The organism is Streptococcus mitis, assembly GCF_000722695.1.
Classification (GTDB): Bacteria; Bacillota; Bacilli; order Lactobacillales; family Streptococcaceae; genus Streptococcus; species Streptococcus mitis_O.
In genome coordinates this window covers 1-115,343 of sequence record NZ_JPFU01000002.1, presented here as the reverse complement: position 1 = coordinate 115,343, position 115,343 = coordinate 1, and the positions used below count along the sequence as shown (strand labels likewise).

The window sequence follows — 115,343 nt, the reverse complement described above, 5'->3', positions numbered from 1 at the left end:
CAACTGCGTAGTCAGCAAGGTCATGCAAGTTGCTTCCTTTTTCGATTGCTTCTTCGATGATCAATTGCGCACCGTTTGAAACCATGAAGTATTGTTGGAAGATACGGAGCAATTCACCTTGACGGTCACTATCATCTGGGTAAAGGAAGAGAGTCAAGTTGCGAGCGATATCTGTCTTGTCAAAGTTGATACCATCTTTAATAATAGAAGAATCAACTGAATCCAAGTCAAACAAACGCAAGCGATTTTTAGTTGCTGTTTCATAACCAGTAACATCAATATCATAAAGAGTTGATGTCAAAGTAAAGTCTGCAAATGGTACTTGGTAGCTACGGCTTGAGCGAACCAACCAGTTTTGCTCTGTCAACCATGCATTTGGAATTGTTTCTTGTTGGTTGTTTTTAAGAACTTGTTGGAAAAGACCAAAGTGGTAGTTCAGACCAACACCGTCACCATTCAAACCAAGAGTAGCAATTGAGTCGATAAAGCAGGCAGCCAAACGTCCCAAACCACCATTACCAAGAGATGGTTCCAATTCAACTTCTTCAACTTCGATCAAATCTTTACCTGCAGCAGCAAGTTCTTTTTTGACTTCGTCGTAAAGACCAAGGTTGATCAAGTTGTTTGACAAGAGTTTACCAATCAAGAACTCAGCTGAGATGTAGTAAACTTTCTTTTTACCAGTATTAACTGGTTTTTTGCTGCTTGCAAGCTTGCTGTAGTTAAGAAGAGCAAGGTAAAGCTCTTCATTGCTACATTCTGCAATGGTTTTATTGTAACGATTTTGTACAAATTCTTGTAGTGATAACATGTTTAGTTGTCTCCTGATTATTGTCTTATTTCTTTAATTCTACCAAATTTTCATTGATTCGGCGATAGATTGTTGTCAAGTCAAGCAAAGTTTCTTCGACAGCTGGTGTCAATTGATCTTCAGTCATACGCCAAGACCAGTTTCCACCAAGGGTAGATGGGAAGTTCATACGAGCTGTCTCATCCAATTCAAGCAAATCTTGCATAGTTGCAATTGCCATAAAGCTAACTGATGAAAAGACTGTACGAAGCATAGCGTGTGGCACTGTTTCGTATTCTTTGCGGTTCGTGTAGCGAGCCATGTACTCACGAGTCGCATCATCGATCTCGTTACGGTACCAACCAAGGACCGTATTGTTATCGTGAGTTCCTGTGTACATAACTGAGTTAGCAGGTGCCAAGTGTGGGCTATCAATGCTTTCGTCTTCTGGGTTGAAGGCAAATTGAAGAATTTTCATTCCTGGGAAGCCAGTACGTTCACGCAACTCGATAACTTCATCAGTCATGAAGCCAAGGTCTTCGGCGATGATGTTTAACTCACCAAGTTCTTCCTTAACAGCTGCAAAAAGCTTGTAGCCAGGACCTTTGACCCACTCACCAGGTGCTGCTGTATCGGAACCAGCAGGGATTTCCCAGTAAGATTCGAAACCACGGAAGTGGTCGATACGAACGATGTCGTAGATTTTGAAGCTTTCACGCAAGCGTTCAATCCACCATTTGTAACCATCTTTGTCCATTGCTTCCCAGTCATAGATTGGGTTACCCCAAAGTTGACCAGTTGCAGAAAATTCATCTGGTGGGCATCCTGCGATGCAAGTCGCCTTACCGTTGACATCTGTCTTGAAGAGATGTGGATTTGCCCACATATCGCTTGAATCTTCCGCTACGTAGATTGGCATGTCCCCAACGATTTCGATGTGGTTGTCGTTAGCATAGGCTTTCAATTTCAACCATTGTTGGAAGAAGAAGTACTGAGTCACACGGTGGTAAACCAACTTGTCTGCCAATTGCTCACGGTAGCTTTCAAGTGCTGAAGCTTTACGAGCACGAGCATCAGCATCTGGCCATTCAGTCCAAGCAAGATTTTCAAAATGCTCTTTGATAGCCATATACTCAGCAAAGAGCTCAAGCCATGATTGGTTGTCTTGAGCAAATTTCTCAAAATCTTTAACATCTCCGACTTCAAAGAAACGTTTTACCGCTTTTTCTAAAAGAGGACGACGTGCATAGTAGATTTTAGCATAGTCAACTTCAGACGCATCGCTACCAAAGTCAACCCCTTCAAGGTCACTTGCTTGCAACAAGCCTTGCTCTACCAAGATATCCAAATCGATAAAATGAGTATTTCCTGCGAAGGCTGAGAAAGACTGGTAAGGAGAATCTCCGTAACTAGTTGTTCCTAGTGGAAGGATTTGCCAGTAACGTTGTTTTGTGCGAACCAAGAAATCAACGAAGTCGTAAGCACTTTTACCAAATGATCCGATTCCGTATGCTCCTGGAAGAGAAGAAATGTGCATCAACACACCACTTTGACGTTTTTTCATAATAAGCACCTCATGTGTTTATAGTTCTTGTTTCATTTTTACGGACGCAAACGTTTGCGTTAAGATAAGTATATCTCATTTTTTTGATAAATGCAAGCGGTTTTAAAAAACTTTTTTGATTATTTTTTTAAAAGTTTTTCTTCATACTTGTATATATATTCTTTATAAAAAAATAAAACCTTATAGAAAACTTCTCTTATTCCATCTAGAAAAACATTGAGCCTATTTCCTACATCTAGAGCAAGCAATCGTTTTCTCTATATTTGAATTATTCATAAGGGAAAAAACATTTTATAATCTTTCTTCTATTATATGGCGTTTAAGCGTTTACTTTTCTATAAAATTTTTTAAGATTTTTTCAAAAAAATGCTTGCAACCGTTTTCTGTTTGTGTTATACTAGTGCCATAAAGGAAAACGTTTGCGTTTCCTCATTATAAAATTTGTTATTCTTTAGGAGGAATACACTATGTCATCTAAATTCATGAAGAGCGCTGCTGTGCTTGGAACTACTACACTTGCTAGCTTGCTTTTGGTAGCTTGTGGAAGCAAACCTGCTGAAAAAGCTGCTGATGCTGGTTCATCTGCAGGGAAAGAAATCACTCTTTACGTTGAAGACCAATACAAAGCTTTCGCTGAAACAGTTGCTAAAGCTTACGAAAAAGAGTCAGGAACAAAAGTTAACATCAAATCTGGTGACCAACTTGGTGGTCTTGACAAACTTTCTCTTGACAACCAATCAGGTCAAGCTGCTGACGTTATGATGGCTCCATACGACCGTGTAGGTAGCCTTGGTACTGACGGACAACTTTCAGAAGTTAAATTGAGCGACGGCGCTAAAACAGATGATAAAACTAAATCTCTTGTAACAGCTGCTGACGGTAAAGTTTACGGTGCTCCTGCCGTTATCGAGTCACTTGTTATGTACTACAACAAAGACTTGGTAAAAGAAGCTCCAAAAACTTTTGCTGATTTAGAAAACCTTGCTAAAGATAGCAAATACGCATTCGCTGGAGAAGATGGAAAAACTTCTGCTTTCCTAGCTGACTGGACAAACTTCTACTTTGCATACGGACTTCTTGCTGGTAACGGTGCATACGTATTCGGACAAAACGGTAAAGACGCTAAAGACATCGGTCTTGCAAACGACGGTTCTATCGCAGGTATCAACTACGCTAAATCTTGGTATGAAAAATGGCCTAAAGGTATGCAAGATGGTACAGCTGCTGGAAACTTAATCCAAACTCAATTCCAAGAAGGTAAAACAGCTGCTATCATTGATGGACCTTGGAAAGCTCAAGCCTTCAAAGATGCTAAAGTAAACTACGGTGTTGCAACTATCCCAACTCTTCCAAACGGAAAAGACTACGCAGCATTCGGTGGTGGTAAAGCTTGGATCATCCCATCAAGCACTAAGAACCTTGAAGGAGCACAAAAATTTGTAGACTTCCTTGTTTCAACTGAACAACAAAAAGCCTTCTACGATGCAACTAACGAAATCCCAGCTAACACTGAAGCTCGTTCATACGCTGAAGGTAAAAACGATGAGTTGACAACAGCTGTTATCAAACAGTTCAAGAACGCTCAACCAATGCCAAACATCTCTCAAATGTCTGCAGTTTGGGAACCAGCTGCTAACATGCTCTTTGACTCTGTAAGTGGTAAGAAAGATGCTAAAACAGCTGCTAACGATGCTGTAACATTGATCAAAGAAACAATCAAACAAAAATTTGGTGAATAAAAATTTGTTCAAGGGGGGTGGAATTCAAATCCCCCTTTGAATTTATCAATAGAAAACATATATAGTTTAGGTTTTAATTAAAAACCAGTATCCTATGAAAGGAGTTATTATGGAAAAGCAACAACCTAGTAAAGCAGCCCTGCTGTCTATCATTCCTGGGTTAGGACAGATTTACAATAAACAAAAAGCCAAAGGTTTTATCTTCCTTGGTGTAACCATCGTATTTGTCCTTTATTTCCTAGCACTTGCAGCCCCTGAATTGAGCAATCTCATCACTCTTGGTGACAAGCCAGGTCGTGATAATTCCCTCTTCATGCTGATTCGCGGTGCCTTCCATTTAATCTTTGTAGTCGTTTATGTGCTCTTTTATTTCTCAAATATTAAAGATGCACATACTATCGCAAAACGTATTAACAATGGAATTCCAGTACCACTTACGCTAAAAGATATGATCAAAGGAATCTATGAAAATGGCTTCCCTTACCTCTTGATCATTCCATCTTATATTGCCATGACTTTTGCGATTATCTTTCCAGTTATCGTAACCTTGATGATCGCCTTTACTAACTACGACTTCCAGCACTTGCCACCAAACAAATTGTTGGACTGGGTTGGTTTGACAAACTTTACAAACATTTGGAGTTTGAGTACCTTCCGTTCTGCCTTTGGTGCCGTTCTTTCTTGGACCATCATCTGGGCTTTGGCTGCCTCAACTTTACAGATCGTCATCGGTATCTTCACAGCTATCATTGCTAACCAACCATTTATCAAAGGAAAACGTATCTTTGGTGTTATTTTCCTTCTTCCTTGGGCTGTCCCAGCCTTCATCACTATCTTGACATTCTCAAACATGTTTAACGATAGTGTCGGAGCTATCAACACTCAAGTATTGCCAATCTTGGCTAAATTCCTTCCTTTCCTTGATGGGGCTCTTATTCCTTGGAAAACAGACCCAACTTGGACTAAAATTGCCTTGATTATGATGCAAGGTTGGCTTGGATTCCCATACATCTACGTTTTGACTTTGGGTATCTTGCAATCTATTCCTAACGACCTTTACGAAGCAGCTTATATTGACGGTGCCAATGCTTGGCAAAAATTCCGCAACATCACTTTCCCAATGATCTTGGCCGTTGCGGCACCTACTTTGATCAGCCAATACACCTTCAACTTTAACAACTTCTCTATCATGTACCTCTTCAACGCTGGAGGACCTGGTAGTGTCGGTGGTGGAGCTGGTTCAACCGATATCTTGATCTCATGGATTTACCGTTTGACAACAGGTACATCTCCTCAATACTCAATGGCGGCAGCTGTTACCTTGATTATCTCTATCATTGTCATCTCAATCTCTATGATCGCATTCAAGAAACTACACGCATTTGATATGGAGGACGTCTAAGATGAATAACTCGATCAAACTCAAACGTAGACTGACTCAAACTCTTACATACCTTTACCTGATTGGTCTCTCAATCGTGATTATCTATCCACTTTTGATTACCATTATGTCAGCCTTCAAAACTGGTAACGTAGTAGCCTTTAAGCTAGATAGCAACGTCGACTTTAGTTTTGCTAACTTCCAAGGGCTCTTCTCTGAAACCTTGTACGGTACTTGGTACCTCAACACTTTGATTATCGCCTTGATTACTATGGCTGTTCAAACAAGTATCATCGTACTTGCTGGTTATGCCTACAGCCGTTACAACTTCTTGGCTCGTAAACAAAGTTTGGTCTTCTTCTTGATTATCCAAATGGTGCCAACTATGGCCGCTTTGACAGCCTTCTTTGTTATGGCACTTATGTTGAACGCCCTTAACCACAGCTGGTTCCTCATCTTCCTCTACGTTGGTGGTGGTATTCCAATGAATGCTTGGTTGATGAAAGGTTACTTCGATACAGTCCCAATGTCTCTAGACGAATCTGCAAAACTAGACGGTGCAGGACACTTCCGCCGCTTCTGGCAAATTGTTCTCCCACTTGTTCGCCCAATGATCGCTGTGCAAGCTCTCTGGGCCTTCATGGGACCTTTCGGAGACTATATCCTCTCTAGTTTCTTGCTTCGTGAGAAAGAATACTTTACTGTTGCCGTTGGTCTCCAAACCTTCGTTAACAATGTGAAAAACATGAAGATTGCCTACTTCTCAGCAGGTGCTATCCTCATTGCCCTTCCAATCTGTATTCTCTTCTTCTTCCTACAAAAGAACTTTGTTTCAGGACTTACAAGTGGTGGCGACAAGGGATAATCTATCCCCGCCACCCTTTTCTTATTGCTACAAAATATATACTAACAACAAGCAATTTACCCCCTAGACTTGAAATAAAGCACATTTCTCTATATAATAATACTCATATAGAAAACACCGTTTAGAAAGATACAAATGCTTCCATATCCATTTTCATATTTTTCAAGTATTTGGGGATTTCGTAAGCCCCTGTCCAAACGTTTCGGGCTCAACTGGTTTCAGCTTCTCTTTACCAGTATCTTCCTTATCAGCTTGTCTATGGTACCCATTGCTATTCAAAACAGCTCACAAGAGACTTATCCACTAGAAACTTTTATCGATAATGTCTATGAACCTCTGACAGATGAAGTTGTCCAGGATCTCTCTGAACACGCTACAATTGTTGATGGCAATTTAACTTATACAGGCACAGCTAGTCAAACGCCTTCTATTGTGATCGGTCCAAGTCCAAGTAAAGAATTACCTAAGAACTTGCAACTGCATTTCGATACAAAAGAACTGGTCATCAGCAAGGAAAGCAAGGAACTGACCCGCATATCTTACCAAGCGATACAGACTGAGAGTTTCAAAAACAAGGATAGCTTGACCCAAGCAATTTCGAAAGACTGGTACCAGCAAAATCGTGTCTATATTAGTCTCTTCCTAGTTCTCGGTGCCAGCTTCCTCTTTGGTTTGAATTTCTTCATTGTCTCTCTAGGAGCAAGTCTTCTCCTTTATATCACTAAGAAATCGCGCCTCTTTTCATTTAGAACCTTTAAAGAGTGCTACCATTTTATCTTGAACTGTTTAGGATTACCAACTCTGATTACACTTATTTTGGGATTATTTGGCCAAAATATGACAACTCTGATTACTGTACAAAACATTCTTTTTGTCCTTTATCTGGTCACTATTTTTTATAAAACGCATTTTCGTGATCCAGATTACCATAAATAGGAGATTTTTATGCCCGTTACGATTAAAGATGTGGCCAAGGCTGCTGGTGTTTCACCTTCAACCGTAACCCGTGTTATTCAAAATAAATCAACCATTAGCGATGAAACTAAAAAACGTGTTCGCAAGGCTATGAAAGAGCTCAATTACCATCCTAACCTCAATGCTCGTAGCTTGGTAAGCAGTTATACCCAAGTTATTGGCTTGGTGCTTCCTGACGACTCAGACGCCTTCTATCAAAATCCTTTCTTCCCATCTGTCCTCCGTGGTATCGCCCAAGTCGCCTCTGAGAATCACTATGCCATTCAGATTGCCACTGGTAAAGATGAAAAAGAGCGCCTGAAAGCTATTTCACAGATGGTTTACGGTAAACGTGTGGATGGTTTGATTTTCCTTTATGCCGAAGAAGAGGATCCCTTGGTCAAACTGGTCGCTGATGAGCAGTTCCCCTTCCTCATCCTAGGGAAATCCATTTCACCCTTTATCCCTCTTGTCGATAACGACAATGTCCAAGCTGGTTTTGATGCGACTGAATATTTCATCAAAAAAGGCTGCAAACGAATTGCCTTCATAGGTGGTACTAAGCGACTCTTCGTAACGCAAGACCGTTTAACAGGCTATGAGGCAGCACTCAAACAACACCAACTGCCTATTGACGAAAATTTGACCTATTTCGCAACCGAGTTCTTAGAAGAAAAAGGGTATCAATTTAGTAAGCTCCTCTTTCAGCATGACCCACAAATTGATGCTATCATCACAACCGATAGCCTCCTAGCTGAAGGAGCCTGTGATTATATCACAAAACACCAACTGGATGTCCCTGTTCTCAGCTTTGACTCGGTCAATCCCAAGCTCAACTTGGCAGCCTATGTTGATATCAATAGCTTGGAACTTGGTCGTGTTTCCCTTGAAACCATCCTCCAGATTATCAACGATGCTAAAAGCAATAAGCAAATTTGTTACCGTCAGTTGATTGGACATAAAATTATCGAAAAATAAAAACCAGCTCACGCTGGTTTTTTTGATTACTAATTATCTGTTTCAACGAACCGTCCCAAAATATGGACATTCTCCGATACAGAGACAAAGGCGCTTGGATCCACCTGTTTCATAATCTGTTTAAATTCATTAAACTCTGCACGTGTAATAACAGTAATTAAAACTGCCTTTCTTTCGTGATTATAGGTTCCTTCTGCATCGTGGATCATAGTTGCTCCGCGGTGCAATTTTTTATGGATTTTTTCAATTACCTTGTCTGGATGATTGGTCACAATCATAGCCTGCATTCGTTTTTGCTTGGTAAAGACAGCATCTGTCACACGACTAGATACAAAGATGGTAATCATAGAGTAGAGGGCGTATTTCCAACCAAAGGTCAAACCTGCTATCAGCATGATGGTCCCATTTACCAAGAAAGAAATACTGCCGACATTCTTACCCGTTTTCTTGCGAATGGTCAGACTGACAATATCCGTCCCACCACTGGAGATATTGTTGCGAAGAGCAAAACCAATCCCCAAGCCCATGACAACACCCCCAAAAAGGGCATTGATAATGGGATCCTCCGTCAAGATCGCCACAGGGACGAACTGGATAAAGAAGGAACTCATGGACACCGTGATAAAGGTAAAGACGGTGAACTTATGGCCAATCTGATACCAAGCTAAAACCATCAAAGGGAAATTAATAGCGTAGAAAGCCAATGAGATCGGAATATGAAAACCAAACCAGTGATTACTCAAGGCAGAGATAATCTGTGCCAAACCTGTCGCACCACTCGAATACACATGTCCTGGTTGGAAAAAGAAATTGACCGCCACTGCTGATAAAAATCCATAGACCAGAGAAGCCGAAATCTTCTCATCATACTTTTCTCGAGAGATGCTTTGTAAGACACGTAAAATTTTTATCTGATAAGCAAAGCGGCGCAGATAATAGCGCCACCGCTTAATTCGTTTTGCTTGTTTCATCTTCTTCTACTTGTAAGCTGAGTTCCTCTAGTTGTTTGAGAGCTACTGTTGAAGGAGCTTGTGTCATTGGGTCACTTGCCTTATTGTTCTTAGGGAAAGCAATAACTTCACGGATATTTTCTTCTCCTGCTAAGAGCATGACAAATCGGTCAAGCCCGATAGCCAAGCCACCGTGTGGTGGGAAACCATAGTCCATGGCTTCAAGAAGGAAGCCAAACTGGTCATTTGCTTCTTCGGCTGAGAAACCAAGAGCCTTGAACATGCGTTCTTGAAGATCTTTTTGGTTGATACGAAGGCTACCACCACCAAGCTCATAACCGTTCAAGACGATATCGTAAGCAATGGCACGAACCTTAGTCAAATCACCTTCTAATTCGTGAGCAGTTTCTTCCTGTGGAAGCGTGAATGGATGGTGGGCGCTCATGTAACGACCTTCTTCTTCAGACCATTCAAACATTGGCCAGTCAACCACCCAAAGGAAGTTAAATTTATCGTTGTCAATCAAACCAAGCTCTTTGGCAATACGTCCACGAAGGGCACCAAGAGTTGCATTGGCCACTTCAAGCGTATCCGCCACAAAGAGAACCAAGTCCTTCTCTCCAAGAGCAAGCGCTGTTGTCAAATCTGCTTGGATGTCCATCAAGAACTTGGCAACTGATCCGTTTAATTCTCCATCAACCACCTTGACCCAAGCAAGGCCTTTGGCACCATATTGTTTGGCTACTTCAGTCATCTGGTCGATGTCTTTACGTGAATAGTTGTCCGCAGCGCCTTTGACCACAATAGCTTTTACAGCAGGTGCTTCTGAGAAGACTTTGAAATCAACACCTTTGACCACTTCTGTCAAGTCCTGAAGCAACATCTCAAAACGAGTATCAGGTTTGTCAGAACCATAAAGAGCCATAGCATCGTCATACTTCATACGAGGGAATGGAAGCGTTACTTCGATGCCTTTGGTTTCTTTCATCACGCGCGCAATCAAGCCTTCTGTGATATCTTGGATTTCTTGCTCCGTAAGGAAGGAAGTTTCCAAGTCGACCTGGGTAAATTCAGGCTGGCGGTCTCCACGCAAGTCCTCGTCACGGAAACATTTAACGATTTGATAATAACGGTCAAAACCAGCATTCATCAAGAGCTGTTTCGTGATTTGTGGACTTTGAGGAAGCGCGTAAAAATGTCCTTTATTGACACGAGATGGTACCAAATAGTCACGCGCCCCTTCAGGCGTTGACTTAGAAAGGAATGGTGTCTCCACATCGATAAACTCCAACTCATCCAAATAGTTGCGGATAGAGTGGGTCACCTTAGCACGAAGTTTGAGATTTTCCAACATTTCTGGACGACGAAGGTCAAGGTAACGGTAACGCAAACGTGTATCGTCATTAGCCTCAATGCCATCCTTAATCTCAAATGGTGTTGTTTTAGCTGTATTCAACACTGTCAGAGCTGTCACGTTTAACTCAACCGCACCAGTTGGCAACTTATCATTGGCTTGCTCACGCGCAGCGACCTGTCCAGTCACCTCAATAACAAATTCGCTACGAAGGCTTTCAGCTGTTGCCATGACCTCTGCAGAGACTTTTTCAGGGTTGATAACCAACTGCATGATTCCTTCACGGTCACGAAGATCGATAAAGATTAAACCACCAAGGTCACGACGACGGCCAACCCATCCTTTCAAGGTCATTTCTTGTCCGATGTGTTCCTCACGAACACGACCAGCATACATACTACGTTTCATTGTTTCTCTCCTCTTTTATTCTGTTACTATTTTACCATAAAAGCGCAGGCTCTTCATGAAAATCAGCAGAAAAGTTTGCCAGTCTTTAAAAATTAACGCACATACAAAAATCCGATGAACTTCATCGGACTCTTTTATTTTGAATTTTTGCCTGCTTTACGCTTTTCAGCGATTTCGGCTGCCTTTCGAGGCAAGACGATTTCCGTTGTGTAAGCTGTCCCAAAACGCCAGATACCGGCAATAGGGGCAAAGACCACTGCTAAATGGCTATAGAAGAAATCTCCCTTAAAGGCATAAGCTAGCGCTCCAATGATGAAAAATAGAACAACTGCTTGAATCACTGCTAATAAAATTACTCGTTTCATGTGACCTCCTGACTCTATTATAGCATGAGAATCATCAAAAAGCTGACTAAATTATTCAAAGCGTGGAGAGAAATGCTGTAAAGAAGACCTTTTCGGCTTACATAAGCCAGACCTAAACTCAATCCTAGACTAGCATAAACTAAAAACTGTTGCAAAGTTCCTGGAGAATGAATCAAGGCAAACAGAACACTAGTTACCAGAAGGAAAAGCAGAGTTTGTTTGCTGTTGTCCTGCTTAGGAAAGAGGTAGCGTGCCAACATCCCTCTAAAGATAAGTTCTTCCGTCAAAGGAGCAAAAATATTAATAGCAAAGAATGAGAAGAGTGGCTGAGCCAATGTCAGGTCTGTCGCTGTTTGCTGATTTACCGAAGGATCATTTGGTAGGAAAAATTGAACGACAAGAGATAAGAACCAAACCAAGGCAGGGAGCCAAATAAATCGGTTAAAGCCACTCTTCTCAATATGGACAGGAGCTTTCTGGTACCATTTATAAATGACGTACACATATACTCCAGCCAAGGCCACATAAAGCAAGGTAGTAGCATAGGGCGAAGCGCCCAGTTTCAAAGCTTCTACAGCCCCACTCTGAACGGTCCCATAGATAAACAAAAAAGATAGAATGGCTAGAAGAAACCAGCCGAGGTTTTTAAGTAATTTCATATAAATCTCCTATCTTGCTTTATAACTGTTTTTCAATACAAAGAGGTTTGCTATCCCTAACACAAGTACCCAGGCAAGTAACATGCCGATATTAGAAAAAGATATTTCCCCACCTTTTTTATTTAAAAGATTTACAATAGGACCGATGAACGAGTAATCCAACACTTTTTGAACCGTATCATTTTGAAGAGCAATCATAGGTAAAAAAGAGACAATTAACATAGGGAAGATACTATAAACTTGCGCTTTAGATTGAGTATCTGACACCGCACCGATTAGAAGGTTGAGAAAAATAACACTAATAGTTGCTAAGACCAAATAGATAACATAGGCAAATAGGTAACCTGATACATCTACTTTAAGATAGATTGGTAGTAAAATCATTCCAAGCAACATAATCAACATAGGAAGAACGAGCATACTAATAGTATATTCTGTTGCTGTCACACCACTTAGGATGAGTGATTTAAGATTGCGCTTTTCCTTATCTTCTGCCATCATAATCGATACCATATAACCACTTCCCATGCTCAAGACCATCGTCAAGCTAGCAGATAGTAAAAATAGGCTCAATTGTCCATCCTTATTTGAAAATTCATTATATAGAACAGCAGTACCAAAAGGCATCAATAGACTCGCCAATAAAGTTGAATTGCTGATAAGAACTTGTAATCTTAACCATAGTAGGGCATTTAATTTTCTAAACATCTAACTTTTCTCCTGTCAATCTGATAAAGATTTCTTCTAAAGTTGGCTCACAAGAATGAACCACCATCAAATCTGTCGTGTCTAAATGTGGCAATTCTTCAAATGGAACTATCTGTTCTCGTCCATCTTTATAAACCACACGTACTTTCTTATCCACATGATACTTCTGGATAATATCTTGCGGACTTCCATACTCTATTAAGTTCCCCTTATTTAAAAGAGATAAGCGATCACAAAGCAGAGTTGCTTCATTCATATCATGCGTGGTCAGAAAGATAGTTGTCCCCGCCTGCTTTAATTCTTGAAGTAGGGTATGAATCATCTTAGATGTTGTAGGGTCTAAGCCACTGGTTGGCTCATCTAGAAAGAGGATCTTAGGAGCATTCAGAAGGGCACGAGCCAAGAACATTCGTTGTTTCATTCCTGTAGATAGTTTTTCTGCGATGATGTCTTTAGCATCTGCCAATCCAACCTGTTGGAGCACCTGATTTACTCTATATGACTTGAGACCATATAACTTAGCGTAAATGAGCAGATTTTTGTAAAGACTCATCTTTTCATAAAAGCCACTGCCATCACTAACAATACCAATTTGTTCCAAATCATTTGAGGTTAAATCTTGAGAGTTCTTGCCTAACAAAACTGTTTTACCTTGATCTGCAGCCAACTGACCTGTCAAGACATTGATCATGGTTGTTTTACCTGAGCCAGAAGGGCCAAGAAAACCAAAGATTTCACCTTCCTTAATCTCAAAAGAAATCTGATGAAGAGCTTTTTTGCTCCCAAAACTTTTGCTTACATTTTCAACACGAATCATAGAAACTCCTTTATTTGAAATAGCGTTTTACCATAGGTAACTGCATCACATTGATATAAATATGGATAGCTCCGACAAGCAAGAAGGCTAGTAACTGAATCTCTCCTGTCAAGAAAGAAATGATAATAAGAAAAACATATAAGGCTGGTAAGACATATTGGTTTAATTGGAATAAAATTCGAAAACTCTGTTCCAAATTAGCCTGGCGCTCCCCTTCATCATAGGAATTTATATAGTCCAAGACATCCTTTGGTGTAGAGAAAAGAGCCAAATCAAACTGACGCACAATCGCAATTGTTTTAAAAAGAGATTTTTGAGCGATTAAGGATAGCACAAAGACTAAGAAAGAGAGGGAAAATGTTTGGTGGTCTGTATGCAATATAACCACTTCATTTAATGAGAGAAAAATAGACAATGAAATTGCTACGCTTGCAATATTAAAAGCAATGGTTCCAAACTCGAGATTCCGATACATCTGCACATAATAGGTTTCATTCAGATCATCATCCATTTCCTCTTGATACAAGGAATGAAATTTTCTGCTTTTCTTTAGGAAATTGAAAGTCAAAAAAAGAATAATGACGGCTAGTAGTAAACTGATAGCTGATAGCCATGGTATCAAGGGTTTTACATCTAACATAATTCCGTTGGATTCGGCATCTGCCTTAAACATCCCTACAAACATGCCCAAGAAACCTCCCAAGACAATAGACATCAAAAATAACAATCCACCTTTCTTTTTCTTTTTCATATTCATTCTCCTTTTTCACTTGCTAAATTGTTTGCTTTCTTTTCAATCCAGTCAACGACTGGGATAAGAGCAAAGTAGGCCCAAATAAATTGGTCACTTTGATAGGGACTAAACCAACCTAAGTCTATCCCAATCAGTAGAAATACGCTGACTAATAGAGCTATGGCCACTACATAATAAATCACTTTATACTTGTTCATCATTTTTCTCCTTTTTCTTCAACCGATTGAAAATGGACAAGAGGGCTAAATTAAGCCAAAACAAATACTTACTTTCAACAAAATAAAACCACCCCAGTAATGTTCCAACCATAGCGAAAGCATTCACAACGAGGGTAAGAACACTCATATAATAAATCACTCTATACTTGTTCATCACTCATCCTCCTCCAAGCGAAATACCGATTCGACTGTTTCGTTGAAAATCTGAGATATTTTCAAGGCAATCACAACGGACGGGGTGTATTCGTCCCGTTCTAATAGGCTGATAGTCTGTCTGGAAACCTCTGCTAGCTTGGCTAGTTCGGTTTGATTGAGGCCATCGCGAGCCCGAAGCTCTTTTAGACGATTTTTTAGTTGCATGTTACACACCTACTCTCCGTCAAATTCAACGGTTTGGATATCCTCAATACGTTGCAACTTGAATTTTTCTTTCCCCTTTTTATCAACGCTACGTAGTTTGACCCATTCCTCGTCAACATCCACAACTTCCCAGTTATCTGGCCCAATATACACTCCCGTTATAATTGGTTTCTTTCCAATCATTTCTTGCAATAATCTTGACATCTCTATATTTCCTTTCTCTTTTCGCTCAAGCTTTTTGATTTTATTCTCTAGTTTCTTGATTTTTTTAGAACCATTAGAATAAAAGAAAATCATAAATAGTATAAATCCTAGTACCCACATCATAGCTCCTTTCTGGTTCCTATTTCTTAACTTGCTTATATTGTAACACATCTTTTTCTTTTTGACAAACATATTTGTCAAAAAGTTTAGGATTTTTGTCATTTTGCAAAAGAAAAAGGTCAGGAGTAAGGTCCTGACCAGTTTATCTACTATTAAAAGCCTAATTTTTCAAAAATTTCTGAGAAGTTTTGGCTGATAGCATCAAGTGACACTTGCACTTCTTCTCGTGTTTGATTGTTCTTGACCGTCACTTGTCCGCTTTCGACTTCACTCTCTCCTAGGGTGATGAGGGTCTTAGCAGCAAAGATATCAGCTGACTTGAACTGAGCTTTGAGTTTACGGTTGAGGTAATCACGCTCTGCTTTGAAACCTTGTTGGCGAAGAGCCTGTACCAACTCCAAAGCCTTGACATTTGCCCCTTGACCCAAGACTGCGATATAAACATCTAGGGCGTTTTCGATAGGGAGGACCACACCTTGCTTTTCAAGAATGAGAAGCAAACGCTCTACACCAAGTCCAAAACCAAAGCCAGCAGTTTCAGGGCCTCCAAAGTAAGAAACCAAACCATCGTAACGACCACCCGCACAGACTGTCAGGTCATTGCCCTCAATCTCAGTGATAAACTCGAAAATGGTGTGGTTGTAGTAGTCCAGACCACGCACCATATTGGTATCGATGATGTAGTCTACTCCAAGATTTTCCAACATCTGACGCACAGCATCAAAATGAGCTTGACTTTCTTCATCAAGGAAGTCCAAGATAGACGGTGCATTCTCTACTGCCACCTTGTCTTCTTTTTCCTTAGAGTCCAATACACGGAGAGGATTTTCCTCCAAACGACGTTGGCTATCCTTAGACAAGGTCTCCTTGAGCGGTGTCAAATAGTCAATCAAGGCTTGGCGGTAAGCCGCACGGCTCTCAGGATTTCCAAGCGTATTGAGGTGTAGTTTGACACCTTGGATACCGATTTCTTTCAAGAAATGGGCTGCCATCGCAATGGTTTCCACATCGGTAGCTGGATTGCTAGATCCAAAACACTCAACACCAATCTGGTGGAACTGGCGCAAACGCCCTGCTTGTGGACGCTCATAACGGAACATAGGTCCCATGTAGTAGAACTTACTTGGCTTTTGCACTTCTGGCGCGAAGAGTTTATTTTCCACATAGGAACGGACAACGGGCGCAGTTCCTTCTGGACGTAGGGTAATATGGCGGTCACCCTTGTCATAGAAGTCATACATTTCCTTGGTTACGATATCCGTTGTATCTCCGACAGAGCGACTGATGACCTCGTAATGCTCAAAAATAGGCGTGCGCACTTCTGCATAGTTATAGCGCTTGAAAATCTCACGGGCAAAGCCCTCAACGTACTGCCATTTGGCAGACTCAGCAGGTAAAATATCCTGCGTTCCTTTTGGTTTTTGTAATTTCATAGGGTGTCCTCTTTAAACTTAATAGTCTTATTTTACCATAAATAGAGGGATTAAAACAGTGAGAAAAAAATTAGGATTTAGATATCATTTTTAAGATTAATAACTGTCAAAAGAATAGCTAGCAAGGAAAGACCAACAAATAGCATCCAAGTCAACTGTATATTCCATACGGCTACAAGTGAAAAACAGGCTGTTCCCACAGGTATGGATAAGGTAAACAATAAACCTAAAAAATTACTGGTACGAGCTAGAACCTCTGGAGCTAGATTTTTCAGGAGCATGGCACTAATCTTTGGTTGAACTTTACCAGACACATACAGAGTTGAACAGAGAAATAGTAAACCAAGTACGACTTGATTGAATAAATTAGCTAGACCAACTAGACTGAGTCCTACGGTCACCCACATCATCAATCTAGGCAAGGACTGCTTCCCAAAATAATCATTGCCCGTAAGGCTACTGATGATGATTGCTAACACAGCACAGAATTGACTGATAAATAATGCCTCTGTGTAAGAAAAGTCCAAAAGAGAATGGCTCAAAAAGAAGATGTTATAGATGCTTCCTAAAGCGCCACCCAAGGCATTGATCAGCAAGACAGCAAAAATCATGAATCCAAAGTTTTTCTGCCCACCTTTAAGAAAAACGAGACGTAAATTTCGATAAATCGTTAGGAACTGCTCTTTGATCGGAAGCTTCTCATTTTTTAGAATTTCACCATCAGCAGATGACATTGACAGGCTCAATTTGCTTTTTCCTAAAAAGAGGATGACGGCTGATACTAGGAAGAAACAGGCATTGATTCCCGCAACGAGGGAAAAATTATTGACCGATAGACCTAAGAGCCAGACTCCAAAAGCTTGACCACCAATAGCTGAAATATAGGTGATGAACTGGGAAAAAGAATAAGCCTCCATCAAATCCTCTTCAGCTACTTTTTCCTTAATAAGAGGCATGCGCAAGCCACCTGCAAAATCACTGATGACATCACTAATGACATTGATTAAACACAGGCTAGAAAAGGCAAAGAGACTAGCTTGCTGGACAACTAAAGCTGCTAGAAAAAATAAAACCGCCTGAAACAAACCGCTATAGACCATCCATTTGACCTTGTCCCTCGTGTAATCTGCCCGAATCCCTACAAAAACTGTAAAGAGAGTCGGAAGAATCATGACAATATTCGCCATAGCAACAGCAAAGGAGGCTTGTGACAAGGTCGATGCATAGACGATAAATACCAGGTTAAAAATTGAAGCACCAAAAGCATTGAAGAAGCGTGACAAAGTCAAGAGTCGATAAGCTTGATTTCTAAACAATAGTTTCATAGGTAATCTCCCTTCTTGTTAGAAGTTTTATGTGAAGTATGACTATAGTATAGCACTTAGAAATTTTAGAGGAAAAACTTTTGAATATATGCAACAAATAAAATGAGCAAAAAGAAACAATAGAATTTCTCCAATGACACGAGAGAGCCCAACAGTTCTATCGCTTCAAATTTCAAATTATTTTCTTAGTTTGCAGATATTCAACAATCGGTCGTTTTTCTGTAGTATTCGGCAGATTTGTTACAGCCAAGCATCTCAAAAATACGGACAGCATCTTCCATCTTTTTCTGACCTTCCTTGACTCTGCCCTGCTTGCTATCAAGGAGACCTTCTGCCCACAAATAGACAATTCGGAAATAGGTCTCATTTTCATTGTAGAAATGCTCTTTGATGACACGTTTAAAATAAGAGGCATTGGTAAATTCTTCACACTCAATGCTGGCTAAAAAACCATTCAATAGCATGGTGTGAAAAAGGTTTCTGTTTCCAGACATTTCCATTAGAAAATCAGATTTTCGAACCATTTCTCGTACATATCTAGTAAATAGAGAAACAGATAAGAAGGGAGAACTGACCGAGAACAAATTGAGTTCATAGATTCCCCAAATCTCGGTAGAAAACAAATAGTCATGAAGGACTTTCCCTTCCTCTGCTGTTAACTCTACCCTTTCATCCATGCTCTTCATATAAGACTTGATAATAATGGCATTTAGAATATGTTTCTGTTTGTTTTGAGAATGGGCCTGCTTTTGATACTCCTTGCGATACAAGTCTTCAAGAGGTGCTATATTCTTTGGTTCCAAGACATCTATGATTTCTTTTCTCAACTCAGAATCAGTATCATACTGAAAACCTCTCGCCAGAAAGAGGATTTCCTCTACACTGGCAGATATATTTTCTAGGGCAAATAGAAACTTTTCCACCGAAAGCTCACTCTGACCTGTTTCAAATCGGGACAACATGGACGGAGAAAATTGTCCCCCAGTTGCTTGTCTCAGCGAGATATTTCTTGACTCTCGTAATTGTCTAAAGACTTTTCCAATCTGCTCCATAGACTTCCCCTTGATTCCGTATTTTCTTCATTTTATCATATTTTTCAGAAAATTCATCAAAAACTTGCCAAATTGTCAGAATTATGAGAAAATAGAGGATATTTATCACGTGGAGGGACTGTTATGAGAGACGATATCAAAATCAATGACCGTGCTTTGGCCTTGCAAGACCAAATTATCGAAAAACTAGAGAAGGTTTTTGATACAGATGTGGAATTGGATGTTTACAATCTAGGTTTGATTTATGAAATCAATCTGGACGAAACAGGTCTCTGCAAGATTGTCATGACCTTCACCGACACTGCCTGTGATTGTGCCGAAAGCCTGCCTATCGAAATCGTTGCAGGTCTCAAACAAATCGAGGGTATCGAAGATGTCAAGGTTGAAGTTACCTGGTCGCCTGCCTGGAAGATCACACGAATCAGTCGCTACGGCCGTATTGCCCTTGGACTACCACCTCGTTAAGCAGGCAAATCACTTTTGAAGATGAAAATAAGCAAGCCGAAGTTGGCTTGCTTTTTGAGTTTATTTTTTACCTGACTTGTCCATATTCCAGAAGTCTGTCACGGCTCCGCGTGAAGCAGATGATACGATGTGGGCATATTTACCGAGGACACCACGGTTGTAGAGTGGTGGCAAGGTTGTTTCTGCCTTACGTTTTTCAAGTTCTTCTTCCGATACGGCCATGGAAATTTCTTTGGTATCTTGGTCAACCGTAACGATATCGCCTGTACGAAGGTAGGCAATTGGTCCACCATCCTGAGCTTCAGGAGCGATATGCCCAACAACTAGACCATAAGTACCACCAGAGAAACGGCCATCCGTCAAGAGGGCAACCTTATCTCCTTGACCTTTACCAACAATCATTGAAGAAAGTGATAGCATCTCAGGCATACCAGGACCACCCTTAGGTCCAACGAAACGAACAACGACTACATCGCCGTCAACGATTTCATCTGTCAGAACGGCCTGAATCGCATCTTCTTCTGAATCAAAGACCTTAGCCGGTCCAACGTGACGACGAACTTTAACACCTGATACCTTGGCAACCGCACCGTCAGGGGCAAGGTTCCCATTCAAGATGATAAGCGGACCGTCCGCACGTTTTGGATTTTCAAGTGGCATGATAACTTTTTGACCTGGTGTGAGGTCTGCAAAGTTAGCCAAGTTCTCAGCTACAGTCTTACCAGTACATGTGATGCGGTCTCCATGAAGGAATCCATTTGCCAAGAGATATCTCATAACCGCAGGCACACCACCGACTTCGTAGAGGTCTTGGAAGACATACTGACCAGATGGTTTCAAGTCGGCCAAGTGAGGCACACGCTCTTGTATCGTATTGAAGTCCTCAAGTGACAAGTCAACATTAGCCGCATGGGCAATAGCAAGCAAGTGAAGAGTGGCATTTGTAGAACCACCGAGAGCCATGGTTACAGTAATGGCATCTTCAAAGGCTTCACGAGTCAAGATATCTGATGGTTTGAGACCAAGTTCCAACATCTTAACAACAGCACGTCCTGCTGCTTCGATGTCTTCTTTCTTGTCAGCTGATTCAGCTGGATGAGATGAAGACCCTGGCAAACTCATACCGAGAACTTCGATAGCGGTCGCCATAGTATTAGCTGTATACATACCACCACAGCCACCAGGGCCAGGGCAGGCATTACATTCAAGACGTTTCACGTCCTCAGCTGTCATGTCACCGTGGTTCCATTTTCCGATTCCTTCAAAGACAGAAACCAAGTCAATATCTTTTCCATCAAGATTTCCCGGTGCAATAGTTCCACCATAGGAGAAAATAGCTGGAATATCCATATTAGCAATGGCAATCATAGAACCAGGCATGTTCTTGTCACAGCCACCGATAGCGACAAAGGCATCGACGTTGTGACCACCCATAGCCGCCTCTATAGAGTCCGCAATGATATCACGAGATGTCAAAGAGAAACGCATACCAGGCGTTCCCATGGCAATCCCGTCCGCTACGGTAATGGTCCCAAACTGAACAGGCCAAGCGCCTGCCGATTTGACACCTTCTTTCGCTAATTTCCCAAAATCATGCAAGTGAATGTTACATGGTGTATTTTCCGCCCAAGTCGAAATCACTCCCACAATCGGTGTTTCAAAGTCCTTATCTGTCATACCAGTCGCACGAAGCATGGCACGGTTTGGTGATTTAACCATGCTGTCATAAATGCTACTGCGGTGACGTTTATCTAATTCAGTCATTTGTTCCCTCCCATTTCAGTTTTTACTATTATAGCACATTTTAAAGGCAATGAACAGAAGAAAATTCTTGAATTTTCAGAAAATTCTATACAGCAATCTTTTCTTTAAAAATATTCCATTTATTTCTTGACTTTATAAATTAAAGTGATATCATTTAGATATCAAATAACAGGAGGTCGTTCTTATGACTGAAAAACTCATCAATTCAAAACCAAATGGTGTATTCGCATTGATTCTCATTGAGTTGACACTCGTACTTGGTGTCTTTATATTTATAATGGGTGTTGGTTCGAAAAACATTTTTGGAATGATTATCGGACTTTTATTAAGCTTAATTGCAGGCCTAGCTCATGCTGGTTTAAAAGTTGTCAAACCTCAGGAAGCTCTGGTTTTGACTCTTTTTGGTAACTATACAGGTACCATCAAAGAACCTGGTTTTTACTTTGTCAATCCCTTCAGCGTAGCAGTTAACCCTGCAAACCACACTCGACTTGGACAAAGTGGTGACGTTAGCACGAAATCTCCTTTTTCAGGGATGAAATCATCAAATGGCAATGATGTAAATATTGAAATTGGCAAGAAACAGATTTCCCTCAAGGTTATGACCTTGAGCAATTCTCGCCAAAAAATCAATGATTGTCTAGGAAATCCTGTGGAAATCGGTATCGCGGTAACTTGGAGAGTTGTTGATACAGCCAAAGCAGTCTTCAATGTTGATAACTACAAAGAATATCTTTCATTGCAATGTGATAGCGCCCTCCGAAATATTGTCCGTATCTATCCTTACGACGTGTCTCCTAATGTAGATACTACAGGTGATGGACAAGCAGATGAAGGTAGTCTCCGTGGCTCTAGCGAAATTGTTGCTAACCGTATTCGTGAAGAAATTCAAAGTCGCGTGGAAGATGCTGGCTTGGAAATCCTTGAAGCACGTATCACTTACCTAGCTTACGCACCAGAAATTGCTGCTGTCATGCTTCAACGCCAACAAGCATCAGCCATTATTGATGCCCGTAAGATGATTGTCGATGGCGCTGTGGGTATGGTTGAAATGGCCCTGGAACGTCTCAATGAAGGGGAATTAGTAGAGCTTGATGAAGAACGAAAAGCTGCCATGGTTTCAAATCTCCTAGTCGTCCTCTGTGGCAATCATGATGCACAACCAATTGTCAACACAGGAAGTCTTTACTAAAGATGGCTGAAGCTAAAAAAAAGCAGATTCCCCTTCGACTCTCAACAAAGTTATACGCTGCACTCGCATCATGGGCAGAAGACGACTTTCGTTCAGTCAATGGGCAAATCGAATATCTCCTCACAGAATGTGTCAAGCAACGGAAGAAAGACGGAAAATACGTATCAGAAACCATTGACGAACCATTTGAGATTGATATTTAACACCTTCTCCTGTCTGCTAGGTCGGACAGGAGAATTTTTTTATCTTTTTTTGTCAAGTAACTTTACTTTACAAAAAAAATGTGTTATCCTAGTATGGTTGATGAAAATCAGTAGATTGAATCGAATATAAATACCTAAAGGAGAAATCAAAATGGCAGTACCTGCACGTCGCACTTCAAAAGCGAAGAAAAACAAACGTCGTACACACTACAAAGTAACAGCTCCATCTGTAAACTTTGACGAAACTACTGGAGATTACTCACGTTCTCACCGTGTATCACTTAAAGGATACTACAAAGGACGTAAAATCGCTAAAGCTGCATCAGCTGAATAATAGAAGGGAGATACCATGCGCGTAAATATTACACTTGAACACAAAGAATCTGGTGAACGCTTGTACCTTACTTCTAAAAACAAACGTAACACTCCAGACCGTCTTCAATTGAAGAAATACTCACCAAAACTTCGCAAACACGTTGTGTTTACAGAGGTGAAATAGGGATTCACTACACGTCAATAGATGTGAGAGCCCTTGATTTTAAGCGATTCTTGAGATTTCAAATTTCAATGTATTGCAATACAAATCAGCCGAATCTCTACATTTTTCTCTACATTTTCAGATAAATAAAAAGAGATTACGGATATAAGAGAAGAGCTACTTCACAGATGAGTAGCTCTTCTTTTTTTATTCTTTCACTTCAATTATTCATGAAAATAGTAAAATCTTTTGAATGAATAATTGAAGTCCAAAATGCAGGCATTAATCAGCCTGCATTTTCTATCTAGCATTTATAGAGTAGATATAAGCTATATAACAAGCAAAATCTCCTATTTGCTTTCTGTTATCCTCTATAGCATCAAACCATGAAACGTCCACACCTTCTTGCCCTAGATAACGACTAAGAAGCTTTAGACAATATATTACTCGCTCATGCTTTGCTGTTCTACCTTCATCTTTTTGTTGACGCTCTTCACGTTCCCAAAGCAACCACTGGCTACGAATATGAGCATAGCTTATACTAGCTTGCAAAAACTCAGACCATACTTCTAAAATTTCCTCATCGTTACCAATATTGTTTAGAATTGTCTGATGAATGTTTTGACATTCTTCAAAAGTTAGAGCATCTTTAGCACTTAAAAATGTTGAATAATTTATATTTCTCATTTAATACCTCGTGTGTGTGCTCAATAAACTTACTTAAAAACTAGAGCTATGATTTCTAATTAGTTCTTCTAAAAATTCAGGCTCTTCATCAATCATCTCTAAATAACCATACATCAGATTAGCTTGATTATCCACATTTTTCACACGATTAAAATCTATGGTAAAAGTGTCTTTATTTATATATTGTTTTATTCTATCATTACTAGCCAAACTCACCGCAGAATTCTCTGGCCAACCTTTAATAACTAAGCTTTCTGTATCATAGTAATCTATTATAAATGTTCCATAATCAGAAAAACTAGCATGCATATACTCAAGATATTCCTTTAATTTGTATCTTTCCTTTAAATAGAAATCTTTAAATTCTATCCCTATTCTATTTGCTTCTTCTTTATAAATCTCTTCTAGTTTTGTCATAAAGGAATAATAAACTAATTTCGGTACGTTTTTAAACGAAGTGGTTCGGTACATTGGAATCAAATTATATTTAGAAAATTCTTCCAATATCTCTACTGCTCGTATTATATCCGATGAATGATTCTCAACAACAACTTTACCGTCAAATAACTTATACTGGTAACCATAACCGTCTAACATATCTAATAGATTTTTAATCTTATCTTCTACTGCCATTACTTCTCCTTTTTAAAATAAACTATCCAGCATGACACTAGATAGTTCTATATAATTACTTAGTCTCTTTCCGCTTAGTAAAGAACCCTGCCAAGCCAATCATTGCTAATAATCCGTAGCCAACTGTAACAATTGAATTTGCTACCCTAGGATTTTCTCCTGTACTTGGTAACGCAAGTTGTTCTGCTGGTTTATCTGCCGGCTTATCCGCTGGTTTATCTGCCGGCTTATCCGCTGGCTTATTCGCTAGCTTATCCGCTGGTTTATCTGCTGGCTTATCCGCTGGCTTATTCGCTAGCTTATCCGCTGGTTTATCTGCTGGCTTATCCGCTGGCTTATTCGCTGGCTTATCCGCTGGCTTGTCAATGATAGCACTTGGATCCAACTCTGGTAATTCATCCACTGTTGGAGCAACTTTTGGTGTTGCACCAATACCATCAGGATTTTGTTTTGTATTCAAATCACTTGGGATGTCAGCTGTGATATCCAATTCTGGCAATTCATCTACTGTTGGAGCTACTTTTGGTGTCGCACCAATACCGTCAGGATTTTGTTTTGTATTCAAATCACTAGGGATGTCAGCTGTGATATCCAATTCTGGCAATTCATCCACTGTTGGAGCTACTTTTGGTGTTGCTGAAATGACACGGTTACCATCCGTATATACATTCAGCATCTTATCGATTGAAAAGATATCTGATTTGTATTTGTGGTCAGCTTGTGCTTGTGTCAAACGAGCTTTGGCATCCGCTAAGTCTTGCTCTGCAACTGTGATGCGTTGTTCCACGTTTGCTCTATCTGCTTCTGCCTGTGTTAAACTTGCACTCAATTGTGGTAATTGCGCGTGGACACGCATAGCATTATCACGTTTGCTTGTTGCCGCATCAATTTCACTTTGAATTGTGTTGATACGTACAGTTACATCATTTACACGTTCTGTTGCCTTATCCAACTCTTTTTGTTTTTGGATAACAGCATTTGCCTTATCTTGAGCTGTCGCTGTAAGTGTAGCTAAATCAGATTTTGCTTGATTTAGAGCTGTTGTCGCATTCGTACGTGCTGTAGCAATATCATTCAATTGCGCGTTTAAAGCATCCAACTCTTGAGTCAAATCAGCTTTCTTCGCAACTAATACGTCACGTTCGCGTTCTTGTGTAGCTTTTTGAGCTTTCAAAGCGTCCAACTCTGCTTGCATTTTTGGTCTGTCATCGATGATTTGACGTTTAACAAACACATAATGAGTGTCTGCGATAAACTTCATCTTTTTACCATAGAATGTTGGGTTCATTGGGTCATCTTGTTTGAAGTTGTTACTATGGTCCAAATAATCCTTCTCATCTTGACTTTGGTTTAGGGAATAGAACATTTGGTCATCTTCATTCCATTCATAGGTTGAACCTTTGTGCGCACTAGCATTGAATGAACCGAAATAAGTTGTTTTGTCTTTTCCGTCAATGGTTGAAATGGCAACACCCATTTTACCACCTGTTGGTGTCAATAAGTTTTTGCGGTGTCCGTATTTCAAACCTCGCACATTTGCGTAGTCTGAGTAGTATGTCAACAACATATCATAAGCCAACGTTTCATTAGTCACGATATGGTCAAATGTTAAATATTCACCGTCGCGACCGATAATTTGGCCTGATAGTCCGCCAAGGATGTTTTCAACGTTCTGGTCTGGTTGCACCCCTTTGATGTAACCTGGTTTATTTGTCAAGCTTGTACGGTGTGACAATACGCCTGTTTTCTGCATTTCATCAGCACGTTTTTGTGCGTATGCAAGGTACTCATCGTCAACCACCATATCACCCTTCAAATTGTTATTAACACGTAGTTGATTAAGCAATTTGACAAAGGCGTCTGAAATACCTTTGTTATCTACCTTGTAACGGTATGTTGGGCGTTCTTTGTATTTACGAGTTGTCCAATCATATGGCGCTTTCTTATAGGCTGCTAAAGCATCTGCGAAATCAACCATATCTTTAGTTGCGTCAATTTCTTTGATGTCAACACCTTGGAAGTTAACCGGTTCCATTTGGTTGTTACGGAAGAATCCATGGTTATACTCATAATCATTAAGGTTATCATGAGCTGTATGATTACGTTCATCAGGGTTTAAATCTGTCGAAATAACTTTAACTCTATAGTTATCGATTTCCCCTTGTTTAGCAGCAATTTTAGTGTCTGTAGCTGTGATTTGTGCACCTTTAGCGTTCAAATCATTATCAACGTTTGAAATTTTATCAGTTGTGTTTGTGATATTTTTACGCACGTTAGCATCTGTGATTGCATCAAGGTCTGCTTGTTTCGTATCAACATCAGCTTTCTTAGCGTCACGGGCGTTATCGGCTTCTGTTTTTGCAGTATTAGCATTGTCTAGTGCTGTATGCGCATCACGTTCACCATCTTTAGCGGCATTCAAATCATTTGTTGCGTTTGTCTTGTCTGCTGTTTTGCTAGTGATAATATCGTTTTGTGCGTCGATAATTTTGTTTGCGTTATTAGCAGTGTCGATGTCTTTATTGATTGAGTCAATTTTGCCATCAGCTTTTACTTTATCAGCTTTTGCTTGATCGACTGTGCCCTGTTTTGCGTTGACATCAGCTTGGGCGCTGTTCACATTAGCTTTTGCCGTGTTCACGTCTTGTTCTGTAACATGAACAGGAGTCGTCTTCACCGTAGGCTTGGGTTGACCAGAATCAACCTCTTCTGCTTGGACAGTTGTATTTGCAACACCAGTCCCAACAAGAATAGTTGTTAAGCCAGCGCTTAATAAAATATCTTTTTTATTCATATTGTCTCCTTTATAAAAGTCGTTAACAAAACCAAGAAGCAAGCGCTTCCTCATTCGATTTATAGACTCATTTAAAATATTCCTACTATATTATACCCCCCCCGAAATGCTTTTGTCAAGCCATTTCCGAGGATTTTATAATTTATTTTTCCCGAACTTTACTATAAATTATAAGTTGAAGAAACTCTCATTTTTTCTTTTAGAAAACAAAAAAACAGCCAAGAAAAGCTCAGCTGTTTACATTTTTAATAATGCATAAATTTTTATGCACTGCCCCATTCTAGTTAGTTTCGGGTACCCGAAACTAACTTATCTCAACGGGGCTACGCCCCGACTCCCCTTTTTCTTTATGAAAAAATTTTTTCTTATCTCTTGCCCATCTCTTATCTTATTTCCCTAAAGGGAGTATAACCTAAAAATTAACACTCTGTCAAGTGTTTTTATGTTACATTTTTGTTAATTTTTGATGACATAAAATCACTTGACCTTAACTCCCTTTAGCCACGCGTGGCATTTCAAAAAAAAAAAAAAAAATATATATATAAGAGATGGGCACTATGAGATAAATCAACATATAGTTGTTAAATACAACTATTACTCCTGTAGAATAAAAATTATTCTCCTCCTTAATAAGAAAGGTCAAAAATATGGCATTCACAGTCAAATCATCAAGCTATTATAGCTCAGAAAATGCTGAGAAACTTCTTGGAAATGAATCAACTTATATTGTAGGACTGCAAATAGAAACACAGTATGAATATAAAGACGATAAACGGACAGATAAAGTTATTGGTTATCAGATTTGGATTGCTACGGATACTCATAATCCTTTTAAAGTGAAGTTCCTTCCGGATGACAAACCAGATTTATCTGAATTTAACATTGGTGAGAAAATATCATTTGATAAATTAGAAGCAATTCAGATTAAATCAAATGCGTATTTCCGTGCCACAGGCATTCACAAAGCTTAGGGGGTAGTTTATGACTATCCCTATTAAAATGCCTATGTCTGAAAATGAATTAGCTAAATTCATTACAAGTAATCTCAACAATACACTAGATATCAACGGAGAAACGAGCTTTACAAACTCTTTCTCCATTTCTTTAGAGGCAGAAGATAAGGGAATGTTTTTCATTCCCAATCTTCCTGTTTCCTATGTTTTAGATAAAAGCCTGTATTTTAAGATAGCAGATATCTGTTCTGGCATCCTTTACCCGTATAAAACGCTTATGTTACAAAGTAATGCAATTTTCATCCCATACAAGACAGGTGACCCTAATCTTGCTAGAGGTTTTTTCTTCCCTTGGGTAAATGGTATTCCAACTCGACTAACTATTCCTAATATCCAACATTTTATAAATCAAGAAGTTAGTGAGATTAGGATTCCGCTCATGTCAAACCAAGTTAGTATCAATCTAAATGATGTTGTTCATTTAGCTATCAGTGGTTCATCTGGTTCAGGAAAAAGTTATTTCCTAGAATACCTTATTAGGTGTATTCGTAAAATAACTGACGATATTGTAGCCGTAGACCCTAAACGTGCCGATATTTATTCTCTAGGTCGTGAATTAAATCTGTCTGTCCTGTCTCCGAAAAGAGGGGCTAACTTAAATAGTTTTATCACAGAAGTAAATGAAATTCTGGGGGATGCTATCAATAAGATTTACGAACGTCAAGAAATACTTTTAGAAAACCCAAAAGCTACATTAAAACGCAAATACATTATCATAGATGAGCTACTTGCTCTTGTTCAGGGTTCTTCAAAACAAGCACGAGATACGTTTGCACAACTATTAGGAACTGTGGCTCTCCTAGGTAGAGCTACTAAAGTTTCACTTATCCTAGTTTCCCAACGTTTTGATGCTACCGCATTTGGAGGAAATCTAGCAGTTAGAGAACAAATTAACTGTTCTATTATTTTGGGAGAGATAAATACTAACACCACTCAGTTTTTATTGCCAAACGCTCATATTGAAAATATTGTTGTTCCTAGCGGAATAGGGACAGGAATTGTCAAATTTAGTGATGGAAAGCATGACAGCAACATCATGCCACTCCTCACCCCATACTATAACAAGAGGTGCTTATGATAAACAAGTATAATCTATTCAAAATCTTATGTATAGGAACTATAGTAAGCTGTTTTCCTATATTTATACTTATCTTGATTCAACAGAATCTGAACATTGAAATTAATTATCAAAATGTTATTTTTCTTTTCTATCCTTTGATAATTTTTTCAATCCTACTTTTCTCTCTTTTCCTTTATCACTGGTTTAAAAGTGATATAAAATACATGCTCAAAGGATTACGAGCAACCTACGAACTGAGAAAATTTGCCCATTTTGAGTCCGATTCTATTCTCGATACTCAAAATAAACAGATTTCTACTCAAAAATCAATCGTCAACAAGGCCAATCGTTCTTTGTTAACCTTATCGATGATTTATACAAAAGATGGGGCTATATTACGGTGGAAAGTTCCAAACAATCATGAAAGTTTCTTGAAAGTACAAGAAATATTCCCTGCTATTAAAACAAAATTACACACTATGGAACCCGACTTGTTCTTTACCAATATAGCGCCTAGTGATGGTCGTTGGTATCAAGCAACAGGCTCTTACAATCATAGTAGATTGAAATAAAATATGAACAAATAGACTATAAAATCGGTGGAAGGACTTTGTCAAAGACAAAAAGTCCTTCCACCATTTTTTTATATTACAAAACTGTGCCAATGATACTACTTACTCTAAATATCCTTAATACTAACAATACTGCGAGACTGGTCTTGGCATTGTCTCGCATTCAAACTGTGCCAATGTGCCAAAAACAAAACGAAAGGAAATTCTTGAAATGTCTTCAGAGAAAAAAACAAATAAAAAAATCCCTAAACAGCGTGCAATCATGTATACACAACAAATGCGACTAGCTATTTTATCTGATTGGAAAAAAGAAATTGATAGAATCGTTAAGTTATTAGAGCCATTACTCTGGGCAGGAATTTTACATGATAAAGATGTTAATGAAGATGGAGAAACTGTAGAACCCCATATTCATCTCATGATGTATTTCAAACATGCTCGTAGCCCACATAGCATAGCTTGGGAAATTAATGAACGAAATGGTAAACGTGAAGATGCTCAAATCGAACGATTAGAATTCTTCAAGCATCCTAATAATGGTTTTAGTTATCTTGTTCACCAAACTAAAGATGCTCAAAATAAATATCAGTACCCTATTTCGGAAGTAATAAGTAACTTTGATTTTGCTAAAAAATTAGAAAATATTCGAAAACAAGTAGAGCGAAACCAAAGTAAAAAAGAAGGGGAACTAATACGAGAATATCTAGATATGCTTTATGACGGTTTATTAACTCTAGAAGAGATTGAATCTGAGCTAACGGGAAGTCAATATGCGAAAGCAAGTACGCGACTTAAAGCTGTTGCTGAAAAAAGGCAAGAAAGATTAGGGAGAGAATTCCTGAATCGTATGAAGTATGAACAAAAGACAAAGCAAGTAGTCTATATCTATGGTGAGTCTGGACTTGGTAAGACAAGACTGGCTAAGACTTATGCAGAAAATAAAAATACTTCTTATTTTGTAACAGGCTCAAGTCGCGACCCTTTTCAGAGTTATCAAAACCAGGAAACTATCATTATTGACGAACTGCGACCAGATAGCTTTCGATATGATGACCTTTTGAAAATTCTAGACCCTTATAATTTCGATGTTTTCTTACCTTCTAGATATATAGATAAGGCATTAACCGCTGAACTAATATTCATAACTAGCCCTTACTCACCAAAGGAGTTGTATGATAATTTTCAAACCAGTAAACGAATTGACCGTTTCGACCAGCTAGAACGACGAATCCAAACAGCCATACTAGTTGAAAAGGATAATATCTTTTATACACACTATAACTATGAGAGTCGGGAATACGAAAAAGATGACAGCAACTTTTTCACGAACCCCTTTGAATCTCAGCCAATACATCGCGCTAATAGCTTCTTCACACAGTTTGAAACAACTATTCAAAGAAAGGAATAACAATAATGAACTCAGAACTATTTGAAATTAAAAACCTACTACTAAATCTCTTACAAATCCTACAACAGGAAACCCACATCTTCAATTATTGTGGTCTATATACCCAAAAAGACCTGTTGAATCTCCTTCAAATTTCTCCGAATACATTAAAATCTTGGGAAGAAAAAGGACTAAAACGACTGGAACCACCTATAGAAGGAACCAGAACTGTTTACTATAAACTTGAAAATGTTCTCCAATTCTTAGAGAAATAACATGAATTATGCTAAAATAGAACTGTCTGTTATGTATAGAAAATGTTCTATTTTAGCCTTTTTATTTTATATCCGTATAATGAAAGGGCATTATGACATCTGAAACTATAACTTACAATAACAAAAAGGTTATCAAAAAAACAAATTCAAACGGAGAGGTTAGTTATATTTTACGAGGCCTTTACTTAGGTATCGATGAAAAAACAGGCAAACAAGTAACAACGTCTATAACAGCTAAAACACTACGGCAACTTGACCGTAAAATCCTAACGGCTAGAGTTAATTTTGAAAAAGCAGGTGGAACGAGGAAAGAAGATAAACGATTATCCACTTTTTCTGAACTTGCAGAAGAATGGTTCAATAATTATCAAGTTTGGGTTACTTCTCATAATACAATCAATAGAGTGAAGGGATACGTATATAATTACATCATCCCTGCATTCGGAGATTACATTCCTGAAAAAATCACATCTGCTGACATTCAAAGATGGGTTAACAATCTCGCCCAAAAAGCTAGAATATCGATTGAATCAGGGAAAAAGCGTGCTGAAAAAGGTAGTGCAAAAGACTTTGGAGCAGTCACTCACAAACTTAGTGATATTTTCGATTTTGGCATCACACATTTTGGATTAACTAAAAACCCAGTGAAAACTATCAAAATCCCTCCAAAGCCTAAATTAGCTTCTCGTAGAACTATGGTCTTGCATGATGAAGAATTAAAAACATGGTTATCATTCTTAAAAACATTACCTAATAACAGAGCTAATCGACGATTTATTACCATCTGCAATTCCTTACTCGCTTCTGCATTGCGAATCAATGAGCTTCTAGCATTAGAAATAAATGACTTGGATTTCACAAACAATGAAATTATTGTAAATAAAACATTGATGTGGAAAAGCGCCAATAAGAAACTTGGTACTAAAGGATGTATGATTTGTAAACCAACCGCAAAAACCGATTCTGGTAATCGTCAGGTTCCCGTTCCAAACTCTACTCTCACTGACCTTAGGGATTTCTATACAGAAATGAATAACTATTTCAAAAAGCAAGGTCTACCTCAATCCAAGTTAATCTTTCCAACGATTTATGGAAATTATATGTGCGATAGAAACGAACGTGCTACTTTAAAAAAACGACTAACTTCTCTTGGTTTACCTGATTATGGTTTCCATATTTTCAGACATACTCATGCTTCAATGATGTTAAATGCTGGGGCAAACTGGAAAGAACTACAAGTTCGTATGGGACATAAATCTATCAACACAACTATGGATACATACGCCGAGTTAGCACCGAAGAAGAAATTAGAGGCAGTAGATATTTATTTAGATAAAATAGCTGAACTATCTACTTAATCGTCTCTACATTTGTCTCTACATTTTTTCTTCAATAAATTACAAAGCCTTTAAAATAAAGGTTTTGAGGGGTTATATAGAACTCTGTCTACTCCTTACAGAAGTTAAGTAAGCATTCAATACGAATCAATACAGAAGAAAAACACTGATTCAAGCGTTTTTTTCTTTTTGTCAACAATACTTATATTTCAATTCAAACTCTACTTATCCTACAATCTTTTTTGTAAAACTGATTTGATTCAGGTAATTTTAGGACCCGACTGCACCCTTCTGCACTCTACTTAACCGATATCATCATTTTTCACCTGTATTATATATGATATATAAAATAGTTTTTTCATCATTTAACCTGTAAAATGGGGATTGGTGACACGGGTTCTAATTTCAGTGAAATGGATTCAAACCACAATCACACTCTAAGGAAAGATCAAAACAAATGCTTGAAATGTCGGGGGTTGTGTGTTAGAATTGGTCTATAGTGATGATAATTGTCTAACAAGGCAACAAAAAGCCCCAACGTTCCAGCGTTGAGGTTTTTTGGCTTATCGCCCCTTAAAGGTTATTTCTTGCGTGAGTTAAGCCATTTCTCAAACAAGGTTGTCAAAATATTGACTACTAAGGGTGCTAGAAAAATTGTGATGATAATTTCTAACATCGGCAACACCTCTCTTCCTTAAAGTGAGGAGGCCAAAATATTATATCGTACCAGATTTATATCATCAACATCGCGTCATTCTTGGAATAGATAGACTTAGATACACAAATAACCCTACTAACAAATCTCTAAACAAACCCAGAAATCAAGCTTTTAAGACAAAGCAAAAAGCCCCTAGATTCATAGCTAAGGGCTGATTGACTTGCAAGGATAGGCAGGACTGTCGGGGCTCCTGCATTTCTCGACCCACTATAAGTGGCGCGTTGGTGACAGATTCTCAACCTCTATCCTTCATATCTTAATTATAGCACTTTTTTCTCAACATTCAATCCGTGCATTTCAATTTATTACCTATCTTTTCTCTAGTGTCCTTCAACCATATTGCACTTCAACCTCACTCATGATTTCCAGCAAAGTTTTCCCTTTAATCTGTAAAGAAATTAACTCATCAAAAGATGACACTTTAAATTTATTATCTCCAAGTACGACGACAATGTCATAAACAGAATTAGGAAAAATACCACATACTTGACCCTTATAATCAAAAGAAGCGTCCCAACCATTGTCATACAATGCTCGTAAATCATCAAATATTGCCATAATATCTTGATTCTCCTATATAAGATATTCCACAACTTATCCAAAGCCATACGAAAACTTATCTGGCAATTCTTTTCCTAACTTAATACTTTTGCTTAAAGTATCTTTTACAAACGAAGCGAATTGTCCTAGATCATCTCCAACATAGCTATATTCCAAAGTAGTTTTATCGATCGTTGCAATACCTCTACAACCTCCACTTACAATAGAATACTGCCTCTTAGAGGTTCCATCTTCTATTTTGTACATCGTAATAATTTGTTTATCAATCTTTATCATTTTCTATTTAGTGTAAAATAAGGCACTAGAATTATTCTTGACTCTCAAAAATATAATTGCAACAAGGTATCAAAATCGTCTTCGAAAATATTTTGACTATTCTGTTTTATTTGCTCAATGATTTTATCCTTTTTATCTCTGTCCAAAGGGAGTGTTTCAAACGCTTCTTCTTTTACTAAGAATTGACCATTTTCTCCCTGAAATTCTTTTGTAATTTTTCTAATATGACTCTCGAAATCGATAGATTGAAGCTCTTCGTCGTTTATGTTATCTTCAATCGCATCTAGTAACAAACTAATTGAAATTTTAATCATCTTTAAATACTTCCCTATGCGTAAATACCGCCACTTTATTCATCAAGTCATCCTCAGTGTAGTCAATCGCAAATGTATCTATTTCTAAGATCGATTTAGGTGGAGTTGAATGAATCATAGGGACACTACGTACCCTATACTCTTTTTCTCCAATTCTCACAAAATGATTGATTTTCAAATCTGAAAAATCAGGATTCTCAACAGTAATAGAAACAAGACGATGCGCTATTTTATAAACATCAATTATCTTATTTTTCATGTTTAACTTATCCATAATTATTATTTCAATACTTGCGTTCTTGGTAATCAAAACCTATTTTAGGTTTAATACTATCAAATAAATCTAAAATAGATTGTGGAGTGTCTTTCTTAAACGATAAAGAAGGTTTATCTTGGTCTGGATAAACTTGGTCAACCCACTCATGAATTTGATTATAAAAAATCAAGAGCTCTTTGCTTGGTGGTATCATCATATCTAGAACGAAACCTCCTTTACTTTAACTTCATTATAAACTTTCCCATCCTAATGTTCAATCAACAAGAGATTATTACGATAGCTTTTTAGTTTCTTTTCTACTTCGTTAGTGGTCAAGCTGCTACTCCTTTATGATATAATTAGTTTAAAGAGAAGTGAGGTAGAAATGATAGTGTCGCTACGCAACTTCATAGTATGAGATGACGGGACAGGCACACCGTCCACTACTCTTGAGCGCTTAGATTTTTCTAAGTGCTTTTTTTTGCATTTTCTCGGCGTTCGCTCTTGGTTCAAGTCCATTCTCCATACTATTTGATAAGGAATTAAGGCAAGTTATTGCTTTGCTTATCTGCTTATCATTTTGTAAACATCAAATTTAAAATGATAGACTTTTAAACTTCTCTTATTTCCTCAATACCCAAACAATAAAACACTAGCCACTCGTTTAAACACACGTTTCAAACATGCTGGTGTACCTAATATTGGATTCCACGGTTTTAGACACACACACGCTAGTCTCTTGCTAAACTCTGGAATACCATATAAAGAATTACAACACCGTCTAGGTCATTCTACACTAGCTATGACTATGGACACTTACAGTCATCTCTCCAAAGAAAAAGCAAAAACAGCCGTCTCATTTTATGAGAAAGCTGTAAGTTCTTTGTGAAGGGGGACAAAAAGGGGGACAAACCCAGAAATCAACATTTTAAGACAAAGCAAAAAGCCCACTGTTGTAGGCTTTCTGTAAGATATATCTTAAAATTAAAGCATTTTGTTGTAGAATTCAACGACAAGTGCTTCGTTGATTTCTGGGTTGATTTCGTCGCGTTCTGGCAAGCGAGTCAATGAACCTTCCAATTTTTCAGCGTCGAATGATACGAATGCTGGACGTCCAAGAGTAGCTTCTACTGCTTCAAGGATTGCTGGAACTTTCAATGATTTTTCACGAACTGAGATCACTTGACCTGGAGTTACACTGTATGATGGGATATCAACGCGTTTTCCGTCAACAAGGATGTGACCGTGGTTTACGAATTGACGAGCTTGACGACGAGTAGTCGCAAGACCAAGACGGTAAACAACGTTATCCAAACGACGTTCCAAAAGAAGCATGAAGTTGAAACCTAGGATTCCGCCTTTGATTTTTGTAGCTTGTACGAACAAGTTACGGAATTGTTTTTCACCTACACCGTAAGTGAAACGAAGTTTTTGTTTTTCAGCCAATTGCAAACCGTATTCTGACAATTTAGAACGGTTGTTTGGTCCATGTTGTCCTGGTACGTAGTTACGACGTGCCAATTCTTTACCTGTACCTGTAAGTGAAAGGCCAAGGCGACGAGCTTGTTTCCAAGATGGTCCTGTATAACGTGACATGTGAATGTCCTCCTGATATAAATAATATTTCGGTGGAAATAGTCACTTAGAAAGCCCTGATTCGTGCAGATGCCCTTCGCCTAAACAGCCAAGGTTACTTATCATAAGACACCTGTTGACGAGCTTCATGCTTTCCTGCTGATATTTCACACAAAATCCATTCTACCATGAATAGCTGGATTTGTAAAGGGGTTTTATCCTTTATTTTCACTGCCAGAGAGGTTAAGAAGGAGGGTAAAGGTGCTTCCTAGGCCGTACTGGCTGGTAACTGTGATTTCTCCACCCAATTGATGGGCCAATTCACGCGCAATCGCAAGGCCTAAGCCATGACCTCCCGTTTTCATATTGCGCGAAGTTTCAACACGATAAAGGCGTTTGAAAATATTCTCCAAGTCCTCTGGTGCAATACCCTGCCCCTCATCTGTCACACTGATTGAAAGCTGGCTATCCTCCAGCTTAGCCACCACCTCCAGCTTGGTTCCTGGAGCCGAGTATTTAAAAGCGTTATTGACCAGATTTACCAAGATACGAGAAAGTTTGGCATAATCTCCTTCAATCCGGGCAGACTCTGGGATTACCTGCAAGTGGACATCTCGCTCCTCCTGCTCAATCAAGAACTGAAATTCACTCATACACTCAATCAAGAGCTGATCCAGAAAAATGCTGTCTTTGCTAGTCGTCTCCGCCTGATTTCTAGCTGTGTTTAGTGTCAAAAAATTCAATTCTTCAACCAGTTTATTAAGTCTTTCCGTCTGGCGTCCAATAGTTGCTAGATAATGGGCTTGTTCTCCCTCCTTGATAACCCCGTCCAAAATCCCTTCTACCGTCGCTTGGATCGAAGTGATGGGGGTCTTGATATCATGCGACAACTGGGCAATCATCAAGCCCTTTTCTCGTTCGCTTTCTTCCAAGGAATCAAAGGTCGCCTGCAAATCATGGGACATTTCATTGAAGGCTTGCCCTAACTGCTGAAATTCCATAGGACCTTGAACCTCCAGATTTGCAGGAAAGTCCTTGTCCGCTACTCGCTTGGCATGTTCCTTAAGTTTGGCCAATGATGTAAAGACTGGCGATAGGAGAAAGAGACTAATCCCAGCACCGACAAAACTTGCGATTAAAGTCATGCCAATCAGGAAATAAATCTCACTTTCTTCAATTAACATTCGCTGGATAGCCCAAAAAACCACGATAATTGTTAGGAGTGTTGAAATGATATACCCCACTAAAATATAACTTTTTAATTTCATTAACTACCTCGTGCTTTCTCAATTTTGTAGCCCAAGCCCCAGACAGTTTTGATGGTAGGCGTTTCTGCACTGGCATGTTTAGCCAACTCCTGTCGAAGAGCATGAATATGAACATTCAAGGTATTGGTATCATCCACATAGTCTTCTTGCCAGACCTTTTCATAGAGGTCTGTCTTAGAGAAAACCCGCTCTGGATTACTAGCTAAAAGCCATAGGAGTTCGAAGGATTTGACTGTCAAATCAAGCACTACATCTCCGACTTGGACCTCATGGCTACCGTGATTCATCCGTAAATCCCCGAGACTGACGACCTCTGTCTCACCTCCACGATGAAGGCGACGCAAGATATTGTGGACACGCAAAACCAGCTCACGAGGGCTAAAAGGCTTGGCAATAAAGTCATCTGCCCCTAAGCTCAGGCCATAAATCTTGTCCTGCTCACTGGTCTTAGCCGTGATAAAGAGAAAAGGCTGATCCGGAGATTGATACTGAACTTCACTAATCAAGTCATAACCATCCATCCGAGGCATCATGATATCTGTAATAATCAAATCAATCGTTTTCCGCTTGAAGATTTCCAAGGCCTCTACTCCATCATGAGCCACCAAAACCTGATATCCTGCTTGAACCAGATAGCGTTGATGAATATCTGTGATTTCTACCTCGTCGTCAACGAGTAAAATTGTCTTTCCCATCTGTCTCTCCTTTGAAAAAAACAGTGCTATATCACAATAGTATAACACTATTTTAATCTCTTTACGAACATTCTAATCGCTATCTGGATTTTTCAAATCCTAGATAGAAAGTCTGTAGCTAGACTAGTCATTTTCCTCTTTTTTAGCTTTCAAACCGAGGCAACCTAGCAGTCCAGCCAAGGCGAGTCCAAAGAATCCAAGAGTAGCCATTGATGTTTGAGCTTCACCAGTATATGGAAGCATGTCTTTTTGGTCTTTCATTTTATCAGCCATCATTGGATTTGACGCCTTGTTATTAGCTGCCATCTTGCCTTCATCAGACATTTTTCTTGAGGCTGCTGGAGCTTGGTCTTGTTTCATGCTTGGTGTTGCCATAGGCTGGCTAGCATTCATGGTTTTATCCTGCCCTTTGTTAGGCATCATCTTATCCTGACTAGCAGCTAGCATTTGAGATTTCATCTCATCTTGGTTGACACTTGGCATTTGAGCGTTCATCTTAGACGCATCTTGATGACGATTCATCATTGGAGCCGGCATAGCTGAACCATTAGAAGATGGGACGAAGCCTGATTGCATCGGAGTAAGAGACTGATGTCCATTCAAGTTTACTGTCAAATCCTTAGTCGCTACAAGGTTGCTCAAATCGGCCTTGCCGTCTTTGGCACCGTACACTTTAATAGTAGCTTTATAGCTTTGAGTGCCATTTTGTTTCAACAAGTCTAACAAGTCTTTATCTGATTTGCCTTGAGTACCTGCTAAGTCCACTTCATAGAAGTAAAGTCCTTTACCCAATTTCTCTACTGGTGGAAGGGCGGGATTTTTAGCTGAACCGTTGTCTGACCATGGAGCCTTATCAGAAGCTTTCAAGATGAGACGAGTCAACATACCGTCTCCGGCGAAGAATTCATATGGAATGACTTGGTTAACACCGGCTGTGAATGGGCCTGGGAAGTTTGCCTTGTCCAAGTATGTAGCTGGAACATCCACTGTATCTTTAGTATTGTCGGCTACGCCTTTTTGCACTTCAGCTGGGGTGGTTGCTGGTTGAGCTTCATTTGCTTCACGGTCTTGCCCAGAAACTGTAGGCGCAGGATTTGTCACAGGTTTAAGCGCATCTTCTGTTTCTTTCTTAGATTCTGGTTTTGCTTGCACTTCTTCTTTTGGTGCTACTACTTGGTCTTTAGCAGCTATATTCGATTTTTCTGGAGAGCTTGTAGTATCTAGGCTTGCTTTAGGTGTTGAATCTGCCTGTTCTGAAGGAAGAGCTGTATCAACTGCCTCTTTGAGAAGTTCTACTGGTAAGTCGCTCTTTGCACTCACCGAAGCAGCATCTGGCACAACTTGAGCAGGGGTCGGATTGACCACATCGGCACGCACAGAACTTGGTTGTCCAACTAGGACAAAGAAGCCACTGGCCACAACAACTGAGGCAACACCGACACTAAGACGGCGAATAGACCAGCGAGTATATCTTTGATTTGGATTGAATTTCATAGGATTCTCCTTAGAGTTTTTCTTTATTTGATGACTCTAGTATAATCTCCTAAAATTAAAAAGGATTAAGAAAAAGTTAAAATTTTTCTTAAATCCCTCTTATAAAATACTTATATTAATTTTTTTACGAATTTAACTCTGCTAAGTCATCTAGATACTGGTTGTTAATGACTGCCAAGATATAGGAATCTGCTTTCAAGAAGTCATTGGGACCAAATTGAACGTCCAGTGGTGAATTTTCTTGTTCACGAAATCCTAGAACATTAAGGTTGTATTTGCCACGTAAATCTAGCTGGCTCAGGCTTTGACCTGCCCACACACTAGGAATTTTCATCTCTACGATAGACACATTTTTATCCAGCTGAAAGACATCAACATTGTTATGAAAGAGAATGGTCTGCGCTAGAGACTGCCCCATTTCATACTCAGGCGAGATTACTGAGTCAGCACCGATTTTTTCCAGTACCTTCTTGGCTGTCTGGCTTTTGACCTTGGCAATAACCCTTGGTACGCCCAAGCTCTTACAATGCATAACTGCAAGCACACTCGACTCTAGATTTTCCCCTGTTGCGACTACAACCGTATCACAGGTATCAATCCCAGCAGTTCTGAGGAGCTCCTCATCTGTGATATCACCCACAACTCCACGCGCCAAAACTGGCTCAAATTGATTAATGTGCTCGGCGTGGTCATCAATAGCAATGATATTCATATCTTGCTTGGCTAGGGCCGTCAGGACACTACTCCCGAAAATCCCCAAACCTAAAATTCCAATCGTACGATCTGACATCGTTCTTCCTTTCTTATCCAATACTAATATCTGCTTTCATATACTGAATCAAATCTTTCTTATCAGGCTGGTAATCCGCTAGACTTACCAGCAAGGTCAAGGGACCGATACGGCCGATAAACATGAGCAGCATGACAATGCTGAGGGCTAACTTGCCCAATTCTGGTGTCAGATTTGCCGTTACCCCAACTGTCGCAAGAGCTGAAATGGTCTCAAACATGAGGTAGATAAATCGCGGTGTTCCTTCTGCCGTAATTCCCAGCAACATCAAGCCCAACAAGAAGGTCATCAAAAAGATAATGAAGACACTAAAGGATTTTTGGACTGTTCGAGCCTCAATGGTTCTCTGCGCAACATTGGTATGAGGCAAGCCCAGCAACTCACTACGCGCAAAGACCAATAAGACAAAGAAAGTCGTAATCTTGAGCCCCCCAGCTGTCCCTCCAGGTGCCCCACCCAGAAACATCTGTAGGATATAGATAAATAGGGTCACAGGCCGAGCTTGGGTGTAATCAATAGAAGCAAAGCCAGCCGTTCTCATGCTGACGGTTTGGAAAAAGCTAACTAGCACTTTCTCTGGGACACTAAGATTGCCAATGGTTCCAGGATTGTGCCACTCCGTAAAGAGTGTGGATACTGTCCCAAACAGTAAAATCCCTGCGGTCAAGAAGAGGACCAGCTTGGTGTGAAAACGCAGACGGCGTTTTTTCTTCTTGTCAAACTGGGTTGCCAAGTCAAACCAAACCATAAAGCCAAGACCACCCGTGATAATCAAGCCAGCAATGACCAGATTGATCAAGGGATCCGTCTGAAAAGCCACTAAACTGCTACTGCCGAAATTATCAAAACCAGCATTACAAAAGGCTGAAATGGCTAAGAAGATAGAGGTAAAAATACCCCGTCCCCAGCCGAACTCAGGAATAAAACGGAAACTTAGCAGGGAGGCACCCAAGCCCTCCACCAGAAAAGTCGTCAAAAAGATAGACCGCATAAAGGCCTTCAGTGACCGAGTCTCTCCGTAACTAAAACTCTCCTGAATGGTTTCACGGCTGCGAAGACTGAGTTTTTGCTTCCCCTGAATATAAAAGACCCCGATAAAGGTCATGAGCCCCAGACCACCAATCTGGATCAAGAGCATACAAATCAACTGCCCCCAGACATTATAGGTGGTAGCCACTGGTTGCGTAAAAAGCCCAGTCACACAGACCATGGAAACCGTCGTAAAAAGATGGTCAAAATATGTAGCCTGCGAACCACTAGCCTGGACAAAAGGCAGACTCAAAAGGAGAGAGCCTATAAAAATAACTCCAGCGAAACTTAAAAAGATGCGACGAGCTGGCGAAAGTCCGCCCAAGGCCCTTTCAAGTTTTTTCACAAATAATTTGAATAACATATGTCCATTGTACCATAAAAAGAAGGAGAGGAGTTAGATCTGAGAAGCTATCCCAAGGCAGAGTTCCAAGGCCTTTTCAAAAGCTTCTGAACCCCAGTCACGACTATCATACTGGTCCAAGTCAGCTAAGGAATCAGCTGTAAACAGCAACTCTCCCCAGAGAACCCCACGCAGTTGAGCCACTGCCGCAAGCGCAGAACACTCCATCTCTACAACAGCACAGCCTTCTTCCTTGCGATAAGCCACCTTTTCAGCCGTTTCTCGGTAAAAACCGTCTGTCGTCCAGGTCATGACTTCTTCATAGGGAATCCCTCTGGCTTCCAACACTCGCTCAATAGCAGCAATAGCCTCTAGCTGAATTTCCATATAACGAGAAGCTGCCACATAGTGATAACTAGCTCCTTCATCTCGCAGAGCCCGAACAGGGACTAGAAAGGCATTTTCTTCTATATCAGCCAGCACACCACAGGTTCCGGTGGAAATAATCTGCTCCACACCATAGCCAATCAACCAATCCATAAACTGGGCTGCTGGAGCTGATCCAACAGGAGCCTGAGCCAAACAAAGTTCCTCGTCCTTGTAATTGATGACATAGACTGGATAGGACTTGGTGGCAGAAACGAATTCAACGACACAATCCGCCCCTACTTCCTTCGCATAGCGGTCAATCTCCTCACCCAAAAAAGCATAGACACACTTCTTGGGCAAGTGCAAGTCCAGCCCCTCGTGATTGGGCATGATAACCGCCTGAGGATTATCATCAAACTCTAAAATGGGAATCGCATGTTTCTGAATCATAACCCACCTCCTCTGATTTTGTACTATTGTATCAAAAGCTGACAGAGTGTCAAGTAGGGGGCTAATGAACTGAGGAGAAAAAAGCATCCCAGTTACGAAATAATTTTAAATTGATCAATGAAGTAGACTTGCTAAGAGATAGAGTAGGTAAATATGGGCTGGGTAAAAGATGATGAAACCTACAAAAAAGAAACAACTTCCGCTGTTTCTTTCTACTTTTATTTCACAGATATCTCCTTAATCACACGCGCAGGATTGCCAGCTAGGACAACGTTGTCGCCAAAGGACTTGGTGATTACAGCCCCTGCTCCAGCAACAACATTATTCCCCAGTGTTACTCCAGGAAGGACAATGACACCTCCTCCAGCCCAGAAATTATCTCCGATGGTAATAGGCTTGCCGTATTCCGCACCTGAATTACGTTCCTGCGGGTCCAATGGATGGAGGGGAGTCAAGAACTGACAGTTGGGACCAATCATAGCATTGTCCCCAATACGAATCGGACAAACATCCAGCATAGTCAAGTTCCAGTTAAAGTAAAAATTTTCCCCTAGATGGATGTTGACACCGTAGTCCACCATCAAGCGCGTATTGACATAAAGATTTTTCCCGGTCGAGCCAAACCAAGTCTTGATGATTTCGGATCCTTTTAAGGGATCTTCTTCCTTGTTAAAGGCAGCCTGTTTTTGGCGAGAAACCTGAGCCAAGGCTCTCAGTTCTGAGTCTGATGGGCGGTAAAACTCTCCTGCTATCATTTTCTGGTATTCACTAGTCATTGTATTCTTCTCCTTATTCCCTACTATCATATCAAAATTTCTACATATCTGACTAGGATAATGGGTACTTTCTACAGTTTATGCTCTGATTTTCATCACAGCCTGTCTATCTTGCTAAGCGAATACGAGTCACAATTCCATCTGGGTCTGTGATTTCCAGCTGGCTAGATGTGATCCACTTGATTGGTGCATCAACTTCTTGTGCTCGTTGCACAATCGTTAACAGTTTTTCTTTACTAGAAACTTCAATGACATAGTAGGCCAAACCTGACAAGCCGTGCTTACGCGGAGCCAGCCCTTTTCCTCCCCATTCATTGACTGCCAAATGATGATGATAGTCCCCAGCTGCAATCCAACTAGCACTAGGTACACTGAATTTATCTTCTAGCCCTAACACCTTTTGATAAAACTGACTGGACTTTCGACTATCCTTGACGGAAAGATGGATATGCCCCATTCTCGTACCTTCTACCAGGATAAAAGGCTCTACCCTTTCTCCCAACTCATAGATATCCTGTGCCGCAAGAGCCTCCGTCACTCCGATAATGCGCCCATCTTCTCGAATATCCCAGTCCTCTACAGGCTTATCACGGTAAATTTCAATTCCGTTCCCTTCTAAATCTTCCAGATAGATTGCTTCACTGTAACCATGGTCTGCACCGCCGACTAAAGGAATCTGTAAATCTGTCAGATGTTTCAAGACATCCGCCAAAGCCTTTCGTGTCGGCAAGAGAATAGCCAGATGGTAAAGACCATAATGTTCCCTTACTTCTCCTCTCTCTTGTGCTTGAATCAAGTGTACCAAGGCTTTTCCACCAATTCCTAGAATAGCCTCTGTCTCCGTTTGAGATAAGATTTCTAAACCAATAATTTGCTGATAAAAGGCTGTTTGACTCCCCAAATCCTTTACATTTAAAACTGACTCTGCTAAATAAATGTGACTCTTGTATTCATAGGTCATAAATGGTCCTCTTTTCTTGTTGTAATTATTTTTATTACAACTATTATATAATTTCCATCAAGAAAGTCAAGCCAGACAACTTGGAGTCTCTATTCTAACAAGAAAGAGGTCAATGTTCGCCATCAACCTCTTTCTTATAGTTCGTTATTTTTGGGATAAGTAAGATGAATACTTTACCTATGACTTGCTATTTTCAGCCTAGTTTACCCACTCACCATTGCCATTTACTTTATAACCATCTGGTGTTGTTGTGTTCACAGCCAAAGCTCCTGAACCATATGCATAGTACCAATATTGACCAACTTTAAACCAACCTGTCTTCATGATACCTGATTGATCAAGATAATACCAAGTATCATTTTCCTTATACCAGCCTGTCTTCATAGCTCCTGAGCCATCAAAGTAGAACCATCTGCTACCATCTGTTCCCCAGCCTGTAAACATCGCGCCTGAATTATCAAGGAAATACCATGTTCCATCAACTTCTACAAATCCAGTCTGCATGACACCTAAATCATTCAAGTAGTACCATTTACCACCTGTTTTCACCCAGCCTGTCTTCACATCACCAGACTCATAAAAATACCATTTACCATTAGATGACACCCAGCCAGACTGACTAGATGTAGATGTTCTAAAATCTTTCAACGATTTTTCTACAACTGTAGCTTTACTTTTAACGGTTGAAAGGTTTGAGGCAGTCACTTCTGTATATTGAATAGCAGAACCATAGCCACCAGCCAATTCTTCTGAAGAAGCATCATCACCTAAAGCTAGAGAAATCGTTGCTACTTGCTGAGAGCTGGCTGCGTTTTTAAAGGCTGCGAGACCCACATAGGTAAATTTAGAATTGACCAAAACCTCATAATAACCTGTAAATTCTTTAGAGGTTCCACCCTTCTTTTTAGCTACATAATTCGCCTTCTCAGCATGCCAGTTTTCAATTGCCTTTAGAAAACCTTCATAGTTTACATCTAAAGCTTCTCCTCTTATACTATTACTAGATGGAAAAGCAGTCCAGATTTCTTTAGTAGAAAGACGCTCAGGTTTCAAAGCTACTGACACCTCAGTAGCGCGTACAAAAGCAGTTTTCTCAAGATCAGTAGACCATTTAATAGGGACATACTTATCTACCAAACCTTCATCAGCTGCTTCCTTACGAATCTTATTGATTGCATCCAAAATAGCTTGTTTGTTTGGAGTCAAAAATTCTCCCTTAATTCCGACCAAAACGTTGCCACTAGAAGGTTTTAGCACCTCTGAGGTCAATACATTTTCATTTTTACCATTAATAGATTGTGTTGCCACCAATCTGTCATTCGCAAAAACATCAGTTGTCAAAACTGCTCCAGCCAAGGTCAAGGCCAAGGCCAAGGCACTAGCAAATACAATTTTCTTCATTGTTTACTCCTTATATCTTTTGAATCGTATCTTGATAAATACTTCTCAGCACACAATTATATCATATTTCCCTATTCTTTGTCCGTTTCTACTAATGTCATGAGGCAAATGATATTCCCCCCGAAAAGTATAAACTTTATCCTTTATTTCACAACAAGCTCATAACGTGTCTTACTTGTGAAGGTTTGACCGGCTTTGAGAATGACTTGGTCTCTGAGGTCACTGTGAATGGCATCGGGTAAAGCTTGCGCTTCAAGGGCAATCCCATTGTGCTGTACCATTGGCTGACCTCCTATGATGACACTTTCATCCACAAAGTTTGCTGTGTAGACCACAAAGCAAGGAGCCTCTGTCTTAAATCTCAGGAAGCGACCTGAGTTTTGGTCATAAAGGAAACCAGCATTGTCATGACCTGCAGGAAGGGCAAATGGATGATCCAAACCTGATACAAGCTGGATTTGCTCATCTTCTTCTGCAAAGATATCCTTCAACAAAGCACCATTGTAGATGTGTTTAACCGCATCACGATTTGCATCTGGAGTTTTGGCAGGAACACCGTCTGGAGCGATTGGGTAAATACCCTCTGTGTTTAGTTGGAAGACATGACGGTCAATTGTCTGCGTGAAATCACCAGACAAGTTGAAATAGCTGTGGTTGGTTGGGTTGACCAAGGTATCTTGATCAGTTGTTACTTTATAGCTAACCTCGTAAGCTCCATTTTCTTCCAAGTGATAACTGATCCAAATCTTAAGATTACCAGGAAATCCTCCTGTGCCATCTGTACGCTCTGTATAGAGAGTCAAGCCATGGTCACTCACTTCAACTAGTTCAAACAAGCTCGAATCCCAACCTGTTGAACCACTGTGGTTGCAATTGCTAGCATTATTGACTTCAAGGTCATAGGTCTGGCCATTGAGCTCAAAGGTCGCACCTGCAATACGGCCTGCCACAGGACCTACACTAGCTCCATGCTTAGGACTATTGCCTACATAGCTATCAAAGTCATCAAATCCCAAAATAACGTTGGCAAAATGTCCAGCCTTATCAGGCGTGACATAGCGCAAGATGGTCGCACCATAAGTCATAACCTCAAGCTGGTAGCCACCGTCCGTCTCAAAGCGATAGGCCAAGACATCCTTGCCCTCAACATTTCCAAATACACGCTCTGTATATGCTTTCATTCTGTTCTCCTTTTACTATTTCTCTCAAGCAAACAAACCATAGAAAGCGCCTTGACAATCTATGGTTTATCTGATAATTTACAAATCCTCTTGCCAAAAATTCATAAACACTGGCTTACTTTTGATATTCGTGAATAATCACACCTTGTACCACACGGTTTACGGTACCTGTAGGAGACGGTGTATCTGGTTTATTTTCTACCTTGAGCGAAGTCAAAAGGGCAAAGAGTTGGGCATAAACGATGTATGGGAAGACACGGTAAATATCATTCAAGACACCGCCACAACCAAGGGCCACTTCTTTGACATTTTCAAGACCAAAGGATTGATCACTCAAAAGCACAACACGGCGAGCAATCTGGTCACCAGCAACTTCACGAACCAAGTCTAAATCGTACTTGCGAGTGTAGTCTGTTGTTGTACCAAAGACCAAAACAACGGTATCTTCGTTGATCAATGATTTTGGACCGTGACGGAAGCCGACTGGGCTTTCATACATGGTCGCAACCTGACCAGCAGTCAGTTCCAAAATCTTGAGCTGAGCTTCATGAGCAAGTCCGAAGAATGGACCAGCACCTAGATAGATGACACGGTTAAAGTCTAAATCAACAAGCTCTTTGACATCTTCTGCCTTGTCTAGAACTTTACGGGCAAGACTAGAAACAACTTCAAAACGTTCAGCTTTCACAGCAAATTCTGTAGGATCAAAGACCAAGAGAGCTGTCAACATCATAGACGTAAAGCTAGAAGTCATGGCAAAGCCAGCGTCATTAGAAGCAGCTGGTTGCAAAAGCAAGAGATTACGGTCATCGCCGTGGGCTTGAAGAGCCAATTTACCGTCCGCTGCACAAGTAATCGTCACTTGATAGAGTTCATCCACCAAGGCTTTGGCCAAATCAACAGTCGCCACACTTTCAGGAGAATTCCCACTACGAGCAAAAGATACAAGGACAGTCGCCACATCTTTTTTCAAATAAGTTTCTGGATTGGCAACGATGTCTGTAGTCGCAATGGCATTGAAATTCCATTTGCGTTCGTCATAGACTTCCTTAAAGTAAGGTACCAAGGTGTCTCCCACATAAGCAGAAGTACCAGCACCTGTCAAGATGACCTTGATATAGTCATGTTTATCAGCGACCCCTTGTAGGAAGGCTGCAATTTCTTCACGCTTTGCTTGGTAAGATTCAAAAGCTTCTTTCCATACATCAGGCTGTTGGTAGATTTCACGTGTAGTGATTTCTGCACCCAATTCGATCAAGTCTTCTTTTGTATAATGTAGCATTGAGTTCCTCTTTTTCTATTAAATATGGGAATGGGAGTAAGCCCCATTCCCATGTATATTCTATATAAAATGCTCTAACAATTTTCACGTTGTCACATCTTATTGAATCGAGTTCCAACTAAAATCTTTGGGAAAAAGACCGATTATCGTCGGAGCATCGCTCCATCCTCCTATCGCCTATTTTCCCTGTGATTTTCACGTTGTCACATCTTATTCATCTTCGTCATCATCGAAGCCAGCTAACAGATCATTAACTTTCACAATGCTTTCTGCAGCACGGCTCTTGTAGTCCGCATCTGCGCCTGTAAGGCTCGCATTGATAAATTCAATCACCATTGGAAGATTCATCCCTGCATAAAGTTCAATATCACGACCTTCCATGATCAAACGGCTTACCACGTTACATGGTGTTCCACCGAGAAGATCCGCAAAGACTAGGAAATCATCCAATCCTTCAATAGCAGCTTCAAATTTTGCAGTAAATTCTTCTGGGCCATCTTCTGGAAGAAGAGCTACTGTATAGATATTGTCTTGTGGCCCCATAATCATTTCAGTGCTACCTTTAAGTTCTTCACAGAAACGACCATGGCTCACCAAAATTAATGATTTAGTCATAAATTATGCGCCCATTCCAAGTACAAATTTACCAAAGGCAGAAAGAGCCAAAGCAAGTACGATAATAATACCGATAGCTTTAGTAGAGTTCATACCTTTCTTACCAAGCAACCAGAAGATAAAGGCAGTAAAGATTGCTGGAAGCAAACGTGGGAAGATTTGGTTCAAGATGTCTTGGAAGTCAATCATCTTTTCACCGATTGGCAATTTATAAGAAATTTCAAAGTTGATCATTGTTGCTACAAGAGCACCCATCATGAAGACACCAAGTACAGATGCAGCGTCAATCAAAGCTGTCAAAGTACTTTGCATGTTGTTAATAAGGTTAACCCCTTCTTTGTAGGCAAATTCCAACTGTTTCCAACGGAAGATATCATACGCTACTGCAACTGCAATCCAAAGGAAGATACCCCAAGGTTGACCAGCGATAGCCATAGTTGCTGCGATAGAACCCATGATAGCAGGTACAAGTGAACCAAAGATTGTATCTCCAAGAGGAGCGAATGGTCCCATCAAACCTGTCTTGATACCGTTAACGGCATCTTTTGAACCCACACCATCTTTTTCTTCCATGGCAAGGTCAAAACCAGCGATAATTGTGTGGAAGAATGGTGAAGTATTGAAGAATTGAGTATGAACTTTCATCATTTCTTTCAATTCAGGAGTTCCATCCCCATACATTTTACGCAATTGAGGCAAGATCATGTACAGGTAACCAGAAGCTTGCATACGTTCGTAGTTCCAACCTAATTGGAAAGTAAACAAGCTACGTTTGTTGATTTGATTAAAATCTTCTTTTGTAAGTTTGTAATTAGAATTCGTCATCTTCGATTTCCCCACTTTCTGATGGTGTAGAAGGTGCTGCTACAGCTACTTTTTGGCTATTTTTGAAGTGAAGCACTGCAAGGAAGATACCTACGATAGAGATACCAATCATAGACAAACCTTTAAAGTTGTTGACAAAAGCAATTTTTTCAGCAACATCTTTAGGTAGAGTACCTACGATACCAGCAACAGCGCCACCAAGACCTGTTACGTATGAGTAAAGAACAGTCAACATAGCTGTCAAACCGAATCCCATAGCAAGGTAGTGAAGGTTACGTTTAACTGGAAGGTAACGAAGCAAGATTGCAAATCCAAGACCTGGAAGCATACGTCCTGCAAGTGTCAAACCATCTGCAACCCATTGGTATTCTTTAACGAAGTCTACGACTGATTGTACAAAGGCACCACCAAAGGCAAGGGCAAAGAAGACTGGAAGGGCACGAGATAAAGCCCAAGGAATCGCACCAAGTAGGTAGTTGCGTTCAATACCTTTATAGTCAAAGCGTTCGATTGCAGCATCCACACGGTGAGCAAAGAAAGTAGTTGTCATACGTCCAAGAACGTCGAAGTAAGTCAAGAGAGCTGCTACTGGCACAGCGATTGTTGTAATCGCAAGTGCTGTATCAATTCCTTGTGAAACAGAGAAGGCTGTCGCAAGAACCGCACCAGAAGTTGCGTCGATACGAGAAGCACCACCGAAGGTACCAACCCCAAGAACGAACAGTTGCAAGTTACCACCGATAAGCAGACCAGTAGTCACATCTCCCATGATTAAACCAGTAATGAAACCAGCAAATACAGGGGAACCTGCAGATGAAACGATCGTCAACTCATCACAGATTTGATAAGCTGAGTACAAAGTGAGAAGTAAAATTTGCCACCATTGTATCATAACAATGACCTCCTAAAAATTTTTTCCTATTTTAATAAGCTCAAAAAGTCTGAAACTGGATCATTTGGAACCATTTGAGCAGTAAGTTTAACACCTTTTTCTGCCAATTTGTGGAAGTCTTCCACATCCTTGTCCACTACGTTGATTGAACGTGTGATGGCGCGAGTTTCTGGTGTTTGAGACATATTCCCAACATTGAGAGTTTCAAGTGGTACACCTGCTTCTACCAAACCAAGGAAACGGTCTGGTTTACGAGCAACGATAAAGAGACGTTGGCTATCGTATTTACCAGCAAGAATATTGGCTGCCGCTTTTTCAATTGGCAAAATACTCAATTTCACACCTGGTGGTGTCGCGAGTTTCAAACCACTCTTTTCAACGTCGTTGTTGACAACTTCGTCATCTACAACCATAATACGTGAAACATTTAGTTTTCCAGCCCATAGATTGGCTACTTGTCCGTGGATCAAACGTCCATCGATACGGCATCCTACAATTGTCATAAGTTTTCCCCCTTTATGTGTTTTAGTGTAGGTTTACGAGTTAAATGAATCTCTTCTTTATATTCACCCTCTGTTTCAAAGATAATGATGCGATTAGCACCCTCCTTGAGATAGCTATGAGGAATATAAAGCGAGAGAGTTGGGCCGACGTTCCAAAAACGTCCTAGATTCTGCCCATTGACAAAGGCAACTCCCTTACCAAACTCAGACAAGTCTAGGTAAGTATCTTTTGGCTCTTGGACTGTAAAGTCATAAGCGTAAAAGGCTGCTTGTCCTTGAGTCCATCCTTTTGAAAAATCAATTTTCTCAGGATTATCCAGTGGTAGTGGATAGTGTTTCCAATTAAGTAAGAAGTGCAAATCCTTACAAACCCCTGTCCGAATTCCCTTACGTTGCGTATCCGCTAAGAACTTGTGCCCATAGTTGACACGCCCCATATTTTCTATCAATATATCCAATCTAGACAGCGCTTTCTTTTCACCTTGATAAAAAATATCTTCCCCAATCTCTGTCTGATATTGGGTTTCAACCCACTGACCATCGATATAAAGCTGAGCCCTATCTCGACCATCAATGATACGAAGTCTTTCTTCTTCTGCATCCCAGTTTGTTTCTGTTCGATAGAGTAAGTAGCCATAACTTTGTCCTAGCTCCTCCATTTTTTTAGGATAAAGGCTTTCTACAGGACTAGATAAGCTATCCAAGGTTTCAAACAAGGAAACTTTTTCAGCTAATGGAATAGCATTTACTTTCATACTCTCCTTATAGAGCGGTTCCAACTGCGGATACTCTGGGAAGTGTGTCGCCATCATCTTCTTGACTGCCAAGTACTTGGCAGTTGGATTTCCTTCTTCATCCAGAAGGGCATCGTAATCATAAGATGTGACTTGTGGCAAATCCAAGGTCCCTCGAGCCGAGCAACCATTCATGAAACCAAAGTTTGTTCCACCATGGAACATGTAGAGATTGATGGAACCTTGCTCCAAAACCTCACGAACTGCATCTGCCAATTCTTTTGGATCCCGTGTGATAATCGGTTCTTTCCAACGATTGAACCAGCCATCCCAGAACTCCATACACATGAGAGGCCATTTCTTGCCATGCTCATCAAAGAATTCCTGCATCTGTGAAAAGTTATATGGAGCCTTAGAACCAAAGTTCCCTGTTACAAAGAGATCATCTTCGATTAAAGTTCCTGCTTTCAGAGTAGCTCGCCATGGACCATCTGATGTAAAGAGGGAACAGGTTACGCCACGCTCTTCCATCAACTGTCGAATGGCTCTCAAATAAGCCTTATCTTCTCCATAAGAACCATACTCATTTTCAACCTGCATCATGAGAATATTGCCACCATTATCCAACAAATGTGGAACCAGTCTTGGCAAGAGTTGATCATAATAGCGACTCACAGCTTCAATATAGGCTGGGTCGGATGAGCGAATTCGCATATTCTTGGTTAAAAGCCAAGCTGGTAAGCCACCGAATTCCCATTCTGCACAGATAAAGGGAGACGGACGAACTATAGCATATAGGCCCAAATCTTGTGCTATCTGGAGAAATCTCTCCAAATCCTGAGAACCTTCAAAGTTAAACTCACCTTCACGAGGCTCATGTAAATTCCAAGCTACATAAGTCTCTACTGTATTAAAACCAAGAGCCTTCAAGTTATAAAGCGAATGATACCAATCTTCTGGAGGAACTCTAAAATAATGAATGGCTCCAGATAAAATCTTAAATGCTTTTCCATCGAGATAGAAATCATCCCGTATCTCAAATCGTGTCATATTTTTACCTTCTAACAATTAAAGCTTGCGCTTTCATTTGTTGATATAGTAACTATATCTCAATATTTTGCATTTGTCAATAGGCTTTCACAATTTTTTTCATTTTTAACTAACTTTTACACAAAAAACTTATAAAAGTCTCTAATCTATAACAATAGTATCCTTTAAAAACCCTGTATAAAAATGTATGATTTTCTATTAATTTCGATGTAAATTAACCTTATACCCTATTATTCTAATTTTTTTATTCAAAAGTCTACTATTCTTTTCAATTTTATGGTAAAATTTTTAGTGGAAAAGGAAAATCGAGGTGAAAATATGGCAATTCCAAAGTATCAATATATTAAAGATGAGTTGAAGAACAAAATCATTTCTGGCCAATTTGCCAGTGGAGATAAATTCTACACTGAAGCAGAATTGATTGCAATGTATGATGTAAGTTCTATAACCGTTGTCCGCGCCTTAAACGACCTTGCCAAAGATGGCTATATTGTCCGTCAACAAGGAAAGGGTACATTCGTTTCACGCGCACGCAAACATAAACTCGTGGAGTTTTCAGATGTAGAAGTTTTTGAAACTAAAGATGATAAAGTTACCGTCCTTTCTATTGAGCGCGGAAACAAATTAAACTACTTAGAAAAACTTGGACTACGTGGTGACCAGTTCTACTACAAGATTGAACGCGTACGCGAAACGAATGGTGTCGTATACATCTACCACACATCTTACATTCCAGAACAATACATCAACGCAAATTATCCAAATCTTGAATATTATAGTTCTATCTATAACCGTTTCAAATCAGATTACCACATTCACATGAATGATGAACATTTTGAAGAAATCAATGAAATAGCATTTCCAACTCCAGAACATGCGGCTTCAGTCCTCGGAGTTGATGAGCAATTCCCAACCGTCTTACAAACCAAGACTACTAAGCTAGAGTCTACTGGTCAAGTTCTTGCATACAGCGAAACTTATAAACGAGCGGATTACTACAAGATCAAATTCATTTCATGTGATCGTGATCACTAAGAAGAAAGCCTGAGCCTAATCGCTTGGGCTTTTTCTATATATATTAAAGCACAAAAAAGCGACTATGAAAACGCTATTAATTCTCAATGAAAATCAAAGAGCAAACTAGGAAACTAGCCGCAGGCTGTACTTGAGTACGGCAAGGCGACGTTGACGTGGTTTGAATTTGATTTTCGAAGAGTATAAATATATTTATTTGTAGCACTTGTACTAAAAATAAGTTAAAAATCACTGATTTTCCCTTAATTTTACCTTCTTATATAAGTTGTTATTTCCAAAATATTATGATTTACTCCGTTTGTTATAGTTATTATATAAATTTACTTGACTTTTTACTATATAGATAATAAAATTAAGTTGGTTTTATGTAAACGTTATCAAAATAGTTGTATCAAGGAGGTTTTATCATGAAACTAGACAAAAAACAGCGTTTCTCGATTCGCAAGTATGCAGTCGGAACAGCTTCTGTACTGATAGGATTTACCTTCAGTGCGCAAGTCGTATCTGCAGATGGACTCACACCAACACCAAAAACTACTGAAACTTTGCAAGCTGTGCCGGATAGCCCACAAGCATCAGAAGCACCAATTCAAGATAAAGAAGAAAAACTTGTAAAACAAGCTGATAAAACTATAAAAGAGGAAGTTAAAACTGAAAAAGATACTGTTAACACAGTTGTTCCAAAAACAGACAATGTGGTAACACCAGTAGTAACAGAACATACCAGCCCAGCCCCTACTACGGAAGCAGAAAACACAACTCAAGTGGAAAAAAGCGGAGAGAGTGCCAATACTGAGAAGAAAAACGAGCCTGCTACTCCTGCTGTACTCGCTCCGACTACTGAACGTGCCACTCAAGTAAATGAAAAACTAGCGAAAAAGAAAATTGTTTCTATTGATGCTGGACGTAAATATTTCTCACCAGAGCAGCTCAAGGAAATCATCGATAAAGCGAAACATTATGGCTACACTGATTTACACCTATTAGTTGGAAATGATGGGCTCCGCTTCATGTTGGACGATATGAGCATCACAGCTAACGGCAAGACCTATGCGAGTGACGATGTCAAACGTGCCATTGAAAAAGGTACAAATGATTATTACAACGATCCAAACGGCAATCACTTAACAGAAAGTCAAATGACAGATCTAATTAACTATGCCAAAGATAAAGGTATCGGTCTCATCCCAACAGTAAATAGTCCTGGTCACATGGATGCGATCCTCAATGCCATGAAAGAATTAGGAATCCAAAACCCTAACTTTAACTATTTTGGGAAGGAATCAGCCCGTACTGTAGATCTTGACAACGAACAAGCAGTCGCTTTTACAAAAGCCCTTATCGATAAATATGCTGCTTATTTCGCGAAAAAGACTGAAATCTTCAATATCGGACTTGATGAATATGCCAATGACGCAACAAACGCTAAAGGTTGGACTGTCCTTCAAACAAAAGGAAAATATAGTAAATTCATCACTTACGCTAATGATCTTGCTCACATCGTCAAGTCGCACGGCCTCAAACCAATGGCCTTCAATGATGGTATCTACTATAATAGTGATACTAGCTTCGGAACTTTTGACAAAGATATCATCGTTTCAATGTGGACTGGTGGTTGGGGAGGTTACGACGTCGCTTCTTCTAAACTTCTAGTAGAAAAAGGTCACCAAATCCTAAACACTAACGATGCTTGGTACTATGTTCTTGGGCGAAATGCAGATGGCCAAGGTTGGTACAACCTTGATCAAGGCCTAAACGGTATCAAGAACACTCCAATCACTTCGGTACCAAAATCCGACGGTGCAACTATTCCATTCATCGGTGGTATGGTAGCTGCTTGGGCTGACACTCCATCTGCACGTTATTCACCGTCACGCCTCTTCAAACTCATGCGTCAATTCGCAAATTCTAATGCTGAATACTTCGCAGCTGATTATGAGTCTGCAGAACAAGCACTTAACGAGGTACCCAAAGACCTTAACCGTTATACTGCAGAAAGCGTCGCAGCAGTTAATGAAGCGACAAAAGCTATCCGTTCGCTTGATAGTAACCTCAGCCGTGCCCAACAAGATACGATTGACCAAGCAATTGCAAAACTTCAAGAAGCAGTCAGCAATTTGACCTTCACACCAGAAGCTCAAAAAGAAGAAGATGCTAAACGTGAGGTTGAAAAACTTGCTAAAAACAAGGTAATCTCAATCGATGCTGGACGCAAATACTTTACTCTTGACCAGCTCAAACGCATCGTATATAAGGCTAGTGAGCTCGGATATTCTGATGTCCATCTCCTTCTAGGAAATGACGGACTTCGCTTCCTACTCGATGATATGATCATCACTGCCAACGGAAAAACCTATACAAGTGATGATGTCAAAAATGCTATCATCCAAGGAACAAAAGCTTACTACGATGATCCAAACGGGACTGCACTTACACAGGCAGAAGTGACAGAACTAATTGAATACGCTAAATCCAAGGGCATCGGTCTCATCCCAGCTATTAACAGTCCAGGTCACATGGATGCTATGCTGGTTGCCATGGAAAAATTAGGTATTAAAAATCCTCAAGCCCACTTTGATAAAGTCTCCAAAACAACTATGGACTTGAGAAACGAAGAAGCGATGAACTTTGTAAAAGCCCTCATCGGTAAATACATGGACTTCTTTGCAGGAAAAACCAAGATTTTCAACTTTGGTACTGACGAATATGCCAACGATGCTACTAGTGCCCAAGGCTGGTACTACCTCAAATGGTATCAACTCTATGGCAAATTTGCCGAATATGCCAACACCCTCGCTGCCATGGCCAAAGAGAGAGGTCTTCAACCAATGGCCTTCAACGATGGCTTCTACTATGAAGACAAGGATGATGTTGAGTTTGATAAGGATGTCATCATCTCTTACTGGTCTAAAGGATGGTGGGGGTACAATCTTGCAACTCCTCAGTACATAGCAAGCAAAGGCTACAAACTCCTCAACACCAACGGAGACTGGTACTATGTTTTAGGCAATCACAAACCAGACGAAGCTTATCCACTTTCAAAAGCAGTTGAAAATTCTGGTAAAATTCCATTCAATCAACTTGCTTCTACCAAGTATCCTGAAGTAGATCTTCCAACAGTCGGAAGTATGCTTGCTATCTGGGCAGATAAACCAAGTGCAGAGTACAAGGAGGAAGAAATCTTTGAACTCATGACTGCCTTTGCAGACCACAATAAAGACTACTTCCGAGCTAATTATAATGCTCTCCGCGAAGAAATCGCACAAATTCCTGAAAACTTAGAAGGATACAGCAAGGAAAGCTTAGACACCCTAAGTGCAACTAAAACAGCTCTAAATTACAACCTCAACCGTAATAAACAAGCTGAAGTTGACACACTTGTAGCCAAACTAAGAGCTGCTCGCTTAGGTCTCAAACCAGCTGCAACTCACTCAGGAAGCCTGGATGAAAATGAAGTGGTTGCCAATGTTGAAACCAGGCCAGAACTCATCACAAGAACTGAAGAAATTCCATTTGATGTTATCAAGAAAGAAAATCCTAACCTTCCAGCTGGTCAGCAAAATATTATCACAGCAGGAATCAAAGGTGAACGAACTCATTACATCTCTGTACTCACTGAAAATGGAAAAACAACCGAAACAATCCTTGATAGCCTGATAACCAAAGAAGCTGTGAACCAAGTGGTTGAAGTCGGTACTCCTGTAACTCACAAGGGTGATGAAAGTGGTCTTGCACCAACTACTGAGGTAAAACCTAGACTGGATGTTCAAGAGGAAGAAATTCCATTTACCACAGTGACTCGTGAAAATCCACTCTTGCTCAAAGGAAAAACACAAGTCCTTACTAAGGGCATCAATGGACATCGTAGCAACTTCTACTCTGTGAGCACTGTTGATGGTAAGGAAGTGAAAACACTTGTAGATAGTGTCGTAGCGCAGGAAGCTGTTACACAAATAGTCGAAGTAGGAACTCTGGTAACACATGTAGGCGATGAACACAGACAAGCAGCCGCTATTGCTGAAGAAAAACCAAAACTAGAAATCCCAAGCCAACCAGCTCTAGCAACTGCTCCTGCTGAGGAAAACAAAGCTCTTCCTCAAGGTCAAGATCCTGTAGCAACAGAGAAAAAACTTCCTGAAACAGGAAGTCACCATTCTGCAGGACTAGTAGTCGCAGGACTCATGGCCACACTAGCAGTCTATGGACTCACTAAAAGAAAAGAAGACTAAGTCTTTTCAATAAAAAAATAAACAGCGAGATTAAAGCTCGCTGTTTATTTTTTAAATTAATCACCCAGTCCTAGACGTTCAAAGATATCATCCACTCGTTTAGTGTAGTAAAGAGGGTTAAAGATTTCATCGATTTCCTCTTGTGTAAGGCGTGATGTTACCTCTGGATCTGCTTCGAGAAGAGGTTTAAAGTCTACTTGATTGTCCCAAGAGTAAGCTGTTTTTGGTTGCACCAAGTCATAGGCTTGCTCACGCGTCATGCCTTTTTCAATCAAGGTCAACATAGCACGTTGGCTAAAGATCAGACCGAAAGTCGAGTTCATGTTGCGGATCATGTTTTCTGGGAAGACCGTCAAGTTCTTGACGATATTTCCAAAACGGTTGAGCATGTAGTCAATCAAAATGGTCGTATCTGGTGTGATGATACGCTCAGCTGATGAGTGGGAAATGTCGCGTTCGTGCCAGAGAGCAACGTTCTCATAGGCCGTAAGCATATGACCACGGATAACACGCGCCAAACCTGTCATGTTTTCAGAACCGATAGGGTTGCGTTTGTGAGGCATAGCAGATGAACCTTTTTGTCCTTTGGCAAAGAATTCTTCCACTTCGCGTTGCTCAGATTTTTGCAAACCGCGAATTTCAGTCGCCATACGCTCGATTGAAGTCGCGATGCTAGCAAGAACCGCAAAGTACTCAGCATGAAGGTCACGAGGAAGGACCTGTGTAGAGATTTCTTGGGCACGGATACCAAGTTTGTCGCAGACATATTGCTCAACAAATGGTGGGATATTAGCGAAGTTTCCAACCGCACCAGAAATCTTACCAGCTTCCACACCCGCAGCCGCATGTTCGAAACGCTCGATATTGCGCTTCATTTCGCTGTACCAAGTCGCCAATTTAAGACCAAAGGTTGTAGGCTCAGCGTGCACACCGTGGGTACGCCCCATCATGATGGTAAACTTGTGCTCCTTAGCCTTATCAGCGATGATGTTGGTGAAATTTTCAAGGTCACGACGGATGATGTCGTTGGCCTGCTTGTAGAGGTAACCGTAGGCCGTATCTACCACATCGGTAGAAGTCAAACCATAGTGGACCCACTTGCGCTCTTCACCAAGCGTCTCAGAAACCGCACGCGTGAAGGCAACCACATCATGGCGCGTCTCCTGCTCAATCTCTAAAATACGGTCGATGTCAAAGTCCGCTTTCTCGCGAATCAAAGCCACATCTTCCTTAGGGATTTCCCCCAACTCAGCCCATGCCTCGTCAGCCAAGATTTCCACCTCAAGCCAAGCACGGTATTTATTTTCTTCACTCCAAATATTCGCCATCTCAGGGCGAGAGTAACGGTTGATCATTGTTTTATCTCCTTAATCTATTTTCTTGAAAATCTGATATATATTTCCATACTCTTTAATCATGTTTTCATTCTTCAAGTTTATCTAACTCATCATTAACTTTTATTGAAATATCATCCAAATGTACGGTTACTAAAAACCATAAATTTAATAGACCTGCAATAACTAAACTATAAAAAAATAAATTTAGTATTTCTTTAACTATAAAGGGGAAACTTATATCAATTAAACTACTTATCAAAGCGAAAATTGAAATAACCAACCAAAGAAATGACGCTGTTATATATGGAGTAATTGTTCTATAAAATAAATCCCCCTTTTGTAGTGTGTCCTTATCTTTTGAATAACAATAATTAAACATTGCAACTAAATCTTCTGTGCTAAAAAGATTTCTTGTGGCATTAAGCATAGTTACTGCAAAAGAAAGTCCTGTCACTCCCGGAAATATAAAACTAGAAAAACTTATCCATTGAATTTGAATAAAACTAAAATTCTGAGACAATAATCTAAGAATAAATATCGATATAGAAATTAATACCCAGCTACAAATTAACCACTTTGGAAAAATTTGTTTTTTCCAAACACGAGACACAATTTTAAATTTATTTATCTCTACTCTATTAAATTTTTCTAGTTCAGACATATTAATCCTCCCTAATATTTCTTCTTAAAATTGTATTTTCAATAAGATTTTTACCTCTAGCAAAAATAGAAGATAAATAGCCTTTTTCTGCATCTACTTTTGCCTCATCCTCAATTTCTAATTCGTTAAATGTTTCTCCTTGAGCCGCTTTATATTTTGTCTCAATTCTAGCAGCTCTTAAGGCTTTTCCTCTATCCAGTGCAGGATGTCCATTAGGGTATACTTTCGTAACTATAATTTCTTTATACTTTCCTGGTTTAATTTTGAAATCGTCATAAACTAGATTTACAGAAACATTTCCAATATCTGTTATATTTTTAAAATTATTAATTTTATCTTCAATTTCACTAATAATAGAATTTAGTTCATTTACAATATCATCAGTAATTAGCATCGATACAGGAATATAAATCCATTCACATGAAGTATCATAGTAAAAATTAATCACCCTTATATCTTTAGAATTATAAAATAAAAATTTTTCAATCCTATTAACTCTATCAATATAAGTTATTCCCATTTGTATTTCCGAAATTTTACCCTTAGAAAATGATGATACTTTGATTTCTTCTGAATTTTTTAAAAATGGAAAAGTTACAAATAGTTCATCTATTTTCGCTTTAAGCATTGACCTTAAAGACATATAGGCTTTACTATAGACAATCTCACCACTATCTTCAAAAATAGCCACAACCTTGTAATACTCAGAAATCAAATTTTCTCTATATTGCAATATTTCTTGATACAATTTAGATTTTTTTATTGATTCAATATCATTAGTTATTCTATAACCTATGATACCTTTGTCTTCATCTAACCTATCAAAAATCATGTTTAAAGAAGTTGGAATGACAGTCTCTAATAGATTTGCTTCTTCATACAAATCAAGCACTGTAGGTTCAACATTTAACTTTGCAACAAAAACTTCCATTATTTAAAACTCTCTATTTTCTATCTACAACAATAATTTCTCTATTATTTATACTAACTTACTCACTATAAAATAGTAAATATTACTCAAATTCTTCTTTCCCAATCCACACAGATGGATAATGATCCAGTGTATTCAAATCCGTATCTAACGGTAGATCATAGATAGCTAAATAGTTTTCAGGGTATCGTGCAACTAGCTCTTCATACTTAGCTTTCGCTTTTTCGTGATCACTACTAGCATACAAGACTTCGACGACTGCTCCAGTCTTCTCTTTTTCAACAAATGCATTGACAATAATTTGTATCATAGTCTTATCCTAAAAATCTATCCCTTTCCCAAACTCATCCACACTATCTGGCACATCACTAAACAAGGTCACATGTCCCATCTTGCGGTTGTGCTTCGCTTCTATTTTACCATACATGTGGAGGTGGGCGCTTGGATTTTCTATGACATATTTTTCAGCGGTCTCAACATGTTGGCCGAGAACATTGAGCATAACAGCTGGTGCATGCAGTTTAATGGCGGGCAATGGTGCTCCCAGAACGCCTAAGATATGGGTATCAAACTGAGAGAAGTCGCAGGCTTCAATCGAGTAGTGCCCTGAGTTATGTGGACGTGGGGCAATCTCATTAACGATAATATCATCAGCCGTCGCAAACATTTCCACGCAAAGAGTTCCAGACAAGTGCAGTTGTTCTGCAATTCGTAGAGCCATATCTTTAGCTTTCTCAGCTAGACTATCAGAAATGCGAGCAGGCACAATTGTTTTAGATAGGATGTTGTTACGATGGATATTTTCCTGAACTGGGAAAACCGTCACATCCTTGCCATTACCAGACACGATGACTGAAATCTCAAGGTCAAAGTTGACAAATTCTTCCAAAACGCAGTCTGCTGAATCTGCTAGCGCATAGGCTTCTCCCAAGTCTGCTTCTGAACGAATAACCTTTTGACCATGGCCATCGTAGCCACCTGTCGCAGTCTTGAGAACATAGTTTTTAGACAGGTCCATATCTGCCAAATCTTGACTTGAAGTCACAACCTTGTAGGGTGCAACGGTGACTTTGGCCTTGTTTGAGAGAAAATCCTTTTCAAAAATGCGATTTTGAGAGATGCGAAGCAGGTCTGTCCCTTGAGGGAGTTGTCCATCCTTGATAACCGCATCCAGACCGTCAGCATCGACATTTTCAAACTCATAAGTGAGGACGTCGCATCGCTCAGCCAACTGACGAAGGGCGTTCACATCATTATAAGGCGCTACGATGATTTTCGCCACGCGAGAGGCTGGGCAATCCGCCGCAGGATCCAGCGCGATAACCTTGTGTCCCATGTAGATAGCAGAAATGGTCATCATTTGACCCAGCTGACCGCCACCGATAATTCCGATTGTTTTAGATGAGCTCATTTGACGACTCCTCTGCAATTTTTCCTTGCTCTTCTGCGAAATCTGCCAAAGCTGTCGCGATAGCCTGATCCTCTACTGAAAGAAGACGGAGGGCGAAGAGAGCCGCATTTGTCGCGCCAGCTTCACCGATAGCCATAGTTGCGACTGGCACTCCACCCGGCATTTGAACAATAGAGTAGAGCGAGTCTACGCCACTAAGAGCGCGCGACTTGACAGGTACTCCGATGACAGGAAGCGTTGTTTTCGCTGCTACCATACCTGGCAAATGGGCTGCGCCACCAGCACCCGCAATAATAACCTTAATACCACGACTACGTGCTTCTTCGGCATGTCTGAACATAAGGTCTGGTGTGCGGTGGGCAGAGACAACTTTCTTTTCATAGGTTATACCGAAGCGGTCTAGGACTTCGGCGGTTTTTTGCATAGTTGCCCAGTCGGATTTTGAGCCCATGATGATGGAAATAATTGGTTTAGTCATAATTTTCCTTTTCTTTCCTTTCTTTTTTCAATCACCTTAAGTTGTGAGGGACGGCAGCAGCCACCAAAGGTGTCTCATGCCTAAATTGGAAGCCCAAGGTCTTCCAATTTCCCTGAACGATTGGATTATCATCCAATCGTTCTTTGACAACGGCGGTGATTGTTCTATATTAGCTCGCTAACGCTCGCAAGTTATGCGACCATTATCGTATTTGGCGACTTCGTCGCATTATTCTTATATCTTTACTTAATTGCCTTGCTTCCGATATCTTTTCGGTAAAAGAGGCCTTCTGTATTTTGTTTGTCAAGTTCCTTGTAGATGGTTTCTTGGGCTTCTTTGACGGTATCAGCAGTGGTGACAAGCATATAGACACGGCCTCCGTTTGAAAGAAGGTCTTCCCCATTTTCAGCAAATTTAGCTCCGGCATAGTAGGTGATGATATTGCCTTCTGTCTTAGTTGGCAACTCGACACCCTTTGCATAATCTAGCGGATAGCCCTTGGATGCAACAACCACACCTAGAGTCACACCCTTGTTCGTCCATGTGATCTTCGGCTCCTTGCCATCGAGAATATCCGTGATATTTTGTGCAAAGTCAGACGTCAATCGTGGCAAGATAATCTGAGTTTCGGGATCTCCAAAACGAGCATTGAACTCGATAACTTTAGGTCCATCTGCTGTTAAAATAAGCCCTGCGTAAAGTACACCAAGATACGGGCGGTCTTCTTTAATCATCCCTTCAAGGACTGGCTTGACAATGGTGTCAACCGCTGTATCAACCACGCTCTGTGACAAGTGAGGAACTGGCGCATAGGCACCCATCCCACCAGTGTTAGGCCCTTTGTCGCCGTCATAGGCACGTTTGTGATCCTGAGCCGTTGGCATGATGTAGAACTTATCACCATTGACAAAGGCAAAGAGTGAAAATTCCTCTCCTTCAAGGAATTCCTCAATAACCACACGCGCACCTGAGTCACCAAATTTATTGTCCAAAAGCATCTCGTGAGCTGCTTCGACTGCTTGCTCGACTGTCTCAGCAACGACAACACCCTTCCCAAGGGCCAAACCATCCGCCTTGACCACGATAGGAGCCCCCTGCTTTTCGATATAGGCCTTGGCTTCCTCAAAGTCCGAGAATGTGCCATAGGCTGCTGTCGGAACGCCATATTTGACCATGATTTCCTTGGCAAAATCCTTGGACCACTCCAGCTCAGCTGCCAATCTTGTCGGACCAAAGGCTTTGAGACCAGCTTGGTTAAAATCATCCACGATACCAGCCGCAAGAGCATCATCTGGCCCGATAAAGGACCAAGCAATATCGTTGACTTTTGCAAACTCAATCAATTTAGAATGTTCGGAAATGGAGATATTTACCAAATCCAAACCATCCAGAGTCATCCCATCATTCCCAGGAGCAACAAAAACCTTTTCTACCTCTTTTGACTTAAGCAACTTCTTAGCAATCGCATGTTCACGACCACCCGAACCGACAACAAGTAGTTTCATTTCTCAACCTCTTTTGCGAATTATTTACTAACATTATAACACAAACGTTCGTTTTAATCTTGTTTTATTAAGCATTTTTAAGCAAAAAAGGAAAGAAACTGTTTTCTTCCCTTTAGTGTTCTTAATGTCTAAAATGTCTCACGCCTGTGAAAACCATGGTCAAGCCATACTTGTTCGCTGCTTCGATAGATTCTTGGTCACGGACTGAGCCTCCTGGCTGGATGATGGCCTTGATACCTGCTTTGGCGATTTCTTCCACGTTATCCGCAAATGGGAAGAAGGCATCCGAAGCAAGTACAGCACCGTCAAGGCGGTCTTTGGCTTGGTCAATGGCAATACGAACAGAGGCCACACGATTAGTTTGACCTGGACCAACACCCAGTGTCATGTGGTCGTTGGTCACGATAATTCCGTTTGATTTGACATACTTGATAGCCTTCCAAGCGAACTCAAGAGCTGTCGCTTCTGTCTCAGTTGGTTGGCGTTTGGTCACCACTTGCCAATCGGCTGGGCTTTCTTTCACCACATCTTGGTTTTGCACTAGAAGTCCACCGACCACGCCTGTGTACTCCGCTTCCACTTCACTAGCATCTTGAGCGTCAAATGGCAAGGCAAGAATGCGCAAGTTTTTCTTTTTGTTGGTCAAAATGGCTAGTGCTTCATCCGTATAGCTCGGTGCGATGATGATTTCAAGGAAAACGCCATGCATCTTCTCAGCCGTCGTAGCATCTACTTCACGGTTGAGAACGACGATACCACCGAAAATTGATACTGGATCAGACTCATAAGCGTAATCCCAAGCTGTTTCTATATCATCCGCCTGACCAATTCCACATGGATTCATGTGTTTGAGAGCTACAACGGTTGGACGGTCTTTAAAATCACGGATGATACGAATAGCCGCATCCGCATCACGGATATTGTTAAAGGATAATTCCTTACCGTTGAGCTGTTTAGCTGAAGCAATCGAGTAATCCGTTGGCAAAGCTTTTTGGTAAAAGTCTGCATCTTGTTGAGGGTTTTCACCGTAACGCATTGCTTGCTTGAGGTCATAGGTCAAGGTCAGTTTTTCAGGTTTTACTTCACCCACTTGAGCTGTGAAGTATTCTGCAATCAAAGCGTCATAAGCCGCTGTGTGACGGAAAACCTTGGCTGCCAAACGTTGGCGAGTTTCATAAGTTGTTTCACCGTTTGCTGACAATTCTTCCAAAACCACTGCATAGTCAGCAGGGTCTACCACAACTGTTACGCTAGCGTGGTTCTTCGCTGCTGAACGAAGCATAGATGGCCCACCGATATCAATGTTTTCAACTGCATCAGCGTAAGTCACGTCCGGTTTGAGGATGGTTTCCTTAAATGGGTAAAGGTTTACCACAATAAGATCAATGAGCTCAATCTGGTTCTCCTTAGCTGCTTCCAAGTGACTATACAAGTCACGACGAGCCAAAAGTCCCCCGTGGATATTTGGATGAAGGGTCTTGACACGGCCATCCATCATCTCTGGAAAACCAGTCACATCATCGATGGCAATGGTCTTCACCCCAGCTGTATCAAGGGCAACCTTGGTCCCACCTGTTGAGATAATATCCCAACCGAGTTTTTTAAGTTCTTGGGCAAATTTAACAATGCCCGATTTGTCTGAGACACTGATCAAGGCTTTTTTCGTCATTCTATTCCTCTTTCTTTAAATCCAAGCGCATAGCGACTTCGTTATTTTCTTCTATAAATCCTGTTTCCTGAAAACCCAGACTAGTCAGCAGGTGCTTCATTTTTTCATTTCCAACCACATAATCTGCAATAATATGATTGCAAATGCTATCCATCTGAGCCTTTTTGATCAGAACTTCCAAGGCTTTTCGTCCATAACCTCTTCCTTGGTACTGCTGGCCAATCATTATCCGCCAGATAAAGTATTCCGCTTCATCCTTATCTATTTCCAACAGGAGAAAACCAACTACAAGCTCATTCCAATAGATTGCCATTGGAAACACATCCCCATTCTCTCGGTAGAGCCATGCGTCAGCTAAAGAGCGTACATTTGGAGACACGAAACATGCTCGTTCATCAGCTTCAGATATTTTCAAATCCAGCACGGCCTGAAAACTATTCTCATCTACTAATTTCAAATTAATCATTTTTTCTACAGCAAGATTTCACAATCAAAACTTGATTTACTTCTTATCTTCTACCCACCTCTAAACTCTCCAACACTTGAGGATAGAGCTGATACTCGGTGGCATGGATACGAGCTTCAAAGCTATCAATCGTATCATCAGCTAACCGTGGTACACGAACTTGTTTGATAACCTTTCCTGTATCCACACCTGAGTCCACCCAGTGAATGGTAACGCCGCTCTCAGCAACGCCAGCATTCCAAGCATCCACAATCCCATGAACTCCTGGAAATTCTGGCAAGTAGGCTGGATGAATATTGATGATTCGTCCTTCATAAGCTGCCAATAAGGTGGGCCCAACGATTTTCATGTAGCCTGCTAGACAAACCAAGTCAATCTGGTGTTCTTCCAAGAGTTCGACAAGGGCCACTTCGTAGTCTGCCTTGCTCTCAAACTCCTTGAGTTCAAAAGCATAGGACAGAACTCCGAGCTTGTCTGCTCGCTCAAGCACATAGGCATTACGATGGTCTGAAAAGACAAACTCCACTGGAAATTCTTCGGCAATCACCTGAAAATTTGAGCCATTACCAGAGGCAAAAACCGCTATTTTTTTCATTTGATGATGACACTTTCGTTTTCTTTCTTGACGATACGACCAATTTCATAGACTGGTTCATCCAACAATTCCTTGACACGACTTACATTTTCAGGGCTAACTGCTAGCATAAGTCCCACACCCATATTGAAGATTTCAAACATTTCTTCATGTTTGATCTGACCGTATTTTTCAAGGGCTTTGAAAATCGGTAAAACTGGAATCTTGTCTTCCTCAATCTCAGCAGTCAAGTCAGCTGCAAACATACGAGGGACATTTTCGATAAAGCCACCACCAGTGATGTGGGCAATGCCGTTAACCAACCCTTCCTTGATGAGTGGTAAGACAGCCTTGACATAGATACGAGTCGGCTCAAGAAGAACTTCCTTGAGTTTCTTGCCTTCCAATTCTGGCAAGATTTCCTCACCTGTGTAATCCGCAAAGACACGACGGACGAGAGAGTAACCATTGGAATGAATCCCACTTGAAGCAAGTCCGAGAAGAACATCACCTTCTGACACCTTGGAACCGTCAATGATTTGAGATTTTTCAGCCACCCCGACCGCAAAACCAGCCAAGTCATAGTCATTTTCGCCATACATGCCAGGCATTTCAGCTGTTTCACCACCGATAAGGGCTGCACCAGCTTGCACACAACCTTCAGCCACACCAGCAACCACTTGTTCTAGCTTAGCTGGTTCATTCTTGCCAGTTGCGACGTAGTCAAGGAAATAGAGGGGCTCCGCACCTGCAGCGATGATATCATTGACACACATGGCTACACAGTCCTGACCGATGGTATCGTGCTTGTCGTACTTGATAGCCAGCATGAGCTTGGTTCCGACACCGTCAGTTCCTGAAATCAAGACGGGTTCTTTAACCCCAGTCTTTGAAAGGTCAAACATACCACCAAAGCCACCCAGAGCTCCCATGACACCTGCACGCTCCGTACGAGCCACGTGCTTTTTAATCCGTTCAACAACTTCATAACCCGCTTCAACATCCACACCAGATTGAGCGTACGCATTTTTATTTGCCATTTCTTTATTCCTTTTCTTTTATGGAGAATCTCAGTAACTCACTTGTAAAAACTAGTCTTTTCTTCTAAACTTCTACGATAGTCTTCTTCATAGTCGTAGAGAGGCGTTGGGTAGTCACCGTCAAAGTAAGCGACACAGAGACCACCATTTGGCGCATCTGTTTCAATCCCAATCGACTCAATCAAACCATCAATTGAAAGATAAGTCAGACTGTCCGCACCAATGATTTGGCGAGTTTCTTCGACCGTATGATTAGCTGCAATCAGCTCCTGACGGGTCTGGATATCAATCCCGTAGAAGCATGGATAAGCTAACGCTGGACTTCCAATAGCAACGTGAACCTCGGTCGCACCTGCTTCTTTCAAGAGCTGGACGATACGGCGAGACGTTGTCCCACGAACAATGGAATCATCCACCATGACCACACGTTTGCCTTTCACAACGCCTGAAACAGCAGACAGTTTCATCCGCACCCCTTGCTCCCGCAATTCTTGAGTCGGTTGGATAAAGGTACGTTGAGTGTATTGATTCTTAATAAGTCCCATTTCATTTGGCAGACCAGATTCTTCTGCAAAACCCATAGCTGCGCTGAGGGAAGAATTGGGTACACCGACCACGATATCTGCCTCATGCTTGAATTCACGCGCCAATTGGGCACCCATACGTTTACGTGCAGTATGGACATTGACACCGTGGATATTAGAATCAGGACGAGCAAAGTAGATATACTCCATTGAACAAATCGCTAACTGGGTTTCATCTGTATAGCTGTCATACTGGATGCCCTTGTCATCAATGATCACAATCTCACCTGGCTTCAAATCACGAATCCACTCAGCACCAATGACTTCAAAAGCGCAGGTTTCAGAGGAAACAACCACCGCTCCATTGGCCATTTTCCCGATAGAAAGAGGACGGAAACCATTAGGATCAAGAGCCGCAATCAACTTGTCTTCAAACAGTAAGATATAGGCAAAGCCACCTTTGACAAGACTGAGCGCCTCCTTGATTTTGCCCATTAAGTTCGGATTATGACTGCGACGAATGAGGTGAGCCAAGATTTCCGAGTCCGAAGTCGCGCTGAAAATGGCTCCTCTTTCTTCTAACTCTTTCTTAAGAGAGGTTGCATTGGTCAGATTCCCATTATGAGCCAAGCCAAACTGCATATCGTGAAAACGGAAGAGGAAGGGCTGGATGTTATCTACAGAAGCTTCGCCAGCAGTCGCATAACGCACATGCCCAATCGCACTAGTTCCTGTCAATTTATCCAAATTAGCAGGATTTCTGAAGACTTCTGATAGAAGCCCCATATCGCGATGGCGCTTTAGTTTTCCTTGGTCATTGGAGAGGATTCCTGCCCCCTCCTGACCACGGTGCTGAAGACTGTGGAGACCAAAATAGGTCAATTTAGCAGCATCTGGATGTCCCCAGATACCGAAAACACCACATTCTTCATTAAGAGATTTTACTTCGTATGTCATTTTATATACCTAATTTTTATTTGTGTAGCACCAAGAGCTAAATCTACATGACTTTTACATTACTAATACTATCTGTTAGCAAATCTGCAAGTCTTATTTTCCAGTAAAGTATTTAACAGCCGATGCAAACAGGTGCTGGTCTTTATTTCCTGGAATGTTTTGGAAAAGACCGTCCTCATAACGTTCTGAATGTCCCATCTTACCAATGATTTGACCATTCTTGCTGGTAATTCCTTCGATTGCATGGACAGAACCATTTGGATTGTACTTAGAATCCATGCTTGGTTTTCCGTCAAAGTCAACATATTGGCTGAAAATTTGTCCATTGTCACGGAGCTCCGCAAATTCCTCAGCCGTCACGACAAATTTCCCTTCACCATGCGAAACAGGAATAGCGTGGATATCGCCCACTTGCACCCCAGCCAACCATGGTGAGTTGGTATTGGCAATCCGAGTTTCCACCATCTTGGCCACGTGTTGGTTGGCATCATTGTAGAAGAGGGTTGGGCTCGTACTGCTAGCATCCTCGAAGTTTCCGTACGGAAGAAGACCTGATTTGACGAGGGCCTGGAATCCATTACAGATACCGATAATCAAGCCACCACGGGCGATAAAGCTATCAATAGCTGCACGCACTTTTTCATTGAGCAGGATATTGACAATAAACTTAGCGGAACCATCTGGTTCGTCCGCAGCTGAGAAGCCACCTGCAAAGAAGAGAATGTTAGCCTTGCCGATGTTGTCAACCATAGTTTCAACCGACTTGACAATAGCCTCTTCATTCAAGGTCACAAATGGCACCAAGTTGACCTCTGCACCTTCTTTCTCAAATGCCTTGGCTGAGTCATATTCTGAGTTGGTTCCTGGGAAGACTGGGATATAAACCACAGGTTTTTCAACCTTTTCTTTTGCTTTAACCACAACATCTGATACCACAGCTGGTACTTCAGCCAATTCTTTAGATTGAGCAAATTCTGTTGGGTAAACTTCTTCCATTCTTCCTTGAAAGGCACTGTCAAGTTTCTGTCCATCTAGCTTCACACCGTTGACAAGGAGTGTAAAGTCTGCACTTGTTTGTCCAATCTTCTCTACTCCAGCAATTTCTTCAGGCGATGTGAAGACAAATCCACCCAATTGAGCTGTCAAGGCTGTTTCAAGTTCAGGCAAGGTTACCTCTGCACCGATATGGTTCCCAAAGGTAGCAAGAGCCAAACTTTCAACGACACCACCATATTTAACAGCTGATGCAGATGTTACTTTGTAAGTTGCTTGGATGGCTTCAAACTGAGCAAAGTGAGACTTAATCAAGTCAAAATCAATCTCTGCAGAGAGGGCCTGACCTGGGATGTAGTAGATGTTTTCACCAGCAGCTTTGAACTCGGGAGAAAGCACCTTACGGCTATCCGCTGTCGTCACCCCAAAGGCAACCAAGGTTGGTGGTACGGTCAATTCTTCAAAGGTACCAGACATAGAGTCCTTCCCACCGATAGATGGCAAACCAAGTTGGATTTGTGCTTCGATAGAGCCTAGAAGAGCTGCTATTGGCTGACCAAAACGCTCAGCTTGCTTGTCCATACGCTCGAAGTACTCTTGGTAAGAGAATCGAGCCTTAGACCAGTTTGCACCAGCAGCAACCAAACGAGCAGTTGCTTCGATAACCGCATAAGCAGCACCGTGGTATGGAGACCATTCAGCTACATATGGGTTGAAACCTTGAGCAATGACTGACGCAGTATGAGTCACACCGTGTTGAACTGGCAATTTCTGTACAGATGCCTCAGTTGGAGTGAGTTGATAGCGACCGCCAAGTGGATGATTGACCGTTGAACGACCGACTGAGCAATCAAAGATGGTTTGCAATCCTTTTTGACTCGCATGGTTGAGATCAGACAGAACTGTAAGTGTATCAGCTTTCAGTGTTTCTACGTTTGTTGTGCGTTCTTCTGGAAGTTTGACATCCTTGTCCACAACCTTGGCATCGACAACCACGCGCACACCATTGGTATCAAGGAAACGACGCTCCAAGTCCACGATTGTCTCACCATTCCAGTGCATGACAAGATTTGGTTTTTCAGTCACTGTCGCAACCACAACAGCATCAATATTTTCTTTGTTACATGCTGCAACGAAGGCATCCACATCTTCAGGACGAACCACGACTGCCATCCGTTCTTGAGATTCAGAGATGGCAATTTCGGTACCATTCAAGCCTTGGTATTTAAGAGGAACCTTGTTGAGGTCGATTTCAAGACCATCTGCCAATTCACCGATAGCCACACAGACACCGCCTGCACCAAAGTCATTAGACTTCTTGATAAGACGAGTGACATCGCCATTACGGAACAGACGTTGAATCTTGCGTTCTTCGATGGCATTCCCTTTTTGAACCTCAGCACCAGCAGTCTCTACAGACTCAACTGTTTGAACTTTAGAAGAGCCTGTCGCACCACCGACACCATCACGTCCAGTCTTACCTCCAAGAAGAATAATCACATCACCCGCTTCTGGTTTTTCTCGGACGACATTGCCCTTAGGAGCCGCTCCGACAACAGCACCTAGCTCCATACGTTTAGCTACAAAGCCTGGGTGGAAGTACTCACGAACATAAGTCGTCGCAAGCCCAATCTGGTTCCCATACGAAGAATAACCATGAGCCGCTGTTTTAGAAATGACCTGTTGTGGCAATTTCCCAGCGCGAGTTTCCGAAATCGGTGCTGTAATATCACCAGCACCCGAGATACGCATAGCTTGGTAAACGTAAGAACGACCTGACAATGGGTCACGAATGGCACCACCGATACAAGTAGCAGCACCACCAAATGGTTCGATTTCTGTTGGGTGGTTGTGGGTTTCGTTCTTGAACATGAGGAGCCATGGCTCTTTCACACCATCAACGTCCACTTCAATTTCGACTGAGCAAGCATTGATTTCATCTGACACTTCCATATCGTCCAAACGTCCATTGGCACGCTCATAACGACCGAAAATAGTTGCCATATCCATCAAGGTTTGTGGCTTTTCAGAACGCCCCAACTCATCACGCATGGCAATATATTTTTCATAGGTTGACTGCAATTGCTTTTGGAATTTAGAAGCTGAGAAATCAATGTGTTTCAACTCTGTCTCAAAAGTCGTGTGACGGCAGTGATCAGACCAGTAAGTGTCCAAAACCTTGAGTTCTGTTTCCGTCGGCACGCGCCCGATTGACTTAAAGTAGTCTTGGATAAAGAGCAAATCATCCACTTCCATTGCCATCCCTTGCTCGGCCTTGTAGCGAGCAAAGTCTTCTGCTGTATAGCTTTCAAAGAAAGTCAATTTCGGAATGGTCTTGTCTGACTCTGAAAATTCCTGCTTGGCAATCCCTGTCGTGATATCCTTGAAACGAGAATCAACTGGATTGAGCAAGTAGTTCTTGACCGACTCTAACTCAGTCGCATCAATATCTTTATTCACCAAGTAAAGTTGGGCTGTATTGACTGTCACATCACTCGAACTTCCCAGCAAAAGCAAGGCTTCCTGTGAAGAAGCTGCGCGCTGGTCAAACTGTCCAGGCAAGCTTTCAATGGCAAAGAAAGCATAGTTGGCAAGATCCGCCTGCACAGCAGTTTCGTCCAAGACATGGTCTGTCACCTGCTCAGAGAAGATGTGTTTCTCTGCAGGTTCAAACAAGTCCTCTGCCAAATCAAAGACATCATAAACTTGCACGATACGAATACTTTTCAAAGTTGACAATCCCAAGTTATGCTGGAGTTCTCTAACCAAACTCTCTGACTTGACCTGAAAATCAGCCTTTTTTTCAACAAAAATACGTTTATCCATCAATTCTTATTCCTTTATTTCAGCTCTTGCAATGTTCCCAAACAGCCTTGAGGTTGTTATTTCAATTCCTGCAACTTTTCCCAGACAATCTCGTAAACGTCTGTTAGTTCACCTAGACCCCTACGGAGTGAAAAGGTCTGGGGGACCTTTTCAGCCTGAGTCCTTTTAGTTGAGAGACGAAGGTTCTCCGTTGCTAACAGATTATTTCAAACCCTGCAACTTTTCCCAAACAATCTCATAAACGTCGGTTAGTTCTCCCAATCCTCTACGGAAAACATCCTTATCCATGTGGTTGCCATCCGCATCCCACAAGCGGCAGTTATCTGGTGAAAATTCGTCTGCTAAGATAATCTTGCCATCCTTATCAAAACCGAACTCTAGCTTAAAGTCAATCAACTTAAGCCCAATCTCAGCAAACCAAGCTTTCAAGAGTTCATTGATACGACGGGTTTCTTCCTTCAAGTAGGCAATCTGCTGCTCATCCGCAATCTGTAGGAATTTCACATGCTCGTCATTGATAAATGGATCATCCAAGTCATCATTTTTATAGTAAAATTCGACAATCGGAGTCTCAAAGGCGATACCTTCATCTACGCCAAAACGTTTTGAAAAGGAACCAGCTGTGTAGTTTCGAAGCACAACTTCTAGAGGAATAATCTTAACCTTTTTATTGAGCTGTTCCGTGTCCGAAAGTTTCTCCACAAAGTGAGTCGCTACACCAACCGCATTTAATTTCTCAAAAATAAAAGATGAAATCTGATTATTCAACACTCCCTTACCTGCAATCTGCTCCTTCTTGACACCGTTAAAAGCAGTCGCCTGGTCCTTGTAAGTCGAAATAATAAGATTTTCATCCTCTGTTGTATAGATATCTTTAGCTTTTCCCGAATAGATTAATTGTTTTGACATTTTAAAGTTCGCCTTTCGTATTACTTGAGCACATTCTACCACAAAAACCCTAAAATTACAAGAATTTAACCGAATAAATAACACATTTACTTCAAAAATAATAAAGAAAAAACTGCAAGAAGTATCTTTCTCACAGTTTTAAAATCATTTAATACTCTTCGAAAATCAAATTCAAACCGCGTCAACGTCGCCTTGTCGTGTAGATGTTACTGACTTCGTCAGTTCTATCTACAACCTCAAAGCCGTGCTTTGAGCAACCTGCGGCTAGTTTTCTAGTTTGCTCTTTGATTTTCATTGAGTATAACTCTAAAAACACGAACATTACTCTTTGTTCAAAAATTGATCCAAATAATAGCGCAGATAACTTTTCTTGCCTGTAATCATCTGCAGACGACCCTCCACCCCGTACCGAAGTTTTTCAGCCTGCTCAGAAGTTAGATTAGTCTCCGCCTCGATTTTAAAGAAATTCCCTTTCTCAGTCTTAGTAGCTGTCGCATCAATACTTGTAATAGTAGAATCTAAGAAAAGTTGATTCTTGGCATCATGAGTCGTAGTATAGCGAACAGAATCACCGACCTTGATTCTTGCTACATCTTTTGAACTTAGATAAGCTGTGAGTTTGGCTTTCCCTTCTTTTTCCAAAGACGGATAGAGTTGGGCTAGTAGGGCACCTTCTGCTACCATGATAGAATCACTGGTCTCAGTATTAAGATGAAGCACCCCATCCTCACTCGCCGTAATTTTCCCCTTGTCTAAAAGATTTCCCTGTACCTTCTTACCTGACTCTGCCTCCAAGATTTTCTGCTCTAGAAGGGTCAATTCCTGACCAACCTTAGCCAAGTGTTGGGATTTGATAGACTCCAATTGACTGCTTAAGCCTGACGCATAGGCTTGCTGGGTACCTGAACCTGCATACTGGACACGATAAGTAGCAAGACTGGATTCTAACTGAGAAAGCTGCGCTTCAACCTGCGCAACAGCCTGAGCCTTAGCTTGCGGATTTTCCTCCCCCTGAGATTTGTAGGACTGGTAGAGAGAGTAGGCTAGATTCTGACTGGCCAAGGAAGCACCTGTTTCAATAGCTGACTTAGCTGTCTGGTAATCGCGAATTTTAGCCTCTGTTTGGCTGATGAGATTGCCGATTTCGGCTTGGGTTTGACTAGCTGCTGCATTCTGAGACGCGATGGTTTTGTTTTGTTGCGATGTACTAGCCCTAAGACTGCCTGCTTGACTGATGTAGTCGCGAAAGGTGGCTTGGTAGCCAAATTTATCCTCCTCTGGAAAGTAATCCGTCCCTTCTTGCAGACTTTTTTGCAAATACTCCAATTGCTTTTTTTGATCCTTGAGCATGTCCAACTGACTGCCATAAGCCTCTGCTTGGATACCTTCTGCCCCTTCCTGGTATTGAACAAGAAGCTCCCCCTTCTTAACCAGCTTATTTTCTTCCAAATGATTGACAAGAATGCGATTGTTGCTAGTTGACTGGATATTTGCAAGGATACGACTAGGCTCAACAGTAGCCCGAGTTGACAAACTCATCTCCTTCTCTGCCAAAGTTGCAAAGCCAAGCAAAAACACGAGCAGAAGGAACATAGGTACAATCACCCGACTGGAAAAATTATGATAACGACGGTTATAAAACTCCGCACTTTCTAAAAATTCTGGTTTCATCCTCTCCTCTTTCTAGCTATTGACCAAATGGGCATAAAAGCCACCCTGTGCAAGCAAATCAGCATGCTTTCCTTCTTCAACAATCTTGCCCTGATCCAAGACAACAACCTTCTCTGTCCGCTCAGCAATGGTCAAGCGGTGAGCAATGAAAATCAAGGTCTTGTCCAAAGACATCAGATTATCAACAATTCGCTTCTCTGTCAAAATATCCAAACTGCTGGTCGCCTCATCCAATATCAGAACAGGCGCATCTGTCAAGAGAGCACGCGCCAGAGCGATTCTCTGCCGTTGACCACCTGAAATTCCTGCCCCATCCGAAGTCAATTCTGTCTGGTAATTCAGTGGCATGCGCTCAATATCCTCCCGAATCTCTGCCAATTCGACCGCCCGTAAGATATCCTCCTGAGTCGTCCCCTCCTTGGCTCCCAAAAGAAGATTGTCCAAAATCGTTCCGTTAAAGACATAGGGCTGTTGAGGCAGATAGTTGATATACTGGCGCAAGGCCTTTTTATCAATCTGATTGAGATTGACACCACCCAGACTAATCTCCCCTTGACTTGGGTCGTAAAAATTAACCATCATCTTGGCCAATGTCGTCTTACCTGACCCTGAAATTCCCACAAAAGCCACCTTAGAGCCTTGGGGAATAGTCAAATTGATATCCGACAAGACATCTCGACCATAGCCATACTTGTAGGAAACCTGCTTGAGGGTCATATCTCCCTTCATCAGGCTCAGATCCTCAACTGTTTTCTTCTCCTCAAACTCAGAAGCTACCAGATACACTTCATTTAGACGGTTATTGGCAACCTGCGCTGTCTGAAGCTTGGTTTGCAGATTGATGATATTTTCCAAAGGATTGGTAAAATAAACAAGCAAGGTATTATAGGTAATCAACTGCCCCAAACTCATCTTGCCATCCATGACCAGAACAGCCCCCATCCAGAGAATGCCGACATTGAGCAAGAGATGGGCAACTTTTTTCAGAGCCTTTTGCTGACTTTCTGCCCGACTATAGGTAAAGGATTTTTTCAGATAATCCACAAATTCCTTGTCAATCTTTTGGTAACGCTGACTTTCACTGGTCAAGGACTTAATAGTCTCAATACCGTTGATATCCTCGATGATAGAGGAAGACAGAACCGCATTAGCTTCCATGGTATCCCGATTCATCTTTTCAAACGGCTTCATAAAGGCAAAGATAATCACTGTATAGATAGGAAGCGCCAATAAAGTCATGAAAAAGAGATTGGTATTTTGTGAAAATAAAACAAGGGAAATAATGACAACCGTTGACACATCTAGGAAAATCGAAAGGATGGTCGAAGCCAGCGCATCGATAATACTGTTAGCATCCGTGAAACGAGACACGATTTCCCCTGTCCTGCGTGTCGCAAAGAAGGACATGGGCAAGTGAAAAACATGCTTGATATAGGACAAAATCACATCAATCGACAAGCGTTGCCCCAAAACAAGTAAGAGATACTCCTGAGCGTAAGACAAGATCTGCTGGAGAATATAAACGATAACCAACCCAATAGAAATAATCCCCAACGTCGAACGCATCTGATCTGGCACATAGGTATCAATGATAGACTGCAAATAATAAGAACCCACAATGTTAATCAAGGTTACCAAGAGCGTTGCCAAAACGATATTAGCAATCAAGCCACGCTGCTTCACTAATATAGGGATAAAAGAGAGCAGACCATTCTTTTGATCCTTATGAGGCTTGTAGTCTGGACTAGGTGCCATAAAAAGAGTCACTCCTGTCCATTCTTCCGCAAAGCGCTCACGTGGCAGTTTGGTCAATTTAACCCCAGGATCTGGATCAGCAATATGAATGCTATCCTTGTCCTGCCCAGTCACCACATAGTAGTGGAGCAATTTCCCTTCCTTAAGAACATGAGCAACAAAAGGAAAGGTCAAATCTGGCAAGTCAAAGAGCGTCATATCCGCCTTAATGGCTCGCGTCTCAAAACCAATTTCCTCTGCCACCTTAACCAAGCCCAAAGCCGTTGTCCCATCCATGGTTGTCTTGGCCAATTCTCGCAAGTGAGCCAAAGAATAGTAACTACCATAGTAACCAAAAACCATGGCTAATGAAGCTACACCGCAGTCCATCTGATCCACCTGCGGACGATAGTGACGTTTCCCAAATTTCATATTCATCTCCTTTTTCCTAAACTCATCTGATAACAACTATCTTACCCCAATTCCTAAACAAAAACTGGACTTCCTTCCCAAATGCGCCTATCTACCTCCCAAATGCACTTTTGGGATAAAAAAATAGGCAGAACAAATGTCCTGCCTACTAAAAATATGGTATGAAAGGAAATTGATTTTTTACTGTCACCCTAGGCAAACTTGGAACAAATAAATCATTGATAGTAACATTTACGACATCCTATTTAAAGTTACTTCAATTTCCAATGTCCCCGTTATTTATAAGCCACCTCTGGTATGATCCATTCCTAGTCAGAATAGATAACACCGTTCTAAATTACGATTCATAGTCACTCCTTTTTTTTGATTCGTTACACAAGACACCTATTCCCTATAGAGCGTCTACTGCTTTAAATTTATCTATTCTTTTTTTCTTTACTTCTATATAAAAGAATGAATATCATCACAAATAATGCAACCGTGGGTATATTAAAATTATCAAACCAAGTAGGTAAAGATACTTTATTCATATCAGCTACTAATCTGATGATGATATAAGACATTGAACTAAGTAATACCATAATTTCAGGCCAAACTTTCAATATTGATTTAACGAATTTCATATTAAACTCCAATGTGATGCATTCTTAGATTCTACCCTAACCATTTTCAGCGAAGACTAACAAGTCATTCTTAACTGCTCACTCTACTTGCTTTTTATTGACCTTATACCCTAGATAAAAGAGCCCAAATAAAACGGGGTAAATTTCTGGATAAAATAAGGTATTGATCGGATTTTTTAACATCAAATACGTTGCGATGTAGATTATGAGCGATACGGTAAAATATCCCTCAGCGAATCCTAATAAAAATGTTTTCATAAGAAACTCCTAATTACCTGACAAGAATGGCGGAAAAACTCTACCATTCACATGCACAAAATCCTTTTGATTCATGTTCTTCACTTATAGTTTTGATTATTTTTTGACAAATCTTTGCGAAAAATACCAAAATATCCTGCGAAAAGCAAACCAACTAAAGTCCATTGCCAATTAAAGGATACTAACGAACCTGTACGAATCACATGAAGCGCGAGATTAAGAGTTATTCCCAATAAAGGAAATATAGTGGCTAGTTTAGGTAACAATGTATTAAGATTAAAGTTGCGGTTGTTCATTATCTAACGCCCACGACGGGCCAAATCTGAACCGAATTTGTAACCAGCACTAAAAATTTGTACAGCAGCATTCAGTACTCCTGCAATCCCAACTGCTTCCGCAAGACCAAAACCACCTTTTGTTCCCACTAATTCATCGTCAGATAATTGATAAAATTGTTCTAAGTTCATATTCGTCATTACTCCTTTGTATTATATTTTATTGCTATGTAAATGATTAAAATGAGTATTGGATAAGTAAATACTTCTGAAATATCCATAAAATTTACACTATACTGTCCAGATAATATTTTATAATCAATTAAAATTTGAACGATAGTAAAAATAATACGTAGCGATAACAATCCCCCTAATAATATCACTTCTTTTTTTAAAAACATAGAAATGCCTCTCTGACTACAATCAGATTATGGTCTATTCGCATAATACCCCAAAGCTGCTCCTCCAGCAGGAAGTAATAATCCTTCGATAACAATCAATAAACCTACTTCAACTTATTCACTTTGCTCTACGATTTCAAATTGATTCAAATTTTGCATGTTATACCCCTCTTTAAATAATACTAGCTAAGCCAATAGTGAGTCCCACTAATAAACCTACCATCCCTGAAGCTGATATAATAATAGCCGCAAATTCGTTTGAAAAATTCATTGATTTCTCCACAGTGTTTTATCTTATCTGAAGTAACCCCATGCAGCTAGCCCTACAGCGGATAAACCACCGACAACATACCCTGCAACCTTGATTCCTACTGGAACTGCTACTACCGCTGCAGGAAGTACTCCTCCATCAACTGTTGCTAGTTCTTTTTCTGTCATTGCTGTAAACTGATGATCATTTACTAAAATATTCATTTTAAGTTCTCCTTGTTCTTATTTACTTTTAATTTAAATATTTCTTTTTTATTAATATAGTATGTCAATGCTACTAACAAAATACAGCTCTCCAACGATACCTTTTCTAAATTAAGTAGAGAATAAATTAATAATATGCTGTAAGCTGTTAAAGCAAATCCTACATATATTTTTTTTAACATTCTATTCATAAAACTTACCCAAAGTTTTATTTTAGATTTTTTCCAACTTGATAAAGACCTGCTCCTAGTATAATAGCCCCTCCTGTTACAGAAAAACCTTTAAACGCAGCTACTCCAAACGCAACTACTAGTGGTGCAATCCCCCCATCTACATTCACCAACTCTTCTTCTGTAAGAGCTACAAAGTTCTGTTCCATTTTGTCAAAATTTGTCATCTTTTTTCTCCTCAATTTATATATATTTTTATATGTTTAATGTTTATCCTCTAAGCCACTTAAATAGCCAAGTTGGATAAATAACTGAAATAATCATTTCTAATCTCCTTCCTTTTCTTTCTTACTTATTTATTCGAAAAAGAATTCGAAAATGTACAACTAAATTAAATTTTATTTGAAAAATAATTTAGTAAACCATGGATAGAAAATTGGTAGATACATGAAGCAAACTCCTTTCTGTTTCCTCTTACTTATCTATTCGAAAAAAATTTCGAAAATGTACAACTAAATTAAATTAAATTTATTTGAAAAATAATTTAGTAAACCACGGATAGAAAATTGGTAGATACATGAATTAGGCTCCTTTCTGTTTCCTCTTACTTATCTATTCGAAAAAAATTTCGAAAATGTACAACTAAATTAAATTAAATTTATTTGAAAAATAATTTAGTAAACCACGGATAGAAAATTGGTAGATACATGAATTAGGCTCCTTTCTGTTTCCTCTTACTTATCTATTCGAAAAAGAATTCGAAAATAAACAACTAAATTAAATTTTATTTAAAAAACAATTTAATAAACCACGGATAGAAAATTGGTAGATACATAAACCAGGCTCCTTTCTTTTTTCCTCTTACCTATCTATTCGAAAAAGAATTCGAAAATGAACAACTAAATTAAATTTATTTAAAAAATAACTCAGTGAACCATGGGTAGAACATTGATATAAACATGAACTAGGCTCCTTTCCTTTTCCTCTTACCTATCTATTCGAAAAAGAAGTCAAAAAAATAAGAATATCAGAAAATTTTCCGACATTCTTATTGATAAACTCATCCAAGTATAACAGATATTAGACATTGAGATGTTTTTTTAGGGTTCTTCTGGCTGTCCGTGATACGGGGAAGTGCAAGCCTTCTAACAAGGTCACTTCTGTCGCAGTCATCTCTTCAATGGCCTGTAAACTGACCAACGTATTGCGATTGGCATAGACAAAGTAATCTTTTTCAGCCTTGGCAGCAATATCCTTGAGACTGCCATAAATGGTCTTGATAGAATGATTGGCATAATAGACCTTGATACGATGAGATTCCACTGAAGTTTCAAAGGCTAAAATCTCATGGTAGGGCAGAGTAAAGCCCCGTCTCCCCTCAAAACTATAGGTGAAGAGACACATATTTTCCCTCTTATCCACTGCTAATACATAGTCCAAACAGCGCTCCAGCTGATGACGGTAGTCCTCCTCAGACTGATCCTTGGAAATAAAATCCAAGGCAGACAAGTGGTAGCGAAAAGCTAGAGGCAAGGCCTCCGAGTGCGTAGACACAAAGACAATGCTTGTAAAAGGATCCTGCTCCCGAACCTGTTGAGCAACCTGAAAGCCCCGTTCACGCTCTCCATCAATCTCTAAATCCAATAAATAGAGCTGGTAATGGTCAAAATACTGAGAATACTTTTCAACATCTCCATAGTTTTTGGCAATATCAATTTCCAATCTTAAATTGCGAGAGCGACCAATATCTAGTAAAGTCTGCTCTATCCTTCCTTGCTGGACTTTATCGTCTTCCAAAACTAAAATTCTCATTCCTCTCCCCCTCGTTTCTCATCCTTAAATGGCAATTCTAAATCTTGTCTAAAGGTCGTCTCTCCTAGCTGGGTATCTAAGTTTAAATCATAATGAAAAACCATATCCTCCAAGATTGCTAAGCCCAGTCCACTGTGGTTACCCTTGGTCGAATAACCCTTTTGACTGAGAATGCTGGGATTCAGCTCTTCTTTCTTACGAGTGTTTTCAATGATAAAACGGACACTCCTATCGCCTGCCAATAAAGCAACCCGAATCTGCGGATTTTCCGCCTCACTGGCTGCCTCTAAGGCATTTGTCGTGAGGATAGAGAGGATACGGATAGCCTCCAACATCGGCAATGCTAGTTCTTCTACGACCCCCACCGTCTCCAAACTAAAATGAATTCCCTGCTTATCTGCCACAATCATGGCTTTTGCCAAGGTATTACGAATGGCTATATCATGGATATTATGAAGATTAAAGGCCGTGTAATCCGCCTTCCTCAGCTTTTCATTGGTCTTTAGAAAGACATCTTGATAAATGGTAGAAACTTCAGTCATGTCTTGATTAGCTATGGCAGGCTCCATACTAGCGACAATCCCTGCAAAATCATGACGGAAACCTCGAACCTCATCATAGAGATGACCCAACTTATCCACCATTCCTTGCAAGGAACGATTTTCATCTTCCTGTCTCTGAATGGTCTGCTCATCACGATAAACCTGCTCCAAATGCTTGATGTAAAAGAGCCAAGAGAAAAAGAGAATGAAAATCAAGAGAGAAATGGTCGTGTCAAAACGAGCATAGAAAGAACAATTTATATTTGTCATAAACGAAGAGAATATCCTAAACACAGTCAGAGGTAGGATAATGAAAAAACTCTTATAATAGTGGGTTTTGAAAGCATCTGAAAAGAATAAATCCAAATCCAAAGAACAACGCTTCATCATAACTACTGTCAGTACAAGAGCTAGTAGAGAAAAAGTAGAATTAACAATACCATTTCCTACTTCTGATAGCATATCTATATCTAACATCCGAATATAGAACAATACCAATAAATAGCGAATACTCTGATAAAAACTAAAAAGATAGAATGAAAGAAATAACGATTCCCCCTTTTTCTTCCTATTCACATAGAAAATAAGGTAAAAAAAGATTAAAACTTCCAAATACATAATTTCAAAAAAAGTTTTACCAGCTATTACTTGCATCATTAATAAATAGACTATGTATCTCTTTTTACGAAATTCCGGTATAATTTGGTAACCTAGATAAATTGGAGGAACTATAATGGAAACCATCAGCAATAAAGCAAATAGAATCTCCTTAATAAAAGTCAAAACCATACTATCCAATCACAGTTTTAGTTGGTGCTGGACTACAATACCGAGGTTGGCAAAGCCCAAACAAAGAACAAAAGAAATTCCCTCCACCATTCACTTCCTCCAAAACCTCTGGAGTTAATTCTTCAAATTGTTTCAATTCTTCAAATGTATTTTTCATTTCCATGACAGACTCCTTTTCATTATTTTATAGATAACTCTATCCCCTACCCCATCTACAAAAGGCTTTAGTTTCCTTTTAAAATACAAGAAATCTAAAGCCTCCTTAAAATGGTATATTGGTTAGAGCGTTAACGATTAGTTGTGAAGATGTTATTTTTATTTAACCACAACCACTTTATAATATTCGTTTGAGTGTGGAGATTCAATCTTAATTTTTTCACCGTATAAACCATCGATTTCTTTATCCAGATAATCTGAAACTCCTGATGGCAAACGTTTCATCTTAAGAATTTCACCAGATTGATCCGCATAGGCTAGGATGTGATAGTGGGTTGTAGCCATACCATCATCAATTAATACAAAGTAACCTGTTTTGAGCTTACCTTGCTCATTTTCTAAATAGTATAGTTTATTGTTATTGATTGTGAAACTGGTAGCTCCAAGACGAAGTCGTGCACCTGGATTTTCTAAATAAACATCATTGCCAACTTTTTTAATCTCTGAATAGGTTGTCATTGCTGGGATATTAACCACACGATGTCCATTTTCATCAAAGTAGTAGCGATTTGGTAAGTTTTGGAAGTTCTGTACAACCGCCTTAGAATCAATTTCTTGTCCTTCTTCTTTATTATCCACTAAAGCTAAGGTAGTATTTGCAACCTCATCCCCGTATTTGTCGGAAAACTTCTTGAACTCAGGTTTAATATACCAAGTGTTTTTTTCAATAATAACATCGTCACCTTTAGCATTTAGCAAATATTCTTGCCCATCTCCAAGTTTGACAATATCATGAATATTGTATCCAGCATCTTTTCTATTTGCTAGATAGCCATCCTTACCAATGACATAACTTTCCCCATCACTGGCTGGAACAGCTCTATCTGCGACCATAGCACCTGATTTTTCAAAGTAAGACCATTTACCATCTATGAACTCCCAACCTGTCATCATAGAACCACTAAAATGAAGATAGTACCATGTAGACCCTTCTTGGTACCAACCTGTACGCATGGCGCCACTATCTGCTAGGGAGTACCATGTGCTTCCTTCCTTGTACCAGCCAGTACGCATAGCACCACTATCTGCTAGGGAATACCATGTATTTCCGTCTTTGAGCCAGCCTGTCTGCATTTTACCAGTGCTGTCGAAGTGATACCATGAGCCAGCATTTTGTACCCATTTATCCTTAGCGAGACTACCATCTTGTGAAAGATTCCAGTCAGACCCATTTTTAACCCAAGTATCTGCAGCCTGTGCTTGGTTGATAGATAAAAGTAGACCAGCACCTACAAGCAAACCAAGTGTGAGTAGTTTAGATTTTTTCATAGCCATTTCCTCCTTTATTGAATAGCTATAAGAGGACTTCCCTCTTTATTTAGCTATATTCTAATACTTTTCATTGTCAAAGTCAATAATATTGTGAAAGATTATACAATATTACCAATATCTACGAATTGTATTTTGAGCTATACCATATTGCTATAACTCTATAAAAATCCTTTCTTTTTTCTCCTTTTTGGAGATTGATTTTTTCTGACTCTATTATATCCCTTATGTCTCCTCAGATTTCTACTGTCCCTAGAAAGACTAAATCTGTTCCTAAACGGTCACTTGAACCAAATAAAAAATTCCAAAGCAAGTGCCTTGGAACTCCTATATCTACTCAACAATCACTTTTGTCATATCAAGAGCCATTGGTTGATAGTATACATCAGGGTGCTTATTATCCCTAATAATCTCACCATATTCAACAAAACCAAACGATTTATAAAAATTAATCACTTTATCTTCATTGACACTATCCAAATAAACCATTTTACCCCCTAAAATGCTCTGGGCTAATTGAATTTTGTCAACAACTAATTCCATAACTTGCTGACCAGTAATTTTATTAAAGTGTAAATTTCTTCCAAATTGAGCAATCAAAAGTCCTGGTATATAATTTAAGTTTCTCGCGTTTTTCCCACTTAAAACAAAAGATTTTTTGCTATCATTATCTAATTCTTGAACATTAACAATTTTTAATGTTAGTGTAAAAAAACCTAAAATCTCAAATCTATCTCCTGATATCTCTTGATCAATAATAATAAAATTTCTCGATTTATGTGTCAGCTCTGTTGTAATTGCGTCATTTTTAAGATACTCTAACATATCCTCATTTTTACCAAACGACACTTGCTCAGAAACAATCTTAGAGAAGTTCTCACGGACTTTTTGACGTATTCTCCGTTCATTAGTATATTCAGGATTTCTAGTAATAACGGTTTGTCGTATGAATTTGATGACATCCCCTAGTGATAAGGCATATAATTTCATACTTTATCTTACCAGCTTCTCTAAACCTAGCAAGGAAGGTTGTTCTTGTTTATCTGTATTCTTTTTGATAATATCAAGCAACAAATCAGTTGATTTAGAGGCTTGAATTTTGTCAAAATCTTCTTTTGTGAGTGTGATATCACGAGTAATACTGAATGTAGCCACGAGTATACTTCCTTTCTCTTCTACTAAGTCCATTATAACGTGTTTTTCCCATTTTTACAAGGATATCCGATATTCCTCATTTCTAAAAACCATCTACTTTCGTTACCTTGGAACTTCGATTTCTATTTTGCTTGAATGATTTTAACCACATCTCCTACACTTTGGAGTTGGTCAATTTCTTCATCACTGATTTCGATATTAAATTCATCTTCCAGTGTCAAGATAAACTCCATCAAGTCAACTGAGTCAGCATCCAAATCGTCTTTCAGACTCAAGGATTCTGTTACGACAAAGTCCTCTCCCTGTCGCTCTTGGATAATGGTCACAATACGGTCAAAAATTTCTTTTTCTGTCATCTATTTTATTCTCCTGAAAATTCACACGCAGTCTGGGCAACTACGTCTGTTTCTAGCATGGTACGAATCTGGCGGATTGTACTATAAACAGCCTTGGAATCGCTTGAGCCATGAGTCTTGACAACAGGTGCCTTGACGCCAAACAAGACTGCTCCACCAACATCTGAATAGTTGAGCTGTTTTTTCAAACCTCTGAGGCTATCCTTGAGAAGGAGAGCACCTAGTTTCGCTCGAAGACCACCACCTGTAATAGCTGTCTTGAGCAAGCCCATGATTCCAATGGCTGTCCCTTCAATGGATTTGAGCACAGCGTTTCCCGTGAAACCATCTGCCACGACAACATCCGCAACGCCATTCATCAAATCACGCGCTTCCACATTTCCGATAAAGTTCAAACTTTCATCAGCTGCTAGTAATTCGTAGGTTTCCTTACGAAGCGGGTCGCCCTTACTACTTTCTGTTCCATTGTTAAGCAAACCAACACGTGGTTGCGCAATACCGCGGACATTTTTAGCATAGAAGGAACCTAGAACCGCGTATTGATGGAGGTGCTGGGCTGTATTCTCCGCATTGGCACCGAGATCCAGCATGTCAAAACCCTTCCCATCTACAGTCGGCAAGGTCGACATAAGGCCTGGTCGGTCAATGTTCTTGATACGACCCACGATGAAAAATCCTGCTGCTAGTAAAGCACCTGTATTCCCAGCCGAGAGGACAGCGTCTGCTTCACCCTCTTTGACAGCCTTGGCCGCCAAGACCATACTGGCATTTTTCTTCTTCCGAATAGCTCTCGTAGGTTCATCGTCTGAATCAATCTTTTCATCCGTATGGATAATGCTGACGCGCTCTGTCGCTGTCAGATATTGCTTGATTTTGCTTTCATCTCCGTAGAGTTGAACCTCAATATCTGAAAAGTCAGCCAGGGCTTGATTGACCCCCTCAACGATGGCCTGAGGTGCGTAATCGCCCCCCATGGCATCTACTGCGATTTTTTTCATTTGTCTTCCTCTTTTAGTAATTGACCCCATTCTGCTAGGGAATCAATAAATTTCTTTGATTTTAGGTGAATTCCTACGTACTCTTCGTAAAGCTGATCCATAAATTGGCGTAGCTCTTGCTTGATTTCAGGCTTGAGCGAAATGGTCTCCAAGGTCTCAAAATCAATGGCTTGAAATTGATTGAGCAGATAAGGGATGTTGGGATTGAGATGGCAACGTCTCTCATCTTCATGATAATGCTCTGGACAGAGGCAGGCTCCATATTTGAAAGAAAAGTCAAAAGCCTGACCCACCCGATGGCAAAAGACACACTCATTAAAATTAAGACTGATTCCAAATCGGGTCAAGATTTGGATTTCAAAAATATTGGTCAAAACCTGATAATCCAAACCCTCTTCCATCAACTCCAAAGTCTTTTGCAAAAAAGCAAACAAGGGAGCATCCTGCTGATTGTCCTGCAAACTAGCATCTGCAAGAGCCGCCACGTAGATCGCATAGGCCATGACAAAGAGGTCACTATTAATCTTGGGAAAGGTCATGACCTCATGATAGTCCTCGATGTAGCTGAGCCCGTCATCATTGATTCGTAAGAGAAATCGTGCCAACACCAAGGGCTGAATAACAGGAGCTAGCTTAGACTGACCAGCGTGTTTAACGAAAAACATGCGCTTGCCAGCCTGCTCTGTAAAAATCTTGACTAACTTGTCATCCTCACGAAAGTTACGATTGTAGAGCACCAAGCCTTGACTCGTGATAGACTGAATCATGCTTCTCTCATGTACTCCTCAAGTCGTTTCATGGCTTCTTTGATAGTCTCCATGCTGGCTGCATAAGACAGGCGAACATAACCTTCTCCATAACGCCCAAAGGCAGCACCAGGGATAAAGGCAACAGCCTTCTTCTGAGCAAAATCCTTAAGAAAGGCAAAGGAATCTTGATTATAGCCCGCTGGAATCTTAGCAAAGATATAGAAGGCACCGTCTGGTTTGATAATCTCAAAACCAAGAGCAGTCATTTTTTCGATGATATAATCCCGACGCTGGATGTATTCCTTCTTCATAGGTTCCGCATCATTTTTACCAGCCGTCAAGGCTTCCACCGCAGCGTGTTGGGCCATGGTATTTGCGGCAGTGACCAAGTACTGGTGACTCTTAATCAACTGAGCTGTAAAGGCTGCAGGAGCGAAAATCAGACCCAAACGCCAACCGGTCATGGCATGCGATTTAGACAAACCATTGATAATAATAGCCTGATCTCTCAACATTGTTCCTAGAGACACATGGGCTTCGCCCGTATAGGTCAATTCTGAATAGACCTCATCACAGACAACGAAAATTTCGTACTTGCGTAAAACGTCTGCCAAGGCCTCCAACTGCTCCCGACTATAGGTAATTCCTGTCGGGTTGGCTGGATAGTTGAGAATAACCGCTTTGAGCTTATCACCCTGCTCCAAAATGGCCTTTTCCAACATCTCAGGAGTCAAGACAAAATTATTTTCAGTCGTATCAATCTCGACAACCTCTGCCCCAACTAGATTAACAATCGGTTCATAGCCTGGATAAGCAGGAGCTGGCAAAAGCACCTTGTCTCCCTCTTCCAAAATAGCCGTCAAAGTCGCAGATAAGGCCTCTGTCGCCCCAATTGTAACCAAGATTTCATTTTCAGGAGCATAGTCCAGTTGGTACTTTTCCTTAACAAAGTCACTGGCCGCCTGACGTAAGGTCAGCAGACCACTCATCCCTGTATAGTAGGATTGGTTCTGGTCAATCGCTCGCTTGGCCGCTTCCTTGACATGATCTGGCGTTGTAAAATCAGGTTCTCCCAAGGTCAAACGCAAGACCCCAGGAATCTCCGAAATAGCCTGGTCAAACTGACGAATCAACGAAACTTGAATCTTATCTAACTGTTTATTAAAGCGCTTAGTTAAATCCATAGATACCTCCTACTTTCAAAACGTATCTCTATTATACTACAAAAGCCCCACGACCGCAAAAATACATGATAGAATAACGCTAGCATAACAAATTGAAGTATGTTAATTTAAATTCATTACAACACTATGTTTTTAGAATACTCAATGAAAATCTCATGAGACTAGGAATCAAGGTGAAAGCATAACTAAAGTTAGGTAAGCCGAAGATGACAACGTATCATGAGATTTTCGACGAGTATTGAGGTTTTGATAATCTTCGTTACAACTATTCTAGCACCGTTACTGATTACTATTATCGGTAATGTCATTTCTGAGTGGATAGTCAGAAAGTGGTTAGATAAGCGCGACAAAAAAATATAACCTGAGTTTAGTTTTAATGTAACTGGACAAAAAGAAATACCAGAGGTGGAGCTCTGGTATTTTTGTTTTTGCCAAGACTTCGTTACAGTTCTTGTAAGATTATTATTACATAATTAGCACTACTTGTCAAATAATTGTTAGCTCCACTTTCTATTTTACTTTTCCTATTTACAAGTCTATAATGGTAACAGATTCTATTTGGAGGTTTTTATGTCATTTCTATCCAAAAATGGAGCAGGCATCTTGGCCTGCCTTCTCATTTCTATCCTATCTTGGTACTTAGGAGGATTCTTCCCTGTCATTGGCGCGCCCGTTTTTGCGATTTTCATAGGCATGCTTCTCCATCCCTTTCTATCGCCTTATAAACAACTGGATGCTGGATTGACCTTTAGTTCTAAAAAACTGCTCCAGTATGCCGTTATCTTGCTTGGTTTTGGTCTCAATATCTCGCAAATCTTCGCAGTCGGGCAATCTTCGCTCCCTGTCATCCTGTCCACCATTTCAATAGCCTTGATTGTTGCCTACCTCTTCCAGCGCTTCTTTGCACTGGATACAAAACTGGCTACCTTAATCGGAGTGGGGTCTTCGATCTGCGGTGGTTCTGCCATTGCGGCAACAGCGCCCGTTATCCATGCCAAGGAAAAGGAAGTAGCCCAAGCAATCTCCGTTATCTTTTTCTTCAATGTCTTGGCTGCACTCATCTTTCCGACTCTAGGAAGCTGGCTTCACTTATCAAATGAAGGCTTCGCCCTCTTTGCAGGAACTGCGGTCAATGATACCTCCTCTGTAACCGCCACAGCCAGCGCCTGGGATAGTCTTTACCAGACCAATACCCTCGAATCCGCAACCATTGTCAAACTCACACGAACCCTTGCTATCATCCCCATCACTCTCTTTCTCTCCTACTGGCAAAATCACGAGCAAGAAAATAAGCAAGGATTGCAACTGAAAAAAGTCTTCCCACTTTTTATCCTTTACTTTATCCTTGCATCTCTTCTAACCACCCTTCTTACCTCTCTCAGTGTGTCCAGTAGTTTCTTTACTCCTCTCAAACAACTCTCCAAATTTCTCATTATCATGGCCATGAGTGCTATCGGTCTCAAAACAAATCTGGTAGCCATGATTAAATCTAGCGGAAAATCTATTGTTCTCGGAGCCATCTGCTGGATTGCCATCATCCTCACCAGTCTCGGGATGCAGACCCTTATCGGCATTTTCTAACACAAAAGGTAGCCCATCAGCTACCTTTTTCTTATGCTTCCTCAATCAAGCGAGTATGTTCTCTCTTGATGCAACGATTCATCACGATGTCATCACATCCACCAGCACGCAAAATCTCTTCCGCTTCTAGATTTTCAAGTCCTAGCTGCGCCCAAAAAATCTTAGCATCAGCCTTGAGAAAATCACGCGCCACATCAGGCAAAAACTCGCTGCGACGGTAAACATTGACAATGTCTACAGGAAAAGGAATCTCAGCGAGGCTGGCATAAGCCTTTTCACCCAAGATTTCGCCACCTGCCGCCTTGGGATTGACTGGGATGATTTTATAACCTCGAGCTTGCATTTCCTTGGTCACTCGATTGCTGGTTGTTTCCTCACGGTCTGATAAACCCACTACAGCAAGGGTTTTACTCGTTGCTAGATACTGACGAATCACACCATCACTTGGATTGATAAATTCTTGACTCATAGAAATCCTCCTTTTTCATCAGTATAGCATATTTTGAAAAGGCTTGCAGAATTCTACTACAAAAAAAGGAGGACTATCCCCCTTTTTATTTGGCCTCGTACCAGGTTGCCCCTTCATTTTCGTCTGCAATGAGGGGAACACTGAGTTGAATGGCTTCTTCCATGGTTTGTTTGACCAATTTTTTCATCTCTGCCAATTCAGATTTCGGAACTTCAAGGACGATTTCATCGTGCACTTGTAACAGCATCTTGGTCTGGTAACCACCTTCAACCAGAGCCTTGTCTAGCTGAATCATGGCAATCTTGAGAATATCTGCCGCAGATCCCTGAATAGGGGAGTTGATGGCTGTCCGCTCCGCAAAACCTCGAATATTAAAGTTACGCGAATTGATATCTGGTAACTCACGACGACGCTTGAAGAGGGTCTCTACATAGCCCTTATCACGCGCCTCACGCACCACCTCATCCATGTAGTTTTTAATACCTGGGAAACGTTCAAAGTAGGTATCAATGTAGACTTTAGCCTCCTTACGGCTGATGCCCAGATTATTAGACAAACCAAAGTCTGAAATCCCATAAACTACTCCAAAGTTAACTGCCTTGGCATTACGACGATCGTTTGCAGTCACATCCTCAGGACGTTCAATACCAAAGACACGCATGGCTGTCGAAGTATGGATATCTGCCCCCTCTTGGAATGCCTTAATCAAGTGCTCATCCTTAGAAATATGCGCCAAAACACGCAATTCAATCTGTGAATAGTCGGAGCTGAGAAGGACACTATCCTCCCACTCAGGTACAAAAGCCTTCCGAATGAGACGGCCTTGCTCCAAACGCACAGGGATATTTTGCAAGTTTGGATCCACACTAGACAGACGCCCAGTCTGGGTTAAATCCTGCACATAGCGGGTATGAATCTTACCATCAGCCAAAATCCAGTCCTGCAAACCAATTACATAAGTCGATTGAATCTTGGCAATCTGACGGTAATCCAGGATTTTCTTAACAATCGGTGCAATAGGAGCCAGACGCTCTAACACATCCACCGCTGTCGAATAACCAGTCTTGGTTTTCTTGGTGTATTCTAGAGGAAGACCAAGCTTTTCAAAAAGAAGCACGCCCAACTGCTTAGGCGAGTTGATATTAAACTCCTCACCAGCTAACTCGTAAATCTCTTGAGTCAGTTTTTCAATAACAAGCTCATTTTCAGCCTGCATCTCAAGTAAGGTCTCTTTCTTGACCCTAATCCCAGCGATTTCCATCTTAGCAAGGACAAAGGCCAGAGGTTGCTCCATATCATAGAGAAGCTCTAATTGCCCATTTTCACTGAGTTTTTCAAGCAAAATAGGCTCTGTTTCAACCAAAACAGCAAGCTTACGAGCCAAGTATTCCAAGAATTTCTCGCGTTCAGGAATGGCCTTCTTGACCCCCTTACCATAGAAAGTCTCATCATCGACCAAGTAAGTCTGACCATAAAGACTAGCAATAGTCGCAATTTCATTGTCCTCCACAGTCGAAAGGAGGTATTTAGCCAAACGGCTATCAAAGGCAGGAGCCTGCAAATCCACACCAAAACGATTCAAGAGAACTTTAGTCTTCTTAAAGTCATAAACTCTCAGAGATGTTTTTTCTAAAAAGTCCTTGAAAATCGGCTCTTGCAAAAGTTCAAGCTTGTCTGTGGCATAGAGCTTATCTCCACAAGACCAAGCAAATCCAACCAAATCATCCGTATGGTAATTCTCACTAAAAAGCTCAAAATGGAAGATAGACTCTTCACTCAGCATCTCTTGACTGACTTGGTCAACGATAGTAAAGTCCAAACTCTCAGCCACATCAGCTGACGATGCATTTAAAGCCTGCTTGAGCTGTTTGAAGCCCATCTCATCGTAGAATTTCCCGAGATTTTCAACATCTGGACCACTATAAACCAAATCCTCCAAACCAATCTCAATCGGTGCCTTGGTATCAATGGTCGCTAGGGTTTTCGACAAAAAGGCCAGTTTCTTATCATGGATGAGATTTTCCTTCATCTTAGAAGCCTTCATCCCATCGATATTTTCATAAATACCTTCAAGCGAACCATACTCCAGCAATAGCTTGATACCCGTCTTTTCACCAATTTTGGTCACCCCAGGGATATTATCCGACTTATCACCCATGAGCGCCTTGAGATCGATAAACTGAGTCGGTGTAATGCCCATCTTTTCCATAAGATAGTCTGGCGTAAAGGCCTCAAACTCAGCCACACCTTTCTTGGAAATCTCAACCACTGTATGCTCATCCGTCAGCTGAATCAAGTCCTTGTCCCCACTGACAATGGTAATATCAAAACCAGCCTGCTCAGCTAGTTTATCCAGTGTTCCGATGATATCATCCGCCTCATATTGAGTCAACTCATAGTGGCGAATCCCCATATGATCCAGCAACTCACGAATGAAAGGAAATTGCTCACGAAACTCATCAGGAGTCTTAGCCCGACCACCCTTATAGTCCGCATACATCTCTGTACGGAAGGTCGTCTTCCCCGCATCAAAAGCCACCAAGATATGACTCGGCTCAACCCGCTCCAACAAATGGCTCAACATCAACTGGAAACCATAAATCGCATTGGTATGTAAGCCAGCCGCATTCTTAAAACGGTCCAACTGCTGATAGAGCGCAAAAAACGCCCGAAAGGCCACAGAAGACCCATCAATCAATAATAATTTTTTCTTATCCATACACCCATTATAAAGGAAAGCACCAAAAAATACCATTGGAAAGAGCCAGACCAAGTATTTTTCATACTTTTTCCGAATAAATAGATAGAGCCAGAGAATCTAGTAAAACTAGATTTAAAACTATGGTATAATGAAAGGAGAAGAAATATGGCTGTACGTCATCCGGGCATCAGCCCGACCAATGATTTGGTTGCTAAAAAAATCTTCAGCAATCCAGAAATCACTTGTCAATTTATTCGCGATATGCTGGACTTGCCAGCCAAAAATGTGACTATTTTGGAGGGAAGCAACATTCATGTCTTGCCTTCCCTGCCGTACTCAGCTCAGGATTTCTATACCAGTATAGACGTTTTAGCTGAACTAGATAATGGAACGCAAGTAATCATTGAGATTCAAGTGCATCATCAGAATTTTTTCATCAATCGCCTGTGGGCTTACCTGTGCAGTCAGGTCAATCAAATCCTCGAAAAAATTCGTCAGCAAGAGGGTAATACTCATCAGAGTTACAAGCATATCGCGCCTGTTTACGCTATCGCAATCGTAGACAGTAATTATTTTCAAGATGACTTAGCCTTTCACAGTTTTAGTATGCGCGAAGACACGACAGGTGAAACCTTAACCATCACAAATAATGGACAAGAAAACCATCTAGTCAAGATGGCATTCTTGGAACTAAAAAAATATAGAGAAACCAGCAAAGACGAGGTTCGTAAACCGTGGTTGGAGTTTTTGGGGAACAAGCCCTTTACTCAACACCCCGAGCGGGCCATCAGCCAAGCAGATCAACTGCTGGACTATAAGAGCTGGTCCGAGGAGGACAGGAAAATGTTTAGTCAACTACGTATGCGTGAAGAACAAGCCTTACTCGCTCATGACTATGCCTTGGAAACTGCTAGGGCTGAGGGGATTGAACAAGGACTGGAACGAGGACGAGCAGAGGGTATCGAAGAGGGATTAAAAGTAGGTCTAGTAAATCTCGTTCGTCAAGGCATTCTGACTTCAGAGGTTGCCAGTCAACAGCTGGGCATGACCGTCACTGAGTTTGAGACCTTGTTGTAAGACTAGCACCAACGATCAAGGAAACCATCTAGTCAAGATGGCATTCTTGGAACTAAAAATATGGTCCATACACTACTAATATAAAAGACCTATCAGTTATTGTTGCTAAAAATGGTTCCAGAAAAACTATGGACATTAATAAAATACTGAGAGAAGATAATAAACTTATTCGAGAACAATAAAGTGCTATATTATATATACTATAGTTATAAAGATTCTATACTAAAAAGCAATACTCTTTTTATTAGTAAATTAAATATAATAGGCAATGGATTAAAGTAGAAGTGTCTTAATTTGAAATGCAGTTTAAATCGTATATGGACATTTAATTAATTTCTATATACGATTTAAATTAAACATTCATTAATGAAAGGTTTATGTTATGCAAAATAAAAAATATAAAAGAATTTTTTCATATGAGAAAATTTTTTTAGTTGCAACTCTGATTTTATTCATTCTTCTTATTCTTACAATATATAATTCAGAAAAATTTTGCTTTATTTTATAGTTTATATTTTTTGGTGTACTTTATAATTTGTACGATTATAGGAATAAAAACTTTAAGAAATGCTTATAAAAATGAACCATTTGGATTATTTATTTATTTTTTAGCTATATTTTTTATTATTTTTCCTACACTGCTTATTAGTACGGGAAGTGTTACAAATTTATCAGACTCAATTAAAACATTTTATACAATTGGGGTAGGAGTTGGTATAAACTATGTAATTGATAATATTTTTAAATTTGTAGAGGCTGAAACTGAAAATGAGAAAAAGAAGGAACTAACTAAAATAGGAGCGGTTACAAAATTACTATTTAATATCATATATATTTCTGAGTATGCTGCTGTAATTATACTAGAATAAAGTAATTTAAATTTTTTTACTCCACTTAATGATTATGTTTGGATTAAGAATTTGCCTTTTTGGATAAAGCTTATCATATTAACATTGATTTGTTTAATTATTCTTTCAGTATTTATGAGTATTTCAATTTCTCTAATAAAAAAAGAATTAGATATGAAAACGAAAAATCAAACTAAAATCCTTAAAGGAAAAATAGAGGATGAACTGTATCTTGTTTCAAAACTTGCAAGTACGATTAAAGAAAATAATAGTGATATTTTGAAAAATTTAGAGAATATTGAATCAAAATTACGTATAGAATTAGACAACTTTAATAATTTAGATTAAAAAATAATTGGTAAAAAGTTGTATAAAAGAGGCCAGACAAAAACTAGCTTCTAAATCACAACCAGCCATCTAACGGATGGTTTGTACTAGTGCTATAAGCCAAAATTACCAGCCAGCTCCCAAAGACGCTGGCTTTTCACATTGTTCAACACTTAAGCCGTGCTATAAGTCGTGTTCGTGCCCAAATCATAAATCAATTTGAGCGAAAATCCCATGAATACAAGGCTATCAAACGCTACTGGAAACTCATCCAACAAGATAGTCAGAAACTCAGCGATAAACCTTTTTATTACCCTACTTTTCGTATGCACTTGACGAATAAAGAAATCCTAGACAAGCTTTTGAGCTATTCAGAAGACTTGAAACACCACTATCATCTCTATCAACTCTTGCTTTTTCACTTTCAGAATAAAGAGTCTGAGAAATTTTCGGACTTATTGAGGACAATCTAAAGAAGGTTTATCCTCTTTTTAAGACTGTCTTTAAAACATTTCTAAAGGACAAAGAGAAAATCGTCAATGCCCTTCAGTTACCCTATTCTAATGCCAAATTAGAAGCGACCAATAATCTCATCAAACTTATCAAACGCAATGCCTTGGTTTTCGGAACTTTGAAAACTTCAAAAAACGGATTTTTATAGCTCTGAATATCAAAAAAGAAAGGACGAAATTTATCCTTTCTCGAGCTTAGCTTTTCTTCAACCCACTACAGTTGACAAAGAACCCAAAAAAACAGGAGATTTCTCTCCTGTTATGATTTAACTATTTAAAATTAAACCCATTCACCGTTTCCGTTTACAGTGTAACCATTTACAGTAGTATTTACTGCAAGGGCACCTGAACCGTCAACGTAGTACCATTTACCACCAACTTCAAACCATTGGTCAGCTTTCATAGCACCTGAGTTTTCAAGGTAATACCATTTACCACCGTCTTGCAACCAACCAGTTTGCATTACACCTGAACCGTTTAGGTAGTACCAAGTGTTACCATCTTTAACCCACCATTTTTGCATTACGCCTTCAGCGTTAAAGTGGTACCATGCACCATCAACTAATTGCCAACCAGTAGCTTTTTGACCTTTTGTATTGACAACATAACTCCATTGTCCTTTATCATCTTTAACCCAACCAACTTTTACTTGGCTTGGAACATCATTAGATGCAGTGATAGAATCAAGATTATATGTCAAACCATACTCAGCATAAGCTACTTTTGCTGCTTTTTCAGCTGCTTCAAATGCGACCTTAGCACTATCACGAGTTCCACGAGCTGTTCCTACTTCTGCAATAAGTTTTTCTTTTTCTGCTTCTTTTTCGTTAAGTTTGCGATCTAATCCTGCAACTGCACGACCATAACCAACAGCGTCATTAGATTGTTTTGCTTGAATTGCAGCAATACGAGCAGTAATTTCTGCTACTTCAACAATTGAAGCATCTTGTTTTGCAACAGATTCTTTGTAACGTTTTTCCGCAGTTGCAAGTTCTTTACCTGCATCTTTTGATTTCTTTTCAGCTTCTTTAAATCTATCTTCAAGTGCTTTTAATTTAGCAGGATCTTTTTGACCAGCTTGACGAGCACTTGTTAAATCCAAATCTGCTTCTGCTAACTCTTTATCAGCAGCTTTTTTCTCGTCTCCTTTTTGTTTAAGTACATCCTCAAGAGCCTTCACAGTTGTAGGTACTGTAACACCATTTTCATCTGTGTATTCAGCATATCCGTCAACAAACTTCTCAGCTACTTGCAAAGCTTTTTGTGAAGCATCTAGATATTTATCAAACTGAGTAAGATCGCCTTCAATATCTGCAATTGTTTTTGAAGCAAGATATAGTTTTGTCAACTCATCTTGAACTGCACGAAGACGTGCTTCTACAGTAGAATAAGCTTTTTCTGCTTCTTGAAACTTATTATAAGTCTCAAGAACTGCTCTATTTTTTGGTTGCAAAGCTGCTGTAATTTCTGCTGCTTTCTGAGCTGCCTTTTCTGCTACTTTTTTAGCTGCAGCATCAGCTTCAGCTTGTTGTTGTTTGTTGTAATCAACTGTATAATCCTCAGCTGAAACAGCTTGTACAGCACCAAATGCTGCGAGTGCGACTGCGCTTGTCAATAAAACTTTTTTCATCGTTTTATCTCCTTTGTTTTTCTTTAAAATATTTTTTCGTAAGACTATCTTACTACCATACAGTATATAAATATTTGCAGGATTTGTCAAGGGTTTTCTTCAATTTTTTAAACTTTTCAGCTATTTTTTCAAAAAAGGTTAAAAAAACACCTTTGTGAGATGAAATACCCTTCAAATACCGTGTCTTCCAAGTGAAAATCTCACAAATTTCTTAAACCCTGAGTCAAATCTCTCATATCTAATCCACATAGATAGTTAGACAGAACTCACTTCTATGGTATTATCCTATAACCCCTATCAAATGTCAAGCAAAAATGGCAAGTATTTTGGAATTAACTCGCCATTTCATTAACTTTCTACTATAACTAAGGTGTGAGCTCATAGCAATGACTCAAACTCAGCTACTGACATGCCCAATTGCTCACTCGCAACCTCAGGTGTTAGAAGACCTTGACGTACTAGATTTACTAAACCTACTTTTAATCCCTCTTCAATGCCTTCTTCTCGTCCTTGTTCACGACCCTCTGCACGACCACGTTCAAGGCCACGTTCTAATCCTCTTTCTTCAGCTTGTTCCAAGGCATAGTCCTGCGCTAACAAGGCTTGTTCTTCGCGTCTGCGTTGTTCACTAAACATTTTCCTGTCCTCCTCGGACCAGCTCTTGTAGTCTAGCAGTTGGTCTGCTTGGCTGATGGCTCGCTCAGGTTGCTGAGTAAAGGGCTTATTACCGAAAAACTCCAACCACGGCTTGCGAATACTATCTTTGCTGGTTTCTCTGTATTTTTTAGTTCTTATTTGCGATGCTCTTTCAATAGTTCTTCAAACTCAGCGACAGTCATTCTCAACTGCTGGCTAGCAACCTCTGAAGTCAGAAGGCCTTGACGAACGAGATTTACTAGACCTACTTTTAATCCCTCTTCGATCCCCTCTGCTCGTCCACGTTTCAGTCCTTGTTCCAGTCCTTGTTCAATCCCCTCAGCACGGCCACGTTCAAGGCCGCGCTCTAGACCTTGTTCAATACCACGTTCTAATCCTCTTTCTTCAGCTTGTTCCAAGGCATAGTCCTGTGCTAACAAGGCTTGTTCTTCGCGTCTGCGTTGTTCACTAAACATTTTCCTATCCTCCTCGGACCAGCTCTTGTAGTCTAGCAGTTGGTCTGCCTGGCTGATGGCTCGCTCAGGTTGCTGGGTAAAGGGTTTGTTCCCAAAAAACTCCAACCATGGCTTGCGAATGCTATCTTTGCTGGTTTCTCTGTATTTTTTTAGTTCCAAGAATGCCATCTTGACTAGATGGTTTTCTTGTCCATTATTTGTGATGGTTAAGGTTTCACCTGTCGTGTCTTCGCGCATACTAAAACTGTGAAAGGCTAAGTCATCTTGAAAATAATTACTGTCTACGATTGCGATAGCGTAAACAGGCGCGATATGCTTGTAACTCTGATGAGTATTACCCTCTTGCTGACGAATTTTTTCGAGGATTTGATTGACCTGACTGCACAGGTAAGCCCACAGGCGATTGATGAAAAAATTCTGATGATGCACTTGAATCTCAATGATTACTTGCGTTCCATTATCTAGTTCAGCTAAAACGTCTATACTGGTATAGAAATCCTGAGCTGAGTACGGCAGGGAAGGCAAGACATGAATGTTGCTTCCCTCCAAAATAGTCACATTTTTGGCTGGCAAGTCCAGCATATCGCGAATAAATTGACAAGTGATTTCTGGATTGCTGAAGATTTTTTTAGCAACCAAATCATTGGTCGGGCTGATGCCCGGATGACGTACAGTCATATTTCTTCTCCTTTCATTATAGCACATTTTTAAATCTAATTTTACTAGATTCACTGCTACTATCTATTTATTCGAAAAAGAGACGAAAAAACCTGAGAATTATCTCAGGCTTGGTCATTAAATCTTTTTCTCAATACTAAAAAGTGGAGAAAGCGGGCGTTTTTCATGGATACGCACGATAGCATCCCCTAATAGATGAGCGATTGAAATCTGCTCAATCTTATCAATCAAACGTTCTTCTGGAAGATAGATTGTATCCAAAACAACCAATTTCTTAATAGCTGATTTTTGGATATTGTCCATAGCAGGACCAGAAAGAACTGGGTGCGTACAGCTTGCATAGACTTCAACAGCACCAGCTTCTGCAAGGGCATCTGCCGCATGACAAATGGTTCCAGCCGTATCAATCATATCATCAATCAAGATACAAGTCTTGCCTTCAACCTTACCGATGATGTTCATGACTTCACTAGTATTCATCTTATCAACGCTACGACGTTTGTCAATGATAGCAATAGATGTTTTCAAAAATTCTGCCAACTTACGAGCACGAGTCACCCCTCCATGGTCTGGGCTGACAACCACATAGTCAGAACCAACCATGCCACGACGCTCAAAATAATCCGCAATCAGAGGAGCTCCCATCAAGTGATCCACAGGAATATCAAAGAATCCTTGAATCTGCGCAGCATGCAAGTCGATGGTCAATAAACGATCCACTCCAGCTACTTCAAGCATATTTGCGACAAGTTTTGAAGTGATTGGCTCACGCGCTCTCGCCTTTCTATCCTGACGTGCATACCCATAGTAAGGCATGACAACATTGACAGATTCTGCACTCGCACGCTTCAAAGCATCTACCATAATCAAAATTTCAAGCAGATTGTCATTTACAGGCGAACTAGTTGATTGTAGGATAAAGACGTGTTTCCCACGGATTGATTCTTCGATGTTGACCTGAATCTCTCCATCTGAAAATTGACGAACACTTGATTTTCCCAACTCTATCCCAATCTCCTGCGCTACACGTTTTGCCAATTCTTGATTAGAAGAAAGGGCAAACAGCTTTAAATCAGAAAAAGACATGATTTCCTCCGGTATATATGTATCGCTTGTGCTTTTCACAAGATTTTCCATTTACCATTGTAGCGCTTTTTGCACTATTTTTCAATCAAAAATAAAAGAAGGGCACCATATTTGTACCCTTGCATCATTCTTTTGAAAAATATTCTAGTTCATCAACTCATTATGCTTCTCAACAAAGCGACAAGCCTGATAAAAACCGTAAAGAGTAATAGCCGTAACTACTGGAATCGCTAATGGCAACTCTGTCTCCAACTCCACAAAAGGAGAGTTAAACAGGAAGTGAGTTCCCAAGGCTAAACCTAGGAAAACAAGCCCCTGTTTCTTGTAAACCTTCTGTCCTTTATAAGCTCTGTAAAGCAAGTAAACACCTACTACCGCCAGACCTGAAAAAGTCCAATGAGAGGCAATACCTGAGATGATACGCTCTAAAATTCTCGAAATAGTAAAGTCAAATCCCTCTGGCAAATCCGTACGAATATAACCAATATCCTCAATCATTTGGAATCCCAAACCAGAAGCAATCCCAAGTAAAAACAAAGATTTTAATTTTCGCACAGGAATCAAAGCTAAAACAAAGACAAGTGGCAACAATTTCAAGGGTTCTTCTACCAAAGGAGCCACAATCGCACTTTCAAAGGCATTTAAAAATGTACTATCTGGGAAAAGAACCCCCAGCAAATCATGGATATAGGTATTCGCAAAGCTAGACAACCAGCCTGAAAGGAACATCCCACCCAATAAAGGTAAGATCAAGGCATTCTTTGGCAATTCCCATTTTTTCCCAATACGGAAAAGGAAATAAAGAGCTGGAATCATGTAAAAGAGAGCTAGAAAGATAGAAACTCCCATTAGTCCATATTCCGCAGCTGACATCGAACCATCCGTATAGTAGATGGTTTCATACTGTAAACCAATACATAGCAATAAGATAAAAATAAATAAAATACTGTTTTTCTTCATACACTTTCTTTCTAAATGAAGTGTTTATAATTCTACGACTGTCATACTTCCTGTATCCACATCGTAAATAGCACCAGAGATAATGACATCATCTGGTATTAGGGGAGACTCGATAAGGAGTTGCATATCCTCACGTACACTCTCCTCTATATCTTGGAAGGGCAAGAAGTCCTGGTCTGACACATCGACACCTAGTTCCTCTTTTAAATACTCCTGAAAAGGACCATTTTCAAAAGTCTGAGCACCACAGTCTGTATGGTGCAATACCACAATCTCTCTTGTCCCCATTTGTTGCTGGGAAATAACCAGCGAACGAATCATGTCTTCTGTCACTCGACCACCTGCATTCCGCAAGATATGAGCATCCCCAAGTGCCAATCCCAAAGCTTGCGCAACGTGCAGACGAGAGTCCATACAGGTCACAATAGCCACTCTTGTTTTGGGTTTAAGTGGCAGATTTAACTGCCCATGTAGGGCAACATAAGCCTGATTGGCTTGCATAAACTGTTCAAAATACGACACGATTCCCTCCTCGAAAATTTGATAGTCAAATATTTCTCCTATCTTATCATTTTTAAGAGGATTTGTCACAGATTAAGCAAAAACCTTTTTCAAAACTTCCTGAATCGTTGTCACCCCAATAACCTGAATTTCTTTGGGCGGAGTGATTCCTGTCAAGGAATTTTTGGGTACATAAATCTTAGTAAAGCCCAGTTTAGCAGCTTCATTAATACGCTGCTCGATACGATTCACGCGCCGAATTTCTCCTGTCAATCCCAGTTCTCCCACAAAACATTCCTGAGGATTAGTTGGCTTGTCTTTATAGCTCGAAGCAATGGCAACAGCAACGGCTAAGTCAATTGCAGGTTCATCCAATTTTACACCCCCAGCAGATTTGAGGTAAGCATCCTGATTTTGGAGAAGCAATCCTGCCCGTTTCTCCAAAACAGCCATAATCAAGCTAGCACGATTGAAGTCAAGTCCTGTCGTAGTACGCTTGGCATTTCCAAACATGGTCGGCGTTACCAAAGCCTGAACCTCCGCCAAAATCGGACGCGTCCCTTCCATGGTCACAACAATTGACGAACCAGTCGCTCCATCCAAACGCTCTTCTAGGAAAACTTGACTCGGATTGAGTACCTCAACCAAGCCGCCCGACTGCATCTCAAAAATCCCAATTTCATTGGTAGAACCAAAACGGTTTTTGACCGCTCTTAAAATACGAAAGGTATGGTGGCGCTCCCCTTCAAAGTAAAGCACCGTATCCACCATATGCTCTAGCATACGAGGACCAGCCAAGGTTCCTTCCTTGGTCACATGACCTACGATAAAGATGGCAATGTTATTGGTCTTGGCCAGTTGCATAAGCTCAGCCGTCACCTCACGCACTTGAGAAACAGATCCCTGCACCCCTGAAATCTCAGGAGACATAATAGTCTGAATGGAGTCAATAATGAGGAAGTCTGGTTGGATGCGCTCCACCTCAGCTCTAACACTCTGCATATTGGTCTCTGCATAGAGATAAAACTCGCTATCAATATCTCCCAAGCGTTCCGCTCGCAACTTGATTTGCTGAGCAGACTCCTCCCCACTGACGTAGAGAACAGTCCCCACTTGAGACAACTGGGTTGAGACTTGTAGGAGAAGGGTTGATTTTCCAATCCCAGGATCCCCACCTATGAGGACGAGACTTCCTGGTACCACTCCTCCCCCAAGTACACGGTTGAATTCCTCCATCTCCGTCTTGGTTCGATTAACGTTGATTGAAGTCACCTCAGCTAGTTTCATGGGCTTGGTTTTCTCACCTGTTAAAGACACACGCGCATTTTTGACCTCGGCAACCTCAACCTCTTCTACAAAGGAAGACCAAGACCCACAGTTAGGACAACGTCCCAGATATTTAGGGGAATTATACCCACAATTTTGACATACAAATGTCGCTTTTTTCTTTGCGATGATAAACCTCTTTCTATATCTCTAACTCACACTCAATCACTTGGCAAAAATCAATCTTCTCATTTGGCACAAACTGGCGCATGAGCATTCGATGAGCAACAACTACCACAGTCTGATGTTCTCGATACTTAGACATACATTCTAGAAAACGAGACCTCATTTCCATAGCTGTCTCATATTGAATAGGACTATTAGGAAGTAACTCCCCATGATTTTCTAGAAATAGTCTTCTAGCCGTTTCAAAATTTTCTATTCCAGTTTCATAGACCTGCCATTCATGTAATAAAGGCTCCACTCTCAAAGGAAGTCCCGTAGCACAAACTACATAAGAAGCCGTTTCTAAAGCTCTTGTGACTGAAGAAGATATGATTATTTCAGCTGAAGGGAGTAAAAGATTGGTGCTCAGTTCCTGAGCTTGCTGCCGTCCCTTCTCAGACAAGGGCGCCAAATCTATCCCAAATCCCGTATAAGAACGCTCCTCTAACTCACGGTAATTTGGCTCCCCGTGACGGATAAAAATAATTTTCATATTAAGATCCCCATAAAACTATCCAATCTTGATTCCGCAATCTTGCCACTGCTTCAGTGTTTTAGAGAATTTCTTCTGGTTGGCAACTCCGACAGCAGACAAATCGACAGAAACCTGATAATTCTCCTTGGTAGCTGCCAAAACGGAAGCCTTAACACAACCATTGCCATCTACCCCTATAAACTCTATGCTTTTAGCACCCTTTTCCTCTAAAAAATCTTTTAAATCTGGATTAGTAAAGCAAGAAGCCCGACGCTTCTCAAAGATACGAGAAGATACAAGCAGCAAGCCGGTCGCAAATTTCTTCTTTCTGTCTTTTCTCCCCCGTCAAGGACACACGCGCATTCTTTACCTCGGCAACCTCAACCTCTTCTACAAAAGAAGACCAAGATCCACAGTTGGGACAACGCCCCAGATATTTAGGGGAATTATACCCACAATTTTGACATACAAATGTCGCTTTTTTCTTTGCGATGATAAACCTCTTTCTATATCTCTAACTCACACTCAATCACTTGGCAAAAATCAATCTTCTCATTTGGCACAAACTGGCGCATGAGCATTCCGTGAGTTACAATGATAATAGTTTTATAATTTTTATATTTTTCCAAAGCTCTTAAAAAACGATGACGCATCTCTAGATCAGTTTCATAGCGATAAGGAGAATCTTCAGATAAACCTCCTTGATGTTTTAGATAATATTCATGAGCTACCAATACACTAGTTAAATCAGAGTTAGTGCCATCTAAGTCTGGACGCCACTCATGAAAAAACGGCTCCACAAATAAGTCCAATCCTGTTTCAACTGCTATATAATGTGCTGTTTCTAAAGCCCTCGTCACAGACGATGAAATAATAATCTCTGCCTTTCCAAAACATGCAGTTTTAGCAACCTCTTTTGCCAGACTGCGACCTTTTCCTGTCAATGGTGCTAAATCACGACCAAAACCACTATAGAGTTGCGAATTTTCAAGTTTATCAAGCATACTATAATCTGGCTCCCCGTGACGTACAAAGATAATCTTCATCCTAGTGTCCTGTCGAACCAAAACCACCAGTCCGCACGCCGTCTGCCTCATCTCCATCTGCGATTAAAAATGGTGCAAAAACAGCCTGGACAACACGTTCCCCAACTTCGAGAATCACTTCTTGGTCTGTGATATTCTTCATCTGCGCAAAAATATGCCCTTCATTCCCAGGATTGCCATAATAATCCCCATCAATGACCCCAACTGAGTTGATTAACACCAAACCCTTCTTACGAGGGTTTGAAGAACGATCATAGAGGTAAAGAACCTCAGTCGGTTGCATATAAGCCTTAACCCCTGTCGGAACCAATACAATCTCTCCTGGAGCAATAACCGTACGCACAGCAACCTTTAAGTCGTAACCAGCCGCATGCGCCGTCTCACGCTTGGGCAATAAATTTTCATCTGTAAAACTCGAAACCAATTCAAAACCACGAATTTTCATATTCTTCTCTTTTCTATTATCATTTGTTCTAGATTATTCTATCTTATTTATTCGGAAAAAGCACGAAAAAAAGAGCACACAATTCAAATCGCTTAGGGCTGCTGGATTCCTCCCCTGACCCGCTTCACGCAGAACTGTTGCTCCACTATTAATTATATCACATTCCTATTCATTTTAAAAGTAAAATTATTTTTTCCGTCTATTTCTAAAAAAATCCTGCATAATAGCTGCGCATTCATCTTCCAAAATTCCCGTTTCAACCTCCACACGATGATTGAGACGCTCATCTGTCAAGATATCGTACAAACTCCCCGCAGCGCCGAATTTCTGGTTTTTAGCCCCATAGACCACGTTTGGAATACGGGCAAGCCCAATCGCCCCACTACACATGACACAAGGCTCAATAGTCACAAAAAGTGTGCAATCCAGCAAGCGCCAACTCTCCTCACTAAAGTTTGCATTCTCTATAGCCATAATCTCCGCGTGCATAACCGCTCGCTGTAATTCCTCACGCGCATTATGCCCACGACCAATGATTTCCCCGTCCTTGACAATTACACAACCGATTGGAATTTCATCGTGTTCCAAGGCAATCTCAGCTTCTCTCAAAGCCTCCCTCATAAAGACTTCTTTTTCTTCAAGCGTATAAACCATCTCTTTTCCCTTTTCCTACTTATCGATTTTATTATTATATCATGAATCCAAACACAAAAAAAGCCACCGAATGCGGTGACTCTATAGGGAGATTATTATGAAAAAGAAAAGTTTAGGATATTTGTTACAACAAGTTAGGAGGTCTTCTTGTAACTGTCTATAGTATACCCGACCTATCTTAAACAAATCTTAAAAATCTCTTACGACCAAACACTTTCTAAAATATTTGTTTGTTCACGACCAGGACCTACTGAGAAAGTAGAAATACGAACGCCAACCAATTCACTCACACGACGAACATAGTTACGCGCATTCTCAGGAAGATCTTCCAAATTACGAACTCCAGTGATGTCTTCTGACCAACCTGGCAACTCTTCATAGATAGGCTTACAACGTTTCAATTGCTCAAGACTAGCTGGATAGTAATCAATACGTTGACCATCCAGATCATAAGCCACACAGATTTTCACCGTATCCAAACCACTCAAAACATCGATAGAGTTCAATGAAAGGTTAGTAATACCAGAAACGCGACGGCTATGACGCATGACAACTGAATCAAACCAACCCACACGACGTGGACGACCAGTTGTTGTACCATATTCATGACCTACTTCACGGATACGTTCTCCTACTTCATCAAACAACTCAGTTGGGAAAGGACCGTCTCCTACACGACTCGTATAGGCTTTACATACACCTACAACCTTGTCAATCTTACTTGGACCAACACCTGAACCGATCGTCACACCACCAGCTACAGGGTTTGATGACGTAACGAATGGATAAGTACCTTGGTCGATATCTAGCATAACACCTTGTGCACCTTCAAAAAGTACACGTTTACCATTATCAAGCGCATCATTCAAAATGACAGATGTATCGGTCACATATTTTTTGATTTGTTGACCATATTCATAATACTCTTCAAAAATATCATCGAAAGCAATCGCTTTACTGTCATACAATTTTTCAAAGAGACGATTCTTCTCAGCAAGGTTACGTTCTAAACGCTCACGGAAAATATCTTTATCCAGAAGATCTGCGATACGAATTCCAACACGAGCAGCCTTGTCCATATAAGCTGGACCAATTCCCTTGATTGTAGTACCAATCTTATTGTCACCTTTAGCTTCTTCTTGCAAACGATCCAACTCGATATGGTAAGGCAAAATAACATGCGCGCGATCAGAAATACGCAAGTTATCAGTTGTAACCCCCTCCTCATGAAGATAGCTCAACTCTTTCACAAGAGATTTAGGATTTACAACCATACCATTCCCAATAACAGAGATTTTTTCAGGGAAGAAAATCCCAGAGGGAATCAAGTGCAACTTAAATTTCTTACCATCAATCACAATCGTGTGACCTGCATTATCACCACCTTGGTAACGTGCAATCACCTCTGCATTCGCTGAAAGGAAGTCTGTAATCTTCCCTTTACCTTCATCACCCCATTGGGTACCTACAACAACAACTGAAGTCATAATCTTGTCTGAGCCCTCAGGCTCTTCCTTTCTCACATACATGGCAGGAATCTCACCCACAATTATATCTTACAATTTATTATAAGAAAAAATCGCCTTTTTATCAAGAAGAAACAATAGAAAGATTTGCTATTTCCAACTATTAAAAAATAATTTAGAAAAATAACCAGCTATTTGTTATTATCTTTCCATAAAAAAGTAGATTTGTTCGGAAATTTAATCAAACTGTCTCAACAAGAAATAAAACCCCGATTCATTATCATCTTTTCAAGATACAAACGATAAGCAACACGATAATGGTAAACAATAAAATCCCTACGACACCCAATGCCATATCTAACTAAATAATAAATCAAAAATTTAAAATGAAAATGTTCCCATTCCCAACTATTATCAAAGAAAGTAGCATACTCTTCTTCGATACTGTCATAGAAATCAGTCATCTGATCATAAATACTTTGTAGCATAAGCATACACTCCTTTACTTTTTATGACCTTATTCTAACAAAAAATTATAATTAATCATTAATAATTCCTGAATTGTACAAATACCAACCTCAACAAGATAAAAAATAAGAAAAATTGACAGAATAGAATAAATACCTTATATCAAAAACAAACTATTAAATCCCTAAAAATAAATAAATTCCTATAAATGATTGACAAAATTATCCTACTCTATTTCAATAGTAATAAATATTTCTCGAGAGTTCTTCAACGAACTTGAGTCAGAACTATGAAGTGATTGAATAGAAATGAAGCACCATAATAATTAAGAAAAAGACAAGGCTCTATAATATTTGTAGTGGGTAAATCCCCTATAGATATTATGAAGCCTATTTTTGTGTAAAAAAAGTCCCATATGACCTATAATGAAAAGCCACCAAATCATCATTACAAAGAATCATATGGAACAATTACACTTTATCACAAAATTACTTGACATTAAAGACAAGAACATCATAATATTGGACTATCTGGATGCTGGAACGCATAAAGAAATTATCGCTAAGCTAGATTATCCTGCACCTAAATCTCACAACTGTCATGGACAAATGGCTAAATATGACTTCCAAAAACCTTCTAAAATTCCTTACCTCGAAACGACTGATATGCTTACCAGAATCCTCCTTAGAAAGCGTCGATTCAAGTGCTATCATTGTTCTAAAATGATGGTAGCAGAGACCTATCTCGTCAAGAAAAATATCACTTGTCATTAGGTGCGAGACAGATTATTAATTACAAAACAAAAAGAGGTCGAAACCTCCTTTAATTAACTACTCCGCCAGTAGGACTCGAACCTACGACATCATGATTAACAGTCATGCGCTACTACCAACTGAGCTATGGCGGAATAAAGCTAAGCGACTTCCATATCTCACAGGGGGCAACCCCCAACTACTTCCGGCGTTCTAGGGCTTAACTTCTGTGTTCGGCATGGGTACAGGTGTATCTCCTAGGCTATCGTCACTTAACTCTGAGTAATACCTACTCAAAATTGAATATCTATTCAAATCAAGAAAACCATACGCTTTCATATTCTCAGTTACTTTGGATAAGTCCTCGAGCTATTAGTATTAGTCCGCTACATGTGTCGCCACACTTCCACTTCTAACCTATCTACCTGATCATCTCTCAGGGCTCTTACTGATATAAAATCATGGGAAATCTCATCTTGAGGTGGGTTTCACACTTAGATGCTTTCAGCGTTTATCCCTTCCCTACATAGCTACCCAGCGATGCCTTTGGCAAGACAACTGGTACACCAGCGGTAAGTCCACTCTGGTCCTCTCGTACTAGGAGCAGATCCTCTCAAATTTCCTACGCCCGCGACGGATAGGGACCGAACTGTCTCACGACGTTCTGAACCCAGCTCGCGTGCCGCTTTAATGGGCGAACAGCCCAACCCTTGGGACCGACTACAGCCCCAGGATGCGACGAGCCGACATCGAGGTGCCAAACCTCCCCGTCGATGTGAACTCTTGGGGGAGATAAGCCTGTTATCCCCAGGGTAGCTTTTATCCGTTGAGCGATGGCCCTTCCATACGGAACCACCGGATCACTAAGCCCGACTTTCGTCCCTGCTCGAGTTGTAGCTCTCGCAGTCAAGCTCCCTTATACCTTTACACTCTGCGAATGATTTCCAACCATTCTGAGGGAACCTTTGGGCGCCTCCGTTACCTTTTAGGAGGCGACCGCCCCAGTCAAACTGCCCGTCAGACACTGTCTCCGATAGGGATCACCTATCTGGGTTAGAGTGGCCATAACACAAGGGTAGTATCCCAACAACGTCTCCTTCGAAACTGGCGTCCCGATCTCGTAGACTCCTACCTATCCTGTACATGTGGTACAGACACTCAATATCAAACTGCAGTAAAGCTCCATGGGGTCTTTCCGTCCTGTCGCGGGTAACCTGCATCTTCACAGGTACTAAAATTTCACCGAGTCTCTCGTTGAGACAGTGCCCAAATCATTACGCCTTTCGTGCGGGTCGGAACTTACCCGACAAGGAATTTCGCTACCTTAGGACCGTTATAGTTACGGCCGCCGTTTACTGGGGCTTCAATTCATACCTTCGCTTGCGCTAAGCACTCCTCTTAACCTTCCAGCACCGGGCAGGCGTCACCCCCTATACATCATCTTACGATTTAGCAGAGAGCTGTGTTTTTGATAAACAGTTGCTTGGGCCTATTCACTGCGGCTGACTTAAAGTCAGCACCCCTTCTCCCGAAGTTACGGGGTCATTTTGCCGAGTTCCTTAACGAGAGTTCTCTCGCTCACCTGAGGCTACTCGCCTCGACTACCTGTGTCGGTTTGCGGTACGGGTAGAGTATGTTTAAACGCTAGAAGCTTTTCTTGGCAGTGTGACGTCACTAACTTCGCTACTAAACTTCGCTCCCCATCACAGCTCAATGTTACAGAACTAAGCATTTAACTCAGTTCACACCTCACTGCTTAGACAGACACTTCCAATCGTCTGCTTTAGTTAGCCTACTGCGTCCCTCCATCACTACATACTCTAGTACAGGAATATCAACCTGTTGTCCATCGGATACACCTTTCGGTCTCTCCTTAGGTCCCGACTAACCCAGGGCGGACGAGCCTTCCCCTGGAAACCTTAGTCTTACGGTGGACAGGATTCTCACCTGTCTTTCGCTACTCATACCGGCATTCTCACTTCTATGCGTTCCAGCACTCCTCACGGTACACCTTCTTCACACATAGAACGCTCTCCTACCATACCTATAAAGGTATCCACAGCTTCGGTAAATTGTTTTAGCCCCGGTACATTTTCGGCGCAGGGTCACTCGACTAGTGAGCTATTACGCACTCTTTGAATGAATAGCTGCTTCTAAGCTAACATCCTAGTTGTCTGTGCAACCCCACATCCTTTTCCACTTAACAATTATTTTGGGACCTTAGCTGGTGGTCTGGGCTGTTTCCCTTTCGACTACGGATCTTAGCACTCGCAGTCTGACTGCCGACCATAATTCATTGGCATTCGGAGTTTATCTGAGATTGGTAATCCGGGATGGACCCCTCACCCAAACAGTGCTCTACATCCAAGAATCTTTATGTCGACGCTAGCCCTAAAGCTATTTCGGAGAGAACCAGCTATCTCCAAGTTCGTTTGGAATTTCTCCGCTACCCACAAGTCATCCAAGCACTTTTCAACGTGCCCTGGTTCGGTCCTCCAGTGCGTCTTACCGCACCTTCAACCTGCTCATGGGTAGGTCACATGGTTTCGGGTCTACGTCATGATACTAAGGCGCCCTATTCAGACTCGGTTTCCCTACGGCTCCGTCTCTTCAACTTAACCTCGCATCATAACGTAACTCGCCGGTTCATTCTACAAAAGGCACGCTCTCACCCATTAACGGGCTCGAACTTGTTGTAGGCACACGGTTTCAGGTTCTATTTCACTCCCCTTCCGGGGTGCTTTTCACCTTTCCCTCACGGTACTGGTTCACTATCGGTCACTAGGGAGTATTTAGGGTTGGGAGATGGTCCTCCCAGATTCCGACGGGATTTCGCGTGTCCCGCCGTACTCAGGATATTGCTAGGTACAAAGACTATTTTAAATACGAGGCTATTACTCTCTTTGGCTGATCTTCCCAAATCATTCTTCTATAATCTTTGAGTCCACATTGCAGTCCTACAACCCCGAAGAGTAAACTCTTCGGTTTGCCCTTCTGCCGTTTCGCTCGCCGCTACTAAGGCAATCGCTTTTGCTTTCTCTTCCTGCAGCTACTTAGATGTTTCAGTTCACTGCGTCTTCCTCCTCACATCCTTAACAGATGCGGGTAACAGGTAGTACCTGTTGGGTTCCCCCATTCGGAAATCCCTGGATCATCGCTTACTTACAGCTACCCAAGGCATATCGTCGTTTGTCACGTCCTTCTTCGGCTCCTAGTGCCAAGGCATCCACCGTGCGCCCTTATTAACTTAACCTTATTTTTGACCTTTCAGTCATAAACTCTTATTAATACTACAGCGTTTCGGTTTATTTTCTTGTTACTATTTGATATAGATATTCAATTTTCAATGTGCATTACTTGATGATTCTCTCACCAATGGAGCCTAGCGGGATCGAACCGCTGACCTCCTGCGTGCAAAGCAGGCGCTCTCCCAGCTGAGCTAAGGCCCCACAAGACCTCTCAAGACTAAACAAGACCAATGCGCAGTTCCTTATCCTTAGAAAGGAGGTGATCCAGCCGCACCTTCCGATACGGCTACCTTGTTACGACTTCACCCCAATCATCTATCCCACCTTAGGCGGCTGGCTCCTTACGGTTACCTCACCGACTTCGGGTGTTACAAACTCTCGTGGTGTGACGGGCGGTGTGTACAAGGCCCGGGAACGTATTCACCGCGGCGTGCTGATCCGCGATTACTAGCGATTCCGACTTCATGTAGGCGAGTTGCAGCCTACAATCCGAACTGAGACTGGCTTTAAGAGATTAGCTTGCCGTCACCGGCTTGCGACTCGTTGTACCAGCCATTGTAGCACGTGTGTAGCCCAGGTCATAAGGGGCATGATGATTTGACGTCATCCCCACCTTCCTCCGGTTTATTACCGGCAGTCTCGCTAGAGTGCCCAACTGAATGATGGCAACTAACAATAGGGGTTGCGCTCGTTGCGGGACTTAACCCAACATCTCACGACACGAGCTGACGACAACCATGCACCACCTGTCACCTCTGTCCCGAAGGAAAGCTCTATCTCTAGAGCGGTCAGAGGGATGTCAAGACCTGGTAAGGTTCTTCGCGTTGCTTCGAATTAAACCACATGCTCCACCGCTTGTGCGGGCCCCCGTCAATTCCTTTGAGTTTCAACCTTGCGGTCGTACTCCCCAGGCGGAGTGCTTAATGCGTTAGCTACGGCACTAAACCCCGGAAAGGGTCTAACACCTAGCACTCATCGTTTACGGCGTGGACTACCAGGGTATCTAATCCTGTTTGCTCCCCACGCTTTCGAGCCTCAGCGTCAGTTACAAGCCAGAGAGCCGCTTTCGCCACCGGTGTTCCTCCATATATCTACGCATTTCACCGCTACACATGGAATTCCACTCTCCCCTCTTGCACTCAAGTTAAACAGTTTCCAAAGCGTACTATGGTTAAGCCACAGCCTTTAACTTCAGACTTATCTAACCGCCTGCGCTCGCTTTACGCCCAATAAATCCGGACAACGCTCGGGACCTACGTATTACCGCGGCTGCTGGCACGTAGTTAGCCGTCCCTTTCTGGTAAGATACCGTCACAGTGTGAACTTTCCACTCTCACACTCGTTCTTCTCTTACAACAGAGCTTTACGATCCGAAAACCTTCTTCACTCACGCGGCGTTGCTCGGTCAGACTTCCGTCCATTGCCGAAGATTCCCTACTGCTGCCTCCCGTAGGAGTCTGGGCCGTGTCTCAGTCCCAGTGTGGCCGATCACCCTCTCAGGTCGGCTATGTATCGTCGCCTTGGTGAGCCGTTACCCCACCAACTAGCTAATACAACGCAGGTCCATCTGGTAGTGATGCAATTGCACCTTTCAAACAGTTGTCATGCAACAACTGCTATTATGCGGTATTAGCTATCGTTTCCAATAGTTATCCCCCGCTACCAGGCAGGTTACCTACGCGTTACTCACCCGTTCGCAACTCATCCAGAAGAGCAAGCTCCTCCTTCAGCGTTCTACTTGCATGTATTAGGCACGCCGCCAGCGTTCGTCCTGAGCCAGGATCAAACTCTCATTAAAAGTTTGAGTTCTCACTCATTTCTGTCACTGACAGATTTATTGTTTTTTCATTGTTCAGTACTACAACAATTGTTGTAGCGCCCTGCACATTGGTTCGTCTTGTTCAGTTTTCAAAGGTCTTTGTCACTCGCTTCTCTCAAGTGACAACT

General features: G+C 40.7%; 113 protein-coding genes, 2 tRNA genes, 3 rRNA genes, 1 other RNA gene and 8 pseudogenes (1 of these 127 running past the window's edge). 25 read left to right on the top strand and 102 right to left on the bottom strand.

Annotated features, from left to right (window positions below):
* Positions 1-811, bottom strand: the 5' portion of a protein-coding gene (glgP, locus tag SK629_RS00715; protein ID WP_042900157.1) for a glycogen/starch/alpha-glucan family phosphorylase. It extends 1,448 nt beyond the left edge of the window; the window shows 811 of its 2,259 coding nt (coding positions 1-811); the start codon lies at positions 809-811; its stop codon lies off the left edge, out of view.
* A 25-nt stretch (positions 812-836) separates the two neighbouring features.
* Positions 837-2,354 carry a 4-alpha-glucanotransferase gene (malQ, locus tag SK629_RS00710; RefSeq protein WP_042900156.1) on the bottom strand — a complete coding sequence of 506 codons (1,518 nt, stop codon included), beginning with the start codon at positions 2,352-2,354 and terminating at the stop codon, positions 837-839.
* Positions 2,355-2,821: 467 nt separating this feature from the next.
* On the opposite strand from malQ, the gene SK629_RS00705 reads away from it, so the two are divergent.
* The 5 genes from SK629_RS00705 to SK629_RS00685 all read left to right on the top strand — a co-directional run bounded on the left by SK629_RS00705 (position 2,822) and on the right by SK629_RS00685 (position 8,271).
* Positions 2,822-4,093, top strand: coding sequence for an extracellular solute-binding protein (locus SK629_RS00705; RefSeq protein WP_042900154.1), 1,272 nt, complete (start codon positions 2,822-2,824; stop codon positions 4,091-4,093).
* A 109-nt stretch (positions 4,094-4,202) separates the two neighbouring features.
* Positions 4,203-5,495, top strand: coding sequence for a carbohydrate ABC transporter permease (locus SK629_RS00700; RefSeq protein ID WP_042900153.1), 1,293 nt, complete (start codon positions 4,203-4,205; stop codon positions 5,493-5,495).
* Between the two features lies 1 nt (position 5,496).
* Positions 5,497-6,339: a sugar ABC transporter permease gene (locus SK629_RS00695; protein ID WP_042900152.1), complete on the top strand. Its 843-nt coding sequence runs from the start codon at positions 5,497-5,499 to the stop codon at positions 6,337-6,339.
* A gap of 135 nt (positions 6,340-6,474) precedes the next feature.
* Positions 6,475-7,275: a DUF1189 domain-containing protein gene (locus SK629_RS00690; RefSeq protein ID WP_042900151.1), complete on the top strand. Its 801-nt coding sequence runs from the start codon at positions 6,475-6,477 to the stop codon at positions 7,273-7,275.
* Positions 7,276-7,284: 9 nt separating this feature from the next.
* Positions 7,285-8,271, top strand: a complete 987-nt coding sequence (locus tag SK629_RS00685) for a LacI family DNA-binding transcriptional regulator (protein WP_042900150.1) — start codon at positions 7,285-7,287, stop codon at positions 8,269-8,271.
* 29 nt (positions 8,272-8,300) lie between these two features.
* On the opposite strand, the gene SK629_RS00680 is transcribed toward SK629_RS00685, so the two are convergent.
* From SK629_RS00680 to rgg, 14 genes are all read right to left on the bottom strand, one after another.
* The gene (locus SK629_RS00680; protein WP_042900148.1) at positions 8,301-9,242 is read right to left on the bottom strand and encodes a YitT family protein; all 942 of its coding nucleotides are present in this window, start codon (positions 9,240-9,242) and stop codon (positions 8,301-8,303) included.
* Positions 9,220-10,983: an aspartate--tRNA ligase gene (aspS, locus tag SK629_RS00675; protein WP_042900146.1), complete on the bottom strand. Its 1,764-nt coding sequence runs from the start codon at positions 10,981-10,983 to the stop codon at positions 9,220-9,222. The genes SK629_RS00680 and aspS overlap by 23 nt, the downstream gene beginning before the upstream one ends.
* 134 nt (positions 10,984-11,117) lie before the next feature.
* Entirely contained in the window at positions 11,118-11,348 is a 231-nt protein-coding gene (locus tag SK629_RS00670) for a hypothetical protein (protein WP_033682917.1), read from the bottom strand.
* Between the two features lie 17 nt (positions 11,349-11,365).
* Positions 11,366-12,007, bottom strand: coding sequence for a CPBP family intramembrane glutamic endopeptidase (locus SK629_RS00665; RefSeq protein ID WP_042900144.1), 642 nt, complete (start codon positions 12,005-12,007; stop codon positions 11,366-11,368).
* A gap of 9 nt (positions 12,008-12,016) precedes the next feature.
* Positions 12,017-12,715 (bottom strand): ABC transporter permease, encoded by a 699-nt coding sequence (locus SK629_RS00660; protein ID WP_000488848.1) that lies wholly within the window; start codon positions 12,713-12,715, stop codon positions 12,017-12,019.
* The gene (locus SK629_RS00655) at positions 12,708-13,532 is read right to left on the bottom strand and encodes an ABC transporter ATP-binding protein (protein WP_042900142.1); all 825 of its coding nucleotides are present in this window, start codon (positions 13,530-13,532) and stop codon (positions 12,708-12,710) included. Before SK629_RS00655 ends, SK629_RS00660 begins: the two co-directional genes overlap by 8 nt.
* A gap of 10 nt (positions 13,533-13,542) precedes the next feature.
* Positions 13,543-14,289, bottom strand: coding sequence for a DUF3169 family protein (locus SK629_RS00650; RefSeq protein WP_080551676.1), 747 nt, complete (start codon positions 14,287-14,289; stop codon positions 13,543-13,545).
* Positions 14,286-14,483 (bottom strand): hypothetical protein, encoded by a 198-nt coding sequence (locus SK629_RS00645; RefSeq protein WP_042900140.1) that lies wholly within the window; start codon positions 14,481-14,483, stop codon positions 14,286-14,288. The genes SK629_RS00650 and SK629_RS00645 overlap by 4 nt, the downstream gene beginning before the upstream one ends.
* Complete coding sequence (locus SK629_RS00640) at positions 14,470-14,658, bottom strand: hypothetical protein (RefSeq protein ID WP_042900138.1); 189 nt, start codon at positions 14,656-14,658, stop codon at positions 14,470-14,472. The genes SK629_RS00645 and SK629_RS00640 overlap by 14 nt, the downstream gene beginning before the upstream one ends.
* Positions 14,658-14,864 carry a helix-turn-helix transcriptional regulator gene (locus SK629_RS00635; protein ID WP_001176233.1) on the bottom strand — a complete coding sequence of 69 codons (207 nt, stop codon included), beginning with the start codon at positions 14,862-14,864 and terminating at the stop codon, positions 14,658-14,660. Before SK629_RS00635 ends, SK629_RS00640 begins: the two co-directional genes overlap by 1 nt.
* Before the next feature lie 9 nt (positions 14,865-14,873).
* Positions 14,874-15,341, bottom strand: a complete 468-nt coding sequence (locus SK629_RS00630; protein WP_080710147.1) for a hypothetical protein — start codon at positions 15,339-15,341, stop codon at positions 14,874-14,876.
* Complete coding sequence (gene hisS, locus SK629_RS00625) at positions 15,341-16,621, bottom strand: histidine--tRNA ligase (RefSeq protein ID WP_042900135.1); 1,281 nt, start codon at positions 16,619-16,621, stop codon at positions 15,341-15,343. Before hisS ends, SK629_RS00630 begins: the two co-directional genes overlap by 1 nt.
* Before the next feature lie 77 nt (positions 16,622-16,698).
* The gene (locus SK629_RS00620; RefSeq protein WP_042900134.1) at positions 16,699-17,946 is read right to left on the bottom strand and encodes a transporter; all 1,248 of its coding nucleotides are present in this window, start codon (positions 17,944-17,946) and stop codon (positions 16,699-16,701) included.
* 200 nt (positions 17,947-18,146) lie between these two features.
* Positions 18,147-18,998 (bottom strand): quorum-sensing system transcriptional regulator Rgg, encoded by an 852-nt coding sequence (rgg, locus tag SK629_RS00615; protein WP_042900133.1) that lies wholly within the window; start codon positions 18,996-18,998, stop codon positions 18,147-18,149.
* A 123-nt stretch (positions 18,999-19,121) separates the two neighbouring features.
* Between rgg and SK629_RS00610 the strand changes: the two genes are divergently transcribed.
* Entirely contained in the window at positions 19,122-19,463 is a 342-nt protein-coding gene (locus tag SK629_RS00610; protein ID WP_001204052.1) for a metal-sulfur cluster assembly factor, read from the top strand.
* A gap of 60 nt (positions 19,464-19,523) precedes the next feature.
* Here SK629_RS00610 and ilvD read toward each other — a convergent pair whose 3' ends face one another.
* Positions 19,524-21,227, bottom strand: coding sequence for a dihydroxy-acid dehydratase (gene ilvD / locus SK629_RS00605; RefSeq protein WP_042900132.1), 1,704 nt, complete (start codon positions 21,225-21,227; stop codon positions 19,524-19,526).
* Between the two features lie 184 nt (positions 21,228-21,411).
* Here ilvD and SK629_RS00600 point away from each other — a divergent pair, with 184 nt between their 5' ends.
* The 4 genes from SK629_RS00600 to rpmG all read left to right on the top strand — a co-directional run bounded on the left by SK629_RS00600 (position 21,412) and on the right by rpmG (position 23,121).
* Positions 21,412-22,419, top strand: a complete 1,008-nt coding sequence (locus SK629_RS00600) for an SPFH domain-containing protein (protein ID WP_042900131.1) — start codon at positions 21,412-21,414, stop codon at positions 22,417-22,419.
* A 2-nt stretch (positions 22,420-22,421) separates the two neighbouring features.
* Positions 22,422-22,622, top strand: coding sequence for a PTS ascorbate transporter subunit IIC (locus SK629_RS00595; protein WP_000796544.1), 201 nt, complete (start codon positions 22,422-22,424; stop codon positions 22,620-22,622).
* Between the two features lie 151 nt (positions 22,623-22,773).
* The gene (rpmF, locus tag SK629_RS00590) at positions 22,774-22,956 is read left to right on the top strand and encodes a 50S ribosomal protein L32 (protein ID WP_000290417.1); all 183 of its coding nucleotides are present in this window, start codon (positions 22,774-22,776) and stop codon (positions 22,954-22,956) included.
* 15 nt (positions 22,957-22,971) lie between these two features.
* Entirely contained in the window at positions 22,972-23,121 is a 150-nt protein-coding gene (gene rpmG / locus SK629_RS00585) for a 50S ribosomal protein L33 (RefSeq protein WP_001265622.1), read from the top strand.
* A gap of 279 nt (positions 23,122-23,400) precedes the next feature.
* Here the strand turns inward: rpmG and SK629_RS00580 are convergent, their stop codons facing one another.
* The 3 genes from SK629_RS00580 to SK629_RS12805 are packed head-to-tail and all read right to left on the bottom strand — an operon-like array spanning position 23,401 to position 27,214.
* On the bottom strand, positions 23,401-23,787 hold the full coding sequence (locus SK629_RS00580) for a hypothetical protein (RefSeq protein ID WP_042900130.1): 387 nt from the start codon (positions 23,785-23,787) through the stop codon (positions 23,401-23,403).
* 33 nt (positions 23,788-23,820) lie between these two features.
* Positions 23,821-24,420 carry a hypothetical protein gene (locus SK629_RS00575; RefSeq protein WP_042900129.1) on the bottom strand — a complete coding sequence of 200 codons (600 nt, stop codon included), beginning with the start codon at positions 24,418-24,420 and terminating at the stop codon, positions 23,821-23,823.
* Between the two features lie 55 nt (positions 24,421-24,475).
* Positions 24,476-27,214: a CAP domain-containing protein gene (locus SK629_RS12805; protein ID WP_042900128.1), complete on the bottom strand. Its 2,739-nt coding sequence runs from the start codon at positions 27,212-27,214 to the stop codon at positions 24,476-24,478.
* A gap of 647 nt (positions 27,215-27,861) precedes the next feature.
* Here SK629_RS12805 and SK629_RS00565 point away from each other — a divergent pair.
* From SK629_RS00565 to SK629_RS00540, 6 genes are all read left to right on the top strand, one after another.
* On the top strand, positions 27,862-28,185 hold the full coding sequence (locus tag SK629_RS00565) for a hypothetical protein (RefSeq protein WP_042900126.1): 324 nt from the start codon (positions 27,862-27,864) through the stop codon (positions 28,183-28,185).
* Positions 28,186-28,195: 10 nt separating this feature from the next.
* Positions 28,196-29,305: a helicase HerA domain-containing protein gene (locus SK629_RS00560; RefSeq protein ID WP_050492322.1), complete on the top strand. Its 1,110-nt coding sequence runs from the start codon at positions 28,196-28,198 to the stop codon at positions 29,303-29,305.
* Between the two features lie 206 nt (positions 29,306-29,511).
* Positions 29,512-29,859, top strand: a complete 348-nt coding sequence (locus SK629_RS11945) for a hypothetical protein (protein ID WP_125420743.1) — start codon at positions 29,512-29,514, stop codon at positions 29,857-29,859.
* A gap of 178 nt (positions 29,860-30,037) precedes the next feature.
* The gene (locus SK629_RS00550) at positions 30,038-31,267 is read left to right on the top strand and encodes a Rep family protein (protein ID WP_160165276.1); all 1,230 of its coding nucleotides are present in this window, start codon (positions 30,038-30,040) and stop codon (positions 31,265-31,267) included.
* 5 nt (positions 31,268-31,272) lie between these two features.
* Complete coding sequence (locus SK629_RS00545) at positions 31,273-31,521, top strand: MerR family transcriptional regulator (RefSeq protein WP_001083626.1); 249 nt, start codon at positions 31,273-31,275, stop codon at positions 31,519-31,521.
* Positions 31,522-31,613: 92 nt separating this feature from the next.
* Positions 31,614-32,879 carry a tyrosine-type recombinase/integrase gene (locus SK629_RS00540; protein WP_042900124.1) on the top strand — a complete coding sequence of 422 codons (1,266 nt, stop codon included), beginning with the start codon at positions 31,614-31,616 and terminating at the stop codon, positions 32,877-32,879.
* A gap of 1,027 nt (positions 32,880-33,906) precedes the next feature.
* Here the strand turns inward: SK629_RS00540 and SK629_RS00535 are convergent.
* From SK629_RS00535 to SK629_RS00515, 5 genes are read right to left on the bottom strand one after another with little or no spacing between them, the layout of a single operon-like run.
* A complete protein-coding gene (locus tag SK629_RS00535; RefSeq protein WP_042900123.1) occupies positions 33,907-34,134 on the bottom strand; it encodes a hypothetical protein in 228 nt (75 codons plus the stop codon).
* A gap of 36 nt (positions 34,135-34,170) precedes the next feature.
* On the bottom strand, positions 34,171-34,413 hold the full coding sequence (locus SK629_RS00530; protein ID WP_042900122.1) for a hypothetical protein: 243 nt from the start codon (positions 34,411-34,413) through the stop codon (positions 34,171-34,173).
* A 44-nt stretch (positions 34,414-34,457) separates the two neighbouring features.
* Entirely contained in the window at positions 34,458-34,727 is a 270-nt protein-coding gene (locus SK629_RS00525; RefSeq protein WP_042900121.1) for a hypothetical protein, read from the bottom strand.
* Positions 34,720-35,001 (bottom strand): hypothetical protein, encoded by a 282-nt coding sequence (locus tag SK629_RS00520; protein ID WP_080710146.1) that lies wholly within the window; start codon positions 34,999-35,001, stop codon positions 34,720-34,722. The genes SK629_RS00525 and SK629_RS00520 overlap by 8 nt, the downstream gene beginning before the upstream one ends.
* A gap of 10 nt (positions 35,002-35,011) precedes the next feature.
* The gene (locus SK629_RS00515; protein ID WP_080710145.1) at positions 35,012-35,200 is read right to left on the bottom strand and encodes a hypothetical protein; all 189 of its coding nucleotides are present in this window, start codon (positions 35,198-35,200) and stop codon (positions 35,012-35,014) included.
* A gap of 414 nt (positions 35,201-35,614) precedes the next feature.
* On the opposite strand from SK629_RS00515, the pseudogene SK629_RS11085 reads away from it, so the two are divergent.
* Positions 35,615-35,872 (top strand): annotated as a pseudogene (locus SK629_RS11085) (tyrosine-type recombinase/integrase); the annotation flags it as partial.
* A gap of 95 nt (positions 35,873-35,967) precedes the next feature.
* On the opposite strand, the gene rpsD reads toward SK629_RS11085, so the two are convergent.
* From rpsD to SK629_RS00430, 19 genes and pseudogenes are all read right to left on the bottom strand, one after another.
* Positions 35,968-36,579: a 30S ribosomal protein S4 gene (gene rpsD / locus SK629_RS00510; protein WP_033682905.1), complete on the bottom strand. Its 612-nt coding sequence runs from the start codon at positions 36,577-36,579 to the stop codon at positions 35,968-35,970.
* A 194-nt stretch (positions 36,580-36,773) separates the two neighbouring features.
* On the bottom strand, positions 36,774-37,826 hold the full coding sequence (locus tag SK629_RS00505) for a sensor histidine kinase (RefSeq protein WP_042900120.1): 1,053 nt from the start codon (positions 37,824-37,826) through the stop codon (positions 36,774-36,776).
* Complete coding sequence (locus tag SK629_RS00500; protein WP_042900119.1) at positions 37,826-38,521, bottom strand: response regulator transcription factor; 696 nt, start codon at positions 38,519-38,521, stop codon at positions 37,826-37,828. The genes SK629_RS00505 and SK629_RS00500 overlap by 1 nt, the downstream gene beginning before the upstream one ends.
* Before the next feature lie 123 nt (positions 38,522-38,644).
* Positions 38,645-39,841, bottom strand: a complete 1,197-nt coding sequence (locus SK629_RS00495) for an SSURE domain-containing protein (protein ID WP_419991773.1) — start codon at positions 39,839-39,841, stop codon at positions 38,645-38,647.
* An 8-nt stretch (positions 39,842-39,849) separates the two neighbouring features.
* Positions 39,850-40,015, bottom strand: a pseudogene (locus SK629_RS12980) (YSIRK-type signal peptide-containing protein); the annotation flags it as partial.
* A gap of 124 nt (positions 40,016-40,139) precedes the next feature.
* The gene (locus SK629_RS00490; protein WP_042900117.1) at positions 40,140-40,805 is read right to left on the bottom strand and encodes a potassium channel family protein; all 666 of its coding nucleotides are present in this window, start codon (positions 40,803-40,805) and stop codon (positions 40,140-40,142) included.
* 13 nt (positions 40,806-40,818) lie between these two features.
* On the bottom strand, positions 40,819-42,198 hold the full coding sequence (locus tag SK629_RS00485) for a TrkH family potassium uptake protein (RefSeq protein WP_042900115.1): 1,380 nt from the start codon (positions 42,196-42,198) through the stop codon (positions 40,819-40,821).
* A 33-nt stretch (positions 42,199-42,231) separates the two neighbouring features.
* Positions 42,232-42,996 (bottom strand): nucleoside phosphorylase, encoded by a 765-nt coding sequence (locus SK629_RS00480; protein ID WP_042900114.1) that lies wholly within the window; start codon positions 42,994-42,996, stop codon positions 42,232-42,234.
* A gap of 218 nt (positions 42,997-43,214) precedes the next feature.
* A complete protein-coding gene (locus SK629_RS00475) occupies positions 43,215-43,772 on the bottom strand; it encodes a sugar O-acetyltransferase (RefSeq protein WP_042900113.1) in 558 nt (185 codons plus the stop codon).
* Between the two features lie 106 nt (positions 43,773-43,878).
* Complete coding sequence (locus tag SK629_RS00470) at positions 43,879-44,733, bottom strand: VOC family protein (RefSeq protein ID WP_042900112.1); 855 nt, start codon at positions 44,731-44,733, stop codon at positions 43,879-43,881.
* A 198-nt stretch (positions 44,734-44,931) separates the two neighbouring features.
* A complete protein-coding gene (locus SK629_RS12975; protein WP_419991772.1) occupies positions 44,932-45,177 on the bottom strand; it encodes a hypothetical protein in 246 nt (81 codons plus the stop codon).
* Positions 45,175-46,134: pseudogene (locus SK629_RS00465) on the bottom strand (CAP domain-containing protein); the annotation flags it as partial. The pseudogene SK629_RS00465 and the gene SK629_RS12975, both read right to left, overlap by 3 nt.
* A 143-nt stretch (positions 46,135-46,277) precedes the next feature.
* Positions 46,278-47,315: an aldose epimerase family protein gene (locus SK629_RS00460; RefSeq protein WP_042900110.1), complete on the bottom strand. Its 1,038-nt coding sequence runs from the start codon at positions 47,313-47,315 to the stop codon at positions 46,278-46,280.
* Positions 47,316-47,430: 115 nt separating this feature from the next.
* Positions 47,431-48,597 carry an SIS domain-containing protein gene (locus tag SK629_RS00455; protein WP_042900109.1) on the bottom strand — a complete coding sequence of 389 codons (1,167 nt, stop codon included), beginning with the start codon at positions 48,595-48,597 and terminating at the stop codon, positions 47,431-47,433.
* Positions 48,598-48,807: 210 nt separating this feature from the next.
* The gene (locus SK629_RS00450; RefSeq protein ID WP_080710144.1) at positions 48,808-49,212 is read right to left on the bottom strand and encodes a PTS sugar transporter subunit IIA; all 405 of its coding nucleotides are present in this window, start codon (positions 49,210-49,212) and stop codon (positions 48,808-48,810) included.
* 3 nt (positions 49,213-49,215) lie between these two features.
* Positions 49,216-50,037, bottom strand: coding sequence for a PTS system mannose/fructose/sorbose family transporter subunit IID (locus SK629_RS00445; protein ID WP_000185286.1), 822 nt, complete (start codon positions 50,035-50,037; stop codon positions 49,216-49,218).
* Entirely contained in the window at positions 50,024-50,929 is a 906-nt protein-coding gene (locus SK629_RS00440) for a PTS mannose/fructose/sorbose/N-acetylgalactosamine transporter subunit IIC (protein ID WP_042900108.1), read from the bottom strand. Before SK629_RS00440 ends, SK629_RS00445 begins: the two co-directional genes overlap by 14 nt.
* A 26-nt stretch (positions 50,930-50,955) precedes the next feature.
* On the bottom strand, positions 50,956-51,432 hold the full coding sequence (locus tag SK629_RS00435; RefSeq protein WP_000156971.1) for a PTS sugar transporter subunit IIB: 477 nt from the start codon (positions 51,430-51,432) through the stop codon (positions 50,956-50,958).
* Positions 51,429-53,216, bottom strand: a complete 1,788-nt coding sequence (locus SK629_RS00430; protein ID WP_042900107.1) for a glycoside hydrolase family 35 protein — start codon at positions 53,214-53,216, stop codon at positions 51,429-51,431. The genes SK629_RS00435 and SK629_RS00430 overlap by 4 nt, the downstream gene beginning before the upstream one ends.
* Positions 53,217-53,534: 318 nt before the next feature.
* Between SK629_RS00430 and SK629_RS00425 the strand changes: the two genes are divergently transcribed.
* The gene (locus SK629_RS00425; RefSeq protein WP_042900106.1) at positions 53,535-54,251 is read left to right on the top strand and encodes a GntR family transcriptional regulator; all 717 of its coding nucleotides are present in this window, start codon (positions 53,535-53,537) and stop codon (positions 54,249-54,251) included.
* Positions 54,252-54,658: 407 nt separating this feature from the next.
* On the top strand, positions 54,659-58,480 hold the full coding sequence (strH, locus tag SK629_RS00420) for an LPXTG-anchored beta-N-acetylhexosaminidase StrH (RefSeq protein ID WP_042900105.1): 3,822 nt from the start codon (positions 54,659-54,661) through the stop codon (positions 58,478-58,480).
* 56 nt (positions 58,481-58,536) lie between these two features.
* Here strH and purB read toward each other — a convergent pair whose 3' ends face one another.
* The 35 genes from purB to SK629_RS00260 form a co-directional block, all read right to left on the bottom strand.
* Positions 58,537-59,835, bottom strand: coding sequence for an adenylosuccinate lyase (purB, locus tag SK629_RS00415; RefSeq protein WP_042900104.1), 1,299 nt, complete (start codon positions 59,833-59,835; stop codon positions 58,537-58,539).
* 67 nt (positions 59,836-59,902) lie between these two features.
* Positions 59,903-60,478 carry a hypothetical protein gene (locus SK629_RS00410; RefSeq protein WP_042900103.1) on the bottom strand — a complete coding sequence of 192 codons (576 nt, stop codon included), beginning with the start codon at positions 60,476-60,478 and terminating at the stop codon, positions 59,903-59,905.
* Between the two features lies 1 nt (position 60,479).
* Positions 60,480-61,409 carry a hypothetical protein gene (locus SK629_RS00405; protein WP_042900102.1) on the bottom strand — a complete coding sequence of 310 codons (930 nt, stop codon included), beginning with the start codon at positions 61,407-61,409 and terminating at the stop codon, positions 60,480-60,482.
* Between the two features lie 82 nt (positions 61,410-61,491).
* Entirely contained in the window at positions 61,492-61,719 is a 228-nt protein-coding gene (locus tag SK629_RS00400; protein WP_042900101.1) for a hypothetical protein, read from the bottom strand.
* Positions 61,720-61,728: 9 nt separating this feature from the next.
* Complete coding sequence (gene purK / locus SK629_RS00395; RefSeq protein ID WP_042900100.1) at positions 61,729-62,820, bottom strand: 5-(carboxyamino)imidazole ribonucleotide synthase; 1,092 nt, start codon at positions 62,818-62,820, stop codon at positions 61,729-61,731.
* The gene (purE, locus tag SK629_RS00390; RefSeq protein WP_042900099.1) at positions 62,807-63,298 is read right to left on the bottom strand and encodes a 5-(carboxyamino)imidazole ribonucleotide mutase; all 492 of its coding nucleotides are present in this window, start codon (positions 63,296-63,298) and stop codon (positions 62,807-62,809) included. The genes purK and purE overlap by 14 nt, the downstream gene beginning before the upstream one ends.
* A 31-nt stretch (positions 63,299-63,329) precedes the next feature.
* Positions 63,330-63,458, bottom strand: coding sequence for a phosphoribosylaminoimidazole carboxylase (locus tag SK629_RS12545; protein WP_080710143.1), 129 nt, complete (start codon positions 63,456-63,458; stop codon positions 63,330-63,332).
* Between the two features lie 82 nt (positions 63,459-63,540).
* Positions 63,541-64,803, bottom strand: a complete 1,263-nt coding sequence (purD, locus tag SK629_RS00385; protein WP_042900097.1) for a phosphoribosylamine--glycine ligase — start codon at positions 64,801-64,803, stop codon at positions 63,541-63,543.
* 121 nt (positions 64,804-64,924) lie between these two features.
* Positions 64,925-66,472: a bifunctional phosphoribosylaminoimidazolecarboxamide formyltransferase/IMP cyclohydrolase gene (gene purH / locus SK629_RS00380; RefSeq protein WP_042900094.1), complete on the bottom strand. Its 1,548-nt coding sequence runs from the start codon at positions 66,470-66,472 to the stop codon at positions 64,925-64,927.
* Between the two features lies 1 nt (position 66,473).
* Positions 66,474-66,938 (bottom strand): GNAT family N-acetyltransferase, encoded by a 465-nt coding sequence (locus SK629_RS00375; RefSeq protein WP_042900093.1) that lies wholly within the window; start codon positions 66,936-66,938, stop codon positions 66,474-66,476.
* A 43-nt stretch (positions 66,939-66,981) separates the two neighbouring features.
* Positions 66,982-67,533: a phosphoribosylglycinamide formyltransferase gene (purN, locus tag SK629_RS00370; protein ID WP_042900092.1), complete on the bottom strand. Its 552-nt coding sequence runs from the start codon at positions 67,531-67,533 to the stop codon at positions 66,982-66,984.
* Complete coding sequence (purM, locus tag SK629_RS00365) at positions 67,530-68,552, bottom strand: phosphoribosylformylglycinamidine cyclo-ligase (RefSeq protein WP_042900091.1); 1,023 nt, start codon at positions 68,550-68,552, stop codon at positions 67,530-67,532. Before purM ends, purN begins: the two co-directional genes overlap by 4 nt.
* A 38-nt stretch (positions 68,553-68,590) precedes the next feature.
* Positions 68,591-70,033, bottom strand: coding sequence for an amidophosphoribosyltransferase (gene purF, locus SK629_RS00360; protein WP_042900090.1), 1,443 nt, complete (start codon positions 70,031-70,033; stop codon positions 68,591-68,593).
* Positions 70,034-70,126: 93 nt separating this feature from the next.
* Positions 70,127-73,852, bottom strand: coding sequence for a phosphoribosylformylglycinamidine synthase (locus tag SK629_RS00355; protein WP_042900089.1), 3,726 nt, complete (start codon positions 73,850-73,852; stop codon positions 70,127-70,129).
* Between the two features lie 56 nt (positions 73,853-73,908).
* Positions 73,909-74,052 (bottom strand): phosphoribosylaminoimidazolesuccinocarboxamide synthase, encoded by a 144-nt coding sequence (locus SK629_RS12915; RefSeq protein WP_080710150.1) that lies wholly within the window; start codon positions 74,050-74,052, stop codon positions 73,909-73,911.
* A 1-nt stretch (position 74,053) separates the two neighbouring features.
* Positions 74,054-74,761 carry a phosphoribosylaminoimidazolesuccinocarboxamide synthase gene (gene purC, locus SK629_RS00350; protein ID WP_042900087.1) on the bottom strand — a complete coding sequence of 236 codons (708 nt, stop codon included), beginning with the start codon at positions 74,759-74,761 and terminating at the stop codon, positions 74,054-74,056.
* Between the two features lie 321 nt (positions 74,762-75,082).
* Complete coding sequence (comB, locus tag SK629_RS00345) at positions 75,083-76,432, bottom strand: competence pheromone export protein ComB (RefSeq protein WP_042900086.1); 1,350 nt, start codon at positions 76,430-76,432, stop codon at positions 75,083-75,085.
* A gap of 12 nt (positions 76,433-76,444) precedes the next feature.
* A complete protein-coding gene (comA, locus tag SK629_RS00340; protein WP_042900085.1) occupies positions 76,445-78,598 on the bottom strand; it encodes a peptide cleavage/export ABC transporter ComA in 2,154 nt (717 codons plus the stop codon).
* Between the two features lie 416 nt (positions 78,599-79,014).
* Positions 79,015-79,221, bottom strand: a complete 207-nt coding sequence (locus SK629_RS00335; protein ID WP_042900084.1) for a hypothetical protein — start codon at positions 79,219-79,221, stop codon at positions 79,015-79,017.
* A gap of 78 nt (positions 79,222-79,299) precedes the next feature.
* Positions 79,300-79,479, bottom strand: coding sequence for a hypothetical protein (locus tag SK629_RS12535; protein ID WP_042900083.1), 180 nt, complete (start codon positions 79,477-79,479; stop codon positions 79,300-79,302).
* Between the two features lie 80 nt (positions 79,480-79,559).
* Positions 79,560-79,775: a bacteriocin immunity protein gene (locus SK629_RS12530; protein ID WP_080710141.1), complete on the bottom strand. Its 216-nt coding sequence runs from the start codon at positions 79,773-79,775 to the stop codon at positions 79,560-79,562.
* A 3-nt stretch (positions 79,776-79,778) separates the two neighbouring features.
* Entirely contained in the window at positions 79,779-79,946 is a 168-nt protein-coding gene (locus tag SK629_RS00325; protein WP_080710149.1) for a class IIb bacteriocin, lactobin A/cerein 7B family, read from the bottom strand.
* A gap of 8 nt (positions 79,947-79,954) precedes the next feature.
* Positions 79,955-80,155 carry a hypothetical protein gene (locus SK629_RS00320; RefSeq protein ID WP_042900081.1) on the bottom strand — a complete coding sequence of 67 codons (201 nt, stop codon included), beginning with the start codon at positions 80,153-80,155 and terminating at the stop codon, positions 79,955-79,957.
* A gap of 294 nt (positions 80,156-80,449) precedes the next feature.
* Complete coding sequence (locus SK629_RS00315; RefSeq protein ID WP_001024119.1) at positions 80,450-80,629, bottom strand: Blp family class II bacteriocin; 180 nt, start codon at positions 80,627-80,629, stop codon at positions 80,450-80,452.
* A 208-nt stretch (positions 80,630-80,837) separates the two neighbouring features.
* Positions 80,838-81,026 (bottom strand): class IIb bacteriocin, lactobin A/cerein 7B family, encoded by a 189-nt coding sequence (locus SK629_RS00305; protein ID WP_042900080.1) that lies wholly within the window; start codon positions 81,024-81,026, stop codon positions 80,838-80,840.
* An 853-nt stretch (positions 81,027-81,879) separates the two neighbouring features.
* Entirely contained in the window at positions 81,880-82,611 is a 732-nt protein-coding gene (locus SK629_RS00300; protein ID WP_042900079.1) for a response regulator transcription factor, read from the bottom strand.
* The gene (locus SK629_RS12395) at positions 82,608-83,423 is read right to left on the bottom strand and encodes a GHKL domain-containing protein (RefSeq protein ID WP_042900188.1); all 816 of its coding nucleotides are present in this window, start codon (positions 83,421-83,423) and stop codon (positions 82,608-82,610) included. The genes SK629_RS00300 and SK629_RS12395 overlap by 4 nt, the downstream gene beginning before the upstream one ends.
* Positions 83,424-83,943: 520 nt before the next feature.
* Positions 83,944-84,105: a ComC/BlpC family leader-containing pheromone/bacteriocin gene (locus tag SK629_RS12390; RefSeq protein WP_125421253.1), complete on the bottom strand. Its 162-nt coding sequence runs from the start codon at positions 84,103-84,105 to the stop codon at positions 83,944-83,946.
* 152 nt (positions 84,106-84,257) lie between these two features.
* On the bottom strand, positions 84,258-85,427 hold the full coding sequence (locus SK629_RS00285) for an N-acetylmuramoyl-L-alanine amidase family protein (RefSeq protein WP_042900078.1): 1,170 nt from the start codon (positions 85,425-85,427) through the stop codon (positions 84,258-84,260).
* A 333-nt stretch (positions 85,428-85,760) separates the two neighbouring features.
* A complete protein-coding gene (locus SK629_RS00280) occupies positions 85,761-86,417 on the bottom strand; it encodes a hypothetical protein (protein ID WP_042900077.1) in 657 nt (218 codons plus the stop codon).
* A gap of 3 nt (positions 86,418-86,420) precedes the next feature.
* Positions 86,421-86,582 carry a hypothetical protein gene (locus SK629_RS12385; RefSeq protein ID WP_185776750.1) on the bottom strand — a complete coding sequence of 54 codons (162 nt, stop codon included), beginning with the start codon at positions 86,580-86,582 and terminating at the stop codon, positions 86,421-86,423.
* A gap of 122 nt (positions 86,583-86,704) precedes the next feature.
* A complete protein-coding gene (locus tag SK629_RS00275; RefSeq protein WP_000136445.1) occupies positions 86,705-86,938 on the bottom strand; it encodes an acyl carrier protein in 234 nt (77 codons plus the stop codon).
* A 5-nt stretch (positions 86,939-86,943) separates the two neighbouring features.
* Positions 86,944-87,936, bottom strand: coding sequence for a phosphate acyltransferase PlsX (plsX, locus tag SK629_RS00270; RefSeq protein WP_042900076.1), 993 nt, complete (start codon positions 87,934-87,936; stop codon positions 86,944-86,946).
* A complete protein-coding gene (gene recO / locus SK629_RS00265) occupies positions 87,933-88,703 on the bottom strand; it encodes a DNA repair protein RecO (RefSeq protein WP_042900075.1) in 771 nt (256 codons plus the stop codon). The genes plsX and recO overlap by 4 nt, the downstream gene beginning before the upstream one ends.
* The gene (locus SK629_RS00260) at positions 88,700-89,869 is read right to left on the bottom strand and encodes a pyridoxal phosphate-dependent aminotransferase (protein WP_042900074.1); all 1,170 of its coding nucleotides are present in this window, start codon (positions 89,867-89,869) and stop codon (positions 88,700-88,702) included. Before SK629_RS00260 ends, recO begins: the two co-directional genes overlap by 4 nt.
* 570 nt (positions 89,870-90,439) lie before the next feature.
* Between SK629_RS00260 and SK629_RS00255 the strand changes: the two genes are divergently transcribed.
* Positions 90,440-91,450: a YeiH family protein gene (locus SK629_RS00255; protein WP_042900073.1), complete on the top strand. Its 1,011-nt coding sequence runs from the start codon at positions 90,440-90,442 to the stop codon at positions 91,448-91,450.
* A gap of 31 nt (positions 91,451-91,481) precedes the next feature.
* Here the strand turns inward: SK629_RS00255 and SK629_RS00250 are convergent, their stop codons facing one another.
* Both SK629_RS00250 and polA read right to left on the bottom strand, forming a co-directional pair.
* On the bottom strand, positions 91,482-91,919 hold the full coding sequence (locus tag SK629_RS00250; RefSeq protein WP_042900072.1) for a CoA-binding protein: 438 nt from the start codon (positions 91,917-91,919) through the stop codon (positions 91,482-91,484).
* Between the two features lie 85 nt (positions 91,920-92,004).
* Positions 92,005-94,638, bottom strand: a complete 2,634-nt coding sequence (gene polA, locus SK629_RS00245; protein ID WP_042900186.1) for a DNA polymerase I — start codon at positions 94,636-94,638, stop codon at positions 92,005-92,007.
* Positions 94,639-94,785: 147 nt separating this feature from the next.
* Between polA and SK629_RS00240 the strand changes: the two genes are divergently transcribed.
* The 4 genes and pseudogenes from SK629_RS00240 to SK629_RS00230 form a co-directional block, all read left to right on the top strand.
* Positions 94,786-95,697, top strand: a complete 912-nt coding sequence (locus tag SK629_RS00240; RefSeq protein ID WP_042900071.1) for an Rpn family recombination-promoting nuclease/putative transposase — start codon at positions 94,786-94,788, stop codon at positions 95,695-95,697.
* Positions 95,698-96,218: 521 nt separating this feature from the next.
* A complete protein-coding gene (locus SK629_RS00235; RefSeq protein WP_042900070.1) occupies positions 96,219-96,566 on the top strand; it encodes a hypothetical protein in 348 nt (115 codons plus the stop codon).
* 153 nt (positions 96,567-96,719) lie between these two features.
* Entirely contained in the window at positions 96,720-96,893 is a 174-nt protein-coding gene (locus SK629_RS12305) for a hypothetical protein (RefSeq protein ID WP_160165274.1), read from the top strand.
* A gap of 134 nt (positions 96,894-97,027) precedes the next feature.
* Positions 97,028-97,583: pseudogene (locus SK629_RS00230) on the top strand (transposase); the annotation flags it as partial.
* Between the two features lie 81 nt (positions 97,584-97,664).
* Here SK629_RS00230 and SK629_RS12890 read toward each other — a convergent pair.
* The 16 genes and pseudogenes from SK629_RS12890 to comW form a co-directional block, all read right to left on the bottom strand.
* Positions 97,665-99,014 (bottom strand): hypothetical protein, encoded by a 1,350-nt coding sequence (locus tag SK629_RS12890; RefSeq protein WP_275450952.1) that lies wholly within the window; start codon positions 99,012-99,014, stop codon positions 97,665-97,667.
* A gap of 378 nt (positions 99,015-99,392) precedes the next feature.
* Positions 99,393-99,809: pseudogene (locus SK629_RS12910) on the bottom strand (flagellar assembly protein H domain protein); the annotation flags it as partial.
* Positions 99,806-100,804 (bottom strand): Rpn family recombination-promoting nuclease/putative transposase, encoded by a 999-nt coding sequence (locus tag SK629_RS00215; RefSeq protein ID WP_042900067.1) that lies wholly within the window; start codon positions 100,802-100,804, stop codon positions 99,806-99,808. The pseudogene SK629_RS12910 and the gene SK629_RS00215, both read right to left, overlap by 4 nt.
* 117 nt (positions 100,805-100,921) lie before the next feature.
* Positions 100,922-101,890, bottom strand: a complete 969-nt coding sequence (locus SK629_RS00210; RefSeq protein ID WP_033682853.1) for a ribose-phosphate diphosphokinase — start codon at positions 101,888-101,890, stop codon at positions 100,922-100,924.
* 144 nt (positions 101,891-102,034) lie between these two features.
* Positions 102,035-102,850, bottom strand: a complete 816-nt coding sequence (locus SK629_RS00205; RefSeq protein WP_042900066.1) for a PrsW family intramembrane metalloprotease — start codon at positions 102,848-102,850, stop codon at positions 102,035-102,037.
* 24 nt (positions 102,851-102,874) lie between these two features.
* Entirely contained in the window at positions 102,875-103,372 is a 498-nt protein-coding gene (locus tag SK629_RS00200; protein WP_004237611.1) for a beta-class carbonic anhydrase, read from the bottom strand.
* Between the two features lie 72 nt (positions 103,373-103,444).
* Positions 103,445-104,809 (bottom strand): DNA repair protein RadA, encoded by a 1,365-nt coding sequence (radA, locus tag SK629_RS00195; RefSeq protein WP_135783528.1) that lies wholly within the window; start codon positions 104,807-104,809, stop codon positions 103,445-103,447.
* 10 nt (positions 104,810-104,819) lie between these two features.
* On the bottom strand, positions 104,820-105,335 hold the full coding sequence (locus SK629_RS00190) for a histidine phosphatase family protein (protein ID WP_042900065.1): 516 nt from the start codon (positions 105,333-105,335) through the stop codon (positions 104,820-104,822).
* An 18-nt stretch (positions 105,336-105,353) separates the two neighbouring features.
* Positions 105,354-105,656, bottom strand: a pseudogene (locus tag SK629_RS00185) (isochorismatase family protein); the annotation flags it as partial.
* Positions 105,652-105,813: pseudogene (locus SK629_RS11915) on the bottom strand (DNA repair protein RadA); the annotation flags it as partial. The pseudogenes SK629_RS00185 and SK629_RS11915, both read right to left, overlap by 5 nt.
* Before the next feature lie 10 nt (positions 105,814-105,823).
* Positions 105,824-106,363 (bottom strand): histidine phosphatase family protein, encoded by a 540-nt coding sequence (locus tag SK629_RS00180; protein WP_042900064.1) that lies wholly within the window; start codon positions 106,361-106,363, stop codon positions 105,824-105,826.
* A 1-nt stretch (position 106,364) separates the two neighbouring features.
* Positions 106,365-106,808: a dUTP diphosphatase gene (locus tag SK629_RS00175; protein WP_000701984.1), complete on the bottom strand. Its 444-nt coding sequence runs from the start codon at positions 106,806-106,808 to the stop codon at positions 106,365-106,367.
* A 55-nt stretch (positions 106,809-106,863) separates the two neighbouring features.
* Positions 106,864-106,962, bottom strand: an RNA gene (ffs, locus tag SK629_RS11050) — signal recognition particle sRNA small type.
* Positions 106,963-106,994: 32 nt separating this feature from the next.
* On the bottom strand, positions 106,995-107,462 hold the full coding sequence (gene tadA, locus SK629_RS00170; RefSeq protein ID WP_042900062.1) for a tRNA adenosine(34) deaminase TadA: 468 nt from the start codon (positions 107,460-107,462) through the stop codon (positions 106,995-106,997).
* Between the two features lie 200 nt (positions 107,463-107,662).
* Positions 107,663-108,949, bottom strand: a complete 1,287-nt coding sequence (locus SK629_RS00165; protein ID WP_001832534.1) for an adenylosuccinate synthase — start codon at positions 108,947-108,949, stop codon at positions 107,663-107,665.
* A 230-nt stretch (positions 108,950-109,179) separates the two neighbouring features.
* Complete coding sequence (comW, locus tag SK629_RS00160) at positions 109,180-109,416, bottom strand: sigma(X)-activator ComW (RefSeq protein ID WP_042900061.1); 237 nt, start codon at positions 109,414-109,416, stop codon at positions 109,180-109,182.
* 441 nt (positions 109,417-109,857) lie between these two features.
* Here comW and SK629_RS00155 point away from each other — a divergent pair.
* Positions 109,858-110,154, top strand: a pseudogene (locus SK629_RS00155) (transposase family protein); the annotation flags it as partial.
* Positions 110,155-110,229: 75 nt separating this feature from the next.
* On the opposite strand, the gene SK629_RS00150 reads toward SK629_RS00155, so the two are convergent.
* The 5 genes from SK629_RS00150 to SK629_RS00130 all read right to left on the bottom strand — a co-directional run bounded on the left by SK629_RS00150 (position 110,230) and on the right by SK629_RS00130 (position 115,194).
* Positions 110,230-110,303 (bottom strand) — tRNA-Asn (locus SK629_RS00150).
* Positions 110,304-110,308: 5 nt separating this feature from the next.
* A 5S ribosomal RNA gene (gene rrf, locus SK629_RS00145) occupies positions 110,309-110,424 on the bottom strand.
* Between the two features lie 76 nt (positions 110,425-110,500).
* Positions 110,501-113,401 (bottom strand): 23S ribosomal RNA (locus SK629_RS00140).
* Positions 113,402-113,524: 123 nt separating this feature from the next.
* Positions 113,525-113,597, bottom strand: a tRNA-Ala gene (locus SK629_RS00135).
* Positions 113,598-113,648: 51 nt separating this feature from the next.
* Positions 113,649-115,194, bottom strand: a 16S ribosomal RNA gene (locus SK629_RS00130).
* Together the 16S, 23S and 5S rRNA genes with 2 tRNA genes alongside form the textbook arrangement of a ribosomal RNA operon.
* Positions 115,195-115,343 lie beyond the last annotated feature (149 nt).

Excerpts from the sequence above, each read along its gene's own strand:
- malQ (WP_042900156.1), bottom strand. The coding sequence starts at position 2,354 with ATGAAAAAACGTCAAAGTGGTGTGTTGATGCACATTTCTTCTCTTCCA.
- SK629_RS00705 (WP_042900154.1), top strand. The coding sequence starts at position 2,822 with ATGTCATCTAAATTCATGAAGAGCGCTGCTGTGCTTGGAACTACTACA.
- SK629_RS00700 (WP_042900153.1), top strand. The coding sequence starts at position 4,203 with ATGGAAAAGCAACAACCTAGTAAAGCAGCCCTGCTGTCTATCATTCCT.
- SK629_RS00695 (WP_042900152.1), top strand. The coding sequence starts at position 5,497 with ATGAATAACTCGATCAAACTCAAACGTAGACTGACTCAAACTCTTACA.
- SK629_RS00690 (WP_042900151.1), top strand. The coding sequence starts at position 6,475 with ATGCTTCCATATCCATTTTCATATTTTTCAAGTATTTGGGGATTTCGT.
- SK629_RS00685 (WP_042900150.1), top strand. The coding sequence starts at position 7,285 with ATGCCCGTTACGATTAAAGATGTGGCCAAGGCTGCTGGTGTTTCACCT.
- SK629_RS00680 (WP_042900148.1), bottom strand. The coding sequence starts at position 9,242 with ATGAAACAAGCAAAACGAATTAAGCGGTGGCGCTATTATCTGCGCCGC.
- aspS (WP_042900146.1), bottom strand. The coding sequence starts at position 10,983 with ATGAAACGTAGTATGTATGCTGGTCGTGTTCGTGAGGAACACATCGGA.
- SK629_RS00670 (WP_033682917.1), bottom strand. The coding sequence starts at position 11,348 with ATGAAACGAGTAATTTTATTAGCAGTGATTCAAGCAGTTGTTCTATTT.
- SK629_RS00665 (WP_042900144.1), bottom strand. The coding sequence starts at position 12,007 with ATGAAATTACTTAAAAACCTCGGCTGGTTTCTTCTAGCCATTCTATCT.
- SK629_RS00660 (WP_000488848.1), bottom strand. The coding sequence starts at position 12,715 with ATGTTTAGAAAATTAAATGCCCTACTATGGTTAAGATTACAAGTTCTT.
- SK629_RS00655 (WP_042900142.1), bottom strand. The coding sequence starts at position 13,532 with ATGATTCGTGTTGAAAATGTAAGCAAAAGTTTTGGGAGCAAAAAAGCT.
- SK629_RS00650 (WP_080551676.1), bottom strand. The coding sequence starts at position 14,289 with ATGAATATGAAAAAGAAAAAGAAAGGTGGATTGTTATTTTTGATGTCT.
- SK629_RS00645 (WP_042900140.1), bottom strand. The coding sequence starts at position 14,483 with ATGAACAAGTATAAAGTGATTTATTATGTAGTGGCCATAGCTCTATTA.
- SK629_RS00640 (WP_042900138.1), bottom strand. The coding sequence starts at position 14,658 with ATGAACAAGTATAGAGTGATTTATTATATGAGTGTTCTTACCCTCGTT.
- SK629_RS00635 (WP_001176233.1), bottom strand. The coding sequence starts at position 14,864 with ATGCAACTAAAAAATCGTCTAAAAGAGCTTCGGGCTCGCGATGGCCTC.
- hisS (WP_042900135.1), bottom strand. The coding sequence starts at position 16,621 with ATGAAATTACAAAAACCAAAAGGAACGCAGGATATTTTACCTGCTGAG.
- SK629_RS00620 (WP_042900134.1), bottom strand. The coding sequence starts at position 17,946 with ATGAAACTATTGTTTAGAAATCAAGCTTATCGACTCTTGACTTTGTCA.
- rgg (WP_042900133.1), bottom strand. The coding sequence starts at position 18,998 with ATGGAGCAGATTGGAAAAGTCTTTAGACAATTACGAGAGTCAAGAAAT.
- SK629_RS00610 (WP_001204052.1), top strand. The coding sequence starts at position 19,122 with ATGAGAGACGATATCAAAATCAATGACCGTGCTTTGGCCTTGCAAGAC.
- ilvD (WP_042900132.1), bottom strand. The coding sequence starts at position 21,227 with ATGACTGAATTAGATAAACGTCACCGCAGTAGCATTTATGACAGCATG.
- SK629_RS00600 (WP_042900131.1), top strand. The coding sequence starts at position 21,412 with ATGACTGAAAAACTCATCAATTCAAAACCAAATGGTGTATTCGCATTG.
- SK629_RS00595 (WP_000796544.1), top strand. The coding sequence starts at position 22,422 with ATGGCTGAAGCTAAAAAAAAGCAGATTCCCCTTCGACTCTCAACAAAG.
- rpmF (WP_000290417.1), top strand. The coding sequence starts at position 22,774 with ATGGCAGTACCTGCACGTCGCACTTCAAAAGCGAAGAAAAACAAACGT.
- rpmG (WP_001265622.1), top strand. The coding sequence starts at position 22,972 with ATGCGCGTAAATATTACACTTGAACACAAAGAATCTGGTGAACGCTTG.
- SK629_RS00580 (WP_042900130.1), bottom strand. The coding sequence starts at position 23,787 with ATGAGAAATATAAATTATTCAACATTTTTAAGTGCTAAAGATGCTCTA.
- SK629_RS00575 (WP_042900129.1), bottom strand. The coding sequence starts at position 24,420 with ATGGCAGTAGAAGATAAGATTAAAAATCTATTAGATATGTTAGACGGT.
- SK629_RS12805 (WP_042900128.1), bottom strand. The coding sequence starts at position 27,214 with ATGAATAAAAAAGATATTTTATTAAGCGCTGGCTTAACAACTATTCTT.
- SK629_RS00565 (WP_042900126.1), top strand. The coding sequence starts at position 27,862 with ATGGCATTCACAGTCAAATCATCAAGCTATTATAGCTCAGAAAATGCT.
- SK629_RS00560 (WP_050492322.1), top strand. The coding sequence starts at position 28,196 with ATGACTATCCCTATTAAAATGCCTATGTCTGAAAATGAATTAGCTAAA.
- SK629_RS11945 (WP_125420743.1), top strand. The coding sequence starts at position 29,512 with ATGCTCAAAGGATTACGAGCAACCTACGAACTGAGAAAATTTGCCCAT.
- SK629_RS00545 (WP_001083626.1), top strand. The coding sequence starts at position 31,273 with ATGAACTCAGAACTATTTGAAATTAAAAACCTACTACTAAATCTCTTA.
- SK629_RS00540 (WP_042900124.1), top strand. The coding sequence starts at position 31,614 with ATGACATCTGAAACTATAACTTACAATAACAAAAAGGTTATCAAAAAA.
- SK629_RS00535 (WP_042900123.1), bottom strand. The coding sequence starts at position 34,134 with ATGGCAATATTTGATGATTTACGAGCATTGTATGACAATGGTTGGGAC.
- SK629_RS00530 (WP_042900122.1), bottom strand. The coding sequence starts at position 34,413 with ATGATAAAGATTGATAAACAAATTATTACGATGTACAAAATAGAAGAT.
- SK629_RS00525 (WP_042900121.1), bottom strand. The coding sequence starts at position 34,727 with ATGATTAAAATTTCAATTAGTTTGTTACTAGATGCGATTGAAGATAAC.
- SK629_RS00520 (WP_080710146.1), bottom strand. The coding sequence starts at position 35,001 with ATGGATAAGTTAAACATGAAAAATAAGATAATTGATGTTTATAAAATA.
- SK629_RS00515 (WP_080710145.1), bottom strand. The coding sequence starts at position 35,200 with ATGATGATACCACCAAGCAAAGAGCTCTTGATTTTTTATAATCAAATT.
- rpsD (WP_033682905.1), bottom strand. The coding sequence starts at position 36,579 with ATGTCACGTTATACAGGACCATCTTGGAAACAAGCTCGTCGCCTTGGC.
- SK629_RS00505 (WP_042900120.1), bottom strand. The coding sequence starts at position 37,826 with ATGAAATTAAAAAGTTATATTTTAGTGGGGTATATCATTTCAACACTC.
- SK629_RS00500 (WP_042900119.1), bottom strand. The coding sequence starts at position 38,521 with ATGGGAAAGACAATTTTACTCGTTGACGACGAGGTAGAAATCACAGAT.
- SK629_RS00490 (WP_042900117.1), bottom strand. The coding sequence starts at position 40,805 with ATGTCAGATCGTACGATTGGAATTTTAGGTTTGGGGATTTTCGGGAGT.
- SK629_RS00485 (WP_042900115.1), bottom strand. The coding sequence starts at position 42,198 with ATGTTATTCAAATTATTTGTGAAAAAACTTGAAAGGGCCTTGGGCGGA.
- SK629_RS00480 (WP_042900114.1), bottom strand. The coding sequence starts at position 42,996 with ATGATTCAGAAACATGCGATTCCCATTTTAGAGTTTGATGATAATCCT.
- SK629_RS00475 (WP_042900113.1), bottom strand. The coding sequence starts at position 43,772 with ATGACTAGTGAATACCAGAAAATGATAGCAGGAGAGTTTTACCGCCCA.
- SK629_RS00470 (WP_042900112.1), bottom strand. The coding sequence starts at position 44,733 with ATGACCTATGAATACAAGAGTCACATTTATTTAGCAGAGTCAGTTTTA.
- SK629_RS12975 (WP_419991772.1), bottom strand. The coding sequence starts at position 45,177 with ATGTTTACAGGCTGGGGAACAGATGGTAGCAGATGGTTCTACTTTGAT.
- SK629_RS00460 (WP_042900110.1), bottom strand. The coding sequence starts at position 47,315 with ATGAAAGCATATACAGAGCGTGTATTTGGAAATGTTGAGGGCAAGGAT.
- SK629_RS00455 (WP_042900109.1), bottom strand. The coding sequence starts at position 48,597 with ATGCTACATTATACAAAAGAAGACTTGATCGAATTGGGTGCAGAAATC.
- SK629_RS00450 (WP_080710144.1), bottom strand. The coding sequence starts at position 49,212 with ATGACTAAATCATTAATTTTGGTGAGCCATGGTCGTTTCTGTGAAGAA.
- SK629_RS00445 (WP_000185286.1), bottom strand. The coding sequence starts at position 50,037 with ATGACGAATTCTAATTACAAACTTACAAAAGAAGATTTTAATCAAATC.
- SK629_RS00440 (WP_042900108.1), bottom strand. The coding sequence starts at position 50,929 with ATGATACAATGGTGGCAAATTTTACTTCTCACTTTGTACTCAGCTTAT.
- SK629_RS00435 (WP_000156971.1), bottom strand. The coding sequence starts at position 51,432 with ATGACAATTGTAGGATGCCGTATCGATGGACGTTTGATCCACGGACAA.
- SK629_RS00430 (WP_042900107.1), bottom strand. The coding sequence starts at position 53,216 with ATGACACGATTTGAGATACGGGATGATTTCTATCTCGATGGAAAAGCA.
- SK629_RS00425 (WP_042900106.1), top strand. The coding sequence starts at position 53,535 with ATGGCAATTCCAAAGTATCAATATATTAAAGATGAGTTGAAGAACAAA.
- strH (WP_042900105.1), top strand. The coding sequence starts at position 54,659 with ATGAAACTAGACAAAAAACAGCGTTTCTCGATTCGCAAGTATGCAGTC.
- purB (WP_042900104.1), bottom strand. The coding sequence starts at position 59,835 with ATGATCAACCGTTACTCTCGCCCTGAGATGGCGAATATTTGGAGTGAA.
- SK629_RS00410 (WP_042900103.1), bottom strand. The coding sequence starts at position 60,478 with ATGTCTGAACTAGAAAAATTTAATAGAGTAGAGATAAATAAATTTAAA.
- SK629_RS00405 (WP_042900102.1), bottom strand. The coding sequence starts at position 61,409 with ATGGAAGTTTTTGTTGCAAAGTTAAATGTTGAACCTACAGTGCTTGAT.
- SK629_RS00400 (WP_042900101.1), bottom strand. The coding sequence starts at position 61,719 with ATGATACAAATTATTGTCAATGCATTTGTTGAAAAAGAGAAGACTGGA.
- purK (WP_042900100.1), bottom strand. The coding sequence starts at position 62,820 with ATGAGCTCATCTAAAACAATCGGAATTATCGGTGGCGGTCAGCTGGGT.
- purE (WP_042900099.1), bottom strand. The coding sequence starts at position 63,298 with ATGACTAAACCAATTATTTCCATCATCATGGGCTCAAAATCCGACTGG.
- purD (WP_042900097.1), bottom strand. The coding sequence starts at position 64,803 with ATGAAACTACTTGTTGTCGGTTCGGGTGGTCGTGAACATGCGATTGCT.
- purH (WP_042900094.1), bottom strand. The coding sequence starts at position 66,472 with ATGACGAAAAAAGCCTTGATCAGTGTCTCAGACAAATCGGGCATTGTT.
- SK629_RS00375 (WP_042900093.1), bottom strand. The coding sequence starts at position 66,938 with ATGATTAATTTGAAATTAGTAGATGAGAATAGTTTTCAGGCCGTGCTG.
- purN (WP_042900092.1), bottom strand. The coding sequence starts at position 67,533 with ATGAAAAAAATAGCGGTTTTTGCCTCTGGTAATGGCTCAAATTTTCAG.
- purM (WP_042900091.1), bottom strand. The coding sequence starts at position 68,552 with ATGGCAAATAAAAATGCGTACGCTCAATCTGGTGTGGATGTTGAAGCG.
- purF (WP_042900090.1), bottom strand. The coding sequence starts at position 70,033 with ATGACATACGAAGTAAAATCTCTTAATGAAGAATGTGGTGTTTTCGGT.
- SK629_RS00355 (WP_042900089.1), bottom strand. The coding sequence starts at position 73,852 with ATGGATAAACGTATTTTTGTTGAAAAAAAGGCTGATTTTCAGGTCAAG.
- purC (WP_042900087.1), bottom strand. The coding sequence starts at position 74,761 with ATGTCAAAACAATTAATCTATTCGGGAAAAGCTAAAGATATCTATACA.
- comB (WP_042900086.1), bottom strand. The coding sequence starts at position 76,432 with ATGAAACCAGAATTTTTAGAAAGTGCGGAGTTTTATAACCGTCGTTAT.
- comA (WP_042900085.1), bottom strand. The coding sequence starts at position 78,598 with ATGAAATTTGGGAAACGTCACTATCGTCCGCAGGTGGATCAGATGGAC.
- SK629_RS00335 (WP_042900084.1), bottom strand. The coding sequence starts at position 79,221 with ATGAAATTCGTTAAATCAATATTGAAAGTTTGGCCTGAAATTATGGTA.
- SK629_RS12535 (WP_042900083.1), bottom strand. The coding sequence starts at position 79,479 with ATGAAAACATTTTTATTAGGATTCGCTGAGGGATATTTTACCGTATCG.
- SK629_RS12530 (WP_080710141.1), bottom strand. The coding sequence starts at position 79,775 with ATGAACAACCGCAACTTTAATCTTAATACATTGTTACCTAAACTAGCC.
- SK629_RS00325 (WP_080710149.1), bottom strand. The coding sequence starts at position 79,946 with ATGAACTTAGAACAATTTTATCAATTATCTGACGATGAATTAGTGGGA.
- SK629_RS00320 (WP_042900081.1), bottom strand. The coding sequence starts at position 80,155 with ATGTTTTTAAAAAAAGAAGTGATATTATTAGGGGGATTGTTATCGCTA.
- SK629_RS00315 (WP_001024119.1), bottom strand. The coding sequence starts at position 80,629 with ATGAATATTTTAGTAAATGATCATCAGTTTACAGCAATGACAGAAAAA.
- SK629_RS00305 (WP_042900080.1), bottom strand. The coding sequence starts at position 81,026 with ATGACAAATTTTGACAAAATGGAACAGAACTTTGTAGCTCTTACAGAA.
- SK629_RS00300 (WP_042900079.1), bottom strand. The coding sequence starts at position 82,611 with ATGAGAATTTTAGTTTTGGAAGACGATAAAGTCCAGCAAGGAAGGATA.
- SK629_RS12395 (WP_042900188.1), bottom strand. The coding sequence starts at position 83,423 with ATGACAAATATAAATTGTTCTTTCTATGCTCGTTTTGACACGACCATT.
- SK629_RS12390 (WP_125421253.1), bottom strand. The coding sequence starts at position 84,105 with ATGGAAATGAAAAATACATTTGAAGAATTGAAACAATTTGAAGAATTA.
- SK629_RS00285 (WP_042900078.1), bottom strand. The coding sequence starts at position 85,427 with ATGAAAAAATCTAAACTACTCACACTTGGTTTGCTTGTAGGTGCTGGT.
- SK629_RS00280 (WP_042900077.1), bottom strand. The coding sequence starts at position 86,417 with ATGAAATTATATGCCTTATCACTAGGGGATGTCATCAAATTCATACGA.
- SK629_RS00275 (WP_000136445.1), bottom strand. The coding sequence starts at position 86,938 with ATGACAGAAAAAGAAATTTTTGACCGTATTGTGACCATTATCCAAGAG.
- plsX (WP_042900076.1), bottom strand. The coding sequence starts at position 87,936 with ATGAAAAAAATCGCAGTAGATGCCATGGGGGGCGATTACGCACCTCAG.
- recO (WP_042900075.1), bottom strand. The coding sequence starts at position 88,703 with ATGATTCAGTCTATCACGAGTCAAGGCTTGGTGCTCTACAATCGTAAC.
- SK629_RS00260 (WP_042900074.1), bottom strand. The coding sequence starts at position 89,869 with ATGGATTTAACTAAGCGCTTTAATAAACAGTTAGATAAGATTCAAGTT.
- SK629_RS00255 (WP_042900073.1), top strand. The coding sequence starts at position 90,440 with ATGTCATTTCTATCCAAAAATGGAGCAGGCATCTTGGCCTGCCTTCTC.
- SK629_RS00250 (WP_042900072.1), bottom strand. The coding sequence starts at position 91,919 with ATGAGTCAAGAATTTATCAATCCAAGTGATGGTGTGATTCGTCAGTAT.
- polA (WP_042900186.1), bottom strand. The coding sequence starts at position 94,638 with ATGGATAAGAAAAAATTATTATTGATTGATGGGTCTTCTGTGGCCTTT.
- SK629_RS00240 (WP_042900071.1), top strand. The coding sequence starts at position 94,786 with ATGGCTGTACGTCATCCGGGCATCAGCCCGACCAATGATTTGGTTGCT.
- SK629_RS12305 (WP_160165274.1), top strand. The coding sequence starts at position 96,720 with ATGAAAACGAAAAATCAAACTAAAATCCTTAAAGGAAAAATAGAGGAT.
- SK629_RS12890 (WP_275450952.1), bottom strand. The coding sequence starts at position 99,014 with ATGAAAAAAGTTTTATTGACAAGCGCAGTCGCACTCGCAGCATTTGGT.
- SK629_RS00215 (WP_042900067.1), bottom strand. The coding sequence starts at position 100,804 with ATGACTGTACGTCATCCGGGCATCAGCCCGACCAATGATTTGGTTGCT.
- SK629_RS00210 (WP_033682853.1), bottom strand. The coding sequence starts at position 101,890 with ATGTCTTTTTCTGATTTAAAGCTGTTTGCCCTTTCTTCTAATCAAGAA.
- SK629_RS00205 (WP_042900066.1), bottom strand. The coding sequence starts at position 102,850 with ATGAAGAAAAACAGTATTTTATTTATTTTTATCTTATTGCTATGTATT.
- SK629_RS00190 (WP_042900065.1), bottom strand. The coding sequence starts at position 105,335 with ATGAAAATTATTTTTATCCGTCACGGGGAGCCAAATTACCGTGAGTTA.
- SK629_RS00180 (WP_042900064.1), bottom strand. The coding sequence starts at position 106,363 with ATGAAGATTATCTTTGTACGTCACGGGGAGCCAGATTATAGTATGCTT.
- SK629_RS00175 (WP_000701984.1), bottom strand. The coding sequence starts at position 106,808 with ATGAAAATTCGTGGTTTTGAATTGGTTTCGAGTTTTACAGATGAAAAT.
- tadA (WP_042900062.1), bottom strand. The coding sequence starts at position 107,462 with ATGGTTTATACGCTTGAAGAAAAAGAAGTCTTTATGAGGGAGGCTTTG.
- SK629_RS00165 (WP_001832534.1), bottom strand. The coding sequence starts at position 108,949 with ATGACTTCAGTTGTTGTTGTAGGTACCCAATGGGGTGATGAAGGTAAA.
- comW (WP_042900061.1), bottom strand. The coding sequence starts at position 109,416 with ATGCTACAAAGTATTTATGATCAGATGACTGATTTCTATGACAGTATC.